We start from the raw sequence: 112,471 nt of genomic DNA, 5'->3' as shown, positions 1-112,471 counted from the left end.
CGGCAACCACGACGTCGGCGGCAAGGCCTACGAGCAGCACTTCTGGACGCCGAACACCGACCGCTCGTCGGCGTACTACAACGGCGACCCGACCGTCCGCTCCGGCGGCGACTACTGGTTCCGCTACAAGGACGTGCTGTTCATCGACCTGAACAGCAACGCCTACGCCACCGGCTCCGACGAGGCGCACATCGGGTACGTCACCGACGTCGTCAAGAAGGAGGGCCGCAAGGCGAAGTACACCGTGCTGGTCTACCACCACTCGATCTACTCGCCGGCCGACCACGCCAACGACAAGGACAACCAGCAGCGCCGCCAGGACTTCCCGACGGCGTTCTCGAACCTGGGAGTCGACCTGGTGCTGCAGGGGCACGACCACAGCTACTCCCGCAGCTACGTGATCAAGAACGGCCAGAAGGCGAACCCGGCCGAGCAGCCGGGTGCCACCCAGGTCACCCAGGGTCCCGGCGGCGTCGTCTACGTGACGGCGAACTCCGCGTCGGGCTCGAAGTACTACGACCTGACCGAGCCGGACACCGGCCAGGACCCGAACTACGGGCCCGACCCGCTGAACCCGGACAACCACTGGGCCAACTCGGTGGAGAACCAGGAGCACGTCCGCACGTACGTCAAGGTCGGCGTCCGTGACGACAAGCTCGTGGTGCAGAACCTCCGCAGCGGCACCTGCGCCGCCCCGAACGCGGCGGTCGAGCTGGGCAAGGTCTCGTGGTGCGGGCCGGACAGCGGCGCCACCCCGGCCCAGCCGGTCGGCTCTGCTGTGGACAAGGTGGTCATCCACCCGTACGGCGGCCACGGCCACACGCCGCCGGGCAAGCCGTGCTGGCTCGAGCAGCCGGCCGTGGGCGGTCGCACCCTCACCGCACTGAACTGACCCTCCTTCCGGTTCCGCGGGGTGGGCTTGCTCCACCCCGCGGAACCCCCTTTCCGGACTGGACGCCCCATGCACGCCATCCCCCGCGCGACCCTGCTGTTCGCCTTCGCCTTCGCCCTCGTTTTCCCTTTCGCCGGTCCCGCCGCCGCCCAGGACGAGGTGCCGTGGACGGTGACGACGGCGGACGGCGACTTCGGCGCCGACCGGGACAACTACAGCTACACGGCGAACCCGGGCGACCACCTCGACGACGGCGTGCGGATCGCCAACCACGGAACGGCCCCGCTCGAGCTGGCGGTGTACAGCGCGGACGCGTTCACGACGGCCGCCGGCCGGCTCGACCTGCTGGCCAGGGACAAGCCGTCGACGGGCGTGGGTGCGTGGGTCCACCCGGCGCAGGACCACGTGACCGTCCAACCCGGACAGACAACGGAGGTGCCGTTTTCGCTGACGGTCCCACCCGGCGCCCCGGCCGGCGACCACGTGGGAGGCATCCTCACCGCGGTGACGCAGGGCAACACCGAGCGCCGCCTCGGCATCCGGATCCACCTCCGCGTCGGCGCCGACCTCCATCCGAGCCTGTCGGCCGACACCCCGGAGGTGGCCTACACGGGCACGCCGAACCCGTTCGGCACAGGCGAGGCGACGGTGAGGTACACGATCCACAACACGGGCAACGCGGTTGTCGCGGCCCGCCAGTCGGTGGTCGTTTCGGGGCCGTTCGGGAGTCGGAAAGTGCCGGCCGGGCAGATCCCGGATTCGCCGCAGCTCCTCCCCGGTGAGCGGTGGAGTGTCTCGGTGCCGGTGCCGGGGGTGACACCGGCGTTGTACCTGCAGGCGACGGTGACGCTGGTTCCGTTGCTCACGGACGCGGCGGGCTCGACAACGCCGTTGGGGGCAGCGGAGACGACGACGTACTCGTGGGCGGTGCCTTGGACTTTGGTGGGGTTGCTCTTGCTTTTTGCGGGGGTGGTTGCCGGGTTGATCGTTTCCCGGCGCCGGCGGCGGAGGAAAGTTGAGCCGGAGTCGGCCGAACGGGTCGAGGTGACGGTTTAGCCGGGTTGGCCTGCGCGGCTGACCTTGGGGCGACGATCGTGTCGATCATCGGGTTGCTCAACGAACCGTCCCGAGCCGCCGCACCGGTGGCGGGCGCGACGGCGGCGATGGGTGTGCCGTCCAGGTTCCGGCCGGGATTCAACGCCCGCGCCCGTTTCACCATAACTTCAGCGGAAGACTCGGAAACATCCGCCGGATGCTCCAGGCGGAACAGACCGGTGACCGAACAGTTCCAGACAACCGCGCGGTACGGGCAATCGGCGCTGCCGTATCCCTAAAACCTGGCCACAGACGGGGAAAGAGCAACCACGGCATCCGGATACAGACCGCGAATGATCCCCACCCCAACCAAGCCACCGACAACCTGAGCACCAACGTAAAAGAGCCCGGAACCCGGAGCAACCCCAGCGAAGCTGTCACTGAACATCCGGCCGACGGTGATCGCGGGGTTGGCGAAGCTCGTCGAGCTGGTGAAGAAGTACGCGGCACCGATGTAGGCCCCGACCGCCGCCGGGGCGCGGTCGGTCCGACCGGTCCGCGCCAGGGAGAAGATGACCAGCAAAAGCCCAGCCGTGGCCACGATCTCGGAGATCCCGTGAGCCACGCTCGCCCGGCTGGTCGTGCTGATGCTGACCGGCGCAGCGGCGAACATGACGTTGGCGAGCACCGCCCCGGCGACGCAGCCGACGACCTGGGCGGGGATGTACGCCAGCGCGGTGCGCCACGGCAGCCCGCCCAGCGCGGCGTCGGCCAGTGACACCACGGGGTTGAAGTGCCCGCCGCTGACCGGGCCGACCATGAGGATGATCGCGTACAGCCCGGCCGCGGTCGCGGCGGCGTTCTCCAGCAGCTGCAGGCCGACGTCGCCCGGCGAGAGCCGCTGGGCGGCGATGCCGGAACCGATCACCAGTGCCGCGAGCAGCGCGCTGCCGAGGAACTCGGCGCCCAGCTTGCGGGTCAGCGATCCCATGCGGTGCTCCTGCAGGGGACGCCGAGCTCGTCGAGCAGGCCGCGGACGCGGCGTTCGATCTCGTCGCGGACCGGGCGGACCTCCTCGACACCCTTGCCCGCCGGGTTGTCGAGGGTCCAGTCGAGGTACCGCTTGCCGGGGAAGACCGGGCACGTGTCGCCGCAGCCCATGGTGATCACGACGTCGGCGGTGCGGACCATCTCGTCGGTCCACGGCTTGGGGAACTCGCCGGTGATGTCGATGCCGCGTTCGGCCATCGCCTCCACCGCGGCCGGGTTGATCCGGGCACCCGGCTCGGACCCGCCCGACCAGGCGACCGCGCCGTCGCCGGCGAGGTGGCGGAAGAACCCGAGCGCCATCTGCGACCGCCCGGCGTTGTGCACGCACAGGAACAGCACCGTGGGCGGGTGGGGTTCAGGCATCGTTTCCTCCCGGGGAACGGACGGCGGGGACGAGCCGGTCGACGCGGCCGGCCAGCTCGCGCAGGGCGCCCTCGAACGCGGTGCCGGTGCCCGCCCGGGCCGGGTCGGGCACCGACCAGTGCAGCCGCCCGGCGGGGTCGCCGAGCTGCTCGTGCGCGGTGTCGCAGACGGCGACCACCAGGTCGCCGGGCCGCAGCACGGCGGCGACGTGCGTGGTGCGCGCCCGCGCCAGCGACAACCCGTGTTGCCGGGCGGTGGCGACGGCCAGCGGGTGGACCCGCCCGGCGGGCTCGGTTCCCGCCGACGCCACGGGCACCCGGCTGCGGCGTTTCCACAGCGCCGCCGCCAGCTGGGAGCGCGCCGAGTTGTGCGTGCACACGAACACCACCCGGGGCGCGCGCACCGCGCCCGGGGAAGCCGAGCCGGCGAGCGCGTCCGGGCCCAGCCGCAGGTAGGTCCGGCGCCGGTCGCCTTCCGACCGCGTCCGGTCCAGGACGCCGGCCTGTTCGAGCAGCTTCACGTGGTGCGCCAGCAGGTTGCTCGGGATGCCCAGCGCCCGGCCGATTTCGCCCGGCGAGGCGTCCCCGAGCAGCAACCGGTCCACGATCGCCAGCCGCGCGGGCTCGCCGAGTGCCGCGTGCACCCGGGCCCGCGCCACCACCGACGACGACCACTCACCATCCATTGACTCAATAATCATTGAGGCAGTCGACCCGGTCAAGTCCACCCGGAATTCACCCGGCCCGGGTACGTTGCCTCGCGTGAAGACGAAGGCGCTGGCCCTTTCCGCCGTGCTCACCGTGGCCCTGAGCACCCCCGCTTCGGCCGAAGGGGACGCTCAGTCGCTCGCGCCGGGCGTGACCGTCCACACCACCGTTTTCGGCGAAGGCACCGGCCGGAACACGTGGACGGTCACCACGCTGGTGCCCGGCGGGTCGAGCCCCGACCCGGACGCCCCGCCGTCCGCCCTCGGCACCCGCGAGCACGCGGAATCGCTGGTGACGGCGTTGCGCGGCAAGGGTTTTGCCGCCCGCGCCGAGGAGGTCGACTGGCCGGCGTTCGCCGACACGCCGCGGGGCGCGCTCGGCTGGCGGGTGCGGGTCGGCTCGTTCGCGGACCGGGCGCAGGCCGCCGCGACGGCGAGCGCGATGACGGCGAACGGGTTCACCGGCACCGTCGAATGGACCGGGCAGGACGGCCCCGAGGCGCGGGGCCCGCAGCGCGTGCGCGTCGCCGTCGTCGACCCGCGGCGGTTCACCGGGCAGGTCGCCGCCTCCCACGGCGCATCGGTGGCGGGGCGGCGCACGACTTCGGCACTGGCGGCGGCCGCCGGGGCGCTCGTCGGCACGAACGGCGGCTTCTTCGTCATCGACCCACGCGACGGCATCCCCGGCGAACCGGCCGGCGTCGGCGTCTACCAGGGCCTGCTGCAAAGCGAAGCCACGGCCGGACGGCCGGCGCTGATGCTCGGCGAGCGGCCGTCGCTGGGGGTCCCGCGGACCGCGGTCACCGTCGGCGGGCGCGAGGTCGACGGCGTCAACCGCAAACCCGGCGTCATCCGCAACTGCGGCGAGCCCCGGCCGCTGCACGACATGACCTGCACAGACCCGGACGAGCTGGTGCTCTTCACGCCGCAGCTCGGCACGCCGACCCCCGCGGGCGACGGCGTCGAAGCCGTGCTCGACGCCCACGACGTCGTCACCGCGCTGCGGCCCGCCGGCGGCGACGTGCCCGCGGCCGGCCACACGGTGCAGGGCATCGGCGCGGCGGCGGCCTGGCTGACCGGCCACGCGCGGCCGGGGACGAAGCTGCGCGTCGAGACGCGGCTCTTCGACGGCGCCCGGCCGATCCACCCGGCCGGCGTGGTGAACGGCGGCCCGTGGCTGGTCCGCGGCGGGCGGATCGCGGTGAACGCGGCCGCGGACGGCATCGTGCACCCCGGCGACCCGTCGTTCGTCTACGGCTGGGGCGTCAAGCGCAACCCGCGGACGATGGTCGGCCTCGACCGGCGGGGACGGCTGCTGATCGTCACCGCCGACGGCCGCCAACCCGGGTACAGCGAAGGGCTTTCGCTGATCGAGGGCGCGCAACTGCTCGCCCGGCTCGGCGCGGTCGACGCGATCAACCTCGACGGCGGCGGCTCCACCGCGATGGCGATCGGCGGGAAGCTGGTGAGCTCACCGTCGGACGCCACCGGGGAACGCCCGGTCGGCGACGCGCTGCTGGTGCTGCCGCGGCGGTGAGGCCCGCTCAGGCCTGCAGGTAGGACGCGATCCGGACCCGCAGCCCGCGGACGTGGACCAGGTCGAGCGTGAACGCCCGGACCGGGCGGTAGCCGGCGTCGCCCTCCGGGTGGCGGCACGGCCCGGCGAGGTAGACGAAGTCGTCGTCCGGATCGAGCCGGGGAACCGACCAGACGGCCTGGTCGCCGGCCGAGCGGTCCTCGCTGCGCGCCCGCGCCGACCAGTAGCGGGGCAGCTTCATCACCTCGCCCAGGGCCTTGCCGAAGCCCGGGAGGGCGGCCTCGGGCACGGCCAGGCCGTGGCCGCTCCACACCCGCGGCGCGCCGGGGCCGCCGGGGCCGCCGCCGTGGGCGAAGGTGACGGTGTCGCCGGACACCGAGATCGTCCAGCACGGAGTCTGGGTGACGGTCGTCAACGGGCGCTCCTCGTCGTCGGCGGCCCCCAGTCCGGCCAGGGTAACGATCTTGCGGGGGCCGCGTCATCACCCGTGGATGGCCTTCACGGCGGGTTCCATGCCGTGGTTTCCCGTTGTTCATCTCCAGTTCATCCGCAGGCCGTCTCCAGGGGCATGTTCCCTTCAGCACCCTCGACGCGGAGGAAGGTTCCGAAATGAGCACTCCGACCTTGGACACGATGGCGTCCGAACAGCTCGACACCCACCTGGCCCAGCTCGAGGACCGGCTGGACCGGGACTGCCCGGGCGTCCCGCGCGACCGGCTCCACGCCCTGGTCGACCACGAACGCGCCCGGTTCGCCGGCGCCCGCGTCCACGCCTTCGTGCCGATCCTGGTCGAGCGGGCGGTCCGGGCGGCCCTGGCGACCGCCTGACGCCGGGAGCGGCACCCGCGCGCGGCTGCGTCAGCCCGCGTCCCCCGGGCGCCCGGCCGGCAGGTCGGTCATCCACCGGAGCGCCGTCCCGCAGAGCGCGCGCCTCGGTGCCCCGGCGATGGCGACGACGTCGCGGAAGAGCATCAGCGCCGTCGTACCGGCCGCCGTCGGGCTCGGCCTGCCCGGAAAATTACCCTCCACGAAGCCGTTCCCGCCTGCTTCCATGCCCGCATGGTGAAGAAACTGGCCACCGCCACTGCCGTCCTGGGCGCCGTCGTCTCCCTTGCCGTTCCCGCGCAGGCGGCGACGCGGTACTACCAGCAGACCGTCACCGGGGCCACCCAGGCGGAGTGCGAGGCGGCCGGGACGCAGCTCGCCCAGCAGAAGATGGCCGAGGGGTACCTCGTCACGTGGATCGGGTGCGGGCGCTCGAACTTCCGGTGGGCCGGGCTCGTCAGCTGGTCGGACTGACCAGCGACGTCACCGCCTCGACCAGCTCCCGGCCCTCGAGCAGGACCGGGTCGTTGTGGTCCGCGCCGGGGATCTCCACCAGCCGGGCGGACGCCGCGGCCGCCACCTCGCGGCTCTGGGCCGGGGGCACGATCGAGTCCCGGCCGCCCAGGACCACCACCGTCGGGACGCGCACGCGCGCGACCTGCTCCTTGACCGGGAACCGGTCGCGCAGCAGCAGCCGCACCGGCAGGTACGGGTAGATTTCCGCGCCGACCGAGGCGAGGTCGACGAACGGGGACCGCAGGAGCAGCCCGGCGGGCGGGTGCTCGAGGGCCAGCTCCGTCACGACGGCGCAGCCGAGGCTCTCCCCGTAGAAGACGACGCGCTCCGGCGGCACCCGCCCGGTCAGGAAGCCGTAGGCCGCGCGGACGTCGAGCGCCAGGCCGGCTTCGCCGGGATCACCCGGATTGCCGCCGTAGCCCCGGTAGTCGAACACCAGCACGGCGAACCCCGCCTGGGCGAGCTTCGCGGCCAGCGGGGCGCGCCCGGCCCGGTTGCCGCCGTTGCCGTTGGCCACCAGCACCGCCGCCGACGGCGCCCGCCCCGGCGGGGGGACGAACCAGGCGCCCAGCTCCAGCCCATCGGCGGTGCGGAGGCGGACGTCTTCGGCGCCGGGCAGCACGCTCGCGGCCGCGGGCACCGGCGCGGTGTCGGGCAGGTAGATGAGCCGCCGCTGGAGGGCCCAGACGGCGGCGAGCACCAGCACCACGACCAGCACGGCCACCAGGACCACCCGCACGACCACAGCCCTAGTCAAGCGTGACCTCCACCCCGCGAGTATCCCCCGCGGGAAACAACGGCGGCGCGGCCGCGTTGTACCTCCTGATGAGCGCACAACTCCGGTTCTGCGTCCTCGGCGACTCGCTCGCCGCCGGGGTCGGCAGCACCCACCCGGAAGACACCCTCGGGCGGCGGCTCGGCGCCCGGCTGCGAGCGGCGGGGCACGTCGTGCGCCTGCGGAACCTCGGGGTGCCCGGTGCCCGCTCGGCCGACCTGGACCGCCAGGTCGGCCTCGCCCTCGCCGACGGCGTGGACCTGGCGCTGATCGTGATCGGCGCGAACGACCTCGCCGGGTTCGTCGCCCCCGCGGTCGGCGCCCGGCAGCTGCACGACGCCGTGGCGCGGCTGGTCCGGGCCGGCGCCCGCGTCGTCGTGGTTCCCGCCCCGGACCTGGGGATCGTGGCCCGGGTGCCGGCGCCCTACCGGCAGGTGGTCTCCGCGGCGAGCGGCCACTACGCCCAGGCGCAGGCGGAAGCCGCCATCCGCGCCGGCGCGGCCGTGGCGAGCGCGGGCCCCGAGCTCGCGGCCCGCTTCGCGGCCGACCCCGCGCTGTTCTCCGCCGACCGCTTCCACCCCTCCTCGGCCGGGTACGCCGTGATCGCCGAGGGGCTCGCGCCGCACGTGCTGGCCGTGGCCGCGGACCGCGCCGCCTGAGACGCGGTCACCGAGGCGGCACCACGACCGAGGCGCTGCCGTCGGGCCCGGTCACGGTGACGCGGACGGTCACGGCGCCGTCGGCCTGGACGACCGTCAGCTGCCAGGACCGCGGCCACCCGACGTCGAGGGTTTTCGCGGCCTCCCGCACTTCGTCGGGAACGCGGTCCGCCGGGCCCTCCGCCCGGCCGGCCGAGGTGGACTCCGACCAGGACGTCACCGTCGTGGACTCGGAGGACGACGAAGATGACGACGACGGCGGCGGAGACGGCTCGGGTTCCTCCGGGCCGAACAGCTCGACCCGGAACAAGCCGAGGACGACCGCCGCGCCGAGCAGCAGCCCGACGAGGCCGGCCGCCGAGTACGCGCACCCCTCCGGCGGCGGGGTGACCACGGCGGACCCGGGCGCGGGCTCGACGACCGCGGCAGCCGCCCGGGCCTGCCACTCCGCCGCCGGCCGCGGGACGACCCGGGCCCGCCACGGCCGGTCCGGCGGGTACTCGACCACGAGGACGTCGCCCGCGCGGTAGCCCGGGAGGTCGACCAGGTTGACGTGGTGGGTGATCTCCACGCGGAACGACGGTACGTCGTCGGGCGCGACGGTCAGGACGAACACGACCGGGACGTCGCCCGTTTCGGTGCCGCCGGCGCGCAGGCTTTCGATCCTCGCGAGCGCGACGCGGGGAACGACCGCCGCCTCGCGGGCGCGTCGCGGCATGCCGGCGAGGAACACCAGGGCACCGTAGGCGACGGGAAGGCCGAGGCCGGTCAGGATCAACGGGACCTTCTCGATGACGATGCCGGCGACGAAGGCGCTCAGGGCCGCCCCGCCGATCCCGCCGGCGAGGAACCAGCGCGCGAAGGCGGCCGGGCCGCGGTGGGTGGGCACAGTGGACATACGGGCACTCCCAGCGTCAGAAGGGCGTTTCGGCCGGATCCGGTTCCACCAGCACCGCTTCCGGGTCCTGGGGGTCGTAGCGGACCAGTACCGCCGAGCCGCGGGACGGGGCCTGGAACAGGGGCGTGACCATCGTCGTCACGACCGTGCGCTCCCCCGCCTCCGCCGGGAACCGGACGTGGACGACGAACCGCGGGTGTCCCATGATCCAGACGTTGGTGAACTCCACGTGCGTCACGCGGCCGGTCACCTGGTGGCCGTGCCGGCGCAGCGCTTCGGTGCGGTCGTCCGCCTCCGCCTCGGCGAGGAACGCCCGCAGCATCACCACGATGATCACCAGCGCCACCAGCGCGGCCACCGCCGGCACCAGGTACGGCTCGTAGTAGACGACCCAGTCCACATCGGACCACGGCTCGGCCTTGCCGTCGAGGAACGGCAACCGCTGCCCCACCGACTCCGGCGGCGTCCACGACGGGATCGCCGCGCCGCTGCCCAGCGCCACGCCCAGAGCCGTGGTCAGCGAGCCCGCCCGGAAGCCGGTGCCCAGCCGGGACGGCGACAGGCCGGCGGCCCACAGCATCGCGAAGCCGAGTGAAGACGCCACCGTGATCGCGAGGCTGAAGAACAGCACCAGGGAAACCGCCGGGCCCGCGTCGGCCCCCCACGCGTCGACGCGGTTCAGCGACATCAGCCGGAAGCCGTCCAGCAGCCCGAGCGACCCGGACCAGCCCGCCGCCGCCCACGCGAGCGTCGTCGGGATCCCGAGCAGCCACAGCCGCCGCCCGGCCCGCCGCCCCTGCCGCGGGTCTCCCGGCAGTCCGAAGGCGAACACCGCGCCCCCTAGGCGATCGGGCCGAACACGGCGACCTTCGCCGGGTCGGCCGGGTCGACGCGGGCCTCGTGCCGGGTGCCGGGTGCGTACTGCTGGATCGTCGCCAGCGGCGTGATCAGCGGGGTGACGGCCCGGTAGGTGGTGCCGTCGGCACGGGTCACCTCCAGCGTCGCGGTGTACCGGGCCTGCCCGGCGACCGTCCGGCCGGTCGGCTCGAGGGCGCGGACGACCAGGGTGGCCGGCTCGCCGGTGTCGTACAGGCGCCGCAGTTCCGTGCCGTAGGCCTGCAGTTCCTGCTGCTGGCGCAGCTGCTCCCCGGGCGGCAGGGCCAGGAACGCGGCCGTGTCGGGGTCGGCGTTCAGGGACCGGAACGCCTGGGCGGCCAGCTGCGGCGTCGGCAGCTGCGGGGTGATGTCGTACCCCTGGGCCGCGGCGGCCCGCCGGAACTGCTCCGCGTGCTGCTGGAACTCCTGCGCGCCGCGGGCCGCGCCCTGCTGGGTCGCCTCGTTGACCTTGTCGCGGATCTTCTTGAACATCGGTCCTGCCTTTCGCGGTGGGCGTGTGACCACAGCTTCGGCGGGACGCGGTGCTACCGAACCCAGGTTTGCCCGTCGTCGGAGGCGTCGAGGCAGGTCAGGGCCGCCCAGAAGGCCGGCGAGCGGGCCGGCTCCGGCCGTTCGCGCCACCGCGCCAGGCGGGTGCGCTGCCAGGCGCACAGCTCGGTGACCGGGTCGTCGCCGGCGAGGGCGGTGTCGACGGCGATCACCAGTTCCGCCATCGGGTCCGCGCCGGGCACCGCGGCCGACGTCGGCAACGCCCACACCGTCGCGGCCACCAGCCGGGCCCCGGCCGCGACGGCGGCGAGCAGCACGCCGAACGGCTCGGGCAGGCCGAAGTCGCTCGCGCTGGCGCAGCCGATCAGGGCCACCCTGGCCGGCATGGTGTCCACTTCGGACAGGGCAAGGTCGGCGGCGGTGAACGGCCGGTGCGCGCCGATCGGCTCGGCCGTGCCGGGCAGCTCGGCCCCGCAGGACAGGTGCACCGCGGTCTGCGCGCCGTGTTCGTCGCGGACGCGGCTGACGTGCCCGGCGAACACCAGCCGCGAACACGGCTCGGCCAGCAGGCGCGCGAGCAGCCGCCGGTCGGTGTCGGTGCGGCGGACCAGGTCGAGCCCCCGCGCGGCGGACGGCCGGACGGGACCGGCGGCCAGCCGCGCGTCGAGGTGGCGGATCAGCGGCGACGCCGGCTCCTGCTTGCCGAGCACGGAACCCAGCTCGCCGAAGGCGCTCTGGCCGGGGATCCGCGGGTCGAGCAGGTACACCGGCGGCCCGCCGTGACCCCGCGGCGGGCGGCGCGGGATCCCGGCGGGCGCGAGCAGGGAGACGTCGGCGACGTCGAGGACGCGGTCGTCGCCGTCGAAGCAGCTGCCTTCCTCGCCGGGGCGGAGCGCGTGCTCCGGCCGCCGGTCGGGCAGGGCGAGCAGCCCCCACGGCACCGCGGCGAGGCTCGGCGACGGCTGCACGCGCAGCAGCGGCCGCCGTCCGGCGGCCGCGGCGGCCCGCAGCCGCGCGACGAGGTCGGCGGGCAGGAGGTTGAGGGCGAGGACGCGGGCCAGGCGTTGCTCACCGGCGAAGCCGCCGAGGGCGTCGTCGCCGAGTGAGCGCCGGACGGCGTCGGCGACGCTTTCGCCTTCGCGCGGCGTCGGCGAGGCTTCGGCCAGGTACTCGCGGGCCGTCGCGACCAGGGCGGCGTCGACCGGGTGCGTGTGGACGGTGTCCAGGTCTCCGGTGGTCCGCCAGCTGAGGTAGGTGTGGCCGGCGTCGGCGTAGCGCAGGAGGAACGTCTCGCGCCCGGGCTCGGCGGCGGGCCACGTCGCGACGGGTCCGGTTCCCGGCCGGGGCGAGCCGTACCGCTCGGCGGCGCGGTCGAGCCAGCGGTCGAGCTGCATCGGCGAGCCCGGCGACCAGCGCAGGGCGGGCGGCGGAGCGAGCCGGAGCGGCAGCGACCCGGTGACGGCGCCGAGCGCGGCCAGCGGAAGCCGGGGGGCGGGCCGCGCCGGGTCCGGGGTGGGCGGGGCGCCGGTCGGGTGCTGCGCGGGCGGTGCGGGATCCGGGGTGGGCGGCGCGCCGGTCGGGTGCTGCGCGGACCGTGCCGGGTCCGGGGTGGGCGGCGCGCCGGTCAGGTCGAGCGCGGACCGTGCCGGGTCCGGGGTGGGCGGCGCGCCGGTCAGGTCGAGCGCGGGCGTCCCGGCCCCGGTGTACGACCCGACCGCGCAGGTGCGCTCGATGAGTTCGGCGGCCAGCCTCGGTTCCTCCAGCCGGGCCAGCAGCGCCATCAGCAGCTCGGTCGCCGGGCCCGCGACGTCGCGGGCCCAGGCCGTGCGCGCCCGCGGGGACGTGAACTCGAACCGGTAGTCCGCCGCCGCCAGCGCCAGCGGGAGCAGCAGGTCCAGCACCGCCGCCGGGTCTTCGCCGCGGGCGAAGCCGATCGTGGCCGCGGCGAAGTCCGTGTGCAGGCACTGGAGCCACTCCCCGGACGCCCGCACCGACTCCCGCGCGCGGGTCGCGTGCTCCTCCGCCGCCGCCCAGTCACCCTCCGCCGCGGCGCACCGGGCCAGGGCGACGTCCCGCCGTCGCAGGCCCGGGGTGTCCCCGTGCGCCGTCCAGATCCGGCCGGCGTGCTCGAACTGGTCGCGGGCCTGCCGGACGTCGCCCGCGAGCAGCAGCAGCGTGCCGAGCGCGTGGCTCGCCTCCGCCACGTCGCCGGTCGCGCCGGCCGCCGCGAGGTCGTCGCGGGCGGCGACGATCGCCGCGACCGCACCCGGGAAGTCGCCGCCCAGTGCGCGGTCCGCGGCGAGGTCGATGGCGTACTTCGCGGCCGCCGGCCGTCCGGTGTGCTCGGCGTCGAGCCGGACCAGATCCGCCCGCGCGTCCGCGTCCTCGCCGCCGGCCTGGCGGAGGCGGGCGCGTTCGGCGCGCGCCATCGCCCGCAGCGACGCCACCTGTTCGCGGATTTCGCCGAGGCCCGCCAGGGCGTCCAACGCCGTGCGGACCTCCTCGAGCGCGGCCAGGGCGCCGGCGGGATCGCCGGCGGCCACCTGGACGCGTGCTTCGAGGATGCGCAGCTCGAGTTCGTCGGCGCCGTGCGGGTCGAGCAGCTCGGGCGGGTACTGCTCCGGCCCGGCCGCCTTCCGCAGGGCCGCCCGGTGCCGCTGCCCCGCGATCAGCTCGCGGGCACGGGCGACGTCACCCTCCTCTGTGGACAGAGAGACGAGCACGCGATCGGCGACCTCACGGGATCCCTCGATCATCCGCAGTTCGGCGTATTGTCCGAAGTGGACGGCGGCCGCCGCGCTCACCCGGAAGGCGGCCAGCACGGCTTCGGCGCACTGCCGCGCGGTGCGCAGGTCGCCCGCGGAGTAGCGAAGGACGGCCAGATCGCTGAGGGCGGCCAGGGCGAGGTCGGTCCGGTCGAGCCGGTGCGCGAGCTGCCGCATCCGGTCGTACTCCCGGTGCGCGCCCGCGAAGTCGCGCGCCGCGGCGAGCCGCTTGGCCTCGTGCTGGATCTCGGAGGCTTCGCCGAGCAACCGCCGGTATCCGGCTTCGGTCAGCGAGCACGCGGGCAGTGCGCCGTACGCCGCCGGATCGAGGCCGAAGTGCGCCGCGACGCACCGGCAGTTGTAGCCGTGCGAACTCGCCCCCGCCAGCTCGGCGGGCAAGGGCCGGTCCGGCGGGGTGAGCGGCGGCGGCAGCCCGGCGAGCACGTCAGGACTCCTCGTCGGCGGACGCCGCCACGGTCAGCCCGGCGAGCACGTCAGAACTCCTCTTCCGCCGACGCCGCCACCGCACGTTCGGCCAACGTCCGGGCCGCCAGTGGCAGCGCCTCACGCGCCGCCACCAGCGCGACCACCTCGGCCCGGTCCTCCGGCGTCGTCCCGATGACACCCTCGGCCGTCACGCCGACGACGAGTCCGATGTGGACCGGCCCGGCCAGGTCGGCCGCGCCGGTGAACCGGCCGACGCCGAGCGACAGGGGAACCTCCGCGACCACCTCGCCGTCGCGGGTCGCGAACGCCGTGAGGTCCGCGTCGGCGAACGCCCCCGCTACCTCGACTTCGAGCCGGGTTCCGGTCGGCGCCGCGACGATCCGCCAGGTCACGGTGTCCTCCGCCGCGTCGAGGACGCCCGGGGGCACCCGCGCCCAGTCGACGCTCGCCCGGCCCTCGGCCACGACCCCTCCCCCGGCCGGCGGCGTCCCGGCGCCCGCGGCCAGGGCATACGCGCGCTGCCCCGGCGAGACGGCGGCCGCCAGCGCGGCCGCGGCTTCGGCGCGCACGACGTCGTCCCGGTCGTCGAACCACGCCGACAACCCCCGGCACAGGCCGCGCACCTCGTCGGCGACCGCCGTCACGGCGATGCCCCCGGCGGCGGCGTCGAACAGCTCCGCCGGAGTGGCTTCGAAGCCGTCGAGCAGGCCTTCGGCCACGGTCTCGACCGCCACGGTGGTGACGGCGGCTTCGAGGTCCAGCAGCGCCGGGTCCAGCGCGGGCACGCCGAGCACCGGGCTCGCGGGCCACCACCGGCGGGCCCACAGCAGCAGCGCGAGAGTCGCCAGTTCCGGCCGGGCGGGCGCCTCGACGTGCCCGGCCGCGAGCGCCTCCAGCGCCCGGTCCGCGCCGACGAGCCGCGTCAGCCACGGTTCCGCGGCCGCCGCGTCGCTCAGTTCGACGCGCATCGTCGCGGGCGCGCCGGCGAGCAGGTCGGCGAGGGCGAACCGGACGAGGCCGCCGTCCGCCGCGACGACGGGGGTGTGCACCGGGTGCGTCACGACACGGCCTCCAGGTCCGGCAGCCGGGCCACGAGCGCGCGGCGCACCTTCGTCCGCAGGTCCAGCGAGGTCGAGCGGACGACGCCGGTGACGAGGTCCCGGACGTCCGCGGCGCCGTCCGGGAGGTCGCCGCGGACGTCGAAGCCGTGCAGCCGGATCCACAGCCGGCCGAGGAAGTGCCTGGCGAATTCCCGCAGGTCCCGCACGAGCTCCGGGTCGGGCCGCGGGGTGAGCGGCGTGGCGCCGGCGAGGGCGCGGCGGGCGTGCAGGACGTACCCCTCGCGCGCGACCTGGGCGTTGAGCTGCCGCGCGAACCCGGGCGCGCTGACTGGCGCGCTGACTGGCGCACCGCCGGACACGACGCCGGGACCACCGCCGGACACACCACCGGGCGCCCCACCGGACGCACCACCCGGCGCGACGCCAGGCGCCCCACCGGACACACCACCCGGCGCACCACCCGACGCGCCACCGGGCGTGACCCCCTCCAGTGGCCGGAGGGCGGGCGCAAGGATTACCCCGAGCGCGAAGCAGCTCGCCAGGGCGGGCAGCTCGAGCCCGAACCCGGCCGCGACGCGGGCGACCTCGGCGTCGACGAGGCCGTCGACGGAACCCCGCTCGTCGGCGGGGAGGCGGCGCAGGGTGGCGCGGACCCGCCGTTCGACGCTGCGTTCGAGCAGTTCGGGGCCCGTCTCGTCACGCCGTCGCAGCGGCGGCACGGCGGTGCGTTCCCCGCGCTGCAGCCCGAGTTCCGGCCACCCGGGGACGGCCCGGGCCCCTCCGGGCCGGCGCAGGGCGAGCCCCAGGGCGTGCCCGGCGGCGGAGTCGGCGAGCGCTCGCCAGGTGTCGTCGCCGAGCTCGTCCACGAAGGCGCCGAGCAGCGCCACGGCGTCCTCCGGCGCGAGACCGGGATCGGTCTGGGCGTGCCAGCTCCGGTCCAGCTCCGCGGCGAGGTCCGCCGCCACCCGGGGATCGGCCAGGTACGCGGTCAGCCGGGCGACTCCGGCTTCCTCGCTTTCACCGTGCAGCTCCCGCAACGCCGCCGCGGCGGTCTCCGAAGCCTCCGGGCCGGGCATGCCGAACCGCGTCGCCAGCTCGTAGGCGAGGGGGAAACAGACGTCCTGGACGTCGCCCGCCGTGATGCGCAGCGCCCGGCGCTGCCGCTTGAGGTGGGTGAACCAGGCGGCGGTGGCCCGCAGGCGGGCGGCGTCGTCGAGCAGCAGCCGGGTGAGCTCCGCCGCCGCGTCGGGCTCCAGCAGCGGACGTCCCAGCCGCGGCCGCGCGGCGGTGCGGACCACCAGCGGGTCGATGATCTTCTTGACGGTCCGGGTCAGCGGGCCGCCGTCCGCCGAGGACAGGACCTCGACCCCGGACAGCCGCTCCCACGCGGCGGCGAGGACGGCCGAGCGCAACCGAGCCCGCCCCGATCCGGTCACCGTCACCTCCGCACCTTACCGAGCCGCGCCTGTGACGGGCGTCATGCCGGCGTGTTGTCACAGGGACCGTGGCCGCCGGTGTCCGGTGGCCGACCGAGCAAGGACTTCCACCGAAAGCAGGCACCATGGGCAAGATCTGGTTCGTCACCGGCTCGTCGCGCGGCTTGGGCCGCTGCTTCGTCGAGGCCGCCCTGTCGCGCGGGGACAAGGTCGCCGCGACCGCGCGGACCCTCGACAGCTTCGGCGAACTGGCCGCCACCCACGGCGACGCGCTGCTGCCGATCGCGCTGGACGTGACCGACAAGGCCGCCGTCTTCGCCGGCGTGCAGCGCGCCGCCGAGCACTTCGGCCGGCTCGACGTCGTCGTGAACAACGCCGGCTACGCCCAGATCGGCGCGATCGAGGAGCTGACCGAACAGGAACTGCGCGACCAGCTGGAGACCAACGTGTTCGGCGCGGTGTGGGTCATCCAGGCCGCGCTGCCCTTCCTGCGCGCCCAGGGCGCGGGGCACATCATCCAGCTGTCCTCGGCGGCCGGGCTCATCGCCATGCCGCTCGGCGGCGCCTACCAGGTTTCGAAGTGGGCCGTCGAAGCCCTGAACGAAACCCTGGCCCAGGAGGTCGCCGAGTTCGGCGTCAAGGTGACCGTCGTCGAGCCCGCCGGGTTCGCCACCCGCGACGGCAAGAACCCCGACCCCTTCGCCAACGGCCACCTGGCCGCACCGAACCCGGCCTACGACGGGCTCCGCCGCCGCCTCGCCGGGGTGATGGGCAACCAGCCGGCCGGCGACCCGGCGGCCGCGGCCCAGGCGCTCCTCAAGGTCGTCGACGCCGGGAACCCGCCCCTGCGCATCCTCTTCGGCCAGGGCTTCTACCCGATGGTCCAGCAGGCGTACGCCACCCGCCTCAAGACCTGGGCCGACTGGCAGGACCTCTCGGCGGAGGCGCAGGGCGCAGCGCGGCGCTGACGGCCTCGGCGCCGTCGTCAGCCGGGCAGGTCGATCTCCGTGTGGCGGGCCGTCAGGGTCTCGGCCAGCTCGGCCAGCTTGACGTTGAGGTCCTGGGACGTGCGCCGGAGGACTTCGAACGCCTCGTCCGCCGAGACGCCCCGGCGCGCCATGATGATGCCCTTCGCCTGGCCGATCACGTCGCGGCTGTCGATGGCCCGGCGCAGGTGGCCCGCCTGGGACTCGCCGCGCGTCACCGCTTCCGCGGCCGCCACGGCGAGGGACGCGTGGGTGGCCAGGAGGAGCAGCACGTCGCGGTCGGCGCCGTCCAGGCCGTTCGCGGCGCGGGAGTAGACGTTGAGCGCGCCGACCGAGCGGCCGGTCGGCGGGCCGGGGATCAGGGCCGTGGACACGACCGCGCCGACGCCGAGCTCGGTGGCGGCCGGGGCCCAGCGGGGCCAGCGGGGTTCCCGGGCGAGGTCCGGCGCGATCGCCACCGCCGGGCCCGCCGGTTCGGCGGCTTCGACGCACGGCCCTTCGCGGAACCGGTACTGCAGCCGGTCCAGTTCGATGGCGACTTCGCCGGTCTCCGCCGGGGTGTGGAACCGGCCCTCGGTGTCGATCAGGGTGAAGCTGGCCAGGTCGGCCGACGGCACCATGAGGATCGTGGCCTCCAGGACGCGCCGCAGCACCTCCTCGACGGTGGGTGCGGCCAGCAGGCCGGCGGTCAGCTCGGCGAACTGCCGGGCCAGCGGACCGGTGGGCGACGGGCGCGATGCGCCCTGGGCGACGAACGTCTCCTTGTCGTGCTGCCATTCCTGGTCACTCGTCATGCCGTGCTCCCGGTGTTGCGGCGGAAGACGGCTGGCTTCTCAACCATCGCTGCGACCAACGTAACCGCGCCGGGCGCCGTCGGCCATGCCGGATCGGCCGATCCCCGCGATCGGCCCCCTCCCCGTATAGGGTGTGCGCAGCCGCGCGACGGGTCGACGTTCGTGGGAAGTCTGGAGCATGGGACCGGAAGACATGCGGGAGCTCGTCGGCGGCCTGCCGGTCGTCGTGTGGGAGGCCGACGTCCGCAGCGGCGCGTTCTCCTTCGTCTCCGACACCGCCCTGGAGCTGCTGGGTCACCCGCCCGCGTCGTGGCTGGCCGATCCGGCGTTCGCGCGGTCGGTGGTGCACCCGCAGGACCGCGACCACCACGCCCGCACCCGGGCCCAGGGCTGGGCGCGAGGCGGCTACGAGATCACCTACCGCGCGCTGGCCGGGGACGGCCGGGTGGTGTGGCTGCACGAGCTGGGGCGGGTGCGGCCCGGGAGCACGACGGTCCGCGGCGTGCTGCTGGACGCGTCCGGACGGCGCTCCGAAGCGGAGCGGCAGCGGTTCCTCGCCGGGTTCGAGCGGGGGCTGCAGGAGCTGGACGACGCCGAGGACGTCATGGCGTACGCGGCCCGCAGCCTGGGCGAATACCTCGGCGCCGACCGCTGCGCCTACGCCGAAGCGGAAGAAGACGAAAACCACTTCCTGATGAGCGGGGACCACGCCACCGGTCTCCCGCCGCTGCCCGGCCGCTTCGCGATGTCGGCGTTCGGGGACGGGTGCGTGCGGGCGATGCGGGCCGGGCGGTCGTGGGTGGTCGCCGACAGCTTCCACGACGACCGCCTCGCCCCGGCGGATCTGGACGCCTACCGCGTGACGGGCATCCGGGCCGTCATCTGCGTGCCGCTGCTGCGCGGCGGCCGGTTCGTCGCGGCGATGGCCGTGCACCAGGCCACCGTCCGGCACTGGACGGACGCCGAGATCGAGCTGGTCGAGCTGATCGTCGCCCGGTGCTGGGAGTCCATCCAGCGCACCCACGCCGGGCGGGCGCTGCGCGACAGCGAACAACGCCACCGGCTGCTGGTGGAACGCGCCACGGACGCCATCTGGGTGCTCGGCCGCGACCTGCGGTTCGCCGAGGTCAACCCGGCGGCGTGCGAGCTGCTCGGTTACTCGCGCCGTCGGCTGATCGGCACCCCGATCACGGACCTGCTCGACGACGCCGGCGGCGAACGGTGGCGGAAGCTGCTCACCGGGCCGGACACGCTGGGCGAAACCAGCGAAGTCCACCACGTCCGCCGCGCCGACGGCACGGAACTGGCCCTGGAGCTGAGCATCCAGGCCACTCCCTCGGGGATGCAGGCGATCGGCCGCGACGTCACCGAGCGCCGCCGGCTCGAAGCCGAGAAGGACCTCCTCCTGCAGCAGGAACACGAGATCGCCGAAACGCTCCAGCGCAGCCTGCTCCCGCGCGAACTGCCCGGCCTGTCCCGGATCGCCGCCGCGGCCCGTTACCTGCCGGCGGCCGTGCACGCCCAGACCGGCGGGGACTGGTACGAGCTGATCTCCGTGGGACCGTCCCGGATCGCCCTCTCCGTCGGCGACGTGGTGGGCAAGGGACCGCGGGCGGCGGCGGTCATGGGGCAGCTGCGCAGCGCACTGGCCGGCAGCCTGCTGGACGGGCACGGCCCGGCCGCCGCGCTCGAGCGCCTCGACGCGTTCGCCGCCCGTACGGCAGGCGCGGCCGGCACGACCTGCGCGTGCCTCACCCTCGACTGGGAAACCGGCGAACTGCGCTGGGCGGTGGCCGGCCACCCGCCGCCCGTGGTCGCCGAGGACGGCACGGCCCGGCTGCTGCCCGGCCGCGGCGCCGTGCTCGGGAGCCCGGACCGGCCCCGCTACCGCGAGGACACGGCGGTCCTGGCGCCGGGCGCGTCGGTGGTCCTGTACACCGACGGCCTGGTCGAGCGGCGCGACGAGCGGATCGACGAAGGGCTGGGGCGGCTGCGCGACGCGGTGGCGCGCGCCCACGCGTCGGCCCCGGAACAGCTGGTCGCCGCGATCACCGCGGCCCTGCTCGACGGCGGGCAGGAGGACGACGTCGCACTGCTGGCCGTGCGCCTGCTGCCTCCGCCGCTGCGGCGGCGGACGGCCGCGGAGCCCACGGTGCTGCGGCGCCTGCGCGACGACGTCGCTCGCTGGTCGGCCCTGGCCGGGCTGTCCCGTGACCTGCACCAGGACCTGAGCCTCGCCCTCGGGGAAGCCGTCGCCAACTCCGTCGAGCACGCGTTCCCCGAGGCGCCCGGCGAGGTCGCGTACTCGGTGACGCGGACCGCGCACGGGCGGCTCGAAGCCGTGGTGCGCGACGACGGGACGTGGCGCCCGGAGCCGGCCGGCAACAGCCACCGCGGGCGCGGGATCGGCATCATCAAGGCGCTGTCCGACGAGTTCGGCATCGACCACGACGAGTGCGGCACCACCGTCCGGTTCCGGCTCGCCGCCGACGACGGCGCCGCGCCGGAGGCGAAGCCGGTGGTCGCCGAGACCGCGACCCCCGTGAACGTGTCCGTCGACGAGACCGCGCCGGGGCCGCTGGTCCTGGCCGTGACCGGTGATCTGGACCTCGGGACGATCGGCGAGGTCGGGCCGGCGCTGCTCGGCGGCGTCGAAGCGGCGACGGCCCGCGGCGTGGTCGTCGACCTGACCGGGCTGCGGTACCTGAGCAGCTGCGGGGTCGCCCTGCTGCTGGAGGTCGCGGCGCTGGCGCGGCGCCGGGGCACGGGCTTCACCACCCGGGCGAGCGCGGATTCCGCGCCGCTGCGCATCCTGGAGCTCGCCGGGTTGACGGGGACGGCCATGGGACGGTTCGAGGTCGAGGCCGTCACGCGATAGGACAGTCCGGTGCGGGCGGTCCGCGGCCAGGCTGTCTGTTGAACCGGCGCCACGGACCTGGGCCGCCGGTACCGGGCCGGAGCCCGCCTGTCCCGCGACTTGCCTGCAGTCTGCTCCACCCGGGCGTGTGCCACCACGGCCGGACGCCCCCGACTTGACCACGTCATTCTTTCGGGTGAAAAACCCCGACCCTTGACGTCGCCCGGTCCAGCTGTTCTCATTTCTGGGAGCGCTCCCAGTCGCAGCGGGAACATCGGACACTCATGAAGGAGTTCAATGAAGCGCTCCATTGCTGCGCTGACAGCCGCCTGCGCGACGGTGCTCGGCTCCGCGGGTCTGCTGCTGATGCCCCAGACCGCGGCCGCCGTCCAGGGCTGCCGCGTCGACTACACCGTCACCAACCAGTGGCAGGGCGGCTTCCAGGCCGGGGTGAAGATCACCAACCTCGGCGACGCGGTCACCGGCTGGTCGCTCCGGTTCACCTTCCCCGACGCCGGCCAGAAGGTGGCCCAGGGCTGGAACGCGACGTGGTCGCAGTCCGGCGCGACGGCCACCGCCGCCAACGCCGACTGGAACCGGACCCTGGCCTCGGGCGCCTCCACCGACCTCGGGTTCACCGGCACCACCACCGGCGCGAACCCGGTCCCGGCGTCCTTCACCCTCAACGGCGTCACCTGCACGGGCACCACCGGCCCGGCACCGACGACCACCACGCCCACGACCACCACCACGCCCTCCCCCGGGAGCACGCCGCTGGCGGCCAACGGGCAGCTGCACGTCTGCGGCGTCCACCTGTGCAACGACGCCAACCGGGTGATCCAGCTGCGCGGCATGAGCACGCACGGGCTCCAGTGGTTCGACGAGTGCTACAACGACGCGTCGCTGGACGCACTGGCGAACGGCTGGCACGCCGACCTGCTCCGCATCGCCATGTACGTGCAGGAACAGGGGTACGAAACCAACCCGCCCTGGTTCACCGCCCGGGTCAACAGCCTGGTCGACGAAGCCGAGTCGCGCGGCATGTACGCGGTGATCGACTTCCACACCCTCACCCCCGGCGACCCGAACTACAACCTCGACCGCGCGAAGACGTTCTTCGCCTCGGTGGCCGCGCGCAACGCGGCCAAGAAGAACGTCATCTACGAGATCGCCAACGAACCGAACGGCGTCGGCTGGGCCGGCATCAAGAGCTACGCCGAGCAGGTCATCCCGGTGATCCGCGCGGCCGACCCGGACGCCGTCGTCATCGTCGGCACGCGCGGGTGGTCGTCCCTCGGCGTCTCCGACGGCTCCAGCGAGACCGAGATCGTGAACAATCCCGTCAACGCCACCAACATCATGTACACGTTCCACTTCTACGCGGCCAGCCACAAGGACAACTACCGCACCACGGTGAGCCGGGCGGCCACGAAGCTGCCGCTGTTCGTCACCGAGTTCGGCACGGTGAGCGCCACCGGCGGCGGGGCGCTGGACCAGTCGAGCACCACGGCCTGGCTGGACCTGCTGGACCAGCTGAAGATCAGTTACGCGAACTGGACGTACTCGGACGCGAACGAAAGCAGCGCGGCACTGCGCCCCGGCACCTGCGCCGGCGGTGACTACGGCACCGGCGTCCTGACCGAGTCCGGTGCGCTGGTCAGGAGGCGGGTCAGCACTCCCGACAGCTTCTGATCCCGGGTGACGGGGCTCCGCCGCCGAGGCAGGAGCCCCGTCACCGCGCTTTCCTGACCGAGGTCGTGTCACTGGTCAGCGGCGTCCCGTCCGCGGCCGCCGGGACGAGCGGGGGCACGACCGCGCCGCGCTCGTCGACCAGGACCGACCGTGGCTCCCCCGCCGCGAAGGCGTGGCGCTCGCCCCATTGCCGCAGCGTGACGATCACCGGGAAGAGCTCCTTGCCCGCCGCGGTGAGCGCGTAGACCTGACGTTTGCCCGACGGGGCTTCGACCTGGGCGATCAGGCCGTGGGCGACGAGCCTGCGGAGCCGGTCGGTGAGGATGTTGCGGGCGATGCCGGTGCGCTGCCGGAAGTCGGTGAACGAGCGCGCGCCGTCCATCGCATCCCGGATGATCAGCAGGCTCCACCGGTCCCCGACCACGTCCGCCGCCCGCGCCACCGGGCAGTCCGGGTCCGTCCACACGGGGTTCCGCCCCGCCGCGTCGTCGCTGGCCAACGTCCCTCCCGAGAGTTGCGTAATGAAACCATTCTGACCTAACCTCCGAAGAGTTGCAATCTGCAACCAAATCGAGGAGGTCGTGGTGGGGCGAGGGACGAGGCTGCTGCTGGCGGTCGTGTGCGGGGTGGCGGTCGCCGGCGTCTACGCCGGGCAGCCGGTGCTCGGGCCGATGGGCGACGACCTCGGCGTGCCCCGGGACGCGGCCGGCTGGTTCGTGGCCGCGGGGCAGCTCGGCTACCTCGCCGGGCTGGTGCTGCTGGTGCCGCTGGGCGACCTGCTCGACCGCCGGGCCCTGATCGCCGTCCACCTGGGGCTGGTGGCGGCCGGGCTGGCGGCCACCGCGGCCGCGCCGGTCGCCTGGGTGGCGTTCGGCGGTCTCGCCGTCGCGGGCGGGTTCGCCGTGGTGGTGCAGACCGCGGTCGCCTTCGCGGCTTCGCTCTCGCCGGCCGGCGAGCGCGGGCGCACCCTCGGCGTCGTCACCTCCGGCGTGGTGGCCGGCATCCTCGGCGCCCGGATCGGCACGGGTGCCCTGGCGGACCTGGGCGGCTGGCGCGGCGGCTACCTCGTCCTGGCGGTGCTCGCCGCGGCCCTCTCCGCACTGAGCCTCGTGGCGCTGCCGGCGGACGTCCGGACCGGCACCGGACGGTACGGCCAGGTCCTCCGCTCCCTCGGCGGCCTGGTCACCCAGCGGGCGTTCCTCGGCCGCGGGCTCATCGCCTTCTTCCTCTTCGCCTCCTTCGGCACCCTTTGGAGCGGCCTGGCGCTGCCCCTGGCCGGCGAGCCGTGGCACCTGAGCGCGACGCAGATCGGCCTGTTCGGCGTCGCCGGGCTCGCCGGTGCCCTGGGCGCCGCCCGGTCGGGCCGCTGGGGCGACGCCGGGCACGCCGGGCGGGTCACCGGCGTCGCGCTCGCCCTCCTGCTGGGCTCCTGGCTCGCGATCGGGCAGCTCGGCTGGTCACTGCCGCTGCTGGTCCTCGGCGTGGTCGTGCTCGACTTCGCCGTGCAGGCCGTGCACGTCGGCAACCAGCACGCCCTCACCGCCGCCCACCCCGGCCGCACCAGCAGCGTGATCGGCGGGTACATGGTCTTCTACTCCCTCGGCTCCGCACTCGGCGCCACCGCGACCACCGCGCTCTTCGACGCCGTGGGCTGGGCGGGCCCCACGATCCTCGGCGCGGTTTTCGCACTCGGCGCCCTGGTCACCTGGGTGCTCGCCACAAAACCTGAACGTGACTTTGTTTCATGTTGACGGTACGGTCGGGCTCCGACCCAGCGAGGAGAACCCGCGGTGCCCCAGACGATCATCACCCTCGGCGCGCACGTCTTCGACGTGCAGGTCCGCCCCGTCGAAGCCATCCCGGAGGGCCAGGGCGCCGCCCTGGTCGAAGAAATCCGGATCAGCCCCGCGGGCACCGCGGCCGGCACCGCCCTCACCCTGGCCAAGCTCGGCGCCACCGTCCGGACCGCCGGCGCCGTCGGCACCGACCCGATCGGCGACCTGCTGCTCACCATGCTCGCCCGCCACGGGATCGACACCTCCCTGGTCGTGCGCCGCCCGGACACGCAGACCTCGGCGTCGGTGCTGCCCATCCGCCCCGACGGCAGCCGCCCCGCCTTCCACGTCCCCGGCGCGAACCTGACCTACGGCCCCGGCGACGCCCCGCACGCCGACATCGCCCGGGCGACGCACCTGCACCTCGGCGCCCCCGAACTGATGGGCGGCGAGAACGCGCTGGCGATCCTCGCGCCCGCCCGCGCCGCCGGCGTGGTCACCTCCGCCGACCTGCTCGCCCCCGGCGACCCGGGGATCCTCGCCTGGATCGCCCCCATGCTGTCCTCTTTGGACTACCTGCTCCCCAACGAACAGCAGCTGCTCGGCCTCACCGGCGCCGCCGGCGTCGAAGACGGCGCCCGCGCGTTGCTCGCCCGCGGCGTCGGCTGCGTCGCCGTCACCCGCGAAGCGCGGGGTGCGCTCGTGATCACCGCGGACGACGTGATCCCGGTGCCGGCGTTCGCCGTCGACGTCGTCGACACCACCGGCTGCGGCGACGCGTTCTCCGCCGGGTTCCTCCGCGGCATCGGCCTCGGCCGTCCCGCGCGGGACGCCGCCGTGCTCGCCTGCGCGGCCGCCGCCCTCGTGGCCCGGGGACTGGGCAGTGACGCGGGCGAGTTCGACCTCGCCGCGGCCGACGCCTTCGCCGCGAGCGCGCCCACGCTGACCGAGGCGTAGCCCGCTGCAGATTACCCTTGCGGGGAACCGCAATTCCAGCTTTCCGGACCACGAATTCGAGCGCCGCCAACCGTTCCCGGTGCCCCGCGCCCGCGGTTATGCTCGCCCCGGTGATCCGGTTCGCGCGCGGCCGGGCGTTTCGGGGGGCCATCTCGCGTGCGCTCCTCCTTGTGCCGCAACGAAACCAGCTGTTCGGCAATTTCGCGACCGGGTCACCGTCCACCAGGGAAATGACGAAATGGGGACGAACTCGATGAAACGAGGTACTGCGTCCGCGGCGGTGTGCGCCGTGGTGACGCTCGCCGCGGCGGGGATCGGCGGCGGGGTTTCCGCCGCCGCCGCCGAAACCGGGAGCCCGGTGTGCCAGGTCACCACCGTCGACGTCACGCTCGGCACCGGCACCGCGAAGATGTGGGGCAAGCTGTGCCGGCCCGCCGGGGCCTCCCCGGGCACCGTGGTGACGATGGTGCACGGGGCGACCTACAACCACAACTACTGGGACTTCCCCTACCAGCCCGACAAGTACTCCTTCAGCCGGATGCTGAACCGGGCCGGGTACGCCACCTTCGTCGTCGACCGGCTCGGGACCGGCGGCAGCACGATCCCGGCGAGCTCCGAGCTGAACCTCGGCGTCGAAGCCGGCCACCTCCACGAGGTCGTGCAGGACCTGCGGGCCGGCCGGATCGGCGGCACCGCCTTCCGGAAGGTCGTGCTGGCCGGCTATTCGCTCGGTTCCGCGGTGACGGAGATCGAGACGTCGCGCTACCACGACGCCGACGCCGTGCTGATCACCGCGCTCGGCCACTACAACAACCCGGCCGGGACGCAGGCGATCATCGACAACGGGGAATCGCCGAACGACGACCCGGTGCTCAAGGACAAGCACCACTACGACGACGGCTACGCCACCACCAAGCCGGGCAGCCGCCACACCGTGTTCTACGCCGACCAGCCGATGGACGCCGGCGTGCTCGCCACCGACGAGCTGACGAAGGACGCCAACGTCTTCACCGAGGCGGCCGATCCCCTCGTCATCGACCCCGCGGTGAGCCGGTCGATCACGGTGCCGGTCCTGTTCGCCCTCGGCGACCACGACCCGCTGATGTGCGGCGACGGCTACGAGGACTGCACCTCGGCGGCGGGGCTGCGTGCCCAGGAAGCCCCGTTCTGGACCTCGGCGCCCAGCTTCGACGTGCTCCTGCTCCCCGGCGCCGGCCACGGGCTGAACCTGGTGCCCAACACCGGGGTCTACCAGTCGGTGAGCCTGTCCTGGCTGGACCGCGTCGCCGGCCACGGCTGATCCGGAACGGAAAAGAAGGCCCTCGGAAGTCCGAGGGCCTTCTTTTTCAGCGTGCGGGCCGTTCCTTGTGGAGGTACACCGCGTTGGCCGGGCAGACCCGCGCGGCCTCGCGCACGGCATCCGCCAGCTCGGGCCCGGGTTCGGGCCGGACCACTTCGGCGATCTCCGCGACGTCGCTCATCCGGAAGACCTCGGGGGCGGCGTCGACGCAGTTGCCGTACCCCGCGCAGCGGGTCAGGTCCACCTCGACGCGGGCGACCGGGGCCGCCATCAGAGCAGGACGCCCATGTTCCCGGGCAGGGTCTCGGCGTCGAGGACGACGCGGTGTTCGACGAAGCGGAGCCCGTCGCCGGTGCGCGTGAGGACGTCGGCGTACCGGCCGCAGACGTGGAACTTCGACAGGTCGTTGCGGTCGCTGACGTACAGCACGACGTAGGCCGAGGCCTCGATCCGGCCGTCCTCGGTCTCCCGCGCGCGCACGTTGGTCACCGTGTGCAGCGTCCGCGTCGGGTTGTGGCGCAGGTAGCCGTTCGTGTACGCGGCCCGCTCCTTCAGCGCGCCGAGCCCGCGGTCGGTGTACCACCACATGCCGGTCGTCGAGACGTTGTTGTGCGTGCCGACCGCGTAGAGCCCGGTGGGCAGGAACGTATCGACCCAGTCGTTGGGCCGCTTGTCGTCCATCGTCAGCGCGTACGAGACGTAGTGGTCCTCGACCTCGCTGCGCAGGCCGGGGGACGTCATGACCACAGTGGACATATCGCTTCCTTCCGTTGCCTGGACGCTCACGACTCGTCCCGCAGGTACTGCTGGTAGACGCGGAAGAACTCGCGCTGCGAGTACTCGTCGCGGACGTCGGCGCCCTCGCCGCCGCGGCCCGGCGCGACACCGCGGGTGAACAGGTTGAACTCGCCGCCCCCGCCGCTCACGCCGAGCTGGCACCGCCGCGCGGCTTCGGTGTCGTCGCAGCTGAGCTTGCCCCACGAACCCTGGGTGTCGGCGAGGTTCTCCAGCTGGGCCTGCCGGGTCTGTTCGTCGTCCTCGACGTCGGAGTACACGGTGATGTCGACGCGCGTCCGATCGGGGCTCAGCGGGGTGAGTGTTTCGAGGTAGCCGGCCTTCATGCCGCGCGGCGTGTCCTTCGGGCCGGGCTGGATGTCGAGGTTCGGGAAGAGCGCCAGCACCTCCTGCCGGATCTCCGGCGGGCCGCCGCCCTCGAAGCCCTCGAAGCCCTCCGGCGGGCCGGCGGGGATCTCGGTGAGCATGCTGTTCCAGCCCACCGGCATGACGCCGTTCGAGAAGTCGACGCCGCTGTAGCGCTGCAGGGCGCGGGCGTACTTGGGCGGGTCCAGGGCCGGGAAAGCCCACTGCAGGACCGAATGGCCCGGCGCCGCGCCCCAGTTGAAGCCGCGCTCGGTCGTGCCGGCCAGCAGGTCGTGGATGCTGCGGTGGGTGAATTCGGCGTGGTAGTCGTCCCGGAAGTTCTCGTGCCAGAACTTCCAGTTGCCCTCGTAGATCCAGCTGTTGCGGCCGATCGGCTCGATCCCCTGCACGTACGGCTCGAGGTGCTCGGCCATCTCGCCGAGGTAGTCCAGCAGCTCCGGCACCCGCGGCCGCAGCGCGACGAAGACGAGGTCGCCGAACGTGTCGCAGGAAACCGGCTTGAGGCCGAGGGACTTCCGGTCGAAGCCCGGGCCGTACCCCTCCTCGAACGGCACGCCGATGAGCTCGCCGGTCAGGTTGAACGCCCAGGCGTGGTACATGCACTTGAGCACCTGGCCCTGGTTGCCGCACCGCTCGCCGGTGAGGACCGCGGCCCGGTGCGTGCAGGCGTTGTGGAACGCGCGGATTTCGCCGTCGTTGCCGCGCACCACCAGCACCGGCTGGTTCGCGATCGAAACGGTGAAGAAATCGCCGGGTTTCTTCAGGTCCGCGGTCGTGCACGCGAATTGCCACGACCGGGCGAAGATGCGTTCCCGCTCCAGCGCGAAGATCTCTTCACTCGTGTAGATGTCGCGGTCCACCACCCCCGTGGCGAGATCGGCGCGTAGCTCCGGGCTCAACGTCATGGCGCAACCTCCGTCAGGGCCTGTGATCCGCGCCGATTGTGGCAATGCCGCGAGTTCAGCGTCAACGCCGTCGACCGGGGCGAAAAAATGTCCGATCGGGGAAATTCCCCAGTCGGACAGCGCGGTTTGACAACGCGCGGAACCTCCGATGACGATCGGAGCGTGACGTCCCTTTTCCGGCTGGACACCAGCATTCTCGGCGCGCGGTCGAGCACCATCGCGCTCGCGGACCTCGCGGAGCGGGAGTGGCTCGCCGCCACCCCGGACGCGGTCGTCGTCCGGCGGCACCTCGGCGAGGCCCCGCTGCCCGCGACCGCCTGGCCCGCGGCCGTGGCCGCGCAGTTCGTCCCGCCGCCGCACCGCACGCCCGAACAGCGGGAAGCGCTGGCGCTGGCGGAAACCCTCGTCGACGAGCTCGTCACCGCCCAGGCCCTGATCCTCGCCGCGCCGCTGTACAACTTCGGCGTCTCCCAGCACCTGAAGACGTGGGTGGACCTCCTGCTCACCGACCCGCGGATGGCCGCGGGCGCGGAGTCGCCGCTGACCGGCAAGCCGGCGGTGCTGCTGACCGCGCGGGGCGGCGCCTACGGGCCGGGGACGCCGAGGGAGGGCTGGGACCACGCGATCGGCTGGATGCGCCGGATCTTCGGCGACGTGTGGAAGCTGGACCTCACCGTGGTGGAACGGGAACTGACCCTCGTCGGCGTCGACCCCGCCCTGGACCGGTTCGCGGAACTGGCCGAGCGGATCCGGGTCACCACCGAGGACGAGGCCCGCGCGGCCGGGCGGGACCTGGCCGCGCGCAAGGAAGTCTTCCTCACCTGAGCCGGGTTTCGCGCCCACCCGAGGAGAAAGGCAGGACGTCGTGCCCGCACGCACGGGGAAGCAGTACCTCGACCACCTGAAATCGCTGAACCCGGAGATCTACCTCGACGGCAGGCGCATCGCGCACGTCACCGAGGAACCGGTCTTCGCCGGGCCCCTGCGGTCCGTGGCGGAGCAGTACGACCTGCAGCTCGATCCGCGCTACGCCGACGTGTGCACCTACGTGGAGCCCGAGACGGGCGAGCGGGTGTCGCGCTCGTTCCAGCCGTGCCGGAGCCGGGAAGACCTCGTCACGAAACGCCGTCACTTCAAGCTCCGGGCCGACCACACCTTCGGCATGATGGGCCGCTCGCCGGACTTCATGAACGCGTTCGTCCTGGGCTGGCGCGGCAACGCGGGCGTGTTCGCCGAGCTGGACGAGCGGTTCGGCGAGAACGCGCGCCGGTACTACGAGCACGTGCGGGACAACGACCTCTTCCTGACCCACGTCCTCGTGAACCCGGCGATCGACCGGTCGAAGACGTCGGCGCGGCAGGAGGACCCGTTCCTCCACCTGGGCAAGGTGCGCGAGACCGACGAAGGCATCGTCGTCCGCGGCGCCAAGATGCTCGGCACGATGGCGCCGCTGACCGAGGAGCTCGTGGTCGTCCCCTTCGGCGGCATCGCTCCGGGCGACGACGACTACGCCGTGGTGTTCGCCATCCCGGTCGACACGCCCGGGCTGAAGTTCATCTGCCGCGAACCGGTGGCGCCGGCCGGGCGGACGGCGTTCGACCACCCGCTCAGCAGCCGGTTCGAGGAGATGGACTGCATCGTCGTGTTCGACGACGTCCTGGTGCCGTGGGACCGGGTGGTCGTCGACGGCAGGCCCGGCAGCCGGGACCTGGTCAACCGCGTCCTCACCCACGACCCGAGCGTCCTGCAGGTCACCGCGGCCCGGAGCCTGGCGTCGCTGGAACTGTTGTGCGGCATCGCGACGAAGGTCGCCGACGCGACCGGGATCGGCACGTTCCTGCACGTCCAGGAGAAGCTCGGCGAGCTGATCGGGAAGCTCGACACGCTGCGGACGCTGTTCTACGGCGCCGAAGCCCTCGCCTCGGCGCTGCCGGACGGCACGTGGGTGCCGTACCTGCCCGGGATGATGGCGTTCCACACGCAGACCGCGCCGATCCACCGGCGGATGGTCGAGGTCATCCAGACGCTCTCGGCGGGCAACTTCTTCTACGCGCCCTCCAGCGGCGACTTCGCGAACGAGCAGCTGCGCCCGCTGATCGACCGGTTCGTCCGCGGCCGCCCCGGCGTGACGGCGGAGGAGCGCGTCCGGCTGTTCAAGCTCGCCTGGGACGTCACCGGCGACGGGTTCGGCCAGCGCCTCATGCAGTACGTGCACTACTACAGCGGGGATCCCGTGCGGCTGACCGCCGCGCTGTACCTCGGCGCCGACAAGACGGAGATCCACCGGACGGTCGACCGGGCGCTCGCCGGCCCGGAGCGGAGCCTCGACCTGCCGCTCTCCCCGGAGCGGCTCGAGATGGCGCCGCCGCCTCCGCCGTCGGAGCCGCTCACCGGCATCTACCCGGCGAAGAGCCAGCCGTCTTCGTGAGTGTGTGCGAGCGGGGAAACTCCCCACTCGCACACACCCTCCCTCCCCGGTACCAGGACCCCTAGGGTGCTAGCATGGTAACACGCAACGCACGCTTCGGCGAGAGGACGGCCATGACGGGTATCGGCCGGTCGGCCGTGAGGATCGTCGTCGGAAGCCTGGTCATCGGCTTCGGCGGCCGGAAGCTGTTCGGCTGGTTCGGCGGCCCGGGCCCCGAGAAGACGGCGGCGACCTTCGAATCCTTCGGCTACCGCGACGGCCGGGCCATGGCCACCCTGGCCGGCCTCACCGAGCTGGGCGCGGGAGCCGGGCTGGTGACGGGTTTCGCGACCCCGCTGGCCTCGGCGGCGCTGATCGGCGAGATGGTCAACGCCGCGGCGGCCCACCGGAGCCAGGGCCTGTGGGCGGAGAACGGCGGGTACGAGTACCCGATCGTCCTGGCCACGGCGGCCACCTGCCTGGCCTGGGACGGCCCGGGAGCGTTTTCGGCGGACCGCGCGCTGGGCCGGGAACGGACCGGGGCCCGGTGGGGGCTGGGGGCGCTGGCTCTCGGCCTGACCGCCGGGGCCTCGGTGCTGCGCTTCTTCCGGGACTGAGCTCCGGGTCCGGCCGGGTTCAAGCGCCCCAACGTGGCATTCGGTGCGCCGGGCGCACCCAATGTGGCGTTCGGTGCGCCGAGCGCACCCAATGTGGCGTTCGGTGCGCCGGGCGCACCCGACGCCACAGTGGGGCGCTTCCCGGCGCCGCAAACCGCGCGGCAAAGCCGGAACCTCGCCCCTTCGCACCCGCTCCACCGCCGCCCCTCGGCGATTTCCCCCGTTCGTGCAACGGCGGGCGCCCCCGTGACCGCCGTACCGTGGAGGTGATCACCGAAACCGAGGGGAGCGGATTCCGTTGGCAGCCCAGCGCACCATCGCGCCGGAGAAGACCGCCGTGCGGGTGGCGCTCTGGCGGGCCCTGCACGTCGAGGTCGACGAGGCTCCGCACGTGCTCGAGGACGCCGTCGGCCTCGAACTCGCCGCGCCCGGCGAGAAGTGGCGGCGGCGGCCCGACATGGGCCGGGACGCCACCAGCGGCTTCCGGGCCGGGGTCGTCGCCCGGGCGCGGTTCGTCGAGGACCTCGTCGCCGAGCAGCTCCGCCGGGGCGTGCGGCAGTACGTGATCCTCGGCGCCGGCCTGGACACGTTCACCCAGCGGCGGCCCGAGCTCGCCGAGCGGATGCGCGTGTTCGAGATCGACCAGCCCGGCACCCAGGAGTGGAAGCGGCGGCGGCTGGTCGAGCTGGGCTACGCCGTCCCGGAGCTGGTGCCCGTCGACTTCGAAGCCGACGAAGACTGGTGGGAACGGCTGACCGCCGCCGGGTTCGACGCCGCGCGGCCCGCCGTGCTCGCCAGCACCGGCGTCAGCATGTACCTCACGAAGGACGCCGTCGCCGACACCCTGGCCAAGGCCGCGCGGGCCGCCGAAGGCTCCACCTTCGCGATGACGTTCCTGCTGCCGCCCGACACGGTCGAGCAGCGCAGCAAGGCCGCCCGCCGGGTCCGGTTCCGCAGCTACTTCACCGCCGGCGAAATGCTGGACCTGGCGCGGGAGGCGGGGTTCCGGCAGGTCCGGCACGTCTCGACCGAAGACGTCACCCGACGCTACTTCGCCGGGCGACCGGACCGGCTGCGGCCGGAGGTCGGGGAATCGTTCCTGCTAGCGACCACCTGACACCGGCTCCGGCCGGCGCTGTGGCACGGCGAAGTCGCGGCCGCGGATCAGCACGGTGGCCAGCACTCCCCCGGCGAGCGCGACCACGCCGGCGGCGAGCAGGACGTCGTCCAGGGCGGCCGCGAACCCCGCGCCGACCGCGTCGGCCAGCCGGCCGCGCAGCTCCGGCGGGGCGGCCGCGACGACCTCGCCGGCCGTCCCCCGGTGCACGGCTCCCGCGATGGCGTCGACACCCGGCGCAGGCAGGTCGGCGAGCCGCTGCCGGAGCGTGTCGTGCAGCGACGCCGAAAAGATCGTGCCGTACCAGGCGATCCCGACCGCGATGCCGATCTGCCGGAAGGTCTGGTTGGCCCCCGAAGCCATGCCCGACCGCGGCAGCGGCACCACCCCCACGGCGGTCGACGCCAGCGGCGGGTTCACCATCCCGGCGCCGAGGCCCGACACGACCAGGCCCGGCACCAGGTGCGTCCACCCGGCCCCGCCGCCCCGCATCAGCAGCACGCCCGCGCCCACCAGCACCAGGCCCGGGCCGATCAGCCACCGCACCGGCACGCGGCTCGACAGCCGGCCGGCGACGATGGCCGCGACGAACGTGAAGGCCGACCCGGTCAGCAGCCGGACGCCGGTGACGAGCGGGCTGCCACCGAGCCCGTTCTGCAGGTAGAGGACCAGGTACAGGAACGCCGCGTACAACGAGCCGTTCATCGCGAACGCCGCGATCGAACCGCCGGCGAAGGTCGGGATCCGCAGCAGCCCCAGGTCGACCATCGGCTCCCGCACCCGCCGCTCGACCACGGCGAACGCCACCAGGCACACCGCCGCCGCCCCGAGCCAGAAGGGCGTGCCCGTGATGAGCGCGTAGACCAGCGTGAACAACCCCGCCGTCAAGGTCGCCAGGCCGGGCCCGTCGATCCGGCCGGCCGGCGCGCGGGACTCGTCGACCCGCCGCAGCGCGATCACCAGCGCGGCGACGCCGACCGGGACGTTCACCAGGAAGATCGCCCGCCAGCCGAGCCCGCCGGTGAGCAGCCCGCCGAGCACCGGGCCGAGTCCGGTCGCGACCCCGGCCACCGCGCCCCAGACGCCGAAGGCGACGCCCCGGTCGCGGCCCCGGAAGGCCCCGGCGAGCAGCGCGAGCGACGTCGCGGACAGGATCGCGCCCCCGATCCCCTGCACCGCGCGGGAAAGCACCAGCACGAGCGTGTCCGGCGCCAGACCGCACAGCAGCGAACCGCCGGTGAACACCGCCAGCCCGGCGACGAACACCCGCCGCCTGCCGTACTTGTCGGCGAGGCAGCCGGCGGTGAGCAGCAGCGCCGCGAGCGTCAGGGCGTAGGCGTCGGTCGTCCACTGCAGACCGGCGAAGCTCGCGCCCAGCGAGCGCTGGATGTCCGGCAGCGCGACGACGACCACGTTGACGTCGAGCAGCAGCATGAACATGGCGGCGCACACCACCAGCAGCGTCCACCATCGGCGTTCCATCAGGGTGCCTCCTCGGTCAGGGCTCCAGCAACAACCGCTTTCCGTGCAGCTGCCCGGCCTCCATGCGCCGGTGCGCCTCGGCGGCGGCGCGCAGCGGCAGGGTTTCCGTCGCCCGGGCCCGCAGCCGGCCGGCGGCGAGCAGCGGGTTGAGGACGCCGGCCGCCTCGGCGAGCTCGGCCGTCGTGGCCCGGGAGATGACGAACCCCCGGATCGAGCCGTCCTTCATGTAGAGCGGGCCCGCCGGGAGCACGGGCCGGGTCCCCGCGCCGGCGAGCAGCACGATCCGGCCCCGCGGGGCGAGGAGCTCGACCGCGCCTTCGAGGTCGTTCCGCCCGGAGGTGTCCAGGTGCACATCGATCCCTTGTGGACAGACGGCCGCGACGCGCTCGGCGAGCCGGGGATCGGCGTAGTCGAAGGCTTCGGCCGCCCCGAGCTCCCGGCAGTACGGCAGGTCCCTGGAGGCCGCGGTGGCGACAACCCGCGCACCCGCCTCGACGGCCAGCACGACGAGCGCGCTCCCGACGTTGCCGGCGGCGCCCGCCACGAAGACGGTCTCCCCCGGCCGGACCTCGCCGTGCCGGACCAGCGCCAGCCAGGCCGTCGCCGCGGGGTGGACGACGGCGACCGCGGTGCGCGGCGGCACGCCGTCCGGCAGGCGGTAGAGCCGGTCGGCCGGCACCACCGCCCGCTCCGCGGCGGCGCCCGGCCGCCCGTCGTGGCCCAGGCTGTTGCACCACACCGGATCGCCCGGCGCGAAGCCGGCCACCCCGGCCCCCGTCGAAGCGACCACCCCGGCCAGGTCCCGGCCGATCACGAACGGGAAGCGCACCGCGGTCGGGTAGCGGCCGGACCGGACGAAGGTGTCGACGGGGTTGACCGTGGTCGCGGTGACGTCGACCAGGACCTCGCCGCGCCCCGGCCGCGGCTCCGGCAGCTCGCCGACGCGGATTTCGTCCGGAGAGCCGAGTCGGTCCACGAAGGCAGCCAGCACCCGGCCGATTGTGACAGCGGAAGCCGTTGTGCGGAACCGGAAACGCGGACTCGACACGACTCGCGCCGACCTGACGGACCCGCGCCGCCGTCGTTGACCCGAAGTGTCACCTCCGGCGAGATTCGAACCCATGAGCCAAGCGAACGCACCGGTCAGGCCGTTGTTCGAGCTGCGGGCGAGCATCCCGGTCCGCGCGACCCCGGCCGAGGTCTACGCCGTGGTCAGCGATCTGGCCCGCAGCGCCGAGTGGAGCCCGGAGTGCACGGGCGGCACGTGGGTGTCCGGGGAACCGTCGACCGTCGGCGCGGTCTTCCGCGGCGAGAACCGGCGGGCCGAGGACGTCGTCGCGTGGGCGCCGGTGGTGCGCGGCACCTGGCACACCGAGTCCGAAGTGGTCGCCGCCGAGCCCGGGCGGGTGTTCAGCTGGGCCATGCGCGACAAGGCCGGGCGCGCGCAGGACAGCGTGTGGTCCTACGAAATGGCGCCGGCGGACGGCGGGTGCGTGCTGCTGCACGGGTTCCGCATGGGCACCGCCACCGAAGGCATCCGCGGCATCACCGCGGACATGGACGACGCGGCCAAGGAACGGTTCTTCGCCGACTGGGCCGGCAAGCTGGCCGGCGACCTGGAGGCCACGCTGCGGCGCGTCAAGGCGGTCGTCGAGCGGGCGTGACCGGAAGGAGCAGGACATGCTGTTGCAGCGCCTGGGAAACCGCGGGATCCGGCTGGGCACGCTCTTCGACCGGGCCGCCGCCCGGCACCCGGCCAACGTGGTGCTCCTCGACCACGACCTCGGCCTGGCCCCCGGGCTGGGCCGCCGGATGACGGTCGCCGAGCTCGCCGACCTGGTGGCCGAGCTCGCGTCGCGCCTGTGGGCGGCCGGGGTCCGCCCCGGCGACCGCGTGGTCGTGCACAAGACGAACGGCTTCGACATCACCCTCCTGGCGTGCGTCACCGCGCGGATCGGCGCGGTCCCGGTGCTGCTGTCGCCGAAGCTCGACGGCACGACGGTCGCCGAGCTGGTCCGCCGGGTCGACCGGCCCTTCCTCGTGACCGACCAGGCCAAGCTCGACCACGAGCTGCCCGAAACGGTCTTCGAGCTCGCGCGCGAAGTCCTGCTCACCGACGGCGACCACCCCCGCGCGCGCCGGCTGGCCGACCTGGCGGGAGTGCCGCGGGTGGCCCCGGTGACCGTGGACCCGCGCGAGCCGGCGCTCATCACGCACACGTCCGGCACCACCGGCCTTCCCAAACTGGCCGTGCACACCAGCCGGACCCTGCAGGCCCGCTACCGGCCGCAGGCCGTCCCGGCCGCCCTGGTCCGCAAGCGGCGGCTGGTCGCCGTGCACGTGTCCTTCGTGCACTCGCGGCTGTTCACCGCGCTGGCCATCACGCTGCTGCGCGGGTTCCCCCTCGCCATGCTCGCCGACGACAACCCGGGGCACGTCGCCGGCCTCTTCGCCCGCCTGCGCCCGGGCGTGGTCGAGGCCCACCCCAACACGTTCATGCGCTGGGAAGCGCTCGCGGACGACCCGCGGCGGCCCCTGGCCGGGGTGAAGTACTTCAGCAGCACGTTCGACGCCATCCACCCGCGGACCGTGCACCGCATGCTGCGCGCGTCCCGCCACCGCATGCCGGTGTTCGCCCAGCTGTACGGCCAGAGCGAGGCCGGGCCGGTCGTCGGCCGGATCTTCACCCGGCTGCGGCGCGCGGACGCCGACGGCCGCTGCGTCGGGCACGCCTTCCCCGGCATGACCGGCGTGCGCGTGGTCAGCCGGGACGGCCGCCCGGTGTCCGCGTCCTCCCCCGGGTACATCGAAGTCCGCACGGACGGCCGGGTCCTGACCTACCTGGGCGAGCCGGAGCGGTACGCCCGGCAGGAGAACGACGGCTGGTGGCGGATGGGCGACGTCGGCTACCGCACCCGGTGGGGCTGCCTGCACCTGCTCGACCGCGAGGTCGACGTCATCCCCGGCTTCGGCAGCACGCTGGCCGCCGAGGACACGCTCTTCTCCGAGCTGGACGAGCTGGTCGAGGTGATCATCGTGCCCGGCGCGGACGGCAGGCCGGTGCCCGTGGTGTGCACGCGGGAGGACAAGCCCCTGGACATGGCGGCGTGGTCGAGCGCCACGGCCGCCCTGCCGGCCATGGCCGAGCCCGTCCAGTGGCGGCAGCAGGACCTGCCGCAGACCGCGACGACCAAGATCAAGCGGCTGGAGCTGGCCAAGGTCCTGCACGCGCGCGGCGGGGGCCGGTAGCCGTGGCGCGGGTCATCGTCGCGGGCGGCGGCATCGGCGGGCTGGCGGCGGCGCTGAGCGTCGCGAAGCGGGGCCACGACGTGGTGGTCCTCGAACGCGGCGAGCGGTTCGCCGAACTCGGCGCCGGGCTCCAGCTGGCCCCGAACGGGGTGCACGCCCTGGAGCGGCTGGGGCTCGGCGCCGGGGTCCGCGCCCTCGCCGTGCACGTCGAGGGCCTGCGGTTCATGGACGGGGTGACCGGCGAGCACGTCGTGAGCGTGCCGCTCACCGAGGACTACCGGCGGCGCTTCCGCAACCCGTACGTCGTGGTGCACCGCGGCGAGCTGCACGGGCTGCTGCTCGCCGCGTGCCGCGCGTCGGCGCGGATCGATCTGCGTGCCGGCCGGCCGGTCGCGGGCTACGAACAGGACGGCTCGAGCGCGAGCGCCGTGCTCACGACCGGCGAGCGGATCACCGGGGACGCGCTGATCGGCGCGGACGGGCTGCACTCCGCGATCCGGCGGCAGCTGGTCGGCGACGGCGCACCCCGCGTTTCGGGGATCACCGTCTACCGCTCGATCATCCCGATGGCGCGGGTCCCGGAACGCCTGCGGTGGAACGCCGTGACGTGGTGGGCGGGCCCGAAGTGCCACTTCGTGCACTACGCCATCGCCGGCGGCGAGTACCTCAACCTGGCCGCCAGTTTCGACAACGGGGCGACCGAAGCCCTCGCCGGCGTCCCGACGGAGACGCACTACGTCCGCGGCCTCTTCACCACGCTCGCCGACGCGCCGCGGCAGCTGCTGGCCCTGGGCGAGCAGTGGAAGGCGTGGGTCCTGGTCGACCGCCCGCCGGTCGACGGCTGGACCGACGGCCGGGTCACGCTGCTCGGGGACGCGGCCCACCCGATGCTGCACTACGCGGCGCAGGGCGCCTGCCAGGCGCTCGAAGACGCGGTCGTGCTGGGCGACCTGCTCGGCGAAGCGGACTTCGCGCCGGCTTTCTCGCGGTACCAGCGGGAACGCCGGGAGCGCACCGCTGCCGTGCAGGAGATTTCGCGCGAGAGCATCAAGCTGTGGCACCCCGCCGGCGCGGCGGCCGCGGACCGCAACCGGCTGCTGTCGGCGATGTCCCCGGCCGAACTGCACGACCACCTGGCGTGGATGCACGGTGCCCGCGACTTCGGGGCCTCGCGCGTCGTCCCGGGAGCCACCCGATGACCGGACCGGACCTCGAAGTCTGCGTCGTCGGGGCCGGGCCGCGCGGGCTGGCCGTGCTGGAACGCCTGTGCGCCAACGAACGGCACGACCGCCGGTGCTCGACGCTGACCGTGCACGTCGTCGACCCGGCGGAGCCCGGTGCCGGTGCCGTGTGGCGGCCCGCGCAGCCGCGGTGCCTGCTGGCCAACACCGTCGCGTCGCAGATCACCGTCCACACCGACGAAAGCGTCCGCATGGCCGGGCCCGCCGAGCCCGGTCCCGGCCTGTACGAGTGGGCGAAGAGCCTGGCGCTGCTGGGTTCGCCGGCGGATCACGACGAAGAAACCCTGGCGGAGGCCCGGGAACTGGGCCCCGACGCCTACCCGACGCGGGCGTTGTTCGGCCACTACCTGCGGGACGCGTTCCGGCGCGTGGTCGCCGGCGCCCCGGCGCACGTGCGGATCCGGGTGCACCGCTCGCGGGCGGTCGCCATGGCCGACACGCACGGCGTCCCCGACGGCGCGCAGGGCGTCCGGCTGGCGAACCGGACGCGGCTCGACCACCTCGACGCCGTCGTGCTGGCCCTGGGGCACCTGCCCGCGCGGCCGACCGCGCGCGAGGAGCGGACGGCCAGCCTGGCGCGCATCCACCACCTGACGTACGTGCCGCCGGGCAACCCCGCGGACGCCGACCTCGACGCGATCGAGCCGGGGACGCCGGTGCTGCTGCGCGGCCTCGGCCTGTGCTTCTTCGACCACCTGGCGCTGCTGACGACCGGCCGAGGGGGCGAGTTCGCGCGTGAGCAGGGGCGGCTGGTGTACCGCCCGTCCGGCCGCGAGCCCCGGCTCCACGCGTTCTCGCGCCGCGGCGTCCCCCACCACGCGCGCGGGGAGAACGAGAAGGGCGTGTCCGGCCGGTACCGGCCGCGGCTGCTGACGCCGGAGTACCTCGCCGGGCTGCGCCGCCCGCTGACCTTCGGCACCGACCTGTGGCCGGTGATCGCCCGCGAAGTGGAATCGGTCTACTACGGCACCTTGCTGGGTTCGCCGTCCTTCGCCGAGGAGTACCTCGCGCGGCCGGACCCGTCCGGGCTGCCGGCCGAGTGGGGTGTCGCGGCCGCGGACCGGTGGGACTGGGAACGGCTGGCCCAGCCGTGCGCGGCCGAGGAGTTCGCCGGGCGCGCGGACTTCCGGGCGTGGGTGCTGGAGTACCTCGCGCGGGACGTCCGGGAGGCGAAGAAGGGCAACGTGAGCGGGCCGCTGAAGGCGGCGCTGGACGTCCTGCGGGACCTGCGCAACGAAGTCCGGCTCGCGGTGGACCACGGTGGCCTGGAGGGTGGATCGCATCGCGACGAGCTGGACGGGTGGTACACGCCGCTGAACGCGTTCCTGTCGATCGGGCCGCCGGTGTCGCGGGTCGAAGAGATGATCGCGCTGATCGAAGCGGGCGTCCTCGACCTCACCGGGCCGGGGACGCAGGTGCGCATCGACACCGCGGCGCCGGGGTTCGTCGCGTCCTCGCCGCACGTTCCCGGCGTCGTCCGGTCGCCGGTGCTCGTCGAGGCGCGGCTGCCCGAACCGGACCTGCGGCGGACCGCGGATCCGCTGCTGCTGCACCTGCTGCGCACCGAGCAGTGCACGACGCACCGGCTCCCCGTCGCCGGCGGCGGGACCTACGAGACGGGCGGGCTGGCGGTGACCGCGCGGCCGTACCGGCTGCTGGACGCGCGGGGCCGCGCGCACCCGCGCCGGTTCGCGTTCGGCGTGCCGACGGAGTCGGTGCACTGGGTCACCGCGGCCGGGATCCGCCCCGGCGTCGACTCGGTGATCCTCGGCGACGCCGACGCGATCGCCCGCGCCGCGCTCGCGGCCGGGGCCGCCCCGGCGATTGAACCGGCGTCGCTGGCGGGAGTTCTCGTATGACGGGGCTGCTTTCGCCGGTGTGGGCCGGCACGCCGGTCGAGGCGCTGGTGAGCGACGAAGCGTGGCTGCAGGCGATGCTCGACGCGGAAGCGGCCCTCGCGCGGGCCCAGGCGCGCCTCGGCACGGTGCCCGCCGCGGCGGCGGCCGCGATCACGGCCGCCGCGCGGGCCGACCGCTTCGACCTGCGCGCGCTCGCCCTGCAGGCCCGGGAGACGGCGAACCCGGTGGTGGGCTTGGTGAAGGCGCTGACGCGAGCCGTCCCGTCGGCGGCCGACTACGTCCACCAGGGCTCGACGAGCCAGGACATCCTCGACACGGCGGCGATGCTGGTGGCCCGGCGGGCCCTGGAGGTGATCAAGCCGGACCTCACGCGGACGGCGTCGGCGTTGGCCGAGCTGGCCGGGCGGCACCGCGACACGGTGCTGGCGGGCCGGACGCTGGCGCTGCAGGCGGTGCCCACGACGTTCGGCCTGAAGGCGGCGGGCTGGCGGTCCCTGGTGCTGGACGCGGTTTCCCGCCTCGACCGGGTGAGCCTCCCGGTGTCCCTCGGCGGGGCGGCGGGCACGCTGGCGGGCTACGTCGAGCACGGCGCGTCCCCGGAGGCACTGGCGGAGGCGTTCGCGGCGGAGACCGGCCTGGCCCGGCCGCGGCTGCCGTGGCACACGCTGCGCACGCCGGTGGCGGACCTGGCGGCGGCGCTGGGGTTCACGGCGGGGGCGCTGGGCAAGCCGGCGATCGACGTCCAGACGTTGTCGCGGACGGAGATCGCGGAGGTGGCCGAGCCCACGGCCCCGGGCCGCGGCGGCTCCTCGGCGATGCCGCACAAGCGCAACCCGGTGCTGGCCACGCTGATCCGGAGCGCGGCCCTGCAGGTCCCGGTCCTGGCGGCGGCCCTGACCCAGTGCCTGTCGGCGGAGGACGAGCGTTCGGCGGGCGGCTGGCAGGCGGAGTGGCCGCTGCTCCGGGAGTGCTTGCGGCTGACGGGCGGGGCGGCGTGCACCGCTGCGGAGCTGATGGCGGGGCTGCGGGTCCGGCCGGACCGGATGCGGGCGAACCTGACCTCGACGGTGATCTCGGAGCGGCTGGCGGCGGTGCTCGGGCGGACGTTGGGGAAGGCGGAGGCTCGTCGGCTGGTGACGCAGGCGGCCGAGGTGGCGGAGAGGACCGGACGGGCGTTGCCGGAGGTGCTGGCTTCGCGGGCTGAAGTGGGGCTGTCGGAGGGGGAGTTGCGGAGGTTGGGTGATCCGGCGGGGTACACCGGGGCTGCCGGGGAGCTGGTGGATCGGGCTTTGGGGGGTTTCTGAGGGCGGTGGCTGGTGCGCGAAAGGGCCACTCGCGCTGCCGCGGCCGGCACGAAAGGGCCACTCGCGCACCTCGGCCGGCAAGAAAGGACCACTCGCGCACCTCGGCCGGCACGAAAGGGCCACTCGCTCGCCCGGGGCCGCAAGCGCCAAAGGTGCCACTCGCACACCTCGGCCGGCACGAAAGGACCGCTCGCGCACCTCACCGACGCGAAAGGACCATTCGCTCGCCCGGGGCCGCAAGCGCCAAAGGTGCCACTCGCACACCTCGACCGACGCGAAAGGGCCACTCGCGCCGCCAACACCGCGCGAAAGGGCCACTCGCGCTACCACCGCCAGCACCAAAGGGCCACTCGCACACCTCGACCGGTACGAAAGGACCGTTCGTGCCGGTCGCCGCCCACCCGCACCAAAGGACCCCGCCCGCGCCAAAGGACCGTTCGCGCCCCCACTACGAGCCCAGCGCCTCCCCCACCCGGTCCCCGATCAACCGCACCCCATCCACCGTCAGCACCGACTCCGCGTGAAACTGCACCGACGCGAACCGAGGCCCCCTCAACGCGTGCACCTCCCCCGTCTCCTGGTCGCGGCTCACCTCCACCATGCCGACCGGCGGGCACTCCAGCTTGTCGTCGGCGCTCCTCGCCGTGAACGTGTTGTAGAAGCCCACGCGCTCGCGCGCGCCGAACAGGTCGATCTCCTTCTGCAGCCCCTGGTTGGGCACCTTCCTGCGCACCACCTCGAGGCCCAGGCGCCGGCTCAGGACCTGGTGGCTCAGGCACACCGCGAAAAACGGGCGGCGCTCGGCCAGCAGACGACCCACCGCCGCGTCGAGGTGGGCGATCTTCGGGTCGGCCGCGTCCAGGGGGTCGCCCGGGCCCGGGCCCAGCACGACCAGGTCGTGGCCGTCGAAGGTGTACGGCTCGTCGAACCTGCGGATCGTCACCTCGAGGCCGAGGGACGTCAGCTGGTGGCCGAGCATCGCCGTGAACGTGTCCTCCGCGTCCACCACCAGCACCCGGCGGCCCGCCGGCCGCGGCGTGGGACGGTCCCCCGCCAGCCAGAACCCCGACAACCCCGTGTTGCGCCGCACGAGGGCCGCCCGGACGCGCGGGTGGTCCGCCAGGCTCGACGGCCCGGCCCGCAGCGCGGCGAGCAGGCCCGCGGCCTTCGCGCGGGTCTCCGCGACCTCCGACGCCGGGTCCGAGTGGCGCACCAGGGTCGCGCCGACGCCGATGCGCAGCCGGCCCGCGCGGTCGATGTCGGCCGTGCGGATCAGGATCGCCGAATCCAGCGTCCGGCCGCCGGGGCCGATGAGCGCGACGACGCCGCTGTAGTAACCACGCCCCCGGGGCTCGTACCGGCTGATCGCGCGGCAAGCGCTTTCCAGCGGGCTGCCGGTCACCGTCGGGGCGAACAGCGTCCGCCGGAGGATTTCGCGCGGATCGCGGGTGGTGCGGCCCTCGATGAAGTACTCGGTGTGCGCCAGCCGCGCCATCTCCTTGAGGTACGGCCCGACCACCCGCCCGCCGCCGTCGCAGATGGCGGCCATCATCTTGAGCTCCTCGTCGAGCACCATGTAGAGCTCGTCGGTCTCCTTGCGGTCGTCGAGGAACTCGAGCACGCCGGCCAGCGCGGGGCCGGACGGCGGGTAGCGGTAGGTGCCGCTGATCGGGTTCATCACGGCGGTGCCGTCGTGCACGCTGATGTGCCGCTCCGGCGTCGCGCCGACGAACGTCCGCTCCCCCGTGTGCACGAGGAACGTCCAGTACGCCCCGGATTCGCGCTGCAGCAGCCGCCGGAACAGCGACAGCCCGTGCTGCGGCGTGTAGCCGGTGATTTCCGCGACGTACGAGCGCTTGAGGACGAAGTTGGCGCCTTCGCCCCGGCCGATCTCCTCGCTGACGACGGTCCGCACCAGTTCGGCGTACTCGTCGTCCGAGACGTCGAAGTGCTCCCCGGACAGCCGCGTGGGCAGGTCCGGCAGCTTCTCGAACGCCTCGTCCACCGGGACCCCGGCCCGCGCGGTGACGGTCATCGCCAGCAGCGGCTCGCCGTCGTCGGGACACGCGTAGCCACGCTCGGACAGCTGACGGTACGGGACGAGCACCAGGACGTCCTGCGCGTCCGGGAGCGGCACGTCGGTCAGTGTGTCCACAGTGGACACATCGCCGACGAAGACCTCCAGCCCCTCGGCGCGTTCCGGGCGGTGCAGCAGCGCGAACGCCGGCGGCCGCGGGCCGAGCACGGTGTCCAGCAGTTCCGTCACGCGCACACCTCCTTGGCCGTGGTGACCACCGCGCAGTGCCGGGCCGCGTACTCGAGGGTCATCCGGTGGTCGTCCGGGGAGAAGTCCGCGATCGCGTCCGCGACGACGAACGTCTCGATGTCGTGCGTGAAGGCCTCGATCGCCGTCGTCAGCACCCCGACGTGCGCGTAGACGCCGCAGACGACGAGCTGGTCCCGGCCGTGGCGCCGCATCCGGTCCAGCAGCCCGGACCGGAAGAACGCGCTGTAGCGCCACTTCGTGAACACCCAGTCGCCCGCGGCGGGCGCGAGCTCGGCGATGATCCGGCGGTCGGCGGGGTCGCCCTTCATGCCGGGTCCCCAGAAGTCCTTGAGCAGCCCGCGGTCGGCGTCGGACATCCCGCCCGGCTGGGCGGTGTAGGCGACCGGGACGCCGAGGCTCGCGCAGCGCTCCCGCAGCTGGACCACGTTCCGCACGAGGTGGTGGCGGACGGTGTCCGGGAACGGGCGCAGGAAGTACCGCTGCATGTCGTGGACGAGCAGCACCGCGCGGCCCGGGTCGGCGACCCACCCCGCGACGTTCTCGGGCAGGTCACCCGCTCCCGGCAGCGGGTAGGGCTCGATGGGCGGGATGCCTGCCATGACCGGCTCCTCCTTCACGACCAAGCTCTCCTCACGCGCCGAGGGTGGCGCCGCCGTCGACCGTCAGGTCGTGCATCGTGATATGCCCGGCCCGCTCGGACAGCAGGAACACGACGGCGTCCGCGATGTCCGACGGCCGGGCGATCTTGCGCAGCGGGATGCCGACCTTGTAGGCCTGGGGAAGACCGTCGATCGTCGCTTGTGGACCGCTGTCGTCCCGCCACATCGACCGCAGCATCGCGGTGTCGGTCGAGCCGGGCGCGACGACGTTGCAGCGGATGCCGTGCGCGGCGAGCTCGAGGCCGAGGCACTTGGTGAACATCGCCGCCGCCGCCTTCGACGCCGCGTACGCCGCCATCTCCATGCGGGGCGTCCCGGCCGCGTTGGACGCGACCGTGACGATCGCCCCGCGCGACCGGGGCACCATGCGGTCGGCCACCGCGCGGGAGACCAGGAACACGCCGGTCGTGTTGACCGCGAAGGTCGCGGCCCAGTCTTCGTCGGCCAGCCGGCGCACCGGGCCCATCCGCAGCACGCCGGCCGCGTTGACCAGGAACTCGACCGGCCCCATCGTGCGTTCCACGCCGTCGACCAGCGCGGCCACCTCGCCGCCGTGGGTGACGTCGGCGGGGAACGCCTCGACGGCGAGCCCGCCGGCGGTCAGCTTCCCCGCCACCTCGGCGAGCCGCGCGGGGTCGCGGTCGACCGCGGCCACCCGCGCGCCCAGACGGCCCAGTTCCTCGGCGACCGCCGCGCCGATCCCGCCCGCTGCCCCGGTGACCAGGGCGACCTTGTCCTCCATCGTGGTGACCTCCTCGCCGTTCACCCGCGCCACGCCGCGACGACCGAGACGGCCTGGTCCGGGTTGAGGCGCGGGTCGCAGAGACTCGTGTACTTGTCGCCGACGTGGCCGATGTCCGCGTCGGCGGCGACGCACTCGGTGACGTCGTCCGGGGTGGTCTCCAGGTGCAGCCCGCCGTCGGCGCCGCCGCCGTCGCGGACCGCGACCTGGAACTGGTGCACCTCCTGGGTGATCCGGTGCAGCAGCCGCGTCTTGAACCCGTCCGGGGTCCGGACGGTGTTGCCGTGCATCGGGTCGGACAGCCAGATGGCCGGGTGCCCGGCGGCGCGCACCGCCGCGACGAGCGCGGGCAGCCGGGCGCCGACCTCGTCGGCCCCCATCCGCGCGATCAGCGTGAGCCGGCCCGGCTCGCGCCACGGGTCGAGCACCGCGCACAGCGCGAGCAGTTCGCCTGCCGTCATCCCCGGACCGACCTTGCAGGCCACGGGGTTGACGACCTGCGCGAGCAGGGCGACGTGCGCCCCGTCGACCTGGCGGGTCCGCTCGCCGATCCACGGCCAGTGCGTCGAGGACAGCCACCACCGCCCCGCTTCGGACCGGCGCACCATCGGCACTTCGTAGTCGAGCAGCAGGGCCTCGTGGCTGGTCCAGACCTCGGGGGTGAGCCGGGGACGCGCACCGCGGCCGGCCCAGCCCAGGTGCCGCAGGACCGAGCCGGCGAGCCGGTAGCCGGACAGCAGGCGCGCGGGGTCGGGCCGGCGGGCCTCGGGTGTCGGTTCGGGGAGGTTCACCATGTGCCCGCGGTAGCTGGGCAGCTCGAGGTCCCCGACCCGCTCGGTGTGGCTGGAGCGGGGCTTGGCGAACTGCCCCGCCAGCCGGCCCGCCCGCAGCACGGGCCGGCCGGTGGTCAGCTTCATCCGGCCCGCCAGCAGTTCCAGCAGGCCGCTCTTGCGGGCGACGTCGCCCGGCCCGCACTCGGCGGGGTCCTCCGCGCAGTCGCCGGCCTGCAGCACGCCGGCCTCCCCGGCGGCGACCAGGGCGAGCTGGGCGCGCAGTTCGAGCACGTCCGCCAGCTCGACCAGGCCGGGCAACGCGGCCAGCTGCCGCCGCACCCGCCCGGCCAGCGCCGCGTCGGGCCACCGGGGCTGCTGGCCCGCCGGCCGGACGTCGGGCGCGGCGTCTCCGGCCGTTCTCCCCGGTGCTGAACGAGTGAGCACTGTGTTCTCCCGACGCGATCTCCCGAACTGGTCGACTGCGTCCCAGTCTTAGGGTCCGGCGCGCGAACAGACAAAGAGCCGTCGGCGCACTGTGTCAGGTGACGGCCATTTCCATCAGGTCGCTCCCGCCATTCGACCTGACACACCCGAATCGCGTTTTCTCCCCATTCGGACACCGTCCGACCGGGAACGGAAAACCGAGTGGGAACCCCCCGCCGGGGTGATCAACTGGCACCCTTGTTGTCCACCGTGCGCTTGGTTAACCTGAGGCAAGATTCCCGTCGCCACCACCACGAACGCCGGGAATCGGTCTGGGGACGTCCATCCGAATTCTTCGTCGCGTTGCCGGTTCCACCCCGCGGTCCCCATGACCACGAAGCCGGACTGACTGGGTGAGGGGAACTTCGATGCGCTGGGATCAAGGTTCGGCGGCGAGAATCGGCGGCGCCGGTGACGTCCCGGCCCCGCGGGTCTGCACCATTCCGATCGGTGTTCTGCGGCACGGGGAAGAACTGCGGGCGAACGGGGCGAATCCGGAATACGTCACCGCGCTCGCCCGGTCCGCGGTGAAGCTGCCGCCCGTGTTCGTGCACCGCCCGACGATGCGGGTCCTCGACGGGATGCACCGGCTGAACGCCGCGAGACTGCGCGGCGACCGCTCGATCGACGTCGTGTTCTTCGACGGCGACGAGGAGGACGCGTTCGTCTCCGCGGTGGCCGGCTGCACCCCGAAACCCGGGCGCCCACGGCGAAAGCCCGCCGACAGCCCGGACGCCGTGCTGGTCCCGCTCCGGCCGGGCGCCCCGGTGGTCCCGCGGCCGCGGCCCAGCACGCCGGTCCACCAGGTGGCCGAGGAGTTCGACCTCGAGCCGCACACCGTCGTCGAAGTGCTCGACCGCCTGCGCCGGTGCCGCCGGGAAACGCCGGGCGCACCGCCCCGCCTCGAACCGCTCCCGGCGCCCACGGCCCCCGCGGACGCGACGAGCCTCGTCCTCGACCGCGTCTGCGACGAGCTGTTCGCCACGCTCACCCGCCGGGACCAGCGGCTGCGCGCCCGGCAGTACCTGCGGGGCCTGCTGGAGACCCCCGGCCGCAAGACCATCCGCAACATCGCGGCCCGCGTCGACGGCCCGGGCATCGACCAGCGGCTGCACCACTTCATCAGCGACTCGACGTGGGACTGGGAACCGGTCCGCGCCGCGCTGGCCCGGTACGTCACGCGGGCCATGGAACCCGAAGCCTGGGTGATCCGCCCGGTGCTGGTCCCCAAGGCCGGCCGGCAGGCCGTGGCGGTGACCCGCCGGTTCTGCCCGGCGCGCGGCAAGGCCGTCCACGGCCAGCAGGCCGTCGGTGTGCTCGCCGTGTCCGAAGCGGCCAGCGTCCCGGTGAGCTGGCGGCTCCAGCTGCCCCGGGACTGGGCCGAGGACGCGGACCGGCGCGCCCGCGCCGGCGTGCCGGGCGACGTCGGCGCGGAGAGCCTCGGCGAGTGCACGGCCCAGGCCTACCTCGGCGGGCCGGCCCGGTCCGGCGGCGGCCGGCCGGTGGTGCTCGACGGCCGGGACATGGAACCGGCCCAGCTGCTGCGGCCGCTGCGTGCGGCCGAAGCGCCGCTGCTCGTGCGGATCTCGTCGACGATCCAGCTGCAGATCGACGACCCGGCGCTGGCCGGGCCCCGCACGCCCGGCCCGCTCACCGCGCGCCAGATCGTCGAGGCGGCCCGGTTCCGCAGCCGCCCGGTCGCCGGCCCGGACGCCCGGATCGAGAGCGGCCACCTGCTGACGACCGTCGACGTCCGGTGGCCGTCCGGCACCGAAACCCCCGGCGCGGACCTGCCGATGCAGCTCATCGCGGTCAGCCCGCTCGGGGAGAACGTCTGCGAAGAACTGTGGCTGACGACGATGACGGCCGTGCCGGCCACGACGATCCTGCGACTGTCCAAACTGGTCCGCCGGGTGGACCGCGACCTCGACGCGGTGGCCCGGCACGCCGGGATCTGGGACTTCTCCGGCCGGTCGTTCCCGGGGTGGCACCGGCACGTCACGCTCGCCTCCGTCGCGCACCTCGTGCGGCTGCTGGCCCGGACCGACTACCGGGCCGACCTGCTGCCGCCGGGCGAACCCGGCACCTCTCACTGACAGGGAGCACCCATGCCTGACCGGACCACCGCGGCCGAGCTGCTGATCGTCGGCGGCGGCGTGATCGCCTTGTCCATCGCCTACCACTGCGCGCGGGCGGGCGTCGACGTCGTCCTGCTCGACCCGGACCCGCCCGGCGACCGCCCGGCCGAGGCCGCCACCCGGCCGGTGCGCACCTACCAGCCGGGGAAGACGCACAACTCCGAGCTGACGGTCCGCGGTCTCGCGGACTACCGGGCGTTCGAGCCGGCCGGCGGCGCCGACCTCGTGCTCGCCGACGTCGGGTGGCTGGTCGTGCTGACCGGCCGGGACCAGGCCGCGGAACTGGAGGCGGAGCTCGCCGCGCAGCGCGACGCCGGGGTGGAGCTCGAACTGCTGACCGCCGCACAGGCCTGCGCGTACCACCCGTGGCTGGACCCCGCCGGGATGGAGGCGGCGATCTGGTGCCCGCAGTCGTTCCTGCTGGACGTGGCGAAAGTGGAGCGCGGGTACGCCGGCGGCGCCCGCGAACACGGTGCCCGCCTGCTGGCCGGCCGGCCCGTGACCGCGCTGGACGCGGCGAGCGGCCGGGTCACCACGCCGGACGGCGAGTTCGCCGCGGAGGCCGTCGTCCTCGCGGCGGGCGCCGCGACCGGCGGGCTGGCGGCCGCCGCCGGGGTCGACCTGCCGCTGTGGGGGCAGCTCGCGGAGCTGTTCCGCACGGACCCGGTACCCACCGGCGAGGTGCCGTTCACCGTGCACCCGGAGTCCGGCCTGAAGACGCTGGGGACCGGGCAGGCCTTCATGATCGGCCTCGAACGCGTCTCGCGGCAGGAAGGCATGCGGGACGTGTGGTTCGAGGAGACCGTGGCCGAGGTCGCCAAGCGGTACCCACGCCTGACGGACGTCCGGCTGCACAGCGCCTGGACCGGTTCGGTCGACGTCACCCCGGACCGGACGGCGCTCATCGGCCGCGCGGGCGAGCGGCTCTTCGTCGCCGCCGGGTACACCGGCCAGGACCTCGGGCACGCGCCCGCCACCGGCCGGATCCTCCGCGACCTGTACCTCGGCCACTCCCCCGGCGTCGACCTCGCGCCCTTCACGCCGGTCCCGAGCGGGCCGTGACCGGCCTGGTGCGGCGCCTGCGCGACCGCCCGCGGGCGGTGTTCGCGGTGCTGTGCGGCGGGTTCTTCATGACGCTGGTGGACGCCGGCATCGTCAACGTGGCCCTGCCGGCGATGCGCAGCGACCTCGACGCCGGCTTCGACGAGGTGCTGTGGGTGGTCAACGGCTACCTGCTGGCGCTGGCGGTCCCGCTCATCGCGGCCGGCCGGCTCGGCGACCGGTACGGGCCGAAGCGCGTCTACCTCACCGGGCTCGTCGTGTTCACCGTCGCCTCCGCGCTGTGCGGGGCCGCCGCGGACGTGCACCAGCTGATCGCCGCCCGCGTCCTGCAGGGACTGGGCGCCGCCCTGCTCACCCCGCAGACGTTCACCTTCATCACGGTGCTCTTCCCGCCCCGCGACCGGGGCGCCGCCTTCGGCGTGTGGGGCATGGTCGCCGGGCTGTCCACAGTGGCCGGACCGGTGCTGGGCGGCCTGGTGGTCGGCACGCTGGGCTGGCCGTGGATCTTCCTGCTCAACCTGCCGGTCGGTGTCGCCGGGACGGTGCTCGCGCTGGTGCTGGCCCCCGATCACCGGCCCGGCGCGCGCCACCGCTTCGACCTGCCGGGCACGGTCCTGATCTGCCTGGCGCTGCTGGCGATCAGCTTCGGGCTCCTCGAAGGCGAGCGCTACCACTGGGGCACCGTCGCCGGCCCGGTCACGATCCCGCTGCTGCTCGGCACCGGCGGTGCGCTCGGGATCGCTTTCGTGCTGCTGCAACGGGTCGAGCGCCGGGACCCGCTGGTCCCGCTCCGCCTGTTCGCGAACCGCAACTTCTCCCTCGCCAACGCCGTCATGCTCTGCTTCGGCATCGCGATGGCCGGGCTCATGCTGCCGTTGACGCTCTACCTGCAGACCGTGCTCGGCCTCCCGCCGGGCGACGCGGGGATCGTGCTGGCCGTGGCCTCGTTCGCCTCCGGCGTCGCGGCACCGTTCGTCGAGCGGGTCGCCGTCCGCGTCGGCCGCAAGAGGCTGCTCGTCTCCGGGCTGGCCGCCTACGCCACCGGGCTCGCGGTGGTCGCCGTCCAGACGGGTGCCGGGGCCGGCCCGTGGCGGTTCGTGCCCGCGCTCGTGGTCGCCGGGCTGGGGATCGCCTGCGTCTTCGTGCTCATGGCGAAACTGGCCGTCGGCGAGCTGGACCCGGCGCTCGCCGGGGCGGGCTCCGGGGTCTTCAACACCACCCGCCAGGTCGGCGCGGTGGTCGGCGGCGCCGCCGTCGGCGCGTTGCTGCAGAACCGGTTGCACGCCGCCCTGCCGGGGTTCGCGGGCGCGGACCCCGCCTCCCCCGCGTTCCGCGAAGGGTTCGCCGCGGCCCTGCGCGAAACCGCGGTGCTCCCGCTCGCCGTCTCGGTCGCCGCCGTGCTCTGCGCGGCGGCGCTCGCCCCCGCCCGGAAAACCGCGCCGGAATTTGTCAGGTCCGGGGCCGGAATAGCGGAAAAACGCCCGGACTGACAAAGACCGGCCGTGGCCGACTGGGGAAAAGGTTCAAAGCTACCAAGGGTTTCCGGCCACTGATACCGTCACCGCATCACAATCAGAATGGGGTGGAACAATGCGCCAAATTGAGATCGCCTGGGAGTCGATCGGCGCCAGGGTACGCATCGAACTCGACGAAGAGCGCAATGCGCAGCTCGTCGAACCGCTGTGGGCGGCGCTGCCGTACCGGACGCTTCAGGGACACGCGCTCGTCGCCGGTGACTGCCTCTACCACGTCCCACCGGCGCACGATCTGCTCCACGCCGTGCCGGACCACCGCGTCGACCGCAAGATCCAGCCGAACGGCACGGTGTTCTGCTCCGCGGTCCAGCACCTGACCATCAAGTACGGCGAGCTGACCGAGCCGATGCCGACCGCGCCGATCGGCAGCGTGATCCCCGAGGACGTCGACCAGCTGCCGAAGATCGGCCAGATGGTCTGGGACTCCGTGTACGGCAACGGGGCCCCGATCCTCGCGCAGGTCCGCCGGGTCGACGGCGAAGCCGGCCACGGCGTGCGGCGCCTGCCGGCGGAGAGCGAGCGGGCACGCGAAGTGATCGAGCGGATCGCCGCCGAGACCGAGCGGATCCTCGTCGAGCCGCCCGAAGAGCTGGTCACCGCGCACGAAGGCCGGTTCGGCTCGGGCGCCGGCACGAAGAACTCCGTGCTCACCACGCTCGTCTGCATCAACGGCGAGACCCGGCCGCTGGGCTACGCCTCCCAGACCGGCCTGGTGCGCGCGGCCCGGGTTTCGGACCTGCCGCTCCCGGCGCTGGTCGAGATGGCGAAGATCCTGCTCGTCAAGCCCACCGAGTTCCTCGGCTACTGCGGCCTGGACACGCTGTGGGACCTCACCCAGGACGTGGTCGCGCTGGTGCGGGAAACCCAGTCCAAAGAGGACTTCGTCGCCCTGCTGTCGCAGCTGGCCACCTACACGAACGCGCTCGGCGCCTGGAACCTGCAGCTGTTCCCGTGGGACCTGGGTGGCGACACCTGGACGTTCCGCCCGACCATCACGAGGAGTGCGCATGCCTGACCGGAAGACCCACACCGAGCTGCTGATCGTCGGCGGCGGCGTGATCGGCACGTCCATCGCCTACCACTGCGCCCAGGCCGGCATCGACGTGACCCTGCTGGAGAAGAACGAGTTCGGCACGGCCACGACGTCGCAGACCGCGCGCGCGTTCCGCACCTACTTCCCGAAGAAGCCGCACGACTCCGAGCTGGCGACGCTCAGCCTCGCCGAGTTCCAGAAGTTCACCGAGGCGACCGGCACCGACCTCGGGCTGCGCGAGCTCGGCCTGCTGACCATCCTGACCAGCCCGCAGCAGGCGGCCGAGATCGAGGCGCTGGTCCCCGAGCACCGGGCGGCGGGCGCCAAGCTGGAGGTGCTCACCGCGGCCCAGGCCTGCGAGCACAACCCGTGGCTCGACCCCGACACGATCGAGGCCGCCGTCTGGTCCCCGGAGTGCTACCGGATCAAGCCGGAGGCCATCGTCGCGGGGTACGTCGACGCCGCGCGCAAGCTCGGCGCGAAGCTCCACAACGGCACCGAGGTGACCGGGCTGGACGCGCGCACCGGCGAGGTCACCACGACGGCGGGCGACTACACCGCCGACGCGATCGTCATCGCGGCCGGGCCGTGGAGCGGCGACGTCGGCAAGCTGGCCGGGCTGGAGCTGCCGGTGTGGGGCCAGTTCGCCGAGCTGCTGCGCACCGACCCGATCGCCGGCCACGAGGTCGACACGCCGTTCACCTTCCACCCGGTGTCCGGCCTCAAGACCATGGGGCTGGACCAGGGGTTCCTGGTCGGTCTCGAGCGCATCTCCAAGCAGGAGGGCATGCGGGACATCTGGTACCAGGCGGCCGTCGAAGAGATGCCGAAGTGGTACCCGAAGCTCGAGGGCGTCGCCCTGCACAGCGCGTGGACCGGGACGCTGGACGTCACGCCGACCAAGTCGGCGGTCATCGGCCGCGGCGAGGGCGAGCACGAACGGGTCCTCTTCGCGGCGGGCTACTGCGGCCACGGCCTGGCGCAGGCCCCGGTCAGCGGCCAGATCATCCGCGACCTCTACCGCGGCGACCAGCCGGCCGTCGACCTCAGCCCCTACTCCGTGGCCGCCCACCTGGCCCACCAGCCGGCCTGAGCAGCTCCCCGCGGCGGGTGGCCCCGCACGGCGCCCGCCGCGGGTGACCCCAGAGAGGTATGGACCATTGTCGTCGGTGTACGCACTCACTTCGGAATGGCAAGGCCAGGCACTGGCCCCGTTGAACCCCGACACCGCGTTCAACGGCTACATCTGCGCGCACGTCGTGCACGCGCTCGAACGGCTCGGCGTGTTCGACCGCCTGCGGGACGGCCGGAGCCTCGACACCACCGCGTTCTGCGCCGAAGGCGCGCTGGACCCCGGCGTCTTCCGCGCGCTCGTCCAGGCGGCCGAGTCGTTCGGCTACCTCGACGTCCACGGCGACCGCGTCCGGGCCACCGCCCTCGGCGAGGAGGCCGTCCGGACCCTCGGGTTCTTCACCTGGGGCGTCGGCGGCTACCACGACGTCTTCGCGAACGCGGCCCCGCTGGCCAGGGGCGAGCGCCGGTTCGGCGACGACCTGCACCGCGACGAGGGGATGGTCGCGCTCGGCTCGGCACAGGCGGACACCGCGCTGATGCGCGAAATCCTCGACGAGGAGATCGCGGGCATCGACTTCCGCAGCCTGGTCGACCTCGGCGCCGGCGTCAGCGAGCGGGTCAGCCGGCTGGTCGCCGGCCGGCCGGGCAGCCGCGGCATCGGCATCGACATCAGCCGGCCCGCCACCGTGCTCGCGCACGAGACCGTCGCGAAGTACGGCCTGCGCGGCACGGTCGAGCCGGTCTGCGCGGACGTGCTGGACATCCTCTTCGCCGGCCGCGAAATCGACGGCGCCGACGAGGCCGACGTCGTGATGAGCTTCATGTTCCTGCACGACCTGCTGGCCGCGCCGGAACGCCGGGAGGAGGTCATCCCCCGGCTGCGCAAGGCCTTCCCGCGGGCGCACACGTTCCTGCTGGCCGACACCACGATCCGGCCGCGCACGGCGGGCGAGGACGCGCGGCTGCCGGTGTTCTCCAGCGGGTTCGAGCTCGCGCACGCGCTGATGGGTGTCCCGATCTACTTCCGCGAGGAGTACGAACGCCTCTTCGAACGCGGCGGCATGCACCTGCGCCGGACCGTGCCGTTCGGCGCGCCGCACACCTACCTGTTCGTGCTGGAGTCGTCGTGACGGTCCAGGACCCGGCCACCGCGGAGATCGTCACGGGACTGCCCATCCCGCTCGCGGTGGCCGGGCACCACCAGCCCGCGCCCTTCTACCTGACCGCCGACATGTTCGGCGGGCTGCCGGTGCAGCTCGCGGGCGGCGAGCTGAGCAAGCTCGTGGGCAAGCCGGTCGCGGCCCCGCACCGGCACGACGTCGACGAGCTCTACTTCCTCGTCTCGCCCGAACCGGGCCAGGCCCGCATCGAGGTGCACCTCGACGGCGTGCGCCACGAGCTGGTCTCGCCCGCCGTGATGCGCATCCCGGCCGGCAGCGAGCACTGCTTCCTGACGCTCGAGGCGGTCGTGGGGAGCTACTGCTTCGGCATCCTGGTGGGAGACCACCTGTGAGCGCGCCGGCCCGGCCCGGGACGCGGAACTACAACACCAGCGTGCCCGCGGCCGACTCGCTGGTGCGGCTGCACCTCAGCGAAAGCCCGTGCGGCGCGAGCCCCGCGGCCGTCGCGGCGGTGACCGGGGAGCTGGCGCGGATCAACCGCTACCCCGCGCCGGAGCGGGAGGGCATCGTCGCCGCGCTGGCCCGGCACTGGGACCTGCCCGAAGACCGGATCGCGGTGGCCAACGGCAGCGACGAGCTGGTGCTCGCCACCGCGCTCACCCTCGGCGACCCGAGCCTGCCGGGGCTCGTCACCGCCGGCACGTTCCCCGGCTACCGGGCGGCGCTGGAGCGCATCGGCCGCGGCGCGGCCGAAGTCCCGCTCTCCGGGGCGGCCGTCGACGTGGCGGCGTACGCGCAGCGCCTTCCCTCGTGCGGCATCGGGTACGTGTGCAACCCGCACAACCCGTGCGGCACCGCGCTTTCCGGGGCCGGGCTCGGTTCGCTCGTCTCCGCGGCGCGGGAATCCGGGACGCCGCTCGTGTTCGACGAGGCGTACCACGAGTTCGGGCCGCCTTCCCAGCCGCAGGTCCGCGAGCACCTGGCCGACGACGTCCCGGTGCTCGCCCTGCGCACGTTCTCCAAGGCGTACGGGCTCGCGGCCCTGCGGATCGGCTACGCCCTCGGGCCCGCCGACCTCATCGCCGAGGTCCGGCGGACGCTGACCGTGCTGCCGTTCAGCGTCAACCGAGTCGCGCAGGCCGCCGCGCTGGCGGCGCTGGCCGACCAGCCGTTCCTCGACGACGTCCGCCGGGCCGGCGAGGAGCGGCGCCGGTGGTTCTGCGCCGAGCTCGACCGGCGCGGGTACCGGTACCTGCCCTCGGTCACGAACTTCGTCGCGGTGCGGGTGCCGGATTCCGGGGCCGCACAGGACGTCCTGGCCCGCGAACACGGCATCCTCGTGCGCGACACCGGGATGTTCGGCTTCCCCGGGCACCTGCGGGTGTCCCTCGGCACCGTCCCCGAGCTGCGGCGGTTCCTCGACGCCCTCGACCGGATCACCGGAGGTGGCCCGTGGTGAAACCGATTCCCGACGACTACGCGGAACTGACGGCCTACCTGTCCGTCGAAGACACCGACGCGGCGATCGCGTTCTACACGAACGCGTTCGACGCGAAGGAGCTGCAACGCTACACCGCGCCCGACGGCTCGGTGCCGCACGCGCAGATCCGGATCGGCGGCACGATCGTCATGCTGTCGGACGAGAACCCCGCGCTGCCGGGCCCGAAAGTGCTGGGTGGCACGCCGGTGACGCTGTACCTGTTCGTCGAGGACGTCGACGCGGCGTTCGCCCGGGCCCGGCGGGCGGGGGCGGAGGAGCTGCGCCCGGTCCAGGACCACTTCTTCGGCGACCGGACCGGGCAGGTCCTCGACCCGTTCGGGCACCGGTGGACGCTGGCCAGCCGCATCGAGGACGTGAGCCCCGCGGAGTTCGAGCGCCGGGCGGACGAGTTCGTGCGGCAACGGCAACGCTGAAGTCCGGGCCCGTCGCGCACGCGCGGCGGGCCCGTTCTTTTCACAGAGCACGACGCAGCAGGACGGCCACCACGACAACGCCGGTCAGCGCGGCCGAAGCGATGACGAAACCCGGCCGGATCGCCGTGCCGAGCGCACCGGCCAGGGCGATGCTCACGCCCTGCACCGTCATCAAGCCGCTGCTCTGGAGGGTGAACAGGCGTCCGCGCAGGCGTTCCGGCGTCGCCGCGAGGAGGAGCGGGTCGAGCCCCTGGTTGCACGCGAAGCCCGCCCCGGAAAGGAACAGCAGCGCGGCGGCCAGCGGCAGCGAAGGCGTGGTGAAGAACAGGAGGCCCGGCAGCTGGGTCGCCAGCGCCAGCGGGACGACCAGCCGCCGGCGCACCCGCGCGGGCAGCCGGGCGACGACGACCTCCCCCGCGACCGTACCGGCGGCGTACCCGGTGAACAGCAGACCGGCCAGGGACGGATCGGTGCCCGTCTGCGCGGTGTAGGCCACCGCGAGCCCGTCCGGCACCGACGCGAACGCCGGCACCGCGAAGGACACCGCGAGCAGCCGCCGCAGCCGGGCGTCACCGAGGAGGGCCCGCGCGCCGCCGGCCCGACGTCGTCCCGGGGCGACCGGGGTGGCCGGGGTCCCCCAGCCGATCAGCGCCGCGGACAGCACGAAGCTGACGGCGTCCCCGGCCAGCAGCCGGCCCGGCCCGACGGCGGCGACCAGCGCGCTGCCGAGCCCGAACCCGGCCAGCACCATGACCTGGCTGACCGTGCGCAGCAGCGACCGGCCCAGCGGGAACGTCCCGGCGTCCAGCAGGTGCGCCAGGCTCGCCGCGCGGGTGCCCTGGAAGACGGGGGCGACGACGCCGGTGACGAACAGCAGCCCCAGCAGGGCCGGGACGGGGATCCCGGGGACCAGCATCGCGGCGACGCACGCCGCGCTCAGCAGCTCGCAGCCGACCAGCACCCGCCGGGCCGGCCAGCGGTCGGCGATCCCGGCGAGCGTGCCGCCCAGCGCGTACGGCAGGAACGTGCCGACGAGGACCAGCGCCGAGAGCAGCGCGGAACCGGACCGCTGGAAGACCAGGATCGAGAGCGCGACCTCGGCGGCGAGCGTGCCCGCCATGGACACCGCGTGCGCGAGGAACACCGCGGGCATCCCGGGCACGCGCAGCACAGCCGGGTAGCCGGCGGTCGTCACCACGGTAAATACCCCCGTCACCCGGAACAATGACCCGATTCGAAACTACTCCGATCCGGTGCCCGGTCAAGGAAATCGCATTCCGTCGTTTGTTTGACACCACATCGTCCCTTTCGCCAGACTGATCACCGGTCACACACCAGGGGGTTCGCTCGTGAATACGTGTGGTATCAAGGCTTTGCTCGAACCCGCGGCACTGCTCGACCCCTACCCGATCTACCGGGAATGGCACCGGCACGGCCCGGTGCACTGGGACGGTGACATCGACGCCTGGGTGGTCACCGGTTATCACGAAGGCCACACCGTGCTGCGCGAGAACAGCGTTTTCTGTTCCGATTGGCGGCGGATCGGGGAAAACACGCCGCGGTCGCTGCTGGGCATCCAGACGCTCGACCCGCCGGAGCACACGCAGATCCGGCACCTGATGCTGGAGGGCCTGAAAGCCGTGGGGGCCACCCGGTCCCTGGACCGCCTGCTGGCGGCGAAGCTCGCCGAGCTCCTCCCGGACCTCGAGCGGCGGGAGTCGTTCGACTTCGTCCGGCTGTTCGCCGAGCCACTCGCCCTGGCGGCGGTGACGCACCTGCTGGGCGCGCCGACGGTGGACCGCGACTGGTTCGTGCCGCTGTCGAACACGATCGTCGACGGCATGGACGCGAGCCTCCGCCCGGAGTGCTACGAACCGGGCGTGGCCGCGCGGGCGCGGCTCACCGAGTTGGCGGGCGGGTGGCTCGAGGCGCCCCCGGCCGGCGGGCTCATCGCGTACCTGCTGGCGAGCACGACCACCGACGAGCTCGACCGCGACGTGCTGCTCAACACCGTCCGGGTGATCCTGCAGGCCGGGTTCCAGACCGCCAGCCGGTTCCTCGCGTTCGGCATGCTCACCCTGCTGCGCGTCCCGCGGGACCGCCGTCGCCCGGCCGACACCGAGGTCGCGGTGCACGAGCTCGTCCGGTTCGACGGGCCGGTGCACGCCGAAAGCCGCGGCTGCGTCCGCGACACCGAGCTCGGCGGCGAGAAGATCCTCAGCGGCCAGGAGATCACGGTGCTGCTCGGCGCGGCCAACCGCGACCCGGCGGTGTTCGACCACCCCGACACCCTCGACCTCGGCCGCACCCCGAACCGGCACCTCGGCTTCGGCCGCGGCCCGCACGCCTGCCTGGGCGCGCCGTTCGCCGTCCAGCTGGCCACCGCGGCGTTCACCGCGCTGACCCACCGGTACCCGGACGCCGAACTGGTCCACGAGCCGTCGCCCCGGCCGAACGTCACCGAGCGCGGCCTGTACAGCCTCGAAGTCTCGCTGCGCGCTCCGCGCGCGGGTAACCGCCACTCGACGAAGAGGGGGTGAACGGACCATGCGGCACAACCACTGATCACAGCGCACCGAGCCGGCCGGACCCGAGCGGTCCGGCCGGCTCGTGTCGTGGGGGCCGGCATGCGCGTGGTTCGGCGTGGCCGCGCCCGGTCCGGGAACCGCTGCCGGAGCTTCCGCAGCCCTCGCGCGGGCGAAGGAACCGGCCGCCCGGCCCAGCGGTCTCGGCACAACGGACCGGCCGGACCTGCGCAGGTCCGGCCGGTCCGTTGGTGCCCGCTCAAATCCGCAGCTGCGCCTCGATCTCCGCCGCGGCGTCCGCGCCGTAGGTGCGGGCCACCCGGCCCGCGAACGCGCCCCGCTCCAGGGCGTACTCCTGCGGGCCGACCGTCTCCAGCACGATCGTCGCCAGTGTGCAGCCCGCCTGGGCCGAACGCTCCAGCCCCAGTCTCCGGTGGCGGCCCCACAGGAAGCCCGCGCGGAACGCGTCACCCACGCCCGTCGGGTCGGCCACCGCGTCCGTCGGGACCGCCGGCACCGCGATCGGCGGGTGGCCGTCGCGGTCGATCACCACGCCCTCCGCGCCGTGGGTCACCACCCAGGCGCCCACCTTGGCGAGGACCTCGTCGCGCCGCCAGCCCGTGCTGCGCAGCAGCAACGAGGCTTCGTAGGCGTTCGTGAACAGGTACACGGCGCCCTCGACCAGCTCCCGCACCTGCTCCCCGGTCATGATGGCCAGCTGCTGCGAGACGTCCGCGGCGAACGGGTAGCCGTGCTCGCGGCACTCCCGCGTGTGCCGCAGCATCGCCTCCGGGTCGTTCGGCGCGACCACGACCAGGCCGGGCGCACCGACGCGGTCCACCACCTCGGCCAGCTCGATGTCGCGCGCCTCGACCATCGCCCCCGCGTAGAACGAGGCGATCTGGCACTGGTCGTCGTCGGTGGTGCACAGGAACCGCGACGAGTGCCGCGACTCCGAGACGAGCAACGACTTCGTGTCGACGCGGCGCGCGTCCAGCCAGGCGCGGTACTCGTCCACATCGGACCCGACCGCGCCCACCAGCACCGGGACGAGGCCCAGCGAGCCGAGCCCGACGGCGATGTTGGCCGCCACCCCGCCGCGGCGGACGACGAGCTCGTCCACCAGGAAGGACAACGACACCTGGTCGAGCTGCCCGGCCACGAAGTGGTCGGCGAACCGCCCGCGGTACCGCATCAGGTGGTCGGTCGCGATCGACCCGGTCACCATCGGCGCCCCGGTCATGCGCCCACAGCCTGCTTCAGGACGTCCGCGTGGCCGGTGCGCTCCCACGGCAGGTCCAGGTCGGGGCGTCCGAAGTGGCCGTACGCCGACGTCTGCGCGTAGATCGGCCGCAGCAGGTCCAGGTCCCGGATGATCGCGGCCGGCCGCAGGTCGAACACCTCCGGGATCAGCTGCCGGATCTTCACCGGGTCCACGTTCTCCGTGCCGAAGGTCTCCACGAACAGGCCCACCGGCGCGGCCTTCCCGATCGCGTAGGCCACCTGGACCTCGGCCCGGGCGGCGAGGCCGGCGGCGACGACGTTCTTGGCCACCCAGCGCATCGCGTACGCCGCCGACCGGTCCACTTTGGACGGGTCCTTGCCGGAGAACGCGCCGCCGCCGTGGCGGGACATCCCGCCGTAGGTGTCGACGATGATCTTCCGGCCGGTCAGGCCCGCGTCGCCCATCGGGCCGCCGATGACGAACCGGCCCGTCGGGTTCACCAGCAGCCGCGGGCTCGCCGTGTCGAGGTCGAGCGACGCCAGTTCCGGCCCCACCACGTGCTCGCGGACGTCCGCGCCCAGCATGGCCTCCAGGTCGATGCCTTCGGCGTGCTGCGTGGAGACGACCACGGTGTCCAGCCGGACCGGCCGGTCGCCGTCGTACTCGATGGTCACCTGCGTCTTCCCGTCCGGGCGCAGGTAGGGCATCACGCCCTCCTTGCGCACCCGGGCCAGCCGGCGCGACAGCCGGTGCGCGAGCGCGATCGGCACCGGCATCAGCTCCGGGGTGTCGGAACAGGCGTAGCCGAACATCAGGCCCTGGTCGCCCGCGCCCTGCCGGTCGATCTCGTCGAGCGCGCTCTCCAGCCGGGTCTCGTAGGCCGTGTCGACGCCCTGGGCGATGTCCGGCGACTGCGAGCCGATCGCCACGTTGACGCCGCACGAGTGCCCGTCGAAACCCTTGGCCGACGAGTCGTACCCGATCTCGAGGATCTTCTCCCGCACGATGGCCGGGATGTCGGCGTACGCCTCGGTGGTGACCTCGCCCGCGATGTGCACCTGCCCGGTGGTGATCAGCGTTTCGACGGCGACCCGCGACCGCGGGTCCTGCGCCAGCAAGGCGTCCAGGACGGCGTCGCTGATCGCGTCGCAGATCTTGTCGGGGTGTCCCTCGGTGACCGACTCGGATGTGAAAAGCCTCATGGTTGCCCTCCCCGGGCCGTTCAGGTGGTGGCCAGCAGCAGTTCTTCGATGCTCGACGGCCGGAGCCCGTCGCCCCGGCCGGCGAAGTAGCGCCCGGCGAGGTCGCCCGCCGACACGTGTTCGGCGTGGCGGAACCCGCTTTCCTTGGCCAGCACCAGGATCTCGTCCGGTCCGAAGAAGCTGAGGAACGGCGTCCCGTCGCCGCGCGCGGCGCGTTCGACCCCTTCGCGGGCGGCCCGCTCGGCCAGGTCGACGAGGTCGACCGGCAGCATGAACGACATCACCAGCGTCGACCCGGTGGCCAGCGACGCGGCCTGGCGCAGGGTCGCGGCGACGACGTCCTTGCTCAGGTACATGGCGACGCCGGACGAGGACAGCACCGCCGGCCGGCCGGGGTCGAACCCGGCCGCCGTCAGCCGCTCCCACCAGGACTCGTCCGCCTGGAAGTCGACGGGCACGAACTCGGGGACGTCGTAACCCAGCTCGGTCAGGCGGTCCCGCTTCCAGGCCTGGGTTTCCGGCTGGTCGATCTCGAAGATCCGCAGCTTCGCGGCGATCTCCGGCCGTCGCTGCGCGAAGGTGTCGAGCCCGGCGCCGAGGATTACGTACTGGCCGACCCCGCGGCCGGCCTGCTCCACCACCAGGTCCTCGGTGAAGCGGGCCCGGGCCACGATCGACGCCCGCGCGCGGGCGCTGGCTTCCGGCGCCATGTCCGGCCGGTCGCGCCAGCCGTCGTCCGGCGCCACCAGCCGCGCCCCGAGCTCGTCTTCGAACACGTGCGGCGGCGGATCGGCCCGGACGTGCAAGGCTCGCCACAACGCCACCCGAACCGCGGTCTTGTCCGCCGTCACCGGTCAGTCCTCTCCATCGGCTTCGGTGCCGGAGCCAGGTACTCCGACTCCAGCACCAGGTCCTTGACCCACGACTGGTATTCGACGTGGGTGTGGTGCTCGCGGGTCCGCCAGTCCCGGCCCTCGCGCTCGCGCAGGTACTGCCGGTAGAGCGGCGCGCCCGGGATCTTCATGTTGTCGGCGAGCACGATCGACCCGGGGTGCAGCCACCCCTGGTCGAGGATCCGCCGCAGGTCGGGCAGGTAGGCGTCCCGCACGTGGTCGACGAACACGAAGTCCAGCCGGCCGGGGCCGAAGCCGTGCCGCGTGGTCAGCCGCTCGATCGTGCCGCCGCCGTCGCCGAGCGTGCCGTGCAGGACGGTGACCCGGTCGCCCAGGCCGGCGTGGTCCCAGATCCGGCGGGCCACCGCCGCGTTGGCGGCGCTGAACTCCACCGAGCAGAGCCGCGCGTCCGGCGGCATGACCCTGGCCATCCGCAGCGCGCTGTAGCCGCAGTACGTGCCGAGCTCGAGCAGCAGCCGCGGCCGGGCCCGCCGGACCGCGTCGTCCAGCAGCAGCCCCTTTTCGTCGCCGACGTTGATCAGGGTCGCGCGGCGGTAGGCGTATTCGTCGATCACCCGGATCACGTCGTCGACGTCGCCCGGGGTGGCGTGCTCCAGCACGTAGGCGGCGAGCGCCTCCTCCCGGCCGTCACCGACCTGCCCGGTGCTGGTCAGGTGCCCCATCCGCAGCAGCATGCGCAGCCGTTTCGCCATGGCCGGTCTCCGATTCGGGTCTGCGCATGCGGAATCGGCTTCCGCGACGCGGGAATGGTTCGGGGTGAATTCTGGCAAAGCCCGGGAAAGCCCGTCAAGGCAGCGCTTTCGCGCTCATCCGGCTTTCCGCCACGCGTTTTTCCGAGGGCGGCGGGAACAGGCCGCCGGGCAGCGGGCGGAACTGCTCCAGGTGGGTCCGCTCGGGCGGGACGTCCAGCCCGGCCAGCGCGTCGGCCACCCCGGCCACGAACGGGCCCGGCCCGCACACGTAGACGTCGCGGTCGCGGAACGGCTCGGCGAGCGCCCGCAGCCGCGCCGGATCCGGCAGCCCCTGCAGGGTTTCCAGCCAGTGCAGGAGGGTGAGGCGCGCCGGGTACGCGGCGGCCAGCGCGGCCAGCTGCCGGGCGAAGATCACCGAGCGCTCGTCGCGGTTGGCGTAGATCAGCGCGAGCCGGCCGGACCCGGCGGCGAGCGCGGACTTGAGGATCGACATCACCGGCGTGATGCCGCTCCCGGCGGCCAGGAACAGGAAGTCGCCGTCCAGCGACGCCGGCGTGAACCGGCCCGCGGGCGGCTGGACGTGCACCACGCTGCCTTCCCGGACGCTGCGCAGCAACCAGTCGGAGCCCAGGCCCGACGGCGTCCGCTTCACCGTCACCATCAGCGGATCGGCCGTGTGGGGCGAGCTCGACAACGAGTAGCACCGGGCCACGGAACCGTGCTCCGCGTGCGGGATGTGCACGGTCAGGAACTGCCCCGGGCGGTAGCGGAACTCTTCGGCGAGGTCGTCGGGGACGTCGAACACCAGGGAGCGGGCGTCCTCGGTTTCGTCGATCACCTCGGCCACCCGCAGGGCGTGGAAACGCTCGTTCATCGCCGTCCTCGCTTCAGGGAGTGAAAGCCCGGCGCGAAATCGCCCGCGCGGCGCGTGAGAACAAATACCGTGTCCGCACGCGAAATTAACAAGCGGGAAGCGCGACGGTCAAGGAAACGGCTTTCCGGCGCGGCGCGGTGTCCGACTGGGCAATTTCCGCAGTCGGACACCGCGCGGTGTCAGGCCCGGCGGGGACCGGGGACGCCGGGCCGGCCCGGGACCAGTTCGACCACGTCGCACCGGCTGTGGTCCGGCTCGGGACGCCGCGGGTCCGCCGGCTGGCTGAGGTGCTCGAGCACCCAGTCGGACGCGCAGGAGTCGAACACCAGCCCGCCCGAGCGGACCATTTCGACCGCCATCACCAGATCCTGCCAGGAGGCGCCGTTCAGCAGGTAGCCCCGCGCGCCCGCCCGCATCGCGGACAGGAACGTTTCGCGGTCGCAGAGCGGGCTGATGATGAGCACGGCCGTGTCCGGGCAGCAGCCCGTGATCGGGCTGATCACGTCCGCGATGCCCTCGCCCGGCAGGACGATGTCCATCACCACGACCTGCGGGCGCAGCGTGTGCGCCTTGGCCACCACGTCCGATCCGGTGCCGGACTCGCCGACGACGTGGAACGCCTCGACCTCGTCGAGTAAAATGTGCAGGCCGGACCGGTAGATGGGATGGTCACCGGCGATCAGCACGGTCGTGTGGGTGGCACACGCCTGCTCCCGTGTCGCTGTCTTGATCACACTACCCCCGCAAGTGGTCGATCAGCAGTGGTCTCGGTGCCCGCCGGGCGGGATTTCCGCTACGTGCGGGCCTTCCCGCGGAGGGCGGACAGGATCGCCGCGAGGACCATGATCCCCATCATGGTGTAGAACGCGGAGCTCAGCCCGTCGGCGAAGGCGATCGCGAGCGGCCCGTGCAGGCTGCTGGTGCCGACGAAGATGGCGAACGCCAGGTCACGCGGGATCGAGTGCGCGGCCACGACCATGGCCGTGGTGAACGAGAACACCATGCCGATGCTGGAAAACGTGCGCAGCACGCCGGAGGCGATGCCCAGCTTGTCGGGCGGGGACGCCTTCATCACGGCGGTGCTGTTGGCCGGGAAGAAGAAACTGCCGCCGATCATGATCACGAGGTTGCCGATCGCGGCCAGCCACAGGCTGCTCGTCGCGGTCATCTGCGCGAAGATCACCATCGCGGCGACGGAGATGCCGAGCCCCAGGGTGGCCGGGACGACCGAGCCGAACCGGTCGGTGAGGCGCCCGGCGTAGGGTCCCACCACCGCGCCGATCACGTATCCCGGGACCAGCAGCAGCGAGGCGTCGATCGGGCTCATCCCCCGCGTGCCCTGCAGGTACATGATGACCAGGAACAGCACGGCGAAACTGCCGATGCCCTGCAGCAGCGCGGCGAGCAGCGACGGCGCCATCGTGGGGATGCGGAAGATGGTCAGGTCGAGCGTCGGCTCCTTCTGGCGCAGTTCGACGAACACGAACGCCACCAGCAGCACGACGCCGCCGACGAGGAAGGCGATCATCTCGCCGTCGAGCGGGCCGGAGGCCAGCCCGGTCATCGCCCAGAGGATGCCGAAGAGTCCCAGCCCCAGCGTGATCATGCCGGCGAAGTCGAGCCGGTGACGCTTCCGCTCACCGCGGTCGTGCAGCACCTTCGCGGCGAGCACGAGGGCCACGACACCGATCGGCACGTTGATCCAGAAGATCCACCGCCACGACACGTACGTCACCATGACGCCGCCGAGCAGGACGCCGAGCACGGAGCCGAAGGAGAACCCGAAGGCGTTGAACCCGTAGGCGCGGCCGCGTTCCTCCGGCGGGTAGAGCTCCGAGATGATCGCCCCGCTGTTGGCCGCGATCAGCGCCGCGCCCACGCCCTGGAGCAGGCGGAACCCGATGATCGACGCGCCGTTCCAGGCCACCGCGCACAGGATCGAGCCGATCGTGAACACCACGAACCCGGCCTTGTACATGCGCACCCGGCCGAACATGTCGCCGAACCGGCCCAGCTGCGTGGAAAGCACCGTGACGACGAGCAGGTAGCCGACCACCACCCACGTGACGGCGGTCAGCGAAATCTTCAGGTCTTCTTCGATCACCGGCAGCGCCAGCACGACGATCGTGCCGTCGACCGCCGAGATGAGCACGCCGATCATCACGACGAGCATGCCGAGACCGCGGCGAGGCGGTGCCGGCGCGGTCGCCGTTCCCGTCGCGGACTTCTCGCTGGCCATCGGTACCCCCGGGTCCCTTTCGGTGCGGTGAACTTCTGTCATGCAAGGATGCTAGCATGCTTGCTCACTAACCGTCCGGGTGATCTTCGCGTTTGTTTCGATTTACGCCGTCACCATTCGGGCGACCGAAATAAAAAGGAGCGCCCCCGATTCCGAGCGGCATCGGGGGCGCTCCCGCCAGGCGTTCTCCCACACCGCGCGTTCTGGGGGTGCCACCTGAGCAGGGTGGCCGGCGACGTGGTCCCGCCTGTCACGAAGCCGCTCAGCTCTTGAGCGGCGCTTCGATGCTCCAGTCACGCCCATCGGGGTCGCGCACGACCATCCGCTGGGTGCCGTAGTGCGTCTCCTCGAAGGGACTGACCACCTCGACGACCGGATCGGGCTTGAAGGTTGCGGCATCCGCGACGTGCAGCACGACCTGCACCTGAGGCCGGCGTTCCTGCGGGATTTCCCCGACGACGAAGTACGGCCCCTCGGCCTGCTTCAGCATTCCGGAACCGTGCTCGGTCGCGAATTCGACCTTGTAGCCCAGCGCTTCCAGGAACTTCGCCGTCTTCCCCCAGTTGTGGGTCTCGATGTAAACGCCTTCGACACCCTCGGTCGTCATGTCCCGGTTTCCTTTCACGCGGTGGTTTCGTCGGAGTCCAGCTGCTGGTGCTCGGCGAGGTAGGCCTGCAGTGCCTTGGCCACCAGCGCCGACAGCGACAGTTCGTTGTCGATCGCGAAGTGCTTCACCTGCCGGATGAGCTCCACCGGCAGGTAGACGTTGAACTGCCTGACATCCTCAGCACCCATGACAGCATGCTAGCATACTTGCAGCAACCCGGGGATCACCGCGAGGCGGGGGTCGGGAGTCGAGTTCGGGCCTGCCCGACCACGAGGGGTGCCGGGCAGGCCGGTCCGGACGTGCTGAACGGCTCGTCCGGGAGGCCGGACGAGCCGTTCACGGCAATCGGTTGGGCACGAAGGCGGCCGCTGCGGCGGAGTGACGGGAGCGGGCCACCACTGGCGGACGACGCGAAGGCCGCCGCGACCCCCAGCCCCGGCGCGAAGCCCGCCACCGAGGGCGGACAACGCGAAGCCCGCCGCCACCCCCAGCCCCGGCGCGAAGCCCGCCACCGCGGGCGGACAACGCGAAGCCCGCCGCCACCCCCAAGCCCCGGCGCGAAGGCCGCCGCCACCGTGGGCGGACAGTGCGCAGCCCGCCGCCACCCCAGCCCCGGCGCGAAGCCCACCACCGCGGGCGGGCCGTGCGCGGTCAGGCGTCCAGCTGTTCGTTCTGCCGCTGTTCCACCGCGGCCGCGAACTTCTGCCAGAGCCGTCCGCATTCGCGGGCCAGCTGGGCGATCCCGGCCGCGCGGTGGGCGGGCACGTCCTCGCTGATCCGGACCCAGTCCTCCGATCCCAGCGCCGACACGTCCAGCAGGCGCAGCAACACCCGCCCCGACTCGGAAAACCGCAGCGACGGGTCGTTGCGCAGGCTCCGCATCAACGCCGACCGCTCGGCCGTCCCCGAGGCCGGGAGCCGCACGCACGCGCTCGCCCGGCGGGAGGCCGGCGGGCGGGAGTCCGCGCCCGGGGCCGTCCGCGGGGCCGGGACCGAAGCCGCCGGGACGGGCGGCAGCGAACCGCCCGAACCCGAAGCCAAGCCCGAACCCGACACAGAAGCGGCGGCGGGCACCGATGCTGCCGCCAGGCGGCGGGAATCGTCGCGGACGTTGCGGACCGTGTCCGGGCTGACCCCGGCCTCACGAGCGATCTCCCGCAGCGATGCCCCCTGCCGGTCCGCCAGCAGACGGCTCACCTTCGCGCGGGCCGCGGCGCCGTCCACCGGGCGGAGGCGGCCGTCGCGGCCGCGGCGGTGCGTGACCGGTTCCGCGTTCTTCGGGGACCTCCGGCGAATCGCACCGACCGTTTTGTGCGAAAGGCCTACCACCGCCGCTATCGCTCGATCGGACCATTCCGGATACGTGCCGATGATACGCTCCGCAGCCGCCGTGCGTTCGGCGCGGGACAGCGGCAAGCCGTGCGTGACGTTCTTCTCCACCGCCAGCACGAACGCTTCGTCGTTGTCGCAATCACAAAAAACGACGTCGATCGCGTCTTGACCGCGCAGTTTGGCGGCCAGGAGGCGGTGCGCGCCGTCGACCACGCGCATCGTGCGGCGGTTCACCAATATGGGGGGCAGCGCCGCGTCCGCATTGGCCAGCAAACGGGCGTGCTCCTCGTTGAGCCCGGACAACCGTGGCGTGTCGGGCTGGACGATGTCCGCGAGCGGCAACCGCGTCAGAGCCGGCGAGCCCCCGTCGCCTGCCCCGGCCACCCCGACAACGGACTGAACGTTCACAACGCGACCTTCCTGATCGAAGCCATTGCCTGAATCGCTTCCCCCGCACCGGCGCGCCCGATTCGCGCAATTCGGTGCCGCTTCGCCCGAAGTGGACCGGTATCGCGGCACCTGATCACCGGCGTTCCCGAACGCTGCCAGGCGGACTGTCCTACCGTCATGGGTCAGATATCCCGAGCTTTCCCGTTTCCCGTGGGAATCGAGAACCGTCCCGGAGTTCCCATGCGGCTCGGGACACATGACTCACGACAGCCCGGCCCCCGCGCTGTTCGATTACGACGGTACCGACGGGACAGGAGGTAGCGGAATGTGCCGTATTTACGGCCATTTCAACGCGGTGGTGCCACCGGACGACCTGGCCCGGGTCGGCAGGCTCCAGCTCCACGGGGGCCCCGACTGGCAGGGCCGCGCGGACGGCCCCACCTGGTCACTGGGCAGCAACCGGCTCGCCGTGATGGACCCCGCCGGCGGCCGCCAGCCGTACCGGTCGACGTCCGGGGACGTCCACGTCGTCCTCAACGGCGAAATCTACAACCACGCCGAACTGCGGGCCCGGCTGCGCGGCGCCGGCCACCGGTTCACCGACCACTGCGACGGGTCGATCCTGCCCGCCCTCTACGAACTCCACGGCGACGCGTTCACCGACCACATCGACGGCATGTACGCCATCGCGGTCCTGGACCTGCGCGCCGAGCCGAGGCTGGTGCTCGCCACCGACCACCTCGGCATGAAACCGCTGTTCTACCACTGGGACCCGCGCAAGGGCGCCCTCTTCTTCTCCTCCGAAATCCCGGCGCTGCTCGCCTTCCCGGACGTCTCGGCCACGCCGTGGACGCCGGGGCTGGAGGCCTACCTGGCGACCAAGACGCCGTTCGGGGAGCAGACCATGTTCCGCGACGTCGCGGTGCTGCCGCCGGCGACCACCGCCGTCTGCGACCTCGGGCGCGGGCTGCGGATCCGCCGCCGCCCGCCGGACGCGCCGGCGGCCGTGCGCCGGGACGGCGACGTCCGGGAGATCCTGCGGCAGGAGGTCGAAGCGCTGCTTTCGGCCGACGTCCGCGTCGCGTCCATCACCTCCGGGGGCCTCGACTCGAGCCTCGTGACGACGCTCGCCGCGGACCGCGCGCCCGGCCTGCACACGTTCAACATCGCCTACACCGGCTCGTGGCCCGACGACGAGCGGCGGTTCGCGCGCCAGGTGTCCGACCACGCCGGGACCCGCTACCACCAGGTGGAGCTCGACCCGGCGGGCCTGCCGGACCTGCTGCCGCGGGTCGTCCGGCACCTCGGGCAGCCCAACGCCGACCCGATCACGGTGAGCAGCTACGTGCTGTTCAAGGCCGTCGACGACGCCGGGTTCACGGTCGCCCTGACCGGCGACGGCGCGGACGAGGCCTTCGGCGGGTACCGGCGGATGCGCACCGCGGCGGAGGCCTCCGAGGTCGGAAAGCCTTGGTACGAAAGCTATCTCGACGAGCTGGCCGTCCTGCCCGCCGGCCTGCGCCGTCAGCTCTACACGGCGGACTACGCGGCCACGCTCGGCTCGGCACCGGCCATCCCCGAGAGCGCCACGAGCGCGCTGCGGTCGGGTCCGGGGTCCGTGCTCGACCGGATCACCGCGTTCGAGCTGGGGTACCGGCTCCCCGCCTACCACCTGCGCCGGGTCGACCACCTCAGCATGGCCAGCGCCGTCGAGGTGCGGCTGCCGTTCTGCCAGCGCAGCGTCGTGCAGCACGCGACCGGCCTGCCCGACCGGGCGCGCATCCACGGCGGCGCGGTGAAGCGCGCGCTGTACGACGCCGCGCGCGGGCTCCTCCCCGAACCGGTGCTGGCCCGCGAAAAGCAGCCCTTCACGCTGCCGATCGCGGCCATGCTCGCGCCGGGCTGGCCGCTCTGGGACTACGCGCGGGACCTGCTGGCCCCCGACCGGCTCCGGCGGGCGGGCGAAATCGAGCCCCGCGCGGTGGGCGAGCTCTTCGACGACCAGGCCGCCCGGCCGGGCAACGCCACGGCCCTGCCCCTCTGGGCGCTGCTGATCCACGAGATCTGGCGCGAGGAATTCGTTGTCACGCCAGGGCTTTCCGCGGCGAGCAAGGCCGTGACGTCGTGATCGGGCACATCGTGTACGCGCACGGCAGCCCGTGCCCGACGCTGGTCCTCGACGCCCGCCGGCTGCCGAGGAGCGACGACGCGCTGCTGGACCGGCTCTCCTCCGCGCGGCGGTGGCTCGACGACGTCGGGGCCGGCCACGTGCTGAAGATCGCGCTCGTCGAGCCGTCGGAGCACCCGCTGTTCGACCTCGACTACCGGTTCGTGCAGGCCCTCCCCCGGTCGCCGGGCGCGTTCGACCTGCGGGGCTCGTGCGGGCACTCCATCCTGGCGTCCATCGTCGCCGGCGCGGAGTCGGGGCTGCTGCCGCGGCTGAGCCCGGGGATGCGCGTGCGGGTCAAGGTGCTCAACAACGGCGACCACACGGTGTGCGAGATCGCCGAGGTGCGCCGCGAGTCCGCGTCGTTCGACATCCACTTCGTCCAGCCCGCCCCGAAGCCGATGAGCGAGTTCCTGCTGACCGGGACGGCCACGACGACGGTCGAAGTGGACGGCCTGCCGGTGCCGGTTTCCCTGGTGTCCATGGGAAATCCGTACGTCTTCGTGTCGGCCGCCACCCTCGGCATCGGGCGGCCGGACGACCTGTTCGCCGACGACCCGCGGCTGTTCGACCGGCTCACCCGGATCCGCCGGGCCACCGCGGCCCAGCTCGGCTGGCCCGCCGACGGCGCCTTCCCGAAGGTGGCCGCGGTGATGCCGGCCGAGCCCGGCCGGATCGCCGTGCGCGCCATCTCGGTGCCCAGCTGGCACCCGACGATCGCGCTGACCGGCGCCGCCTGCGTCGCCGCGGCCGTCCGGATCGAAGGCACGGCCCCCTGGGCCGCGGCCCGGGACGCGGGCGTGCGCGGCGGCACGGTCGAAATCGTCACCGCGGGCGGGCTGTCGAGCGTCACTTCGGCGGTGCGCGAGGACACGCGCGAGCCGGAGCTCACCTGGATCACGGTGCGCGGCAAGCGCACGACCACCCTCGGCTCGTTCCCGATCGAACCGCTCGCCGGTCTCCAAGCGAAGGAAATCACCGAATGTCTGTCGCTTTCCGGGTGATCGACCCCGAAGGCGCGCTCCCGGCCGATCTCGTCGAACTCCTCGACGCGGCGGCGGCGCGCAGCGCATCGAGCGGCCGCCCCGACGAGGAGCTCCTCGCCGAGCTGGGGCGGGCCGGCCTGTTCGGCGTCGCCGTCCCCGCCGAGTACGGCGGGTCCGGCGGGGACGCCGGTGTGATCAACCACGTCGTCGAGCAGGTGGCGCGGGTCAACCCGTCCGCGTCGATCATGCTGTTCCAGCACTACGCGGTCAGCGCGCGCGTCGTCGAATGGGGCGACGCGGTGCAGCAGGCCCGGTTGCTGCCGGCACTGGCCAAGGGCGACCTGCTCGCCGCGTCCGCGTGGAGCGAACCCGGGGCGGGCGCGGCGAAGAAGCGCCTGAACACGACCGCGGTCCGGCTGCCGGACGGGCGCTGGCGCCTCGACGGCGCCAAGTCGTTCACCACCAGCGCGGGCGTGGCCGGGCTGTACCTCGTCCTCGCGCGGACCTCCGACGCCGTGGACGAGCCGAGCGGCGGGTACGGCTCGGCCGGCCAGACGTTCTTCCTGGTCCCGGCCGAGGTGCCGGGCCTGGCCCCCGACCAGAGCCTCGACCTGGTCGGCATGCGCGGGTCGGCGACCGGGTTCGTCTCGCTGCACGACTGCGTGGTCGGCGACGACGCCCGGCTCGGCCCGCTCGGCGCGGCCACGAGCATCATCGCGGGTGTGCGCCGGACCGGGGCGACGCTGGGCGCGGTGTCGCTCGGGATCGCCTCGGCCCTGCTGGACATCGCGGTCGGGGCGGTCCGCCGCCGCCCTCAGCCGCCCGACGGCGTCACCAGCTTCCGGCTCGTCGACCTGGCCACCCGGATCGAGGCGGTGCGGGCCCTGATCGGCCGGGCCGGCCGGTGCGAGTCGGCGGACCCGGGCCTCACCACCCTGCACAGCAAGCTGTTCGCCTCGGAGATCACCGAGCAGGTGGGCGTCGAAGTGGCGCGGCTGCTGGGATCCGGCGGTTACGTGGCCGCGAACCGCGTCAACCGGCTGATGGCCGACGCCCGCGCGGTCGCCCTGATGGGCCCGACCAACGACCTCTGCCGGGAGCTGGTGAGCACGACATGGCTGGGCTGACGGCGGAGCTGGCGGTCAGCGGCGGCCGGCTGGTGACGCCCGACGGCGTCCGGCCCGGCGTGGTGCTCGTCGCGGACGGGCGGATCGCCGGGATCACCGATGCCGCACCGGACGGCGTCCCCGTGCTCGACGCGGCGGGCCGGTACGTGCTGCCCGGCCTGATCGACTCGCACGTCCACTTCCGCACGCCGGGCCTCGAGCACAAGGAGGACTGGGAGCACGGCAGCCGCGCCGCGGTCGCCGGGGGTGTGACGACCGTGCTCGACATGCCGAACACGGTCCCGCCCACCCTGGCGCCGGAGGCCGTGGTCGCCAAGGCGCGGCGGATCACCGGCCGCTCGCTGGTCGACTTCGCCTTCCACCTCGGCGCGGACCCGGCGAACCCCGAGCTGCTGGCCGGCCTCGACCCGGCGATCGCCCGCAGCGCCAAGGTGTTCATGGCCGGGCACCACACGGCGCCGACGGTGATCAGCGATCCTGCCGTCCTCGACAAGGTGTTCGCCGCCGCGGCCACGTCCGGGCTGCAGCTCGTCCTGCACGCCGAAGACCAGTGGCTGCACGACCTGCTGGACGCCTGGCGCGGCGGTCGTCCCGGCGCCTACCGGGACTACGAACGGTGGCGCCCGCGCAGCAGCCCGATCTCCGCGGTCGTCCGCGTGCTGGAACTGGTGCGCCGGCACGGCACCAAGGCCCACATCCTGCACCTGTCGAGCGCCGACGAAGCCGACCTCGTCGCCGCGGCCGCCGCGGACGGGCTGCCGGTGACCTTCGAGCTCACCGCCCACCACCTGTCGTTCACCGACGCCGACACCGCCCGCGGCGGCGCGCGGACCCGGCTCGCGCCGGCGATCCGCTCCGCGCGCGACCAGGACCGGCTGTGGGCGGCCCTGCGCGCCGGCGAAGTGACCACGCTGGGCAGCGACCACGCGCCCCACACCCGTGCCGAGAAGGAGCTCCCGGTCGCCGAGGCGCCGCCGGGGCTGCCCGGTGTGCAGGAGCTGGCCACGGCCGTGTGGACGGGGATGCGCCGGCGGTGGCCGGAGGAGCCCGCCGACACCGCCGTCCGCCGCCTGGTGCGGCACCTCGGGGAGGCGCCGGCGGACCTGTTCGGGCTGCCCGGCAAGGGCAGGCTGGTCCCCGGCGCCGACGCCGACCTCGTCGTCTTCGACCCGGACCGCACCTGGATGCTGGCCGAGCGGGACGTCGAAGCCAAGTGCGGCTGGTCCGCCTACGAGGGCTGGACGTTCACCGGCCGGGTGCTGGTGACGGTCAAGTCCGGGCGGATCGCCTACGACCGGGAGCGGGGGGTGTTCGGCGACCCCGTGGGCCGCTGGCTCTCCCCGCTCGACCGAGAAGCGGGAGGACCCGGCCATGGCTGAGCGGACCGTGGTCGTCGCGGGCGGGGGCATCGGCGGCCTCGCCCTCGGCATCGCCCTGCGCCGCGCGGGGATCCCCGTGACGGTCGTCGAACGGACCGCGACCGTCAAGGACGCGGGCTCGGGACTCGTGCTGTACCCCAACGCCGTGCACGCGCTGGGCGAGATCGACGACGCGCTCGCCGCGGCGGTCATGGCGGCCGGGCACATCCCGGCACCGGACGAGGTCCGCCCGGTGCTCGCCCCGGACGGCACCGTCGTCAGCGCGGACCGCGTCGGCGAGCTGTCCCGGCGGTTCGGCGCGCCGCAGGTGTCCCTGCTGCGCACGGTCCTGCGGTTCATCCTGCTGCAGCTGGCCGCGGACGGCGGGGTGCGGCTGCGGACCGGGACCAGCGTGACCGGCTACGCCGACCACGGCGACGAAGTCGTGGTCTCGCTGTCCGACGGGACGACGGCGAGGGGCGCGGCGCTCGTCGGCGCCGACGGGCTGCACTCGGTGGTGCGGCGGCAGCTGCTGGGCGACGAACCGCCCCGCTACTGCGGCTACACGACCCTGCGCGGCCGCTCCCCCGCGCCGCCCGAGTTCCCGCACGGCTTCATCGTGACCGCGGACGGGATCGGCGTGTTCGCCTCCCCGATCAGCTCCGGCCGCCTGTACTGGACGGCGAAGGTGGCCGCGCCGGCCGGGACGTGGCCGGCGAAGCGGCCGGAAGCGGCGTGGGCCGACCTGCTCGCGCTGGTGACCGGCTGGCACCCGGCGATCGTCGACGTCGTGCGCGACACCGATCCCGCCGCGCCGGTCGTCGTCACCGACATCAACGACCGCGAACCCGTCACCGGCTGGAGCCGCGGCCGGGTCACGCTGCTCGGCGACGCCGCCCACCCGATGTCCCCCGGTGCCGGGCAGGGCGCGGGCATGGCACTGGAGGACGCGGCCGTGCTGGGCGGCCTGCTCGCCCGGGCCACGGACATCCCCGGCGCGTTGCGGTGCTACGCCGAGCAGCGCGCGCCGCGGACCGCCGCCGTCGTCCGCCAGTCCCGGCACCGCGACCACGTCGTGCGCGGCGAACGGGGCGAGTTCAGCACGCACGACGCGGAGCTGACCGACCTGTTCGGCTGGCGGGCGGACTCCGGCCGCGCGGCGGAGTGAAGTCCCGCGCCGCAACGGGCCGGCACGGAAAGCAACCACGAGTGGAGGGCGTACTGCCGATGACAGCGGACACGACTCACTGGAACGACGTCAAGATCGACTACGACAAGGTGCTCGGCACCGATGCGTCCAACGTGGCGTTGCTCTCCGCGGCCGTGGACCTGCTGCCGCCGGGGGCCCGGGACATCCTCGACGTCGGCTCGGGCACCGGGCGGCTGACCTCCTTGTGCCGCAAGGCATTGCCCGAGGCCCGGATCGTCGGCGTCGACCCGGCGCCCACCATGGTGGAGGAGGCACGGGTCAAGTTCGCCGACAACCCGCTGATCTCGTTCACCGACGGCGTGGCCGAGGACCTCTCGGCCTTCCCCGACGCGAGCTTCGACGTGGCGATCAGCAGTTTCGCCCTGCACCACCTCGAACTCGACACGTACCCGAAGGCCGCGTCGGAGCTGCTGCGCGTGCTGCGGCCGGGCGGGGTGTTCCTCAACGCCGACCAGTTCTGCCGCGTGATGGGCCCGGCCGGCAGCAAGGAACGGGCCACCGACATCCTCGAGCTGCTGACCGAGAAGGCCCGGTACTACCTGCGGGACGCGAGCTTCGAGCGCATGCTGCTGCAGGTGGACCTGCTGCCGCGGTTCATGCGCGAGGACGGCGAAATCCTGACCACGCCGGAGTTCTGGCGCGACCACCTGCTCGAAGCGGGGTTCGCGGAGGCCGGGATCGTCGCCACCGAGCCCGTGGAGCTCTACAACCGGGTGATCGTGGCGCGCAAGGGCTGACCGGGGAGCGGCGGCGCGGCGGGGGTGACCCCGCCGCGCCGCCGTTCGCGTCAGTGCCCCAGGCCGGCCTGCCGGGCCCGCACCGCGGCTTCGGCGCGGTCGACCAGGTGCAGCTTGGCGAAGATGCGGGACAGGTAGTTGCGCACGGTCTTGACGGACAGGCCGAGCTGCTTGGCGATGGCCGCGGTGCCCAGGCCGTCCGCGACCAGTTCGAGCACCTCCAGTTCCCGGTCGGTCAGCTCCGGGAACGGCTTGGCCACCCCGGCCGGCTGTTTCAGGTGGTCGGTGACCCACCCCGACGTGCTGGAGTCGAAGACCAGCCCGCCGGAGCGGACGATCCCGATGGCCAGCACCAGGTCCTGCGACGGCGCGCCGCGGGACAGGTACCCCCGCGCGCCGGCGCGCATGGCGGCGAGGAACGTTTCCCGGTCGTCGGCGACGCTGACGATGAGCACGGCGGTGTCCGGGCAGCGGTCCGAGATCGGGCCGATCACCTCGGCCAGCGGCACGCTCGGCGGGTTGACGTGCAGCAGCACGACGTCCGGGCGCAGCCGGTGGATCGTGGACACGGCTTCGGGGCCGGTGCCGACGTCGCCGACCACCTCCAGCGCGTCGACGCCGTCGAGCAGGATCCGCAGGCTCGACCGGTAGACGGGATGGTCGCCGGCGATCAAGACGGTGACCGGGTCGGCGCGCACAAAGCGCATGGTTGCTTGTTCCAGCACGGTGCCCTTCCCCCAGAACGCCCGAGTACTGCTTATTTTCCAACGAATTATAGTACCCGGTGACTACCGGGAGCACGTCGTTATCCGAAGCCCGGACGGCGAGGCACACACAGTGACGAACTCGTACACAGCGCGCGGCGTTCGCGAAATCCCACCCCACCGGGGGCATCTGACCCACTACAGGAGCGGCGCGCGCTGAGACGATTCCCGCGTCCACACCGACCGGCCGGTTGTCCTTCCCCACCAAGGCACCCGGCTCTCACGAAGAGTTCACGTGGTCCGGCCCTGACGGCAGGGGAAAACTGCCGTCAGATTGCGAAGGCGCGCGCCGATCCCGATCACCGGGAAATCACGGAGAGACACGAAAAATCCGCGCGGGAGAAGAAGATGCCGAACCGGAAAGGGAGCAGCGCGGGCCGTCGCGCTCCGGTTCACGCGCCCAAGTGGCCCAGCCGGTACCCGCAAATGGTGGCGAGCCCTTTTCGGCGGAGTGTGACAAATCGCCGTTGTGGTGTCTCTCGTGGAGACTGGGGCGCGGGTGGACAAGTCGACATGCGCGTGGGTGGGGCGGGGGCTTGCGCGGGGCGGACCGGTGCAGCGGCTCGATCAGGCGCCGGGCGCATGCCCGGCACACTGGCGGGCGCGACTCGCCCGAGGCCCGCAACTCAGCCCTGCGCCCGATCCCACTCGGCGAGCGCTTTCCGGTCTCCGCGGATCCACCCCGGCTCCGGCCCCCGGCCCCACCCGGGCACGTGCCTCCCCGCACCCCGGCTACACCCCCACGCACCGGACCGGATTCGCTACCGGCTGTTGCCGCTCCCCCAGTCGCGTGCTACCAATACTCTAAAGTCCTTTAGATATTGGGAGCAATCGCTCATGGAGTCGCGAACCGGCCCCCCGACCATCGCCGGACCCGAAGCTGCGCCCCGAGCCGCCCGGCGGCGGCTCTGGTGGCTGCTGGCCGCGCTCGTCGTGGTGTCCCTGAACCTTCGCGCGCCGATCTCCGCGGTCTCCGCGCTGCTCACCCCGATCGTCTCGGGGCTGGGTCTTTCGAGCTTCGGCCAGACCGTGCTGACCGTCCTGCCCACCGTCTGCCTCGCCGCCTTCGCGTTCGCCGGGCCCGCGCTGGTGCGGCGGCTGGGCGAGGAACGGCTCGTCGCCGTCTTCCTCGTCGTGCTGCTGGCCGGTGACCTCGTGCGGACCGTCCGGTCGGACGTCGCCCTCTTCGCCGGGACGCTGCTGGTCGTCGCCGCCATCGGGGCGATCAACGGCGCCATTCCCGGCCTCATCAAACGGGAGTTCAGCAGCCGGCTCGCGCCGGTCATGGCGCTCTACACCATCGTCCTCACGCTGGGGGCCGCCGGCGCGTCCGCGCTCGCCCCGCGCCTGGGCGGTGACCAGGGGACCCACTGGCTGGCCGCGCTGGCCTGGATCACCGTCCCGATCGCGGTGCTCGGCTGCGTCACCTGGCTGCCCGGCCTCCGGCGCTCCTCGGCGTCCGGCGGCCGCGCCCGCATCCCCGCCGCGCTGTGGCGGGACGCGCTGGCCTGGCAGGTGACCGCCTTCTTCGGCTTCATGGGTCTGTCGTTCTACTTCGTGCTGGGCTGGCTGCCGACCGTCTGCCACCAGCGCGGGATGACCCTCGCCGAGGGCGGGCTGGTGCTGGCCGTCACCTCGCTGATCCAGGTCGCCGGCTCGCTCGGCGTCCCGGTGCTGCTGCGGCGGCTGCCCGACCAGCGGGCCGCCGCCGTCCTCGTCGGCGTGCTCAACGCCGCCGGGCTGATCGCGCTCATGGTCGCGCCGATCGAGGTCGGTGCCTGGGTCGCCGCGGTGCTGCTCGGCCTGGCGCAGGGCAGCGGGTTCGCGCTCGGCCTGACCCTGATCGGCCTGCGCGCCAAGGACGCCGACACCGCCGTCGGCCTCTCCGGCATGGTGCAGGGCGTCGGCTACCTGATCGCCATCCTCGGCCCGCTGGGCGGGGGCGTGCTGCTCACCTCCGCCGCCGGCCGCGCGGGCGCGCTCGTCCTGCTCCTCGTCGTCACCGCCGGCGAGCTGCTCGCCGGCCTCGGCGCCGGGCGCACCCGGCACGTCCTCGACCCCGTCACCCGTTAGGCCCCGCCATGTCCGAAGTGAACAAGACGAAACTGACCGCCCCGATCTACGCGGAGCTGGCGCGCGTCGGCAAGGTGCTGGCCAACCCGCTGCGGCTCCGGCTGCTCGACCTGCTCGACGGCCGCGAACGGACCGTCGAGCAGCTTTCGCAGGAGTCCGGCATCCCGTTGAAGAACACCTCCGCCCAGCTGCAGCAGCTGCGCTCGGCGCACCTGGTCACCAGCCGGAAGGACGGCACCCGCGCCCTGTACCGGCTGGCCGACGACGACGTGGCCCAGTTCCTCGGCGTGTTCCAGGAGTTCGCCGAACGGCGGCTCGCCGACCTGCGCAGCGCCATTTCCGAACAGCTCGGCGACCTCGGCGCCCTGGTCCCGGTGACCGCGGAGGAGCTGACGAACCGGGTCGGCGGCGGGGCGCTGGTCATCGACGTCCGCCCGAGCGACGACTACGCGGCGGGGCACATCCCGGACGCCATCTCCCTGCCGTCCGAGCACCTGCTGCACCGGCTCGGCGAGCTCCCGGACGACGCGGAGATCATCGCCTACTGCCACGGCCCCTTCTGCGTCACCTCGGCCGAATGCGTGCGGGTGCTGCGCGAGCACGGCCGGCGGGCGCACCACCTGGCGGGCGGCTTCACCCACTGGCACCGCACCGGAAACCCGTTGCACACCACCGACGGCCCCTGAGGCCCGACCAGGAGGAGGTCCCCCATGCGCATCCGAGGAAGCCGCGTCGCCGTCGTCGGCGGCAGCATCGCCGGCTGCGCCGCGGCCGTGGCGCTGACGCGGGCGGGCTGCGCGGTCACCGTGTTCGAACGCAGCCGCGGCGGCCTGCGCGACCGCGGCGCCGGCATCACGCTGCCGGCGTCCCTGCACGGCGAGCTGGCCGAGGCCGGCTACCTGAGCCCGGACATGCCGGTGCTCCGCCGGCCCGAGCTCGTCTGGCTCGCCCGCGACGGGCGGTCGGCGGACGGCCGCGTCGTCGGCCGCCAGCCGTACCCGGCGATCATGGCGAGCTGGGCCCTCGTCTGGCGGGGACTGCGGAACCAGGTGCCGGCCGACGCCTACCGCGAAGGCGCCTCCGTGACCGGGATCCGGGAGCTCGACGACGGCGTCGAGGTGACCGTCGACGGCCGTCCCGCCGGGACGTACGCCGCCGTCGTCGGCGCCGACGGCTACCGGTCGCGGGTGCGGCCGGTCGTCGCCCCCGAAGCGGCCGTGCGGTACGCGGGCTACGGCCTCTGGCGCGGCGACTACCCCGTCGAGCGCGGGCAGGAGCTGCCGCGCTCGCCGTTGCTGGAGGACTTCGTCGCCGTCGGCTTCCGCGGCGGGCACTGCGTGTTCTACCGGATCCCCGACGCCGCCACCGGCGGGTTCCGCCAGAACTGGGCGCTGTACGGCAGCGTGCCGGACCGGCTCTACCCCGGCGAGGCCGTCCCCGTCCCGCGGGGCCGGGTCACCGAGGCCGCCGCCGGCTACCTCGACGAGCTCGTCGCCCGCGAACTGCCGCCGACGTGGGCCGACGCGGTGCGGCTCACCGAACGGGACGAGCTGTCGATCAACCCGATGTACGACACGACCGTTTCCCGCTACACCGGAGGTTCCCTGCTGCTGGCCGGGGACGCCGGCGCGATCGCCCGCCCGCACACGGGAGCCGGTGCGGTGAAGGCGATCCAGGACGCCTGCGCGCTCGAGCGCGCGTGCCGCGACCACGAAACCTGGGGCGACGCGCTGACCGCGTACGACACCGCCCGGCGCGACGCCGGCAACACGCTGACCCGGCTCGGGCAGCACCTCGGCCGGATGCGCGTCGAGGACTCCCCGGACTGGACCACCCTGACGCCGGCCGACTTCGAGGCCTGGCTGCACGCCAACACCCACGGCTGGCAGAGCGCGTACGACCCCGCCTGACCACCCACTCCCGAGGAGGACCCGATGTTCACCCTGCCGCCCATCACCCTGCCCGGTATCGACGACTACGCCGAGGCGCACTCGGCGCCCGACCCGGCCGCGCTGGCCGGCGTCGCCGAGGACGACCTCGGGATGGGCCACCTGATCAGCGGGCAGCTCGTCGGCGGCCTGCTGCGGACGCTCATCCACACCATCCGGCCCCGGCTGGTCCTCGACATCGGCACCTTCATCGGCTATTCGGCGCTGTCCATGGCCGTCGCCCTGCCCGAAGGCGCCCGCGTGATCAGCTGCGAGATCGACCCCGAGCGGGCCGAAGTGGCGCGCCGGCACATCGCCGAAGCGGGTTACGCCGACGTCATCGAGGTGCGGGTGGGTTCGGCGCTCGACGCGATCGCCGAGATCGGCGAACCGCTGGACCTCGTCTTCATCGACGCCGACAAGGGCAACTACCACAACTACTACTCCGCGACGCTGCCCAAGCTCTCGGACCGTGGCCTGATCGTCTGCGACAACACGTTGTGGCGCGGGGAGATCATCGACGAGAACAGCACCGACCCGGACGTCCGCGCCCTGCGGGCGTTCAACGACGCCGTCGCCGCCGACCCGCAGTCCGAGGCCGTGGTGCTGACCGTGCGGGACGGCGTCACGCTCATTCGCCGGGCCTGAGCCCGGCGGCCAGTTTCTTCGGGGCGGCCAGCCGGTACGCTTCGACGACGAGTTCGCGCGCTTCCGCCCAGTCCACCGGAACATCGGTGTAGACCCCGACCCAGTTCCGCCCGCCGTAGGGCGGGGAAAAGAACCGGCCGGGGTCGGCGGCGATCAGCGCTTCCTTTTCCCCCGCCGGGGCCGGCACCCAGAAACTCCGCCGCCCCGGCGGGTGCCGCCGGGAAATCTGCGCCAGCGTCCGCCGCCGGATCCGCCACGACGGTTCGCCGTGGTGGTTGGTCCCTTCGGTCACCTCTGGCAGGCTCAGGCACAGCTCGCGCAGCCGCGCCTCCGCGTCGTCCTCGGTCATCCCCGCAGTTTAGCGGGATACGCGGGAAGACGACGTCCGGGTGAATTCCCCGCGATTTCCGCGCCGCGGTTTCCCGCAATTCGGCGCCGCCGGAAAGTTACGCCGCACCGGCCCGCGCGGTTATGCTCTGGCCATGCGATTCGGCTTAATGGCAAGCAATCCCCTTGAATGGCTGCTCATCAAGTTCAACCTGATCGCGCGGCCGGTCCTCGACACCCAGGTCGGGGGCACCTACGTCCAGGTCATCATGGCGGCGGTGAAGGTCGGCCTGTTCGACGCGCTGGCCGCCGGCCCGGCCACGGCCGAAAAGATCGCGGCCGACTGCGGGACCCATCCGGTCAGCACCGCGAAGATCCTGCCGTCGCTGGTGACCTCGGGCTACCTGCGGGCCCGCGGCGACCAGTACGAGCTGACCTCGCTGTCGCGGAAGTGGCTGGTCACCACGAGCCCGCACGCGGTGAACGACAAGCTGCTGTTGCAGTTCTACGAACTCGGCCTCATGCAGCGCGCCGACGAGTACCTGCGCAGCGGGCGGCCGCTCGACTTCCACACCGGCATGGACGACGACGTCTGGGACTCCTACCAGCGCGGCATGAAAGCGTTGACCCACGGGCAGACCGGCATGGTCGCCAAGGCGATCCCGGTGCCCGAGGGCGCCACCGACCTGCTCGACATCGGCGGCTCGCACGGCGCCTATTCGGTCGCGGTGTGCCGCCGCCACCCGCGGCTGCGGGCCGTCGTGTTCGACCTGCCCGACGCGGTGCGCCACGCGGCGCCGCTGCTGGCGGAGGACGGCATGGGTGACCGCGTCCGCCACCAGGCCGGCAACGCGCTGACCGACGACTTCGGGGAAGAGTGCTACGACGCGGTGATCATCATCGGCGTCGCGCACCACTTCAGCGACGAGCAGAACCGCGAACTGACCGCGAAGGTGGCCAGGGCCCTGCGCCCCGGCGGTACGTACACCGTCGCGGAGTTCCCGGCCGCGAGCGGCCACGGCAAGGCGGAGCAGCTGGCCGCGCTGCGGGACTTCTACTTCGCGCTGGCCAGCGAGTCCGGCACGTGGTCGCCGGAGCAGATCGCGTCGTGGCAGCGCGCCGCGGGCCTCGACCCGGCCAAGCCGGTGCGCCTGGCCGCCAGCGGCGGGCTCAACCTCCAGACGGGCGTCAAACCCCGCTGAACGCCGAGAAGACCCCGTTGAGGGACTCCCAGTCCTTCAACGGGGTCTTCACGAATCGGTGAAACGCCTACACGGTGACCGGGACGGCGACCGGGCCCCGCGTGATCATGAACGGGTGCCAGGCGATCTCCTCCGCCAGCGCCAGCCGCTCGAACCGGCGCACCAGGCGGGGCACGGCGATCCGGATCTCCAGCCGGGCCAGCGCGGCCCCGAGGCAGTGGTGCGGCCCGCCGCCGAAGGCCACGTGCAGCCGCGCGTCCGGCCGGTCCAGGCGCAGTTCGGCGGCGGTCGGCCCGAAGACCGCCTCGTCGCGGTTCGCCGAGGCGAGCCCGGCCAGGACCGTCGCCCCCGGCGGGATCACCTTGCCCCCGGCTTCGTGGGGGGCGAGGGTGATCCGCCGCGAGTACTGCACGGACGTGTCGTACCGCAGCAGCTCGTCCGCCGCGTTCGCGTCCAGGTCCGGGCGGGCGCGCAGCAGCTCGAGCTGCGCGGGGTGGCGCAGCAGCGCCACGATCCCGTTGGCGAGCAGGTTCATCGTGGTGGCGTAGCCGGCCAGGTACAGCAGCACGACCTGGGCGATCAGCTCTTCGTCGCTGAGGACGTCGCCGCCGTCCTCGGCCTGGATCAACGCCGTCAGCAGGTTGTCGGCCGGGGCGCGGCGCTTCGCGTCGATGACGCCGGCGATCCGGTCGACGAGCTCGGTTTCGGCCGTCTCGATCGCCTTGATCAGCTCCGGGGTCGGCTCGGCGACCGGCTCCAGCGAATGCGCCAGGACCGCGGCGCGGTCGCGCAGCCATTCGTAATCCGCTTCCATGCCCAGCATTTCGCAGATCACGAGCAGCGGCAGGGGGTAGGCCAGCTCGGCGAGCACGTCGGCCCGGCCGTGTTCGGCGGCGAGCCGGGCGACGCGGTCCAGCCGCTCGTCGACGAGCTCGGTGATCCGCGGCGCGAGCCCCTGGATGGCGCGTTCGGTGAACACCTTCATGAGCAGCTTGCGCAGCCGCGTGTGGTCCGGCGGATCCTGGTCCATCATGGACAGTGCGTGGATCCGGCTCTTGGTGACGTTGTCGTCCTCCACGGAGTGCTTGGCCCGCAGCAGGGCGACGACGTCGGCGTGCCGGGACACGATCCAGAACCCGGCCGGGTGTTCGTGCACCGGGTCGGTTTCGCGCAGCTTCGCGTAGTGCGGGTACGGGTTGTCGGAAACTCCGGGCGCGAACGGGTCGAACACGTAGCGGGCCGGCTTGTCCAGATCGGTCATGAGAATGCATCCGTCCTGTCGGGACGACTTTCCTCCGGTCGATGCCGTTTATAGAGTGCGTGTTCACGGCCCGGCAAGGCCGCCGCGTCCGAGTGGGGAATCTCCCCATTCGCACGAGCTTGACGACGGGTGCGCGCACCGCGAAAACTCGGCGGCAGGGCCCTTTCCGGCATCCCCCGCCGCCGATCCAGGGAGAGTGCGTCGTGCCTGTCGAGCAAACCGCGGAGCCGGACCAGACCGCCGTGCGCACCGCCCTGTGGCGCGCCCTGCACGTCCAGGTCGACCCGCCGCCGCACGTGATCGAGGACGAGATCGGCCTGCACCTGGCCGCGCCCGGCGAAGACTGGCGGGGGCGCCCGGACATGGCCGGGCCGGGCATGGCGGGGTTCCGGGCCGGTGTGGTCGCCCGCGCCCGGCTCGTCGAGGACCTCGTCGCCGAGCGGTGCGCCGCCGGGGTCGGGCAGTACGTGATCCTCGGCGCGGGGCTGGACACCTTCGCCCAGCGCCGTCCGGAGTTCGCCGGGCGGCTGCGGGTGTTCGAGGTCGACCAGCCGGCCACGCAGGCGTGGAAGCGGCGGCGGCTGGCCGAGCTGGGCCACGGCGTCCCGGAGTGGCTGCGGCTGGTGCCGGTCGACTTCGAGGCCGGCGAATCGTGGTGGGACCGGCTGGCCGAAAGCGGGTTCGACCCGGCGAAGCCGGTCGTGCTGGCCTGCGCGGGCGTCACGATGTACCTCACCCGGGACGCCGTGGTGGACACGCTGGCCCAGGCCGCGCGGGCCGTGCCCGGCTCGACGCTGGCCATGACCTTCATCCTCCCCACCGCCTTCGACGAACCGCAGGAGCCCGGCAAGGCGAAGCCGGGGCCGCGCATCCGGTTCCGCAGCACGTTCAGCGCCGACGAGATGCTGGCGCTCGCCAGGGAAGCCGGCTTCCGCGAGGTCCGGTACGTCTCCACCGAAGAGGTCACCGACCGCTACTTCGCCGGGCGGACCGACGACTTCCGCCCGGCGGCCGGCGAACCGTTCCTCCTCGCCTCGACCTGACGTCAGGTGGTGGCGACGAGCAGTTCCTCCGCATTGGACGGACGGAGACCGTCGGCGCGGCCGGCGAAGTAGCGCGCGGTGAGCTGCGCGGCCGAAACGTGGTCGACCGCGCGGAAACCCGCGTCCCGGGCGAGTTTCACGATCTCGCCGGGGGCGAAGAAGCTCGTGAACGGCGTGCCGGAGGCGCGGGCGGCCTTCTCCACCGCGGCGCGGAGTTCACGCGGGCCGGGCTCGACCAGTTCCAGCGGCAGCTGGAAGGTCATGACGAAGGTCGACCCCGGGGCGAGGGCGGCGGCCTGGCGGAGGATGGCCAGGATGGCGTCGCGGCTGAGGTAGGTGCTGAGCCCGACCGACGCGAGGACCGCCGGCCGTCCGGCGTCGAAACCCGCCGCCCGCAGCTCGTCCCACCAGGATCCGCCCGACTCGAAGTCGAACGGCACGAAGGTCAGCCAGTCCGGGACACCGAAGCCGAGCTCTTCGAGCCGCCGCCGCTTCCACAGCTGCGGCCCCGGCGGGTCGACCTCGAACACCCGCAGCCGCCCGGCGAGCCCGGGCCGGCGCTGGGCGAAGGTGTCCAGCCCCGCGCCGAGGATGACGTACTGGCCGACGCCGAGGCCGGCCTGCTCCTCGACGACGTCTTCGGCGAACCGGGAGCGGGTGATGACGGCGGCGCGCGCGAACGGGTTGTCGTCCGGGTCCATTTCGGGTCGCTGCCGCCAGTCGTCGGCGGGGCCGGCCAGCCGGAGCCCGATCTCGTCGTCGAGCACGGCGGGCGGGTCGTCGTGCCGGACGTGCAGGGCACGCCACAAAGCGGTGCGTTCGGCGGTGCTACTGGGTCCGGCGGCGATCTGTTCGGTCACGGCGGCCACGTCCCCTTTCGTCGGGCGGTTCCGGATTTCGGCGGGAATGCTCGGCCCATTTCGGCCGTGCCGCGAAATTAACACGCGAACCGAGAAGGAAACCAGAACCGGGCGGGGCTTCGATTCCACCTCCGAAAGCGCGACTGCGGACCGGGACGAGGTCCCGGTCCGCAGTGGACGGTGGCGGCTCAGAGGTCGGCGGCCAGTTTCCCGCCCCTCCCCCAGTAATCGGTCTCGACGTCGGTGATGATCACGGTGACCGCCGCTTCCGGGCACTTGGCCACCCGCGCCACCGTGCTCGTCACCTCTTCGACGAGCTGGCGCCGTTCGGCCGCGCCCACACCTTTCCACCAGTTCACCTGCACGAGGGGCATCGCCGGTTCCTCCTGTCCGATTCCGTACCCGCGAACGCCGTTTCCCGCAAAAACTACTGGCGCCCGGACGGCGAGTCCAGAATCCGGTGCGGCGCATTCGTCCCGGCGCCGGGAACCCTTTTCCGCGGCGGCCACGGCCGGTAGGCTGGGGGCTGCCGTTCGCCCGGACGAGGTGCCGGAGTTTGATCTCCGCCCACCGGGGAAGCCAGTCGGGGACTGCTCGGACGGCGGAGGTCGGTGTGCTCGGAAGCTTGCTCACGATGACGAAGGCCGGGTTGACGCTCGCCCTGGTCGGCCCGGTCCTCGTGACCCAGGAGGCGAAGAAGGCCGTTGCGGCCGTCGGCCCGCTCGTCGGCGAACTGGCCGCGGGCGCGGCCGGGACCGCGGGCGCGGCGACCCGCACGTCCAGCCGCACGGCCGTGCGCGCCGCGCGGGTCGTGCGCAACGCCGCGGGCACGCGCACGGCCGTGTGGCGGGCGGGGCGGCGGCTGCACGTGCCGCTGCGGCCGGGCGACGACGCGGCCCGGCCGGACGGGCCCGCGTTCGCCGCCGAGGTGGCCACGCACGCCGGCGTCGACGGCGCGTACTGGGACGGCGGGCTCGGCAGCCTGGTGCTCTACCTGGCCGAGGACGCGGCCGTGGCCGCCGTGCTCGACCGGATCTCCGCCCGTTGCGAGCGGCACGGGCTGACCCCGGCCGAACCGGGCGACTGCGCCCCGGCCCACCCGGGCGACACCTACGGGGTGCGGATGGCGGCGCTCGCACTGGCGATGGACGTCGCCGGCCTCGCCGTGTCGGTCGGCACCCGCGCGGTGCGCACCGGCCGGATCCACGAGGCGGCGCGGGCGGCGGTGTCCGCGGCCCGGGAGCACCCCGCCGTCCGGGCGGCCCTGGACGAGCAGTTCGGCTGGTACACCGCCGAACTCGTGCGGTCGGGGGTCTCCGCCGCGGTGCGGGGGTTCAGCCAGGACCCCCTGGAGCTGGCGCTGGACGCCGTCCTGCGCACCGGGCAGCTCACCGAGGCGATCGCCCGCCTCACCGCCTTCGACGCCGGGCACGACGAGCTCTGCTCGCCGGAGCGGCCCAGCCTCGGCGTGACGCCGTCCCCGCGGCGGGTCCGCGTGCCCATGGAGGACTACGCGAGCAAATCCGTCGGTGGCGGCCTGCTCGGCGCGCTGGCCGATCTGCTGGTGCGCCGCAACGCGCGCGAAGCGGCCCAAGCGTTCCTCGCGGCCTCGCCGATGCCCGCCCGGTACGCCGACACCGCCTTCCACACCGCGATGGGCACCGCCTTCGCCCGCGAAGGGGTGCTCGTCCGCGACCCGGACCGGCTCAAGGCCCTCGACACCGTGGACACCGTGGTCCTGCACGCCGACGCGCTGCACGGCGCCGACGGGCTGGACCCGCACGCCGAGGCCGTGCTGGACGCGGCCCGGCGCGCCGAGGCGCGGGTGGTCATCGCCGGGGAGGACGCCCGCGAGCGGCTGGGCGAGTTCGCCGCGCTCGCCGACGACGTCGTCCCCACCGGCGCGGACGAGACGTTCGCCGGGCTGGTGACGCGGCTGCAGGACGACGGCCGGGTCGTGCTCACCGTCGGGCGGCCGGCCCCGCGGTGCGGTCCGGGCTCCGACGACGTGGCGGGCCTGCTCGCCGGTGATCTGTGCGTCGCGCTCGCCGACCGGAACGCCCCGGTGCTGTGGGGCGCCGACCTCATCGTCCGGCCCGGGCTGCCCGGCGTGTGGCGGGTGCTGCGCGCGGCCGCCGCCGCGCGGGCGAACAGCAGGCGCGCCACCCGGGTGGCCACCGCCGGGGGCCTGCTCGGCGGGCTGCTGCTGATGTCCGGCCGCCGCCCCGGCTCCCGGCGGCCCCTGTTCCCGCCGGTGCCCCGGCTGGACCCGGTCGCCCTCGGCGGGCTGACCGGGCTGGCGATGGGCTGGCTCGCCGCGGTGCGCGTGGCCGCGGCCCGGCCGCCCGCCGGCCGGGTCCGGGTCGACTGGCACGAGCTGACCGCCGACGAGGTCGTCCGGCGGCTCGAAGCCGGCGAAACCGAGCCGACGCCGTGGGACCTGGCCACGCGGCGGGTGCGGGCGGTGGCCGGCACCGTCGCGCGGCACCCGGCCGCGGCGCCGGTCCGGTTCGGGACGGGCCTGGCCGCCGACGTCGTCGCCGAGCTGAACGACCCGCTGACCCCGGTGCTGGCCCTCGGCGCGGTGGCGTCGGCGGTGGTCGGCTCGCCGGTGGACGCGCTCCTGGTGGCCGCGGCGATGGGGCTCAACGCCGCGGTCGGCGGGGCCCAGCAGTTCCGCGGCCGCCGGGCGCTGGCCAAGCTGCGGGACGGGGAGCGGCAGCGGGCCCGCAAGGAGGGCGGCCGGGTCGTCGACGCGCGGGTGCTGAAGCCCGGCGACCGGATCGAGCTGCGCGTCGGCGACGTCGTCCCCGCCGACGCCCGCCTGCTCACCGGCACCGATCTCGAGGTCGACGAATCCGCGCTGACCGGTGAATCCCTCCCGGTCGCCAAGCAGCTCGACCCGGTGCCGGGGGCGCCGATGGCCGAGCGCAGCTGCCTCGTCTTCGCCGGCACGACGGTGGTCAGCGGCGAGGGGACGGCGGTGGTCGTGGCGACCGGCGCCGAGACGGTGGCGGGCCGCGCGGTCGAGCTGGCCACCCGCACGTCCGCCGCGGTGGGCATCCAGGCCCGGCTCCAGGACCTCACCCGCCGCGCCCTGCCGCTGACGATGCTCGGCGGCGCGCTCGTCACGGGCCTCTCGGCGATCCGCGGCCGTCCGCTGCGCCGCGCGCTGGCCGGCGGCGTCGCGATCGCCGTCGCCGCGGTGCCCGAGGGGCTGCCGCTGGTGGCCACGGTGGCGCAGCGGGCGGCGGCGCGGCGGCTGTCCGCCCGCGGCCTGCTCGTGCGCGCCCCCCGCGCGCTGGAAGCGTTGGGCCGCCTGGACGTCGTGTGCTTCGACAAGACCGGCACGCTGACGGAGAACCGGCTGCGCGTCGTGGCGACAACCGGCCCCGACGGCCAGGCGCGCGAGCCGGGGCCCGAGGACGCCGTGCTGCGGGCCGCCGCCCGCGCGTGCCCGGGCACGCTCGACGATCCGCACGTGCGGGCCCACGCCACCGACCACGCCGTGCTGGACGCCGCCGGCCCGGACGACGGCTGGACCGAACTCGCCGGTCAGCCGTTCGAGGCGAACCGGGGCTATTCGGCGACGGTCGGGCGGGACGGCGACGGCGAGCCGGTGCTGCTCGTCAAGGGCGCGCCGGAGATCGTGCTGCCCGCGTGTTCGGGAGCGGCCGAACTGGCGAAGGCCGGAGAAGTGCTGGCGGACAAGGGATTGCGCGTCCTCGCGGTCGCGTCCCGCACGGTCGCGGAGGCGCAGCTGCTCGACGGCGACGACCGGGACGTGCTGACGGAGCTGGAGTTCCTCGGGTTCGTCGGGCTCGCGGACACCCTGCGCGAGACGGCCGAGCCGCTGATCGGCGGCCTGCGCGCGGCCGGGGTCGCGCCGGTGATGCTCACCGGCGACCACCCCAACACCGCGCGGGCCATCGCGACGTCGCTCGGCTGGCCGGAAGACACCGAGGTCGTCACCGGGGACGAGCTCGCCGCGCTCGACCGCGCCGGCCGCGCCCGGCTGCTGGACGGCGCCGGGGTGATCGCCCGGGTCGCGCCGGAGCAGAAGCTGCAGGTCGTCGAGGCGCTGCGCGAGGCCGGGCGGGTGACCGCGATGGTCGGCGACGGCGCGAACGACGCGGCGGCCATCCGCGCCGCGGACGTCGGCATCGGCGTGCGGGCCCGGTCGTCGACCGCCGCCCGCACCGCGGCCGACCTCGCGCTGACCGACGGCGACCTGACCGTGTTGCTCGAGGCGGTCGCGGAAGGCCGCGCGCTGTGGCGCAGCGTGTCCGACGCCGTCGTCATCCTGGTCGGCGGCAACGCGGGCGAGATCGGCTTTTCGGTGCTGGGCACGCTGCTTTCGGGCGACTCCCCGCTCGGCACCCGGCAGCTGCTGCTGGTCAACCTGCTCACCGACCTGTTCCCGGCGATGGCGGTGGCGGTCACCCGCCCGGACGACGACGGCGGCGCCGACGGCCCGGCCGGCCTCGGCGAGCGGCTGTCCCACGACATCACCGCCCGCGGCGTGACGACCGGCGTCGGCGCGACGACGGCGTGGCTGATCGGCCGGTTCACCCCCGGCACCGTGCGCCGCACCAGCACGATGGCGCTGTGCGGGCTGGTGGGCACCCAGCTGGCCCAGACCCTGCGCGGCCGCCGCCGCAGCCCGCTGGTGGTCGGCACGGCCGTGGGGTCCGCGCTCGCGCTGGCGGCGATCGTCCAGACGCCGGGGGTCAGCCGGTTCTTCGGCTGCACCCCGCTGGGTCCGCTGGCCTGGGCCGGAGTGGGCGCGGGGGTGACGGCCGGAGCGCTGACCTCGTCGCTGCCGATCGGGCGCACCGCCTGAGCCGCCTGCGTGCGCGCCCGTGGCGTGAACGGGTGGGCCCGGGGGTTCACGCTCTTCGGCTTCGGAATGGGCCGCGCCGTCGACGCCGGTTCGCGGCCCCGCCCGGCGGCCTACGCGCCGAGGCTGCCGCGGCCCGTCGAAGACCACGCCACCGCGGTCACCACCGCCGCCACCCAGAGAAGCGGTCTCCCGGAGCAGGGCGGCCTACGACGCGATCCAGGTCCAGCGCGACGCCCATCAGGCGGAGGCATCGGCGCCGGACGCCTGGACATGCTCGGCGCGACGGTCGTCGTGCTGCTCGTGGTGGCACTCGGCAGCCTGGTCTGCGTCGCCGCGGCAGGCCTGCCCGCGCGCGTGCCCGTCGTCGACGCCGCCGGGTTCGCCGCCGCGGACGGGGACGACGACAACCCGGCGACCGTCCGTGCCGAGCACGAGGTCCTCGCCCGCCTGCTGACCGAGCTGCGCGCGGTGGACCGGCGCCGGGCCCGGATCCTGTTCGCCGCGCTGCTGCTGGAGGTCGGGGCGCTGGTGGTGATGGTGGCCGCCGTGGTGCCGATGACGGGCTGAAGCCGGGGTCAGCGGCCGGTGCTGCCGTCGATCAGCTCGCGCAGGATGTCCGCGTGCCCGGCGTGGCGGCCGGTCTCCTCGATCATGTGGACCAGCGCCCAGCGCATCGAGGGCGCGGAGCCGCCGGGGCGGGCGACCGGTTCGGTCAGGTCCGCGCAGGCGTCGATGACCGCGTTCGCCCGCTCGACCGCCGCGCGGTAGCCGGCCAGGAGGGTTTCGGCTGTCTCGTCCGGACGCGGGCGGAACGTACCGGGCCAGTCGGCCGTCTTCTCGCCGAGGAACGTGAACCGCTCGACGTGGGTCAGGTGCCGGACCAGGCCGAGCAGCGAGGTGCCCGACGGCACGCCGGGCGTCCGGACCTGCGGCTCCGGCACGCCCTCGGCCTTGGCGGCCACCGCGGCCCGCAGCTGGTCGAGGAATCCGCGCAGCACTTCCTTTTCGCCGGGCCCGGTGCGCGGGGGCGGGGTGTCGCGTCGGCGGGGCATGGGGGGTCCTCCTCGGGGTCCAGCGGGGTTCAGCGGGTGCGGCGGATCAGCAGGAGGTGGTCGACGACGTCGGCGGTCCGCCCGCCGGGCCCGGTGGCCCGGCGCGAAAGGGCGTCCGCGCGTTCGACGGTCCACCCGGCGTCGAGGTCCAGCGTCCCGGCCACCTCCCGCGGGGACGGGAACCGGGCGTCCGGGTCCTGGTTCCAGGACCACGGCGCGACCGACCCGTGGTCGACAACCAGCAGCCGTCCCCCGGGCGCCAGCGCGAACGCGGCCTGCCGCAGCACGCGGGCGCGGTCCAGCGGGAAGGACGTGTGCAGGTAGTGCGCCGAGACGAGGTCGAAGGCCCCGGCGGGGAAGGTGACGGCGAGGTCGTGCCGCTCGGCGGTGACGCGGTCGCCGAGCCCGACGGCCCGGGCGCGCTCGGCCAGGCGGGCGACGGCGACGCCGGAGATGTCGGCCGCGGTCACGCGCCAGCCGCGGCGGGCGAGCCACAGCGTGTCGCCGCCGGCGCCGCAGCCGAGGTCGAGGGCCTCACCGGGCTCCAGCTCGGCGGCGACCTCGGCCAGCCGGACGTTGCCGCGGGGCTCGGCTCGCGTGGTCGTGTAGTGGTCGTCCCAGAATCGGGTGGCGTCGGTGGTCATGGGCTCCACCGTGGCCGAGCGGCCCCCGTTCTGGCACGCGTTCTTGCGGTTTCGGCAAGATGGCCGGGTGAGCGACGACTTGGACGACGTCCTGCACGCGGTCGGGCCCCGGCTCCGGGCGCTGCGCCGGCACCGCGGGCTGACCCTGGCCGAACTGGCCGCCACCACCGGGATTTCGGAGAGCACGCTGTCCCGGCTGGAGAGCGGTCAACGACGGGCCAGCCTGGAACTGCTGCTGCCGCTGGCCCGCGCGCACCACGTCCCGCTGGACGACCTCGTCGGCGCGCCCCGCACCGGCGACCCCCGGATCCACCTGACGCCGATCCGGCGCCACGGCATGACGTTCGTGCCGCTGTCCCGCCGCCCGGGCGGGATGCAGGCGTACAAGATGATCATCCCGGGCACGGGCCGCCCGCTGGAGCCGGACCACCAGACCCACGACGGCCACGAATGGCTCTACGTGCTCCACGGAAGCCTGCGGCTGGTCCTCGGCGAGCTCGACCTGGTGCTGCCGCCGGGCGAGGCCGCGGAGTTCGACACGACGGTCCCGCACTGGCTCGGCAGCGCCGACGGCAAGGCGGTCGAACTGCTCATCCTCTTCGGACGGCAGGGGGAACGCGCCCACCTGCGGGCCCGCACCCGGTGACGGGCTCGGCGCGCTACGCCGACGTGCCGACACCCATCCGGGACCCCGCGGCCCACGGCTCGGCCCCGGTCATCAGGCCGATCATGCCCGCCACGAGCCGCATCTCCTCCACCGTGCGGATGTCCGCCTCGACGAGCCGGGGCGAGCACACCAGGATCGCCAGCGCCTGCGCCCGCGAGAGCGCGACGTTGAGCCGGTTGCGGGACAACAGGAAATCCAGCCCGCGGGGCAGGTCGACCGCCGAGGACGACGTCATCGTCGTGATCACCACCGGGGCCTCCTGGCCCTGGAACCGGTCGACCGTGCCCACCCGGACCCCCGGGAAGCCGGCCTCTTCGAGCGCCCGGGTCACCGTCCGCGCCTGCAGGTTGTACGGCGCCACGACGACGATGTCGCCGTCGCCGAGCGGCCGGGCCGTCCCCTGGTCCGTCCACATGCGACCGTGCAGACCGGCCACGATCTCGGTGACGGCGGCGGCTTCCTCCACCGACCGGGTCGTGTTGCCGTGGTGGTCGACCTCGGCCAGGTACAGCCCCGCGGCGACGCCGGCCAACGCGCGGCCGGCCGCCGAAGGGTGGGCGTGCAGGCGGCCGGCGTAGGACAGGTTCGACACCGGCTCGCACACGGCCGGGTGCATCCGCCGCGTCTCGTCGAGGAAGTAGCCCAGCGACGGCGGCATGATGTCGGCCTCGCCGATCAGGTGCCCCAGCGCCGACGCCTCCGCGCCCGCCGGGTGCGTCCCCTGCACCACCTGGGGCAGCTGCTGCGGGTCACCCAGCAGCAGGACGTTCTTCGCGCACATCGACACCGCGAGCGCGTCGGCGAGCGCGAACTGGCCCGCCTCGTCGATGATCAGCAGGTCGAAGGGTTCCTCGCGGATCGCGGCGTTGGCGAACGTCCACGCCGTCCCGCCGACCAGGTGCCCGGTGTCGTGCTCTTCGCGCCACTTCACCAGCGCCGGGTTGCTCTTCGGCTGCTCCCACGGCGCCTTCGGATCCGGGGTCTTCTTCGCCCGCTTGGCGCACGGCAGGTCCGGCGCGCTCTTCTTCGCCGCGCTCAACACGTTTTCGACGGCCTTGTGGCTGGTGGAGGTGACCGCGACGGTCCGCCCGGCGCGCACGAGCCGGGCGATCAGCTTCCCGGCGAGGTAGGTCTTGCCCGCCCCCGGCGGGCCTTGCACCGCGAGCGCCGAGCCGTCGAGCGCCTCGACCGCGCCGATCACCGTGGCGACCAGGTCCTCCCCCGGTCCGGGCAGCGCCGCCCCGCCACGCAGCCGCGGCGGTGTCCGGCGAAGCAGGTCGACGCCCGGGTGCCGCGGCAGCTCCGGGAGCGCGTCGACAACCAGGCGGGCGAGGTCGGCGACCGCCTCGTCCTTGGGCGAGGGCCGCACCGGGCTGCCGGGCAGCACCGCGACCGGCCGGTCCGCGGTGGTGGCGTCCGGCGGGCAGCTCTCCTCCAGCGTCAGCTCCACGGCCGACGCGGCGACAACCTTGGCGTCCCGGGCGGTGGCGCCGTAGCGCAGCCGCACGTCGTCGCCCGGCGTGAACGGGTGCGGCCGGTCCGGGTCGCACGCGACGAGCAGCGTCCGCTTCGCGTTCCGAACCCGGCCGGCCGGCGGCACCCACTCCCCCGCTTCGAGCGACACCGGAACGGCGCACGCGGTGTCGACCTCGAGGTCGCCGAGCGGGGCGGCCAGCTGGCGGAAGTACTCCCACCACGCGGGGTTCGTCTCCCGGCGGTGGTAGCCGACCGACGCCGCCAGCAGCGCGCGGGCCCGCTCGTCGCCGGTGAAGGCGCCCGGGTCGTCCGGCAGCCCCTCGATCAGGGGGTCGACCAGCGCGGCGAGCTGCGCGGCGCGTTCGGCCCGCCGCTCGGCGGCGACGTCCTCCTCCGCGGCGCGGAGCAGCGCGTCCTCGGCGGATTCCTCCTCCGGCGCCGGCAGGTCGACCCCGGCTTCGGCGCGGACCTGGTGCAGGAACTCGAACAGCCGCAGAGCCGAAACGCAGTCGTACTCGGTGTTTTCCCCGATGCCGCGCAGGACCTCGTCCGCCCGTTCGGGCTCGCCCGACCGCGCGAAGGCCAGGTACTCCTCGTACGCCTCGATGTCCGACATCGCCGTCTTCGTGCTGCCGTCACGGGCCCCGGGCCGGAACAGCGGCTCGAGGTGCCGGATCGAGTACGACCGCTGCGACACGCGCAACGCCTTGCGCACCACCGCGTGCAGGTCCACGACCGCCCCGCTGCGCAGCAGGTGGTCGACGGTCTCCTCGCGGGTCCCGTGCACCGCCGCGAGCCGCTTGATCGCGGTGACCTCGTACGGCGCGTAGTGGTAGACGTGCGAACCGGGGTGCTCTTCGACCCGCGCCGCGGCGAAGTCGACGAACTCCTCGAACGCCCGCTTCTCCTGGGGCCGGCTGTGCGCCCAGAACGGCGTGAACCGCTGGTCGCCGTCCGCGGTCAACGCACCGAAGAGGTACTCCAGGCCTTCGCCGGACAGCGCGTGCGGATCGCCCGCCAGATCGAGGAACACGTCGCCCGGCGCGGGCGCCGGCAGGGCGGCCAGCGCGTCGGGATCGACGACTTCGTAGGCGACTTCGCCGGTGGCGTCCTGCCGGACCTGGAGCGCGGCCTGGGCGCGCAGGGTCGCGAACGCCGTGACGGAGAGGTCGCGCGGCCGGTCGCCCGGCGCGGCCGCGGCCAGCGCGTCGATCGAGCCCAGCCCGGCGGCCACCAGCTTGCGGCGCTGGTCGCCGCGCATCCCGGCGACGAGGGAGAGGTCGCGGTCGGCCTCCCGGGCCGACGCGCAGTGCTGGGCGAAGCCGCACCCGGCGCAGGCCGGGCGTTCGTCGGCCCACAACCGGGACGGCAGGGCCGGGGCCCGGCCGCGCAGCCGGGCCCGCAGGCGGTCCACGAGCGGGCGGAAGTCCTCGACCCGCAACGTCCGGGTGGTGCCGTCGCCGAGCCCGAGGTGCAGGTGCGGACCGGCGGGCCAGCCGGCCCGGCGCACCGCGTCGGCGCACGCGGTCAGCTGCACCACCGCGGCGGGCTTCGCCCGACGGGCCGGCTTCGCGTCGTACACCTCGTAGCGGCCTTCGCCGTCCTGGACCAGGAAGTCCGCGCGCCCGGAGAACTCGCCGTCGCGCAGGACGGCCCGGTGGATCACCGGCACGCCGGCCCGCACCGCCTCCTCCGTCGCCGTCGCGGCGGCGACCGGGTCCCGCTCGTCGATCTCGGCCACGGCGCGCCCTTCGCCGCGGAACCGGGCGAGCATCGCCGCCGCGGCGGCACGGCCGCGCCGGACCTCCGCCGGATCGGGTCCGGAGCCGGGCCGGGGCGCCCCCGGCAGGGCCGCGGCCAGTGCCTGGTTCAGCACACTGCGGTGGTCGCATTCGAGCAGGTCGGCGAGATCGGCTGCGGTGTACATCGCCGCGGAGTCTGACACGCCCGCGTACCCCGGCCGGAGCACCCGGCTCCCGACACGCCGACCGCCGGGACGGGCGGGCCGTTTCTGTCGGACCCCGTCGCTAGGCTCCGCCGCATGACCTCTGGGGACGCCGGATTCGGCGAAATCGCGAGAGCCATGGCCGAAGCACTGCGCGCGGGCGCGGGCGCGTCGTCGACGGCCACGCTGCAGCTGCGGCACACCGGCGGCGCCGTCTCGTGCAGCGCCTGGACGGCGGAGCGGGAGCACCTGTCCGTCGACTACACGCCGATCGCCCGGGTGCTGTTCGAACGCCCGCCGTCGGTGCTGGAGGTGCGGCTGGAGCCCGGCGGTGCCTACACGTTCACCGCACGGCCGGACGTCGCGTCCGTGTCACCCGGGCGGCTGGTGTTCGACGAGGAGTTCCGCTACCCCGGGCACCCGCGGCCCGGCCTGCCCCGGCCCGCGGCGGCCGAGCCGACCGGCGCACCGACCGATCCGGCCGTGCGCGCCGAAGTGACCCGGCTCGCCGGGGAGTTCGCCGAGCTGTACACCGGGATCAAGGGCAGCCCGCCACCGTGGCCGGCCGGCCGGACCGAGGCCGACCTGGCCGCCGCCGAGGCCCGGATCGGCGTGCGGCTGCCGGAAGACCTGCGCGCGCTCTACCTCGTGGCGGACGGCGACCCGCAGGAGTCCGGCCTGCTCGGCCCGTACTCCCACAACCCGCTCGACATGCTGGTCGAGCACTACCTGGACGGACAACCCGGTTCCTACGGCTGGGAAGACGACCTGGAGGACGACGGCGTCGTGTTCGAGACGCCGCCGTTCGGCCACGTGAAACGCCTGTCCCGCAACGATTGGTGGGTCACCTTCGGCGGCGACCGCGCGTGCAACTACCTCGCGGCGGACCTCGACCCCGCCGAGCGGGGCCGCCCGGGCCAGGTCCTCGAGTACGGCCGGGACATCTACGGTCCCTTGAGGTACGTGTCGCCGTCGATCACCGCGATGCTCACCGAGGTCGTCGAGGCGCTGCGGGCCGGCAAGTACGAGGACGGGGAGTACCTGTACCCGGAGACCGGGCTGCGCGACAACCCGGTGCGGTCGTACTCCGAGGTGCTCTCGGACGCGGCGGGGCTGGACCTGACGGCGGTGGTGGCCGGGCTCCCGGGACGCGAGCTGGTCCAGGAGATCTACCTCAACGACGCCGGCGACGTCGACCTGGCGGCGTTCGAGCCCTTGGCGGCACTGCGCTCGCTGAGCGTCAACCGCGCGGCCGCGGTGACCCCGTCGATCGGCGGGCTCGGGGCGCTGGAGTCGCTGCAGATCAGCGCGAACCGCGTGGAGCTCGCGGCGGTCGCCGGGCACGAGGTGCTGTGGGACCTCGAACTGGAGGGGGTCGGCGCACCGCTCGACCTCACGGTGCTGAGTTCGCTGCCCCGCCTGACCCGGCTGAACCTCGCCGGATCGGCGGTCCCGGACTGGGGACCGGTCTGTTCTCTGCCCGGCCTCCGGGTGCTGAAGCTGGACACGGCCCAGGTCCGCGCCCTGCTGGCATCGGGCCACCGGTTGCCCCGGCTGGCGGCGCTGTTCGTGACCGGAAAGACGACGCTGCAGGAGATGAGCGAACTCCGCGGCGCCTTCGCCGACGGCGATCCGGAAGGGACGGTGACGGAGATTTCCGGCGTGCTGGCCTGATTTCCGTGAGCCGCGCGGGTTCGAGGGCTGTCCGGGTCGCGCGGCCCGGGGGGTTTGGCGCGCGCTGCCATGGCCCGCAGCCGCGGCGCGCTGCCACGGCGCGCTGCCACGGCGCGCTGCCACGGATTCCGGGCCCCGCGGTCCCGCATCCGGCGCACAGCCGCGATCCCCGGCCCCACGGTCCCGCATCCGGCGCACAGCCGCGATCCCCGGCCCCACGGTCCCGCATCCGGCACGCAGCCGCGCTCCCCGGCCCCCCGTCCCGAATCCGGCGCGCAGCCCCGATCCCCGGCCCCCCGGTCCCGAATCCGGCGCGCAGCCGCGATCCCGGGCCCCGCGTCCCCGGCCCCGGCGCGCTGCCCGGCTCCCCCAGCCGCGCCGTTCCCCCGACCCGTGCCAGGGCCCCGAACCTCGCCATCCCCCGTGCGAGCTACCCGCGGATCTCCTCTCCAAGGTGACGATTCCGGACCCCGGCTTCCCTAGCGTTCGGTGCAAGCCGCGGCGCTCCGGTCGCGGACCTCTCACGAAGGAATGGTCATGCGACTGGTGAAGCAGCTCGCGGTCGTCGCGATCGTCGCGTTCGGGGGCAGCCTCGGCGTCGGCGCCGTGCAGGGGAACCCGGCCCTCACGTTCGTCCTCGGCGTCGCGACGGCGGTGCTGGCCGTGCTGGCGTACCGGTGGGTCGTGCGGTGGACCGAGCACCGCGCCCCGGACGAGCTGGCCGGGCCGGGCGCCGCCGGCCGGGTCGGCCGCGGGGTGCTGATCGGTGTCGCGCTGTTCGGGGCCGTCATCGGGAACATCGCGCTCCTCGGCGGCTACCACGTGCTCGGCTGGGGTTCGGTGGCGGGCGCGGTGGCGCTGGTCGGCATCTCGGCCGCCGCCGCGGTGACGGAGGAGCTGCTCTTCCGCGGCGTCCTGTTCCGGATCGTCGAGGAACGCATCGGCACCTGGGGCGCGCTCGCGCTGACCGCCGTGCTCTTCGGCGCCGCGCACCTGTTCAACGCCCACGCCACCCTCTGGAGCTCGGTCGCCATCGCGATCGAAGCCGGCGGCATGCTCGCCGCCGCCTACGCGGCCACCCGGAACCTGTGGGTGCCGATCGGCCTGCACTTCGGCTGGAACTTCGCCGAGGGCGGCCTCTTCGGCACCGACGTCTCCGGCCTGAGCGGCCCGGAGGGACTGCTGAACGGGGCCCTCTCCGGCCCCGCCGAGCTGAGCGGCGGCGAGTTCGGGCCCGAAGCGAGCGTGTACTCCCTGGTGGCCGGGGTGGCGGCGACGATCGTCTTCCTGTGGCTGGCCCGGCGGCGCGGTCACCTCGTCCCCCGTCGCCGCCGGGGCGCCGCGCCGGTCGCTACCCTCGTCCCGTGATCGACCTCCGGCGTGTCCCGGACCGGTGGCACCGGTTCGACGTCACGGTCCGGGACGTCCCGCTCGCCCTGGTGCTCGCCGTCGCCTCGCTGCTCCCGGTCCTGGACGGCCACGGCACGCAGGTCGGCGACCTGCCGACCCGCCCGATGGACGCGCTGGCCCTCGGCGTGATCGTCCTCGAATGCGCTCCGCTGGCCGTGCGACGCCGGTGGCCCGCCGTCTGCCTCGTCCTGGTGTCGGTCGGCTTCGCCGTCGACCAGCTCCGCGGCTACCACACGGCCGCGGGCACCGCGCTGCCGATCGCCGTGCTGAGCGCGGCCGCCCACCTGGACCACCACCGGCGCACCACCGCGATCCTGATGTCCGCCGCGTACGTGCCGCTGGCGCTGGCCCTCGACCGGCACGGCGCGACCGAAGGCGTGACCGGGTTCGTCACGTTCTACCTGGCCCTGGTCATCGTGGCGGGCATCGGGACGTGGCTCCGGCGCACCCGCGCCACCGAGGCGGCGCAGCGCCTCCACCTCGCCGAAGCCACCCGCGCCGCCGAACGCACCCGCATCGCCCGCGAGCTCCACGACGTCGTCACCCACCACGTGACGGCGATGGTCGTGCAGACGGAAGCGGCGCGCTACCTGACCGGCTCCCCCGACCGCCTGGACCAGACCCTGACGGCCGTCACGGACACCGGCCGGCGGGCCATCGCGGACCTGCGTCACCTGCTCGACCTGCTCAACCCGGACCACGGCGCCGAGCCGCGGACCCCGTCGGTCGGCGAGCTCCACGAGCTCGTGGAGCGGACGCGGCGGGCCGGGCAGCCCGTGGAGTTCACCGAAGAGGGCGCGCCGGTGGCGACGACCGGCAGCGCCGAGGTGACGGCCTACCGCGTCGTCCAGGAGGCCCTGACGAACGCCCTGAAGCACGCCCACGGCAGCCGCACCACCGTCCACGTGCGCCACGGAGAACGGGAGATCGCCGTGGAGGTCGGCACCGACGGCCCCGGCTCGCCCGCCACCTCCCCCGGCGGCAGCGGGCGCGGCCTGGCCGGGCTCCGCGAACGGGTCGGCGTGCTCGGTGGCGAGTTCAGCGCCGGCCGTCGGGACGGCGGGTTCCTCGTGCGGGCCCGCATCCCCCTGGGCAGCCCGTCGTGACCGCGCCGATCCGCGTGCTCGTCTGCGACGACCAGGCGCTGATCCGCACCGGGTTCGCGACGATCATCGACGCGCAGCCCGACCTCGAGGTGGTCGGCGAGTGCGGCGACGGCCGGTCCGCGGTCGACCTCGCCGCCCGGCTGCGCCCGGACGTCGTGGTGATGGACGTGCGGATGCCGGTCCTCGACGGCATCAAGGCGACCCGCCTGCTGGCCGGCGCCGGGGTGGCCGAGCCGGTCAAGGTGCTCGTGGTGACGACGTTCAACCTGGACGAGTACGTCTACGACGCGCTGCGCGCCGGCGCCAGCGGGTTCCTGCTCAAGGACGCGCCGCCGGCGCAGCTGCTGCACGGCATCCGGACCGTCGCCTCCGGTGCCGCGCTGCTGGCCCCGGAAGTGACCCGGCAGCTGGTCGGCCGGTACGCCGCGCGCATCCGCCCCGCCGGCGACACCCCGGACGGCGTGCCGCTGACGCCGCGCGAGCTGGACGTCCTGCGCCTCATCGCCGACGGCCGCTCCAACAGCGAGATCGCCGCGACGCTGGTGATCAGCCAGGAGACGGTCAAGACGCACGTGTCGCGTATCCTCACCAAGCTCGATCTGCGGGACCGCGTGCAAGCGGTGGTGTACGCCTACCGCCGGGGCCTGGTGACCTGAGCGGCGGCGCCGGGATGTCCGGAGTGCCGCGGCCGGGCCGGGCGTGAGATGCTCGACCGCGCAGAAGGCCACAGGGGAAAGGCGGAACGGGTGACCAGCTGGACCGACGTGATCAACTTTGTCCGGACGCGGTACGAGGTCCTGGAGGAGTCGGACGGCTGGCTGCGGTTCCGGCTCGAAGGCCCCGGCCACCGGACCCAGCAGGTGACGGCGCACCACCTCCCCGACCAGGACGGCGGCGAGTGGGTGGAGATTTCGTCCCCGGTCGGCTGGGCCGACAAGATCGACCTGCGCCGCCTCCTCGAACTCGCCGGCGGATCGGCCGCCGGCGGCGCGGCGGTGGTGGACGGCGTCGCGCTGCTCAAGCACACGGTGCCCCTGGAAGGGCTCAGCATCGAGCTCGAGTTCGAACGCCCCCTGAAGTCGGTCGTCGCCCGGGCGGACGCCTTCGAGCACGAGCTCACGGCGGCCGACGAGTTCTGAGCGGGAACCACCCCCGCGGCGGACGAGCCTGAACCGGCCCTACGCCGACGCGGTCAAGCCTGACCCGGCGCGCTCGCGCGGCCGACGAGCCTGAACGCGCTCGCCCCCGAACTTTCCTACCACCCGTCAAGCGGGCGCCCAGCGAACGGGCGTCCGCTTCTCGGCGTCCCCGCTCACCCCTTGACGAACGCCGCACCGGCTCTCTAGGTTCTCCGGACATAGGACGTCAGACATCCCATGTCCTACCTCGACGAGGAGGTAACCCCGGTGTCCCCCATTTCCCGGTTCGGCACGATCCTGCTGGCGGCGGCGACGATCACGCTGCCCCTCACCCCGGCCGCGGCGGCCGCGCCCGGGCACGGCTGCGCCTCTTCCGTGCCGTTCACCTCCGGCGCCGAGGGCTACCACACGTTCCGCATCCCCGCGGTGGTCCGCGCCGCGGACGGGGCGCTGGTCGCCTTCGCCGAAGGCCGGCGCGACTCGGCCGGCGACTCCGGGGCCATCGAGACGGTTTCGCGCACCTCCCGCGACGGCGGCTGCACCTGGAGCCCCCTTTCCGTCGTGACCGGCAACGGCGACGCGACCGCGGGCAACCCGACACCGGTGCTCGCGCGCGACGGCGCGCTGGTGCTGCTGACCGTCCGCAACGGACGCGTCTCGGAGAAGCAGATCATGTCCGGTGAAGCGTCCGAACAGGACACTCGCCGCGTGTTCGTCCAGCGCAGTGCCGACAACGGCCGCACCTGGACCGCCGCGCGGGACATCACCGCCACCACCAAGCTGCCCGGCTGGCGGTGGTACGCCACCGCTCCCGGGCACGCCACCCTGCTGCGGCACGGGCCGCACGCGGGCCGGATCGTGGTACCCGCCAACCACTCCAGCTCTCCGCCGCCGGGCTCGGCCGACGTCGGCACCGAGGCGAAGTACTACGGCGGCCACGACCTCTACAGCGACGACGACGGCCGCACCTGGCAGATCGGGTTCACCGACGACCGCACCGACGGTGTCATCGCCCCGAACGAGACGACGGCGACCGAGCTGCCCGACGGCACGCTCTACTTCTCCAGCCGCAACCAGGGATCGGCGCCCGAGCACCGCCTCGACGCATACAGCACCGACGGCGGCGAGACACTGGTCCGGCCGTACCGGGTGCAGCCGTCGCTGCCCGGGCCGAAGGTCGAGGGCAGCGTGCTGCAGACGACGATCCCGGGACTGCTGCTGCACTCCGGCCCGGCCGACCCCGCCACCCGCGCGATCATGCGGCTGCGCCTCAGCACCGACCGCGGACAAACCTGGCGCCCGGGCCGCACGGTGACCACGGGCCCCGCCGCCTACTCCGACCTGGTGCAAGCCAACCCCGGCACGATCGGCCTGCTGTACGAAACCGGCACGGCCGGCCCCTACGAGACCATCACGTTCCAGCGCATCCCGCTGGGCCAGATCGGCTGACCCCGGCACGAGGCCCGAGCCGGAGCGCCCGGCCGAGCCTGCGGTCCCGACAAGCCAACGCATCCCGCTGAGCGGAGTGGGCTGGGTGCTCATGCTGGGCCGGGCGGGCGGTGGCTCCCGCTGAGCCGAGCGGCTCCCCGCCGGGAGCGAGACCGGCTCGGCGGCGGGCCCAGCCTTCGGCCCCCGCGGGCGCCATACCACCCCAGCGCGAGGACAACGCAAGCCCCAGCTCCACGACTCGTACCCCGCGATTACCAGCCCCGCAGCCAGCGCTCGCGAAGTCTTCACTCGAGCGGGCCGCAGGAGGAACACCCCGGCTCCCAGCAGGAGCACCGCGACGCTGTTCTACGTCCAGTCGTCCGGCGTTGGATCGACTGTGTAGCGAATTTGGTGCAGGCCGAGCAGCTGGTGCCGGATCGTGCGGTCGTCCAGCTGGAACGAGCCGGCGCCGGTCAGCACCCCGCCGGTGAACGCGCGGCCGGAGAACCCGGTCGCCGCGGCGCAGGTCGGCCACGAGGGCCAGGCCGAACGTCTCCTCACCGGCGCGCGGAGAGCTGCGCCGGGTGCAGTTCGTACAGCGCGTAGGCCTTCCGGATCACCGGCTGCGCCACGTTCCGCACCCGCACCCCGCCCGGGGTCACCCCCTGCTCGCACCCGAAGTGGGCGTGCCCGTGCAGCGCCAGGTCCGCGCCCACCTCGTCGATCGGCTCGCACAGCAGGTACGAGCCGAGGAACGGGTGGATCTCCGGCGGCTCGCCGTGCAGGGTCCCGGGGATCGGCGCGTAGTGGGTCAGCGCGACGACGACGTCGGTGTCGAGGCTGCACAACGCTTCGCGCAGCGAATCCGCCGACGCCATCGTGTGCTCGACGAAGTCCTTCATCTCCCGCTCGCCGAAGCGGCTGGCGCACTTGCCCGCGAACCCGCCGCCGAAGCCCTTGACGCCCGCGACGCCCAGCGAACCGTCCGGCAGGTCGAACCGGGCCGCGTCGCCTTCGAGCACGATGACGCCCGCGTCGCGAAGCAGGTCGGCCATCTCGGCGCCGGCGTCGCTGTGGTGGTCGTGGTTGCCGAGGACCGCGACGATCGGCACGCCGAGGCCGCTGACCTCGTCGGCCACCACGCGGGCTTCGTCGAGCGTGCCGTGCCGGGTGAGGTCGCCGGCGAGCAGCAGGACGTCCGCCGTGCCGCTCAGGTGTTCCAGGGCCGGCCGCAGCAGGCCCCGGGAGTCCTCGCCCAGGTGCACGTCCCCGACCGCGGCGATCCTCATCGGCTGATCTCCTCCGCGTCGGCCGGTTCGCGGACGTCGGCGACCCGGACGTCGTTGTGCACCAGCTCTCCGGTCAGGTACTCGGCGACGACGGCGTCCACCTCCGCCTTCCGCGTGGGGCAGGTGACTTCGCCGGTCAGGTGGACGTGCTCGCCCCGGACGGTCACGTGCACGCCGAGCTCGGCGGTGCGGGGGTCTTCGGCCAGGGCCCGGCTGAGCCGGGCGACGAGGTACTGCGGCGGTTCGGGCACGAGGGCCTCCTTCGGGTCGATCACGGACAGGTCGCCGAGCAGGCTCAGGAACGCCCGGGCGTAGGGGGACGCCGACACCTGGACGGCCACCTCGGTCCAGTCGACCTGCTCGCGCAGGTCGCGGGCGATCTGCAGCAGCGGCTCGAGGTCGCAGCGGTGCGCGCTCAGCACGAGCAGCTTGTCCACGAGCAGGTCGGTGCCGCAGACGACGGGCGCCGCGGTCGAGCCGACCCGCATCAGCGCGGCGCGGTCGAGCAGCTCGTCGGTCACCGGCCGGTGGTTGGGCCGGTGGATGAGGTCGACGAGGATCTCGCCGTCGTAGACCTTGGTGAGCCAGTCCTCCGGCGGGTGCACGCGGCGCAGCCCGGCGGCGGTGAGGACCTCGGCCGCCCGTTCGGCGTCACCGGGCTTGAGGAACAGGTCGACGTCGTGGTCGGACGGCGGCCCGCCGCGGGCGTACACCGCCAGCCCGCCGGCGACGGCGAACCGGATGCCCGTGCCGTCCAGCGCGGTCACGACGCGGGTCAGGCTCTGCAGCAGCGCCTCGGCTTCCATGGCAGGTGACTACCCGCCACCGGGCCGCCCCTAACCGCCGTTCACGCCCGGGCGCCGCCGGATCCACGCGCGGGCGCCGGCCACGGTCGGGTGCAGGACCAGCGCGGTGTCCAGCCGGGTGAGCTGCAGGGCGCGCAGCACCGGGCGCCGGTCGGTGACGACGGCGAACGGCAGGTCGGCGGCCGTCGTCGCCGCGACGAGCTCGGCGACAACCTGCAGGCCCGCCGACCCGCAGAAGGTGATCCCGCCCAGGTCCACGATGAGCGCCCCGGGCCGTCCGGCGAGTGCGGCTTCGGCCCGCGTGCGCAGCACCGGCGCCGTGCCGAGGTCCAGGTCGCCGGCCGCCGCGACAACCACGGCTTCGGGCACGCTGCGCACCTGCACCGTCAGGGACGGGATGGGGTCGTCGGCGCTTGCGGTCACGGGGCCTCCTCTCCGTCGATGCCCGACTCTAGAGCGGTTGCATCGTTTTGTCATCGATTTGCCGGGTAACCGGGGACGGAGCACATCCCGACCGAGAAAGGACACGACCGCGATGAGCACCGTCATGGAATCCGTCGACGTCGAGACCGACGTCACCACCGCCTACAACCAGTGGACGCAGTTCGAGTCCTTCCCGCAGTTCATGGAGGGGGTCGACGAGATCCGGCAGCTCGACGACACCCACACCCACTGGAAGATCAGCGTCGGCGGGCAGACGCGGGAGTTCGACGCCACGATCACCGAGCAGCACCCCGACGAGCGCGTCGCCTGGAAGTCGGACTCCGGCCCGAGCCACGCCGGTGTCGTGACGTTCCACCGCCTCGACGACCGGCACACCCGGGTCACCGCGCAGTTCGACATCGACCCGGACGGCTTCGTCGAGAACGTCGCCGACAAGCTCGGCATCCTCGACCGCCGCGTCAAGGGCGACCTCGGCCGGTTCAAGACGTTCATCGAAGAGCGCGGTGGCCGCGAGACCGGCGCCTGGCGAGGTGACGTCCAGCGTCCCGGAGCCTGAGCGAACCGGGGCGAAGCGGGTCCATGATGGGAAGGTGGACCTGCCCGCCACCGCCCCCGCCGTCACCTGGACGGCGGGGGCGGTCGCCCGGATGCTCGGTCTCCCGCCCTCGACGCTGCGGGCGTGGCACCGCCGCTACGACCTGCCGCTGGCCACCCCGCAGACCGGCAGCCACCGGCGCTACGGGCGGGCCGACGTCCACGCCCTGCTGCGCATGAAGCAGCTGATCGAGCAGGGGCTGAGCACGGAGACGGCGGCCGCGCGGGCGTTCCGCCCCGGCGGCGAGACCGACGTCGACACGTTGTTGACCGCGGTCCGCCGGCTGAAGATCGACACCGCCACCGCGTTCCTCGACGAGCACCTGGTCGACCACGACGTCATCGGCACCTGGGACGGGCTCTGCCGTCCCGCGCTCGACGCCCTGTGCGGTCCGGACGCCGACCGCTGCGTCGACCTCGTGCACGGGCTGTCCTGGGCGATCGCGGCCGCCCTGCACCGCATCCCCACCCCCGCCGCCGCCGGTCCCCCGGTCCTGCTGGCCTGCGCGGACGGCGAGCGGCACACCCTGCCGCCGGAGGCCCTGCGCGCGGCACTGGCCGAACACGGCCGCGCGGCGCTGTTCCTGGGCGCGTCGGTCCCGGAAACCGCCCTGCGGCACGCGATCGAGCGCACGGACCCGGCCGCGGTCGTGCTGTGGAGCAGCCGCCCGGCCGCTACCCCGCCCGAGCTCCCCACGACCCGGCTGGTGCTTGCGGGCCCGGGCTGGCCGGCGAAGCCGGATCAGCCCGCCTCCCTCGCCGACGCGGTGTCCCTCCTGACCGACGGCGAGTGAGCGCCGGTCGGCTCGCCCGCGCCGGTGCACGCCTCGGAGCGCTCGTCAGGACGGGTGCCCGTCCGTTTATCCCGAAACCGCCCGGGTAGCCAGCCGCCCTACCAGGCCGATGTTTTCCATCGGCACCCACAAGGGCGCGGAAGTGCCTCTCCCGCAGGAGGTCGAGATGACACAGGGACCCGGCGGCCAGTCGCCGCCGCAGCAGCAGAACAGCGGGTCGCCGTCCATGCCGGAAACCGCGAAGGACGAAGCCCGCGAGGTGGCTTCGACCGCCGCCGACCGCGGGGGTGAGGTCGCCAAAACCGCCGCGGACGAAGCGAAGCACGTCGCGGCGCACGCGCAGCGGGAAGCACGCGACCTGCTCCGCGAAGGCCGGGCACAGCTGGAGTCCCAGGCCAAGGACGGCCAGCAGAAGGCGGCGCAGAGCCTCCACCAGCTGGCCGGTCAGCTGGAGCGGATGGCCGAGCAGACCGACTCCCCCGGCGTGGCCGCCGACGTCGCGCGGCAGGTGTCCGACCGGACGCGGTCCGTCGCGAACTGGCTCGAGCACCGGGAACCCGGTGACCTGCTCGACGAGGTCCGGCGCTTCGCCCGCCGCCGTCCCGGCACGTTCCTCGTCGGCGCGGCCGTGGCCGGCGCGCTCGTCGGGCGGCTGACCCGCGGGGTCGTCGCCCAGCACCAGGACAGCTCCGACGCTTCCCCGAACGGCCAGGCGACCACACCCGCACCGCACGCCGGCCCCGCCGCGACGCCGTCCCTGCCGCAGCCGAGTGCCGGGTACACCCCGCCGCAGCCGGCCGACGCCGGTTACCCGGCCGGGTACGCCTCGCCACAGCCGGGTGACACCGGTTACCCGGCCGGGTACACCGCACCGCAGCCGGGCGACGCCGGCTACCCCGCGGCGCCGGCCGGTCCCGGCGGGTACACCGCGCCGCAGCCGCCCGAAGCCCTGCCGCAGCCGAGCCCCCGCTTCTCCGCGCCGGGGCAGGTGCCGTGATGACCCAGGCACCCGGGCCCGTCCCCCGGACGGAGCACCCCGTCGACGTCGCCGACAGCTCGGTCGGCGAACTGATGTCCAACGTCATGAAGGACCTCTCCACCCTGGTGCGCCAGGAAGTGGAGCTGGCGAAGGCCGAAGTGAAGGCCGAAGCGGGCAAGGCCGCCAAGGGCGCGGGCATGCTCAGCGGCGCCGGGTTCGCCGGCTACATGGTCGTGCTGTTCCTCTCCCTCGCCCTGTGGGCGGGCCTGGCGAACGTGATGGACGCGGGCTGGGCCGCCCTCATCGTCGCGGTGGTGTGGGTGATCGCCGGCGCCGTCCTCTACGCGACCGGGCGGCGCGAAATCCGCCGGGTCAACCCGAAACCCGAACGAACCGTCGAGACGCTGCAGCAGGTCCCGGACGCACTGAAAGGCGAACGACCATGACCGAACCGGAGCGGATCCGCCGCGAAATCGAAGGCACGCAACGGAACCTGAGCACGGACGTGAACGCCCTCACCGAGAAGGTGACCCCGGGCCGGATCGTCGAACGCCGCATCGGCCGGGTGCGCACGGCGTTCGGCAACGCGAAGGACCGCGTCATGGGCACGGCGTCCGGCCACGCGTCGACGGCCGGCGACAAGGTCGGCTCCGTCGCCTCGACCGCCGGCGACAAGGTGGGTTCGGTCGCCTCGGCCGCCGGGGACAAGCTGAGCTCGGCCGCCGACACCGTCGGCGACGCCCCGGCGTCGATCCGCCGCGGTACGCAGGGCAACCCGCTGGCCGCGGGCCTGATCGCCTTCGGTGCCGGCTGGCTCATCTCGTCCCTGCTGCCGGCGAGCGATGCCGAACGCCGGCTCGCCGGGCAGGCCGAGGACCTCGCCCGCGAGCACGTGGCTCCGGCCGCCCAGCAGGCCGCCGAGGAACTGAAGGAGAACCTGCGCGAGCCCGTGCAGCAGGCCGCCGAATCGGTCCGGTCCGAAGCCGCCGACTCCGCGTCGACGGTCAAGGACGAAGCGCGTTCGGCGTCCGGCGACGTCACCGACCGCGCCCAGGAAGCCCGGGAAAACGTGCGTTCCCAGGGCTGAGGCGGAGTCCGGGGCGCGGGCCGTGCGGCCGCGCCCCGGCCCGCGCGGAAGGACCCTTCGATGCCCCCGTACGCGCCGCCCGGCGGCGACTCCCTGATGTTCGTCGGAACGGCGACCACGGTGCTCCGGCTGGGCCCGTTCACGCTGCTCACCGACCCCAACTTCCTGCACCGCGGCCAGTGGTCGTACTTCGGCCAGTGCCTGTTTTCCCGGCGCCGCACCGAACCCGCGCTGCAGCCGGCCGACCTGCCCCCGCTGACCGCGGTCGTGCTCTCCCACCTGCACGGCGACCACTTCGACCGGATCGCGGCGCGCGAGCTGCCCCGCGACACGCCCGTTCTGACGACCGAGCACGCGGCCACCCGCCTGCTGCGGCGCGGGTTCCACGCCCCGCTCCCGCTGCCGACGTGGACGCAGGAAACGTTCTCCGACGGCGAAGCGCGGCTGACGGTGACTTCCGTGCCCGCCCGGCACGCTCCCGGGGTGGCGCAACGCTTTCTGCCGCCGGTGATGGGCAGCGTGCTGGAGTACCGCGCCACGGCGGAGGCCGCGCCGCTGCGGATCTACCTCAGCGGCGACACCGTGCTGCACGACGAACTGCGGACCATCCGCGGGCACTTCCCCGACCTCGACCTCGCGGTCGTGCACCTGGGTGGGACGCGGGCGTTCGGCGTCCTGGTGACCCTCGACCACCGCGGCGGGGTGGATCTGCTCAACCTCCTGGAACCCCGCCGCGCGGTGCCGGTGCACTTCGACGACTACGGGCTCTTCCACTCCCCCGTGTCCAACTTCCTCGAAGAAGTCCGGGAACGCCGGCCGCCCACCCGGGTCCACCTGTTGCAGCGCGGCGAATTCCTGTCTCTCTGAGGAGCGCTCAGGGCCACGGCTCGTTCTCACCGAGCACCGGAGCTTCGCGGTGCTGGTCCAGGAAATCGGCCGGATCGGCGTCGGCGGGGATCTCGGCGTCGAGGACGTCGTCGCCCTCCGGGCGGACCGGAACCCGCTGATCGGCCACGTCGTTCGGCGGCGTGAACTCCTCGGACATCGTGACCCTCCCTTGTCCCCCGCCCGGTCCCGGTGCCGCTGCGGGCACCGGGACCTGCGGAGGAACCAGCGTGTCGAGACCATCGTCCGGAAATCGCGAAACGGCGACCCGGCACGGGGCGTCGCTGCCGCAGTGGTGCGCCTGGAGGCGCGGTGGCCGGGACTGCGCAGTCCTACCGGCCGCGGTCGGAGCAGGCAGCGGACGCCGAGGCCGTGGGAAACCCGGGTGCCGTCACGGCATCACCCACCTTTCCTCGTCGCTCCCTCGTCTCCGCACCGAACTTGCGGCGGGGAACGCTCCCGCCGCGGGCACTTCCCGGCGAGCGGCCGGGCGGGCGGGCACCGCCGCGCCTCACCGCGGGCGGCCGCCGGGGGTGGCTCCCCGGCAGGACGCCGTGCGGCGGGAACCGGCGGCGGTGGCGGGCCGAAGTTCGCCGCCACGATCGCGTCGAACTCCGCCCGGACCCACGCGGGGTCGGCCAGCACCACGTCGGCGAACCCGTCGGCCGCGGCCGAACGGTCGATCTTGTCCGGCATCGTCGTTTCACTCCCCGGATCGTCTCGCGATGTCACCAGGTCATGTCCTGCGCTTCACTATTTCTATAGCACCCACTGCAGGTTCCTTCAAGTCCCCGCTGCGGCTCAAATCCCCCGCGCCAGCACGGCCTGCGTGACCCGATCGTCGACCGACGACGTCGGCGCCTCCCGCCCAACCCAAGGATCACCACCGAAGTAACGCCGAAAAATCCCCTCCGCCGTCCGCGTCGCCACCGCCTGGGTCGTCAACGTCGGGTTGGCGCCGCCCGCCGCGTTGGCCAGTGCCGAGTTGTCCGCGATGAACAGCCGGTCCACCCAGCGGGCCTCGGCCGTGGCGTCGAGCACCGAGTCGGCCGCGTCGAGGCCCATGCGCATGCTCGACTGCACGTGGAGCAGCAGCGGTGCCCAATCCAGGCGGTGCACCCGCCGCGCGCCCGCGAGCCGCAGCAGTTCCGCCGATCGGGCGGCGAGGAACTCGCGGTTGCGGCGGGTCCGCGCCGTGCGGGCGCGGTGGCGGACCTCCACACGCGGCACCGGCCCGTGCGGGTCCGGCGGGATGACCGGCGAGCGCGTCACCCGGTTCTCGGCCTGGACGTCGTCGTCGGTGACGACCAGCGCCGTCAGCAGCTTGTTGACGTCGCCCAGTGCCGCCTTGAGGTCGTTGCCCACCAGCCTGCCGAGCGTGTCGGCACCCTGCGGGCCGACGCCCGCGCCGTTGTCGTAGTAGCCGGACATCCCGGCGTCGCTGTAGGCGAACGCGAACGCCTGCAACGCCGGCGGCAGGCAGACGTTCTCCACCCCGCCGTAGCCCGGGAAGTCCAGGCGGCAGTTGGACCCGGCGCCCTTCGCCTCGCCGGTGTACTCGTCGAAGGTGCCGACCACCCAGTCGAGGTGGTGCTCGGTCAGCCCGCGCCCCACCCAGTCGTTGGGGTTCGGCAGGCCGCTGT

106 protein-coding genes (2 of these 106 only partly in view) are annotated in these 112,471 nt (G+C 73.8%); 58 read left to right on the top strand and 48 right to left on the bottom strand.

From position 1 onward, the window contains the following. Positions 1 to 892: the 3' portion of a purple acid phosphatase family protein gene (locus ACH54P_RS48030; RefSeq protein WP_489909992.1), read on the top strand. It extends 668 nt beyond the left edge of the window; 892 of the gene's 1,560 nt are visible here — the last part of the coding sequence; the start codon falls outside the window, past its left edge; the stop codon is at positions 890 to 892. A gap of 69 nt (positions 893 to 961) precedes the next feature. Next, positions 962 to 1,948, top strand: a complete 987-nt coding sequence (locus ACH54P_RS48025) for a WxL protein peptidoglycan domain-containing protein (RefSeq protein WP_489909991.1) — start codon at positions 962 to 964, stop codon at positions 1,946 to 1,948. A 274-nt stretch (positions 1,949 to 2,222) separates the two neighbouring features. Here ACH54P_RS48025 and ACH54P_RS48020 read toward each other — a convergent pair whose 3' ends face one another. Genes ACH54P_RS48020 through ACH54P_RS48010 form a run of 3 tightly spaced genes read right to left on the bottom strand, consistent with a single transcriptional unit; the run spans position 2,223 to position 4,025 of the window. Then, positions 2,223 to 2,918, bottom strand: coding sequence for an aquaporin (locus tag ACH54P_RS48020; protein ID WP_489909990.1), 696 nt, complete (start codon positions 2,916 to 2,918; stop codon positions 2,223 to 2,225). Beyond that, a complete protein-coding gene (locus ACH54P_RS48015; RefSeq protein WP_489909989.1) occupies positions 2,906 to 3,340 on the bottom strand; it encodes an arsenate reductase ArsC in 435 nt (144 codons plus the stop codon). The genes ACH54P_RS48020 and ACH54P_RS48015 overlap by 13 nt, the downstream gene beginning before the upstream one ends. Beyond that, positions 3,333 to 4,025, bottom strand: coding sequence for an arsenate reductase/protein-tyrosine-phosphatase family protein (locus ACH54P_RS48010; RefSeq protein ID WP_489909988.1), 693 nt, complete (start codon positions 4,023 to 4,025; stop codon positions 3,333 to 3,335). The genes ACH54P_RS48015 and ACH54P_RS48010 overlap by 8 nt, the downstream gene beginning before the upstream one ends. 76 nt (positions 4,026 to 4,101) lie before the next feature. On the opposite strand from ACH54P_RS48010, the gene ACH54P_RS48005 reads away from it, so the two are divergent. Further along, on the top strand, positions 4,102 to 5,583 hold the full coding sequence (locus ACH54P_RS48005; protein WP_489909987.1) for a phosphodiester glycosidase family protein: 1,482 nt from the start codon (positions 4,102 to 4,104) through the stop codon (positions 5,581 to 5,583). Positions 5,584 to 5,590: 7 nt separating this feature from the next. Here ACH54P_RS48005 and ACH54P_RS48000 read toward each other — a convergent pair whose 3' ends face one another. Further along, positions 5,591 to 5,998, bottom strand: coding sequence for a hypothetical protein (locus ACH54P_RS48000; RefSeq protein WP_489909986.1), 408 nt, complete (start codon positions 5,996 to 5,998; stop codon positions 5,591 to 5,593). Between the two features lie 194 nt (positions 5,999 to 6,192). On the opposite strand from ACH54P_RS48000, the gene ACH54P_RS47995 reads away from it, so the two are divergent. Then, positions 6,193 to 6,411 carry a three-helix bundle dimerization domain-containing protein gene (locus ACH54P_RS47995; RefSeq protein ID WP_489909985.1) on the top strand — a complete coding sequence of 73 codons (219 nt, stop codon included), beginning with the start codon at positions 6,193 to 6,195 and terminating at the stop codon, positions 6,409 to 6,411. Between the two features lie 231 nt (positions 6,412 to 6,642). Further along, complete coding sequence (locus tag ACH54P_RS47990) at positions 6,643 to 6,882, top strand: hypothetical protein (protein WP_489909984.1); 240 nt, start codon at positions 6,643 to 6,645, stop codon at positions 6,880 to 6,882. Here the strand turns inward: ACH54P_RS47990 and ACH54P_RS47985 are convergent. Further along, positions 6,866 to 7,681: an alpha/beta hydrolase gene (locus ACH54P_RS47985; protein WP_489909983.1), complete on the bottom strand. Its 816-nt coding sequence runs from the start codon at positions 7,679 to 7,681 to the stop codon at positions 6,866 to 6,868. The genes ACH54P_RS47990 and ACH54P_RS47985 overlap by 17 nt on opposite strands. A gap of 68 nt (positions 7,682 to 7,749) precedes the next feature. Between ACH54P_RS47985 and ACH54P_RS47980 the strand changes: the two genes are divergently transcribed. Next, entirely contained in the window at positions 7,750 to 8,358 is a 609-nt protein-coding gene (locus tag ACH54P_RS47980; protein WP_489909982.1) for a GDSL-type esterase/lipase family protein, read from the top strand. A gap of 7 nt (positions 8,359 to 8,365) precedes the next feature. Here ACH54P_RS47980 and ACH54P_RS47975 read toward each other — a convergent pair whose 3' ends face one another. The 6 genes from ACH54P_RS47975 to ACH54P_RS47950 are packed head-to-tail and all read right to left on the bottom strand — an operon-like array spanning position 8,366 to position 16,351. Continuing rightward, positions 8,366 to 9,256 carry a hypothetical protein gene (locus tag ACH54P_RS47975; protein WP_489909981.1) on the bottom strand — a complete coding sequence of 297 codons (891 nt, stop codon included), beginning with the start codon at positions 9,254 to 9,256 and terminating at the stop codon, positions 8,366 to 8,368. A gap of 16 nt (positions 9,257 to 9,272) precedes the next feature. After that, the gene (locus ACH54P_RS47970; RefSeq protein WP_489909980.1) at positions 9,273 to 10,088 is read right to left on the bottom strand and encodes a DUF3592 domain-containing protein; all 816 of its coding nucleotides are present in this window, start codon (positions 10,086 to 10,088) and stop codon (positions 9,273 to 9,275) included. Between the two features lie 8 nt (positions 10,089 to 10,096). Continuing rightward, positions 10,097 to 10,624: a DUF3592 domain-containing protein gene (locus tag ACH54P_RS47965; protein ID WP_489909979.1), complete on the bottom strand. Its 528-nt coding sequence runs from the start codon at positions 10,622 to 10,624 to the stop codon at positions 10,097 to 10,099. A 53-nt stretch (positions 10,625 to 10,677) separates the two neighbouring features. Continuing rightward, a complete protein-coding gene (locus tag ACH54P_RS47960; RefSeq protein WP_489909978.1) occupies positions 10,678 to 13,851 on the bottom strand; it encodes a hypothetical protein in 3,174 nt (1,057 codons plus the stop codon). Positions 13,852 to 13,901: 50 nt separating this feature from the next. Next, the gene (locus ACH54P_RS47955; protein WP_489909977.1) at positions 13,902 to 14,915 is read right to left on the bottom strand and encodes a hypothetical protein; all 1,014 of its coding nucleotides are present in this window, start codon (positions 14,913 to 14,915) and stop codon (positions 13,902 to 13,904) included. Continuing rightward, complete coding sequence (locus tag ACH54P_RS47950; protein ID WP_489917055.1) at positions 14,912 to 16,351, bottom strand: hypothetical protein; 1,440 nt, start codon at positions 16,349 to 16,351, stop codon at positions 14,912 to 14,914. The genes ACH54P_RS47955 and ACH54P_RS47950 overlap by 4 nt, the downstream gene beginning before the upstream one ends. Positions 16,352 to 16,476: 125 nt before the next feature. Between ACH54P_RS47950 and ACH54P_RS47945 the strand changes: the two genes are divergently transcribed. After that, positions 16,477 to 17,319: an SDR family NAD(P)-dependent oxidoreductase gene (locus ACH54P_RS47945; protein ID WP_489909976.1), complete on the top strand. Its 843-nt coding sequence runs from the start codon at positions 16,477 to 16,479 to the stop codon at positions 17,317 to 17,319. A 17-nt stretch (positions 17,320 to 17,336) separates the two neighbouring features. On the opposite strand, the gene ACH54P_RS47940 is transcribed toward ACH54P_RS47945, so the two are convergent. Next, entirely contained in the window at positions 17,337 to 18,131 is a 795-nt protein-coding gene (locus ACH54P_RS47940) for a GAF and ANTAR domain-containing protein (RefSeq protein WP_489909975.1), read from the bottom strand. A 178-nt stretch (positions 18,132 to 18,309) separates the two neighbouring features. Here ACH54P_RS47940 and ACH54P_RS47935 point away from each other — a divergent pair, with 178 nt between their 5' ends. Further along, positions 18,310 to 21,009: a SpoIIE family protein phosphatase gene (locus tag ACH54P_RS47935; protein WP_489909974.1), complete on the top strand. Its 2,700-nt coding sequence runs from the start codon at positions 18,310 to 18,312 to the stop codon at positions 21,007 to 21,009. A gap of 276 nt (positions 21,010 to 21,285) precedes the next feature. After that, entirely contained in the window at positions 21,286 to 22,680 is a 1,395-nt protein-coding gene (locus ACH54P_RS47930; protein WP_489909973.1) for a cellulase family glycosylhydrolase, read from the top strand. Between the two features lie 40 nt (positions 22,681 to 22,720). Here the strand turns inward: ACH54P_RS47930 and ACH54P_RS47925 are convergent, their stop codons facing one another. Continuing rightward, positions 22,721 to 23,179 carry a winged helix-turn-helix transcriptional regulator gene (locus ACH54P_RS47925; protein ID WP_489909972.1) on the bottom strand — a complete coding sequence of 153 codons (459 nt, stop codon included), beginning with the start codon at positions 23,177 to 23,179 and terminating at the stop codon, positions 22,721 to 22,723. 85 nt (positions 23,180 to 23,264) lie between these two features. Between ACH54P_RS47925 and ACH54P_RS47920 the strand changes: the two genes are divergently transcribed. From ACH54P_RS47920 to ACH54P_RS47910, 3 genes are all read left to right on the top strand, one after another. Further along, positions 23,265 to 24,431, top strand: a complete 1,167-nt coding sequence (locus ACH54P_RS47920) for an MFS transporter (RefSeq protein WP_489909971.1) — start codon at positions 23,265 to 23,267, stop codon at positions 24,429 to 24,431. Between the two features lie 39 nt (positions 24,432 to 24,470). Next, complete coding sequence (locus ACH54P_RS47915; RefSeq protein WP_489909970.1) at positions 24,471 to 25,412, top strand: carbohydrate kinase family protein; 942 nt, start codon at positions 24,471 to 24,473, stop codon at positions 25,410 to 25,412. A gap of 253 nt (positions 25,413 to 25,665) precedes the next feature. Continuing rightward, on the top strand, positions 25,666 to 26,712 hold the full coding sequence (locus ACH54P_RS47910; RefSeq protein WP_489909969.1) for an alpha/beta hydrolase: 1,047 nt from the start codon (positions 25,666 to 25,668) through the stop codon (positions 26,710 to 26,712). 46 nt (positions 26,713 to 26,758) lie between these two features. Here the strand turns inward: ACH54P_RS47910 and ACH54P_RS47905 are convergent, their stop codons facing one another. Genes ACH54P_RS47905 through ACH54P_RS47895 form a run of 3 tightly spaced genes read right to left on the bottom strand, consistent with a single transcriptional unit; the run spans position 26,759 to position 28,778 of the window. Beyond that, positions 26,759 to 26,983: a ferredoxin gene (locus ACH54P_RS47905; protein WP_489909968.1), complete on the bottom strand. Its 225-nt coding sequence runs from the start codon at positions 26,981 to 26,983 to the stop codon at positions 26,759 to 26,761. Then, positions 26,983 to 27,468 carry an aromatic-ring-hydroxylating dioxygenase subunit beta gene (locus ACH54P_RS47900; protein ID WP_489909967.1) on the bottom strand — a complete coding sequence of 162 codons (486 nt, stop codon included), beginning with the start codon at positions 27,466 to 27,468 and terminating at the stop codon, positions 26,983 to 26,985. Before ACH54P_RS47900 ends, ACH54P_RS47905 begins: the two co-directional genes overlap by 1 nt. A 26-nt stretch (positions 27,469 to 27,494) precedes the next feature. After that, entirely contained in the window at positions 27,495 to 28,778 is a 1,284-nt protein-coding gene (locus ACH54P_RS47895; protein ID WP_489909966.1) for an aromatic ring-hydroxylating oxygenase subunit alpha, read from the bottom strand. A gap of 162 nt (positions 28,779 to 28,940) precedes the next feature. Between ACH54P_RS47895 and ACH54P_RS47890 the strand changes: the two genes are divergently transcribed. The 4 genes from ACH54P_RS47890 to ACH54P_RS47875 all read left to right on the top strand — a co-directional run bounded on the left by ACH54P_RS47890 (position 28,941) and on the right by ACH54P_RS47875 (position 32,919). After that, positions 28,941 to 29,603, top strand: coding sequence for an FMN-dependent NADH-azoreductase (locus tag ACH54P_RS47890; RefSeq protein ID WP_489909965.1), 663 nt, complete (start codon positions 28,941 to 28,943; stop codon positions 29,601 to 29,603). Between the two features lie 40 nt (positions 29,604 to 29,643). Continuing rightward, the gene (locus ACH54P_RS47885) at positions 29,644 to 31,206 is read left to right on the top strand and encodes a 4-hydroxyphenylacetate 3-hydroxylase family protein (RefSeq protein ID WP_489909964.1); all 1,563 of its coding nucleotides are present in this window, start codon (positions 29,644 to 29,646) and stop codon (positions 31,204 to 31,206) included. Between the two features lie 113 nt (positions 31,207 to 31,319). Continuing rightward, positions 31,320 to 31,802 carry a DoxX family protein gene (locus tag ACH54P_RS47880; RefSeq protein WP_489909963.1) on the top strand — a complete coding sequence of 161 codons (483 nt, stop codon included), beginning with the start codon at positions 31,320 to 31,322 and terminating at the stop codon, positions 31,800 to 31,802. A gap of 298 nt (positions 31,803 to 32,100) precedes the next feature. After that, positions 32,101 to 32,919 (top strand): class I SAM-dependent methyltransferase, encoded by an 819-nt coding sequence (locus ACH54P_RS47875; RefSeq protein ID WP_489909962.1) that lies wholly within the window; start codon positions 32,101 to 32,103, stop codon positions 32,917 to 32,919. On the opposite strand, the gene ACH54P_RS47870 is transcribed toward ACH54P_RS47875, so the two are convergent. Both ACH54P_RS47870 and ACH54P_RS47865 read right to left on the bottom strand, forming a co-directional pair. Further along, positions 32,905 to 34,401 carry an MFS transporter gene (locus ACH54P_RS47870; protein WP_489909961.1) on the bottom strand — a complete coding sequence of 499 codons (1,497 nt, stop codon included), beginning with the start codon at positions 34,399 to 34,401 and terminating at the stop codon, positions 32,905 to 32,907. The two genes, ACH54P_RS47875 and ACH54P_RS47870, sit on opposite strands and share 15 nt — an antisense overlap. A gap of 16 nt (positions 34,402 to 34,417) precedes the next feature. Further along, positions 34,418 to 35,392, bottom strand: coding sequence for an NADPH:quinone reductase (locus ACH54P_RS47865; RefSeq protein ID WP_489909960.1), 975 nt, complete (start codon positions 35,390 to 35,392; stop codon positions 34,418 to 34,420). A gap of 130 nt (positions 35,393 to 35,522) precedes the next feature. Between ACH54P_RS47865 and ACH54P_RS47860 the strand changes: the two genes are divergently transcribed. Genes ACH54P_RS47860 through ACH54P_RS47840 form a run of 5 tightly spaced genes read left to right on the top strand, consistent with a single transcriptional unit; the run spans position 35,523 to position 42,054 of the window. Beyond that, positions 35,523 to 36,065 (top strand): SRPBCC family protein, encoded by a 543-nt coding sequence (locus ACH54P_RS47860; RefSeq protein WP_489909959.1) that lies wholly within the window; start codon positions 35,523 to 35,525, stop codon positions 36,063 to 36,065. Between the two features lie 16 nt (positions 36,066 to 36,081). Beyond that, on the top strand, positions 36,082 to 37,650 hold the full coding sequence (locus tag ACH54P_RS47855; protein WP_489909958.1) for a class I adenylate-forming enzyme family protein: 1,569 nt from the start codon (positions 36,082 to 36,084) through the stop codon (positions 37,648 to 37,650). Between the two features lie 2 nt (positions 37,651 to 37,652). Then, on the top strand, positions 37,653 to 38,849 hold the full coding sequence (locus ACH54P_RS47850; protein WP_489909957.1) for an FAD-dependent monooxygenase: 1,197 nt from the start codon (positions 37,653 to 37,655) through the stop codon (positions 38,847 to 38,849). Further along, a complete protein-coding gene (locus ACH54P_RS47845; protein ID WP_489909956.1) occupies positions 38,846 to 40,750 on the top strand; it encodes an FAD/NAD(P)-binding protein in 1,905 nt (634 codons plus the stop codon). The genes ACH54P_RS47850 and ACH54P_RS47845 overlap by 4 nt, the downstream gene beginning before the upstream one ends. Then, complete coding sequence (locus tag ACH54P_RS47840) at positions 40,747 to 42,054, top strand: nitrosuccinate lyase (protein WP_489909955.1); 1,308 nt, start codon at positions 40,747 to 40,749, stop codon at positions 42,052 to 42,054. The genes ACH54P_RS47845 and ACH54P_RS47840 overlap by 4 nt, the downstream gene beginning before the upstream one ends. Positions 42,055 to 42,502: 448 nt before the next feature. On the opposite strand, the gene ACH54P_RS47835 is transcribed toward ACH54P_RS47840, so the two are convergent. From ACH54P_RS47835 to ACH54P_RS47820, 4 genes are read right to left on the bottom strand one after another with little or no spacing between them, the layout of a single operon-like run. Further along, positions 42,503 to 44,320, bottom strand: a complete 1,818-nt coding sequence (locus tag ACH54P_RS47835; protein ID WP_489909954.1) for an anthranilate synthase family protein — start codon at positions 44,318 to 44,320, stop codon at positions 42,503 to 42,505. Continuing rightward, positions 44,317 to 44,940, bottom strand: a complete 624-nt coding sequence (locus tag ACH54P_RS47830) for an isochorismatase family protein (RefSeq protein ID WP_489909953.1) — start codon at positions 44,938 to 44,940, stop codon at positions 44,317 to 44,319. Before ACH54P_RS47830 ends, ACH54P_RS47835 begins: the two co-directional genes overlap by 4 nt. A 31-nt stretch (positions 44,941 to 44,971) precedes the next feature. Then, positions 44,972 to 45,742, bottom strand: coding sequence for a 2,3-dihydro-2,3-dihydroxybenzoate dehydrogenase (locus tag ACH54P_RS47825; RefSeq protein WP_489917053.1), 771 nt, complete (start codon positions 45,740 to 45,742; stop codon positions 44,972 to 44,974). Between the two features lie 20 nt (positions 45,743 to 45,762). Then, positions 45,763 to 46,959: a 3-deoxy-7-phosphoheptulonate synthase gene (locus tag ACH54P_RS47820; protein ID WP_489909952.1), complete on the bottom strand. Its 1,197-nt coding sequence runs from the start codon at positions 46,957 to 46,959 to the stop codon at positions 45,763 to 45,765. 407 nt (positions 46,960 to 47,366) lie between these two features. Between ACH54P_RS47820 and ACH54P_RS47815 the strand changes: the two genes are divergently transcribed. The 9 genes from ACH54P_RS47815 to ACH54P_RS47775 all read left to right on the top strand — a co-directional run bounded on the left by ACH54P_RS47815 (position 47,367) and on the right by ACH54P_RS47775 (position 56,875). Continuing rightward, positions 47,367 to 49,094: an IS701 family transposase gene (locus ACH54P_RS47815; RefSeq protein ID WP_489909951.1), complete on the top strand. Its 1,728-nt coding sequence runs from the start codon at positions 47,367 to 47,369 to the stop codon at positions 49,092 to 49,094. A 12-nt stretch (positions 49,095 to 49,106) separates the two neighbouring features. Then, on the top strand, positions 49,107 to 50,198 hold the full coding sequence (locus ACH54P_RS47810) for an NAD(P)/FAD-dependent oxidoreductase (protein ID WP_489909950.1): 1,092 nt from the start codon (positions 49,107 to 49,109) through the stop codon (positions 50,196 to 50,198). Further along, positions 50,195 to 51,688, top strand: a complete 1,494-nt coding sequence (locus tag ACH54P_RS47805) for a DHA2 family efflux MFS transporter permease subunit (RefSeq protein WP_489909949.1) — start codon at positions 50,195 to 50,197, stop codon at positions 51,686 to 51,688. Before ACH54P_RS47810 ends, ACH54P_RS47805 begins: the two co-directional genes overlap by 4 nt. Positions 51,689 to 51,788: 100 nt before the next feature. Next, positions 51,789 to 52,748, top strand: a complete 960-nt coding sequence (locus ACH54P_RS47800) for a cucumopine synthase-related protein (protein ID WP_489909948.1) — start codon at positions 51,789 to 51,791, stop codon at positions 52,746 to 52,748. Further along, positions 52,741 to 53,859, top strand: a complete 1,119-nt coding sequence (locus tag ACH54P_RS47795) for an NAD(P)/FAD-dependent oxidoreductase (protein WP_489909947.1) — start codon at positions 52,741 to 52,743, stop codon at positions 53,857 to 53,859. The genes ACH54P_RS47800 and ACH54P_RS47795 overlap by 8 nt, the downstream gene beginning before the upstream one ends. Positions 53,860 to 53,935: 76 nt before the next feature. Next, complete coding sequence (locus ACH54P_RS47790) at positions 53,936 to 54,970, top strand: hypothetical protein (RefSeq protein ID WP_489909946.1); 1,035 nt, start codon at positions 53,936 to 53,938, stop codon at positions 54,968 to 54,970. Further along, entirely contained in the window at positions 54,967 to 55,353 is a 387-nt protein-coding gene (locus ACH54P_RS47785) for a cupin domain-containing protein (protein WP_489909945.1), read from the top strand. The genes ACH54P_RS47790 and ACH54P_RS47785 overlap by 4 nt, the downstream gene beginning before the upstream one ends. Then, positions 55,350 to 56,420: a pyridoxal phosphate-dependent aminotransferase gene (locus ACH54P_RS47780; protein WP_489909944.1), complete on the top strand. Its 1,071-nt coding sequence runs from the start codon at positions 55,350 to 55,352 to the stop codon at positions 56,418 to 56,420. Before ACH54P_RS47785 ends, ACH54P_RS47780 begins: the two co-directional genes overlap by 4 nt. Then, positions 56,417 to 56,875 carry a VOC family protein gene (locus ACH54P_RS47775; protein WP_489909943.1) on the top strand — a complete coding sequence of 153 codons (459 nt, stop codon included), beginning with the start codon at positions 56,417 to 56,419 and terminating at the stop codon, positions 56,873 to 56,875. The genes ACH54P_RS47780 and ACH54P_RS47775 overlap by 4 nt, the downstream gene beginning before the upstream one ends. A gap of 40 nt (positions 56,876 to 56,915) precedes the next feature. Here the strand turns inward: ACH54P_RS47775 and ACH54P_RS47770 are convergent, their stop codons facing one another. Further along, positions 56,916 to 58,073 (bottom strand): MFS transporter, encoded by a 1,158-nt coding sequence (locus tag ACH54P_RS47770; protein ID WP_489909942.1) that lies wholly within the window; start codon positions 58,071 to 58,073, stop codon positions 56,916 to 56,918. 175 nt (positions 58,074 to 58,248) lie between these two features. On the opposite strand from ACH54P_RS47770, the gene ACH54P_RS47765 reads away from it, so the two are divergent. After that, a complete protein-coding gene (locus tag ACH54P_RS47765; RefSeq protein ID WP_489909941.1) occupies positions 58,249 to 59,415 on the top strand; it encodes a cytochrome P450 in 1,167 nt (388 codons plus the stop codon). 244 nt (positions 59,416 to 59,659) lie between these two features. Here the strand turns inward: ACH54P_RS47765 and ACH54P_RS47760 are convergent, their stop codons facing one another. The 10 genes from ACH54P_RS47760 to ACH54P_RS47715 form a co-directional block, all read right to left on the bottom strand. Then, entirely contained in the window at positions 59,660 to 60,643 is a 984-nt protein-coding gene (locus ACH54P_RS47760; RefSeq protein WP_489909940.1) for a carbohydrate kinase family protein, read from the bottom strand. Further along, on the bottom strand, positions 60,640 to 61,827 hold the full coding sequence (metK, locus tag ACH54P_RS47755; protein WP_489909939.1) for a methionine adenosyltransferase: 1,188 nt from the start codon (positions 61,825 to 61,827) through the stop codon (positions 60,640 to 60,642). The genes ACH54P_RS47760 and metK overlap by 4 nt, the downstream gene beginning before the upstream one ends. A gap of 20 nt (positions 61,828 to 61,847) precedes the next feature. Continuing rightward, positions 61,848 to 62,678, bottom strand: coding sequence for a class I SAM-dependent methyltransferase (locus ACH54P_RS47750; RefSeq protein WP_489909938.1), 831 nt, complete (start codon positions 62,676 to 62,678; stop codon positions 61,848 to 61,850). Then, complete coding sequence (locus ACH54P_RS47745; protein WP_489909937.1) at positions 62,675 to 63,433, bottom strand: O-methyltransferase; 759 nt, start codon at positions 63,431 to 63,433, stop codon at positions 62,675 to 62,677. The genes ACH54P_RS47750 and ACH54P_RS47745 overlap by 4 nt, the downstream gene beginning before the upstream one ends. Positions 63,434 to 63,527: 94 nt before the next feature. Continuing rightward, positions 63,528 to 64,307, bottom strand: coding sequence for an FAD-binding oxidoreductase (locus tag ACH54P_RS47740; RefSeq protein WP_489909936.1), 780 nt, complete (start codon positions 64,305 to 64,307; stop codon positions 63,528 to 63,530). Between the two features lie 179 nt (positions 64,308 to 64,486). Next, positions 64,487 to 65,041 carry a response regulator gene (locus ACH54P_RS47735; protein ID WP_489909935.1) on the bottom strand — a complete coding sequence of 185 codons (555 nt, stop codon included), beginning with the start codon at positions 65,039 to 65,041 and terminating at the stop codon, positions 64,487 to 64,489. Positions 65,042 to 65,100: 59 nt separating this feature from the next. After that, positions 65,101 to 66,588, bottom strand: a complete 1,488-nt coding sequence (locus ACH54P_RS47730; RefSeq protein ID WP_489909934.1) for an MFS transporter — start codon at positions 66,586 to 66,588, stop codon at positions 65,101 to 65,103. Positions 66,589 to 66,808: 220 nt separating this feature from the next. Beyond that, entirely contained in the window at positions 66,809 to 67,153 is a 345-nt protein-coding gene (locus ACH54P_RS47725; RefSeq protein WP_489909933.1) for a VOC family protein, read from the bottom strand. A gap of 14 nt (positions 67,154 to 67,167) precedes the next feature. Then, on the bottom strand, positions 67,168 to 67,341 hold the full coding sequence (locus ACH54P_RS47720; RefSeq protein ID WP_489909932.1) for a ribbon-helix-helix domain-containing protein: 174 nt from the start codon (positions 67,339 to 67,341) through the stop codon (positions 67,168 to 67,170). A 463-nt stretch (positions 67,342 to 67,804) separates the two neighbouring features. After that, positions 67,805 to 68,893: a ParB/RepB/Spo0J family partition protein gene (locus ACH54P_RS47715; RefSeq protein ID WP_489909931.1), complete on the bottom strand. Its 1,089-nt coding sequence runs from the start codon at positions 68,891 to 68,893 to the stop codon at positions 67,805 to 67,807. 307 nt (positions 68,894 to 69,200) lie between these two features. Between ACH54P_RS47715 and asnB the strand changes: the two genes are divergently transcribed. Genes asnB through ACH54P_RS47685 form a run of 6 tightly spaced genes read left to right on the top strand, consistent with a single transcriptional unit; the run spans position 69,201 to position 76,460 of the window. Next, entirely contained in the window at positions 69,201 to 71,003 is a 1,803-nt protein-coding gene (asnB, locus tag ACH54P_RS47710; RefSeq protein WP_489909930.1) for an asparagine synthase (glutamine-hydrolyzing), read from the top strand. After that, positions 71,000 to 72,046: a PrpF domain-containing protein gene (locus ACH54P_RS47705; RefSeq protein ID WP_489909929.1), complete on the top strand. Its 1,047-nt coding sequence runs from the start codon at positions 71,000 to 71,002 to the stop codon at positions 72,044 to 72,046. Before asnB ends, ACH54P_RS47705 begins: the two co-directional genes overlap by 4 nt. Beyond that, the gene (locus tag ACH54P_RS47700) at positions 72,025 to 73,155 is read left to right on the top strand and encodes an acyl-CoA dehydrogenase family protein (RefSeq protein WP_489909928.1); all 1,131 of its coding nucleotides are present in this window, start codon (positions 72,025 to 72,027) and stop codon (positions 73,153 to 73,155) included. Before ACH54P_RS47705 ends, ACH54P_RS47700 begins: the two co-directional genes overlap by 22 nt. Further along, positions 73,143 to 74,534, top strand: a complete 1,392-nt coding sequence (locus ACH54P_RS47695; RefSeq protein WP_489909927.1) for a dihydroorotase — start codon at positions 73,143 to 73,145, stop codon at positions 74,532 to 74,534. The genes ACH54P_RS47700 and ACH54P_RS47695 overlap by 13 nt, the downstream gene beginning before the upstream one ends. Continuing rightward, positions 74,527 to 75,681, top strand: a complete 1,155-nt coding sequence (locus tag ACH54P_RS47690) for an FAD-dependent oxidoreductase (RefSeq protein ID WP_489909926.1) — start codon at positions 74,527 to 74,529, stop codon at positions 75,679 to 75,681. The genes ACH54P_RS47695 and ACH54P_RS47690 overlap by 8 nt, the downstream gene beginning before the upstream one ends. A gap of 59 nt (positions 75,682 to 75,740) precedes the next feature. Continuing rightward, positions 75,741 to 76,460, top strand: coding sequence for a class I SAM-dependent methyltransferase (locus tag ACH54P_RS47685; protein ID WP_489909925.1), 720 nt, complete (start codon positions 75,741 to 75,743; stop codon positions 76,458 to 76,460). Between the two features lie 50 nt (positions 76,461 to 76,510). Here the strand turns inward: ACH54P_RS47685 and ACH54P_RS47680 are convergent, their stop codons facing one another. Then, positions 76,511 to 77,167, bottom strand: a complete 657-nt coding sequence (locus tag ACH54P_RS47680) for a LuxR C-terminal-related transcriptional regulator (RefSeq protein ID WP_489909924.1) — start codon at positions 77,165 to 77,167, stop codon at positions 76,511 to 76,513. A gap of 894 nt (positions 77,168 to 78,061) precedes the next feature. On the opposite strand from ACH54P_RS47680, the gene ACH54P_RS47675 reads away from it, so the two are divergent. Genes ACH54P_RS47675 through ACH54P_RS47660 form a run of 4 tightly spaced genes read left to right on the top strand, consistent with a single transcriptional unit; the run spans position 78,062 to position 81,873 of the window. Then, entirely contained in the window at positions 78,062 to 79,297 is a 1,236-nt protein-coding gene (locus ACH54P_RS47675) for an MFS transporter (RefSeq protein WP_489909923.1), read from the top strand. Between the two features lie 8 nt (positions 79,298 to 79,305). Then, positions 79,306 to 79,983 (top strand): ArsR/SmtB family transcription factor, encoded by a 678-nt coding sequence (locus ACH54P_RS47670; RefSeq protein WP_489909922.1) that lies wholly within the window; start codon positions 79,306 to 79,308, stop codon positions 79,981 to 79,983. A 24-nt stretch (positions 79,984 to 80,007) separates the two neighbouring features. After that, positions 80,008 to 81,207, top strand: a complete 1,200-nt coding sequence (locus ACH54P_RS47665) for an FAD-dependent monooxygenase (protein ID WP_489909921.1) — start codon at positions 80,008 to 80,010, stop codon at positions 81,205 to 81,207. 24 nt (positions 81,208 to 81,231) lie between these two features. Then, on the top strand, positions 81,232 to 81,873 hold the full coding sequence (locus tag ACH54P_RS47660) for an O-methyltransferase (protein ID WP_489909920.1): 642 nt from the start codon (positions 81,232 to 81,234) through the stop codon (positions 81,871 to 81,873). On the opposite strand, the gene ACH54P_RS47655 is transcribed toward ACH54P_RS47660, so the two are convergent. Beyond that, positions 81,857 to 82,222, bottom strand: coding sequence for an MmcQ/YjbR family DNA-binding protein (locus ACH54P_RS47655; protein ID WP_489909919.1), 366 nt, complete (start codon positions 82,220 to 82,222; stop codon positions 81,857 to 81,859). The genes ACH54P_RS47660 and ACH54P_RS47655 overlap by 17 nt on opposite strands. Positions 82,223 to 82,355: 133 nt before the next feature. On the opposite strand from ACH54P_RS47655, the gene ACH54P_RS47650 reads away from it, so the two are divergent. Then, positions 82,356 to 83,402: a methyltransferase gene (locus ACH54P_RS47650; RefSeq protein WP_489909918.1), complete on the top strand. Its 1,047-nt coding sequence runs from the start codon at positions 82,356 to 82,358 to the stop codon at positions 83,400 to 83,402. Positions 83,403 to 83,469: 67 nt separating this feature from the next. On the opposite strand, the gene ACH54P_RS47645 is transcribed toward ACH54P_RS47650, so the two are convergent. After that, positions 83,470 to 84,663 (bottom strand): cytochrome P450, encoded by a 1,194-nt coding sequence (locus ACH54P_RS47645; protein WP_489909917.1) that lies wholly within the window; start codon positions 84,661 to 84,663, stop codon positions 83,470 to 83,472. Positions 84,664 to 84,866: 203 nt separating this feature from the next. Between ACH54P_RS47645 and ACH54P_RS47640 the strand changes: the two genes are divergently transcribed. After that, entirely contained in the window at positions 84,867 to 85,706 is an 840-nt protein-coding gene (locus ACH54P_RS47640; protein ID WP_489909916.1) for a class I SAM-dependent methyltransferase, read from the top strand. Between the two features lie 2 nt (positions 85,707 to 85,708). Here the strand turns inward: ACH54P_RS47640 and ACH54P_RS47635 are convergent, their stop codons facing one another. Then, positions 85,709 to 86,566: a class I SAM-dependent methyltransferase gene (locus tag ACH54P_RS47635; RefSeq protein WP_489909915.1), complete on the bottom strand. Its 858-nt coding sequence runs from the start codon at positions 86,564 to 86,566 to the stop codon at positions 85,709 to 85,711. Positions 86,567 to 86,754: 188 nt separating this feature from the next. Next, on the bottom strand, positions 86,755 to 86,940 hold the full coding sequence (locus tag ACH54P_RS47630) for a tautomerase family protein (RefSeq protein WP_489909914.1): 186 nt from the start codon (positions 86,938 to 86,940) through the stop codon (positions 86,755 to 86,757). Positions 86,941 to 87,179: 239 nt separating this feature from the next. On the opposite strand from ACH54P_RS47630, the gene ACH54P_RS47625 reads away from it, so the two are divergent. Both ACH54P_RS47625 and ACH54P_RS47620 read left to right on the top strand, forming a co-directional pair. Next, positions 87,180 to 91,409, top strand: a complete 4,230-nt coding sequence (locus ACH54P_RS47625) for a cation-translocating P-type ATPase (protein WP_489909913.1) — start codon at positions 87,180 to 87,182, stop codon at positions 91,407 to 91,409. A 270-nt stretch (positions 91,410 to 91,679) separates the two neighbouring features. Next, positions 91,680 to 91,976 carry a hypothetical protein gene (locus tag ACH54P_RS47620; RefSeq protein ID WP_489909912.1) on the top strand — a complete coding sequence of 99 codons (297 nt, stop codon included), beginning with the start codon at positions 91,680 to 91,682 and terminating at the stop codon, positions 91,974 to 91,976. A gap of 8 nt (positions 91,977 to 91,984) precedes the next feature. On the opposite strand, the gene ACH54P_RS47615 is transcribed toward ACH54P_RS47620, so the two are convergent. Together ACH54P_RS47615 and ACH54P_RS47610 are read right to left on the bottom strand one after the other, a co-directional pair. Next, positions 91,985 to 92,461 carry a DinB family protein gene (locus tag ACH54P_RS47615; RefSeq protein ID WP_489909911.1) on the bottom strand — a complete coding sequence of 159 codons (477 nt, stop codon included), beginning with the start codon at positions 92,459 to 92,461 and terminating at the stop codon, positions 91,985 to 91,987. Between the two features lie 29 nt (positions 92,462 to 92,490). After that, the gene (locus tag ACH54P_RS47610; RefSeq protein WP_489909910.1) at positions 92,491 to 93,105 is read right to left on the bottom strand and encodes an SAM-dependent methyltransferase; all 615 of its coding nucleotides are present in this window, start codon (positions 93,103 to 93,105) and stop codon (positions 92,491 to 92,493) included. 67 nt (positions 93,106 to 93,172) lie between these two features. Between ACH54P_RS47610 and ACH54P_RS47605 the strand changes: the two genes are divergently transcribed. Continuing rightward, positions 93,173 to 93,751, top strand: coding sequence for a helix-turn-helix domain-containing protein (locus ACH54P_RS47605; protein ID WP_489909909.1), 579 nt, complete (start codon positions 93,173 to 93,175; stop codon positions 93,749 to 93,751). A gap of 13 nt (positions 93,752 to 93,764) precedes the next feature. Here ACH54P_RS47605 and ACH54P_RS47600 read toward each other — a convergent pair whose 3' ends face one another. Next, positions 93,765 to 97,175 carry a TM0106 family RecB-like putative nuclease gene (locus ACH54P_RS47600; RefSeq protein ID WP_489909908.1) on the bottom strand — a complete coding sequence of 1,137 codons (3,411 nt, stop codon included), beginning with the start codon at positions 97,173 to 97,175 and terminating at the stop codon, positions 93,765 to 93,767. Positions 97,176 to 97,289: 114 nt separating this feature from the next. Between ACH54P_RS47600 and ACH54P_RS47595 the strand changes: the two genes are divergently transcribed. The 6 genes from ACH54P_RS47595 to ACH54P_RS47570 all read left to right on the top strand — a co-directional run bounded on the left by ACH54P_RS47595 (position 97,290) and on the right by ACH54P_RS47570 (position 103,971). After that, on the top strand, positions 97,290 to 98,867 hold the full coding sequence (locus tag ACH54P_RS47595; RefSeq protein ID WP_489909907.1) for an SMI1/KNR4 family protein: 1,578 nt from the start codon (positions 97,290 to 97,292) through the stop codon (positions 98,865 to 98,867). 537 nt (positions 98,868 to 99,404) lie between these two features. Then, positions 99,405 to 100,235, top strand: a complete 831-nt coding sequence (locus tag ACH54P_RS47590) for a CPBP family intramembrane glutamic endopeptidase (protein WP_489909906.1) — start codon at positions 99,405 to 99,407, stop codon at positions 100,233 to 100,235. Beyond that, complete coding sequence (locus ACH54P_RS47585; protein WP_489909905.1) at positions 100,232 to 101,383, top strand: sensor histidine kinase; 1,152 nt, start codon at positions 100,232 to 100,234, stop codon at positions 101,381 to 101,383. The genes ACH54P_RS47590 and ACH54P_RS47585 overlap by 4 nt, the downstream gene beginning before the upstream one ends. Further along, complete coding sequence (locus ACH54P_RS47580) at positions 101,380 to 102,039, top strand: response regulator (RefSeq protein WP_489909904.1); 660 nt, start codon at positions 101,380 to 101,382, stop codon at positions 102,037 to 102,039. Before ACH54P_RS47585 ends, ACH54P_RS47580 begins: the two co-directional genes overlap by 4 nt. A gap of 90 nt (positions 102,040 to 102,129) precedes the next feature. Then, positions 102,130 to 102,522 carry a hypothetical protein gene (locus ACH54P_RS47575; RefSeq protein WP_489909903.1) on the top strand — a complete coding sequence of 131 codons (393 nt, stop codon included), beginning with the start codon at positions 102,130 to 102,132 and terminating at the stop codon, positions 102,520 to 102,522. Positions 102,523 to 102,789: 267 nt separating this feature from the next. Then, positions 102,790 to 103,971 carry a sialidase family protein gene (locus ACH54P_RS47570; RefSeq protein WP_489909902.1) on the top strand — a complete coding sequence of 394 codons (1,182 nt, stop codon included), beginning with the start codon at positions 102,790 to 102,792 and terminating at the stop codon, positions 103,969 to 103,971. A 345-nt stretch (positions 103,972 to 104,316) separates the two neighbouring features. Here ACH54P_RS47570 and ACH54P_RS47565 read toward each other — a convergent pair whose 3' ends face one another. From ACH54P_RS47565 to ACH54P_RS47550, 4 genes are read right to left on the bottom strand one after another with little or no spacing between them, the layout of a single operon-like run. Further along, a complete protein-coding gene (locus tag ACH54P_RS47565) occupies positions 104,317 to 104,511 on the bottom strand; it encodes a DUF2243 domain-containing protein (RefSeq protein WP_489909901.1) in 195 nt (64 codons plus the stop codon). Beyond that, positions 104,508 to 105,239 (bottom strand): metallophosphoesterase family protein, encoded by a 732-nt coding sequence (locus ACH54P_RS47560; RefSeq protein ID WP_489909900.1) that lies wholly within the window; start codon positions 105,237 to 105,239, stop codon positions 104,508 to 104,510. The genes ACH54P_RS47565 and ACH54P_RS47560 overlap by 4 nt, the downstream gene beginning before the upstream one ends. Continuing rightward, a complete protein-coding gene (locus ACH54P_RS47555) occupies positions 105,236 to 106,045 on the bottom strand; it encodes a nucleotidyltransferase family protein (RefSeq protein ID WP_489909899.1) in 810 nt (269 codons plus the stop codon). Before ACH54P_RS47555 ends, ACH54P_RS47560 begins: the two co-directional genes overlap by 4 nt. Before the next feature lie 30 nt (positions 106,046 to 106,075). Beyond that, on the bottom strand, positions 106,076 to 106,468 hold the full coding sequence (locus ACH54P_RS47550; protein WP_489909898.1) for an STAS domain-containing protein: 393 nt from the start codon (positions 106,466 to 106,468) through the stop codon (positions 106,076 to 106,078). Between the two features lie 112 nt (positions 106,469 to 106,580). Here ACH54P_RS47550 and ACH54P_RS47545 point away from each other — a divergent pair, with 112 nt between their 5' ends. The 6 genes from ACH54P_RS47545 to ACH54P_RS47520 all read left to right on the top strand — a co-directional run bounded on the left by ACH54P_RS47545 (position 106,581) and on the right by ACH54P_RS47520 (position 110,810). Next, positions 106,581 to 107,045, top strand: a complete 465-nt coding sequence (locus tag ACH54P_RS47545; RefSeq protein ID WP_489909897.1) for an SRPBCC family protein — start codon at positions 106,581 to 106,583, stop codon at positions 107,043 to 107,045. A gap of 34 nt (positions 107,046 to 107,079) precedes the next feature. Further along, complete coding sequence (locus tag ACH54P_RS47540) at positions 107,080 to 107,877, top strand: MerR family transcriptional regulator (RefSeq protein WP_489909896.1); 798 nt, start codon at positions 107,080 to 107,082, stop codon at positions 107,875 to 107,877. Between the two features lie 166 nt (positions 107,878 to 108,043). Continuing rightward, positions 108,044 to 108,874 (top strand): hypothetical protein, encoded by an 831-nt coding sequence (locus ACH54P_RS47535; RefSeq protein ID WP_489909895.1) that lies wholly within the window; start codon positions 108,044 to 108,046, stop codon positions 108,872 to 108,874. After that, positions 108,874 to 109,302: a phage holin family protein gene (locus tag ACH54P_RS47530; protein ID WP_489909894.1), complete on the top strand. Its 429-nt coding sequence runs from the start codon at positions 108,874 to 108,876 to the stop codon at positions 109,300 to 109,302. The genes ACH54P_RS47535 and ACH54P_RS47530 overlap by 1 nt, the downstream gene beginning before the upstream one ends. Next, positions 109,299 to 109,943: a DUF3618 domain-containing protein gene (locus ACH54P_RS47525; protein WP_489909893.1), complete on the top strand. Its 645-nt coding sequence runs from the start codon at positions 109,299 to 109,301 to the stop codon at positions 109,941 to 109,943. Before ACH54P_RS47530 ends, ACH54P_RS47525 begins: the two co-directional genes overlap by 4 nt. Before the next feature lie 60 nt (positions 109,944 to 110,003). Continuing rightward, on the top strand, positions 110,004 to 110,810 hold the full coding sequence (locus ACH54P_RS47520; protein WP_489909892.1) for an MBL fold metallo-hydrolase: 807 nt from the start codon (positions 110,004 to 110,006) through the stop codon (positions 110,808 to 110,810). 7 nt (positions 110,811 to 110,817) lie between these two features. On the opposite strand, the gene ACH54P_RS47515 is transcribed toward ACH54P_RS47520, so the two are convergent. The 3 genes from ACH54P_RS47515 to ACH54P_RS47505 form a co-directional block, all read right to left on the bottom strand. Further along, positions 110,818 to 110,988, bottom strand: coding sequence for a hypothetical protein (locus ACH54P_RS47515; RefSeq protein ID WP_489909890.1), 171 nt, complete (start codon positions 110,986 to 110,988; stop codon positions 110,818 to 110,820). Positions 110,989 to 111,227: 239 nt separating this feature from the next. Beyond that, positions 111,228 to 111,524, bottom strand: coding sequence for a hypothetical protein (locus ACH54P_RS47510; RefSeq protein WP_489909889.1), 297 nt, complete (start codon positions 111,522 to 111,524; stop codon positions 111,228 to 111,230). Between the two features lie 105 nt (positions 111,525 to 111,629). Then, positions 111,630 to 112,471, bottom strand: partial view of a GMC family oxidoreductase N-terminal domain-containing protein gene (locus ACH54P_RS47505; RefSeq protein ID WP_489909888.1) — the 3' end only. It continues 931 nt past the right edge of the window; 842 of the gene's 1,773 nt are visible here — the last part of the coding sequence; the start codon falls outside the window, past its right edge; its stop codon occupies positions 111,630 to 111,632.

The organism is Amycolatopsis sp. N2S4-7, assembly GCF_058119595.1.
Note: the sequence above shows the minus strand (reverse complement) of the source record. Positions and strands in the feature narration are given on the sequence as shown.

Bases quoted from the DNA above. Each gene is read 5' to 3' on its own strand.
- ACH54P_RS48025 (WP_489909991.1), top strand. From the start codon at position 962: ATGCACGCCATCCCCCGCGCGACCCTGCTGTTCGCCTTCGCCTTCGCC.
- ACH54P_RS48020 (WP_489909990.1), bottom strand. From the start codon at position 2,918: ATGGGATCGCTGACCCGCAAGCTGGGCGCCGAGTTCCTCGGCAGCGCG.
- ACH54P_RS48015 (WP_489909989.1), bottom strand. From the start codon at position 3,340: ATGCCTGAACCCCACCCGCCCACGGTGCTGTTCCTGTGCGTGCACAAC.
- ACH54P_RS48010 (WP_489909988.1), bottom strand. From the start codon at position 4,025: ATGGATGGTGAGTGGTCGTCGTCGGTGGTGGCGCGGGCCCGGGTGCAC.
- ACH54P_RS47995 (WP_489909985.1), top strand. From the start codon at position 6,193: ATGAGCACTCCGACCTTGGACACGATGGCGTCCGAACAGCTCGACACC.
- ACH54P_RS47990 (WP_489909984.1), top strand. From the start codon at position 6,643: ATGGTGAAGAAACTGGCCACCGCCACTGCCGTCCTGGGCGCCGTCGTC.
- ACH54P_RS47980 (WP_489909982.1), top strand. From the start codon at position 7,750: ATGAGCGCACAACTCCGGTTCTGCGTCCTCGGCGACTCGCTCGCCGCC.
- ACH54P_RS47975 (WP_489909981.1), bottom strand. From the start codon at position 9,256: ATGTCCACTGTGCCCACCCACCGCGGCCCGGCCGCCTTCGCGCGCTGG.
- ACH54P_RS47965 (WP_489909979.1), bottom strand. From the start codon at position 10,624: ATGTTCAAGAAGATCCGCGACAAGGTCAACGAGGCGACCCAGCAGGGC.
- ACH54P_RS47945 (WP_489909976.1), top strand. From the start codon at position 16,477: ATGGGCAAGATCTGGTTCGTCACCGGCTCGTCGCGCGGCTTGGGCCGC.
- ACH54P_RS47940 (WP_489909975.1), bottom strand. From the start codon at position 18,131: ATGACGAGTGACCAGGAATGGCAGCACGACAAGGAGACGTTCGTCGCC.
- ACH54P_RS47935 (WP_489909974.1), top strand. From the start codon at position 18,310: ATGGGACCGGAAGACATGCGGGAGCTCGTCGGCGGCCTGCCGGTCGTC.
- ACH54P_RS47930 (WP_489909973.1), top strand. From the start codon at position 21,286: ATGAAGCGCTCCATTGCTGCGCTGACAGCCGCCTGCGCGACGGTGCTC.
- ACH54P_RS47910 (WP_489909969.1), top strand. From the start codon at position 25,666: ATGAAACGAGGTACTGCGTCCGCGGCGGTGTGCGCCGTGGTGACGCTC.
- ACH54P_RS47905 (WP_489909968.1), bottom strand. From the start codon at position 26,983: ATGGCGGCCCCGGTCGCCCGCGTCGAGGTGGACCTGACCCGCTGCGCG.
- ACH54P_RS47900 (WP_489909967.1), bottom strand. From the start codon at position 27,468: ATGTCCACTGTGGTCATGACGTCCCCCGGCCTGCGCAGCGAGGTCGAG.
- ACH54P_RS47895 (WP_489909966.1), bottom strand. From the start codon at position 28,778: ATGACGTTGAGCCCGGAGCTACGCGCCGATCTCGCCACGGGGGTGGTG.
- ACH54P_RS47880 (WP_489909963.1), top strand. From the start codon at position 31,320: ATGACGGGTATCGGCCGGTCGGCCGTGAGGATCGTCGTCGGAAGCCTG.
- ACH54P_RS47870 (WP_489909961.1), bottom strand. From the start codon at position 34,401: ATGGAACGCCGATGGTGGACGCTGCTGGTGGTGTGCGCCGCCATGTTC.
- ACH54P_RS47860 (WP_489909959.1), top strand. From the start codon at position 35,523: ATGAGCCAAGCGAACGCACCGGTCAGGCCGTTGTTCGAGCTGCGGGCG.
- ACH54P_RS47855 (WP_489909958.1), top strand. From the start codon at position 36,082: ATGCTGTTGCAGCGCCTGGGAAACCGCGGGATCCGGCTGGGCACGCTC.
- ACH54P_RS47845 (WP_489909956.1), top strand. From the start codon at position 38,846: ATGACCGGACCGGACCTCGAAGTCTGCGTCGTCGGGGCCGGGCCGCGC.
- ACH54P_RS47840 (WP_489909955.1), top strand. From the start codon at position 40,747: ATGACGGGGCTGCTTTCGCCGGTGTGGGCCGGCACGCCGGTCGAGGCG.
- ACH54P_RS47830 (WP_489909953.1), bottom strand. From the start codon at position 44,940: ATGGCAGGCATCCCGCCCATCGAGCCCTACCCGCTGCCGGGAGCGGGT.
- ACH54P_RS47825 (WP_489917053.1), bottom strand. From the start codon at position 45,742: ATGGAGGACAAGGTCGCCCTGGTCACCGGGGCAGCGGGCGGGATCGGC.
- ACH54P_RS47815 (WP_489909951.1), top strand. From the start codon at position 47,367: ATGCGCTGGGATCAAGGTTCGGCGGCGAGAATCGGCGGCGCCGGTGAC.
- ACH54P_RS47810 (WP_489909950.1), top strand. From the start codon at position 49,107: ATGCCTGACCGGACCACCGCGGCCGAGCTGCTGATCGTCGGCGGCGGC.
- ACH54P_RS47800 (WP_489909948.1), top strand. From the start codon at position 51,789: ATGCGCCAAATTGAGATCGCCTGGGAGTCGATCGGCGCCAGGGTACGC.
- ACH54P_RS47795 (WP_489909947.1), top strand. From the start codon at position 52,741: ATGCCTGACCGGAAGACCCACACCGAGCTGCTGATCGTCGGCGGCGGC.
- ACH54P_RS47760 (WP_489909940.1), bottom strand. From the start codon at position 60,643: ATGACCGGGGCGCCGATGGTGACCGGGTCGATCGCGACCGACCACCTG.
- metK (WP_489909939.1), bottom strand. From the start codon at position 61,827: ATGAGGCTTTTCACATCCGAGTCGGTCACCGAGGGACACCCCGACAAG.
- ACH54P_RS47745 (WP_489909937.1), bottom strand. From the start codon at position 63,433: ATGGCGAAACGGCTGCGCATGCTGCTGCGGATGGGGCACCTGACCAGC.
- ACH54P_RS47740 (WP_489909936.1), bottom strand. From the start codon at position 64,307: ATGAACGAGCGTTTCCACGCCCTGCGGGTGGCCGAGGTGATCGACGAA.
- ACH54P_RS47730 (WP_489909934.1), bottom strand. From the start codon at position 66,588: ATGACAGAAGTTCACCGCACCGAAAGGGACCCGGGGGTACCGATGGCC.
- ACH54P_RS47725 (WP_489909933.1), bottom strand. From the start codon at position 67,153: ATGACGACCGAGGGTGTCGAAGGCGTTTACATCGAGACCCACAACTGG.
- ACH54P_RS47720 (WP_489909932.1), bottom strand. From the start codon at position 67,341: ATGGGTGCTGAGGATGTCAGGCAGTTCAACGTCTACCTGCCGGTGGAG.
- asnB (WP_489909930.1), top strand. From the start codon at position 69,201: ATGTGCCGTATTTACGGCCATTTCAACGCGGTGGTGCCACCGGACGAC.
- ACH54P_RS47700 (WP_489909928.1), top strand. From the start codon at position 72,025: ATGTCTGTCGCTTTCCGGGTGATCGACCCCGAAGGCGCGCTCCCGGCC.
- ACH54P_RS47695 (WP_489909927.1), top strand. From the start codon at position 73,143: ATGGCTGGGCTGACGGCGGAGCTGGCGGTCAGCGGCGGCCGGCTGGTG.
- ACH54P_RS47690 (WP_489909926.1), top strand. From the start codon at position 74,527: ATGGCTGAGCGGACCGTGGTCGTCGCGGGCGGGGGCATCGGCGGCCTC.
- ACH54P_RS47685 (WP_489909925.1), top strand. From the start codon at position 75,741: ATGACAGCGGACACGACTCACTGGAACGACGTCAAGATCGACTACGAC.
- ACH54P_RS47680 (WP_489909924.1), bottom strand. From the start codon at position 77,167: ATGCGCTTTGTGCGCGCCGACCCGGTCACCGTCTTGATCGCCGGCGAC.
- ACH54P_RS47675 (WP_489909923.1), top strand. From the start codon at position 78,062: ATGGAGTCGCGAACCGGCCCCCCGACCATCGCCGGACCCGAAGCTGCG.
- ACH54P_RS47670 (WP_489909922.1), top strand. From the start codon at position 79,306: ATGTCCGAAGTGAACAAGACGAAACTGACCGCCCCGATCTACGCGGAG.
- ACH54P_RS47665 (WP_489909921.1), top strand. From the start codon at position 80,008: ATGCGCATCCGAGGAAGCCGCGTCGCCGTCGTCGGCGGCAGCATCGCC.
- ACH54P_RS47660 (WP_489909920.1), top strand. From the start codon at position 81,232: ATGTTCACCCTGCCGCCCATCACCCTGCCCGGTATCGACGACTACGCC.
- ACH54P_RS47655 (WP_489909919.1), bottom strand. From the start codon at position 82,222: ATGACCGAGGACGACGCGGAGGCGCGGCTGCGCGAGCTGTGCCTGAGC.
- ACH54P_RS47650 (WP_489909918.1), top strand. From the start codon at position 82,356: ATGCGATTCGGCTTAATGGCAAGCAATCCCCTTGAATGGCTGCTCATC.
- ACH54P_RS47645 (WP_489909917.1), bottom strand. From the start codon at position 84,663: ATGACCGATCTGGACAAGCCGGCCCGCTACGTGTTCGACCCGTTCGCG.
- ACH54P_RS47630 (WP_489909914.1), bottom strand. From the start codon at position 86,940: ATGCCCCTCGTGCAGGTGAACTGGTGGAAAGGTGTGGGCGCGGCCGAA.
- ACH54P_RS47620 (WP_489909912.1), top strand. From the start codon at position 91,680: ATGCTCGGCGCGACGGTCGTCGTGCTGCTCGTGGTGGCACTCGGCAGC.
- ACH54P_RS47615 (WP_489909911.1), bottom strand. From the start codon at position 92,461: ATGCCCCGCCGACGCGACACCCCGCCCCCGCGCACCGGGCCCGGCGAA.
- ACH54P_RS47610 (WP_489909910.1), bottom strand. From the start codon at position 93,105: ATGACCACCGACGCCACCCGATTCTGGGACGACCACTACACGACCACG.
- ACH54P_RS47600 (WP_489909908.1), bottom strand. From the start codon at position 97,175: ATGTACACCGCAGCCGATCTCGCCGACCTGCTCGAATGCGACCACCGC.
- ACH54P_RS47595 (WP_489909907.1), top strand. From the start codon at position 97,290: ATGACCTCTGGGGACGCCGGATTCGGCGAAATCGCGAGAGCCATGGCC.
- ACH54P_RS47590 (WP_489909906.1), top strand. From the start codon at position 99,405: ATGCGACTGGTGAAGCAGCTCGCGGTCGTCGCGATCGTCGCGTTCGGG.
- ACH54P_RS47560 (WP_489909900.1), bottom strand. From the start codon at position 105,239: ATGAGGATCGCCGCGGTCGGGGACGTGCACCTGGGCGAGGACTCCCGG.
- ACH54P_RS47555 (WP_489909899.1), bottom strand. From the start codon at position 106,045: ATGGAAGCCGAGGCGCTGCTGCAGAGCCTGACCCGCGTCGTGACCGCG.
- ACH54P_RS47545 (WP_489909897.1), top strand. From the start codon at position 106,581: ATGAGCACCGTCATGGAATCCGTCGACGTCGAGACCGACGTCACCACC.
- ACH54P_RS47535 (WP_489909895.1), top strand. From the start codon at position 108,044: ATGACACAGGGACCCGGCGGCCAGTCGCCGCCGCAGCAGCAGAACAGC.
- ACH54P_RS47530 (WP_489909894.1), top strand. From the start codon at position 108,874: ATGACCCAGGCACCCGGGCCCGTCCCCCGGACGGAGCACCCCGTCGAC.
- ACH54P_RS47525 (WP_489909893.1), top strand. From the start codon at position 109,299: ATGACCGAACCGGAGCGGATCCGCCGCGAAATCGAAGGCACGCAACGG.
- ACH54P_RS47520 (WP_489909892.1), top strand. From the start codon at position 110,004: ATGCCCCCGTACGCGCCGCCCGGCGGCGACTCCCTGATGTTCGTCGGA.
- ACH54P_RS47515 (WP_489909890.1), bottom strand. From the start codon at position 110,988: ATGTCCGAGGAGTTCACGCCGCCGAACGACGTGGCCGATCAGCGGGTT.
- ACH54P_RS47510 (WP_489909889.1), bottom strand. From the start codon at position 111,524: ATGCCGGACAAGATCGACCGTTCGGCCGCGGCCGACGGGTTCGCCGAC.